99 protein-coding genes and 1 tRNA gene (1 of these 100 running past the window's edge) are annotated in these 115343 nt (G+C 64.3%); 53 read left to right on the forward strand and 47 right to left on the reverse strand.

Annotated elements, in window-relative coordinates; genetic code table 11:
- The 5 genes from ABIB95_RS12745 to ABIB95_RS12765 all read right to left on the reverse strand — a co-directional run.
- A partial coding sequence (locus tag ABIB95_RS12745; protein WP_354239755.1) for a tyrosine-type recombinase/integrase occupies window positions 1-908 on the reverse strand: 908 nt, incomplete at its 3' end.
- A gap of 105 nt (window positions 909-1013) precedes the next feature.
- Window positions 1014-1090, reverse strand: a tRNA-Arg gene (locus tag ABIB95_RS12750).
- 103 nt (window positions 1091-1193) lie between these two features.
- Complete coding sequence (locus ABIB95_RS12755) at window positions 1194-1913, reverse strand: metallophosphoesterase family protein (protein WP_354239757.1); 720 nt, start codon at window positions 1911-1913, stop codon at window positions 1194-1196.
- A 25-nt stretch (window positions 1914-1938) separates the two neighbouring features.
- On the reverse strand, window positions 1939-2850 hold the full coding sequence (locus ABIB95_RS12760) for a hypothetical protein (protein WP_354239759.1): 912 nt from the start codon (window positions 2848-2850) through the stop codon (window positions 1939-1941).
- A 1-nt stretch (window position 2851) separates the two neighbouring features.
- Window positions 2852-3994 carry an MBL fold metallo-hydrolase gene (locus ABIB95_RS12765; protein ID WP_354240251.1) on the reverse strand — a complete coding sequence of 381 codons (1143 nt, stop codon included), beginning with the start codon at window positions 3992-3994 and terminating at the stop codon, window positions 2852-2854.
- On the opposite strand from ABIB95_RS12765, the gene ABIB95_RS12770 reads away from it, so the two are divergent.
- Window positions 3887-4336 carry a hypothetical protein gene (locus ABIB95_RS12770; RefSeq protein ID WP_354240277.1) on the forward strand — a complete coding sequence of 150 codons (450 nt, stop codon included), beginning with the start codon at window positions 3887-3889 and terminating at the stop codon, window positions 4334-4336. The two genes, ABIB95_RS12765 and ABIB95_RS12770, sit on opposite strands and share 108 nt — an antisense overlap.
- A 35-nt stretch (window positions 4337-4371) precedes the next feature.
- On the opposite strand, the gene ABIB95_RS12775 is transcribed toward ABIB95_RS12770, so the two are convergent.
- From ABIB95_RS12775 to ABIB95_RS12820, 10 genes are all read right to left on the reverse strand, one after another.
- Complete coding sequence (locus tag ABIB95_RS12775; RefSeq protein WP_354239761.1) at window positions 4372-5433, reverse strand: sensor domain-containing diguanylate cyclase; 1062 nt, start codon at window positions 5431-5433, stop codon at window positions 4372-4374.
- 1 nt (window position 5434) lies between these two features.
- Complete coding sequence (locus ABIB95_RS12780) at window positions 5435-8545, reverse strand: bifunctional diguanylate cyclase/phosphodiesterase (RefSeq protein WP_354239763.1); 3111 nt, start codon at window positions 8543-8545, stop codon at window positions 5435-5437.
- A gap of 174 nt (window positions 8546-8719) precedes the next feature.
- Window positions 8720-9805 carry a branched-chain amino acid ABC transporter permease gene (locus ABIB95_RS12785; protein WP_354239765.1) on the reverse strand — a complete coding sequence of 362 codons (1086 nt, stop codon included), beginning with the start codon at window positions 9803-9805 and terminating at the stop codon, window positions 8720-8722.
- Entirely contained in the window at window positions 9802-10812 is a 1011-nt protein-coding gene (locus ABIB95_RS12790; RefSeq protein ID WP_354119062.1) for a branched-chain amino acid ABC transporter permease, read from the reverse strand. Before ABIB95_RS12790 ends, ABIB95_RS12785 begins: the two co-directional genes overlap by 4 nt.
- Window positions 10809-11531: an ABC transporter ATP-binding protein gene (locus ABIB95_RS12795; protein WP_166066215.1), complete on the reverse strand. Its 723-nt coding sequence runs from the start codon at window positions 11529-11531 to the stop codon at window positions 10809-10811. The genes ABIB95_RS12790 and ABIB95_RS12795 overlap by 4 nt, the downstream gene beginning before the upstream one ends.
- Window positions 11528-12292, reverse strand: coding sequence for an ABC transporter ATP-binding protein (locus ABIB95_RS12800; protein ID WP_247313106.1), 765 nt, complete (start codon window positions 12290-12292; stop codon window positions 11528-11530). The genes ABIB95_RS12795 and ABIB95_RS12800 overlap by 4 nt, the downstream gene beginning before the upstream one ends.
- Window positions 12293-12357: 65 nt before the next feature.
- Window positions 12358-13542, reverse strand: coding sequence for a substrate-binding domain-containing protein (locus ABIB95_RS12805; RefSeq protein WP_354177178.1), 1185 nt, complete (start codon window positions 13540-13542; stop codon window positions 12358-12360).
- A gap of 345 nt (window positions 13543-13887) precedes the next feature.
- Entirely contained in the window at window positions 13888-15327 is a 1440-nt protein-coding gene (locus tag ABIB95_RS12810; protein WP_354239768.1) for a sigma-54 interaction domain-containing protein, read from the reverse strand.
- A 222-nt stretch (window positions 15328-15549) separates the two neighbouring features.
- Window positions 15550-17286 (reverse strand): putative bifunctional diguanylate cyclase/phosphodiesterase, encoded by a 1737-nt coding sequence (locus ABIB95_RS12815; protein WP_166066279.1) that lies wholly within the window; start codon window positions 17284-17286, stop codon window positions 15550-15552.
- 206 nt (window positions 17287-17492) lie between these two features.
- Window positions 17493-18458 (reverse strand): sensor histidine kinase, encoded by a 966-nt coding sequence (locus tag ABIB95_RS12820; RefSeq protein WP_085404077.1) that lies wholly within the window; start codon window positions 18456-18458, stop codon window positions 17493-17495.
- A 179-nt stretch (window positions 18459-18637) separates the two neighbouring features.
- Here ABIB95_RS12820 and ABIB95_RS12825 point away from each other — a divergent pair, with 179 nt between their 5' ends.
- On the forward strand, window positions 18638-19477 hold the full coding sequence (locus ABIB95_RS12825; protein ID WP_354239771.1) for an SDR family NAD(P)-dependent oxidoreductase: 840 nt from the start codon (window positions 18638-18640) through the stop codon (window positions 19475-19477).
- Between the two features lie 292 nt (window positions 19478-19769).
- Here ABIB95_RS12825 and ABIB95_RS12830 read toward each other — a convergent pair whose 3' ends face one another.
- The 3 genes from ABIB95_RS12830 to sthA all read right to left on the reverse strand — a co-directional run bounded on the left by ABIB95_RS12830 (window position 19770) and on the right by sthA (window position 24189).
- Window positions 19770-21143 carry a cytochrome P450 gene (locus ABIB95_RS12830; protein ID WP_071908995.1) on the reverse strand — a complete coding sequence of 458 codons (1374 nt, stop codon included), beginning with the start codon at window positions 21141-21143 and terminating at the stop codon, window positions 19770-19772.
- Between the two features lie 138 nt (window positions 21144-21281).
- A complete protein-coding gene (locus ABIB95_RS12835; RefSeq protein ID WP_247313092.1) occupies window positions 21282-22517 on the reverse strand; it encodes an LLM class flavin-dependent oxidoreductase in 1236 nt (411 codons plus the stop codon).
- 280 nt (window positions 22518-22797) lie between these two features.
- On the reverse strand, window positions 22798-24189 hold the full coding sequence (gene sthA, locus ABIB95_RS12840) for a Si-specific NAD(P)(+) transhydrogenase (RefSeq protein WP_354240253.1): 1392 nt from the start codon (window positions 24187-24189) through the stop codon (window positions 22798-22800).
- A gap of 148 nt (window positions 24190-24337) precedes the next feature.
- Here sthA and ABIB95_RS12845 point away from each other — a divergent pair, with 148 nt between their 5' ends.
- Both ABIB95_RS12845 and ABIB95_RS12850 read left to right on the forward strand, forming a co-directional pair.
- A complete protein-coding gene (locus tag ABIB95_RS12845; protein WP_354239774.1) occupies window positions 24338-25750 on the forward strand; it encodes an MFS transporter in 1413 nt (470 codons plus the stop codon).
- Between the two features lie 139 nt (window positions 25751-25889).
- On the forward strand, window positions 25890-27062 hold the full coding sequence (locus tag ABIB95_RS12850) for an extracellular catalytic domain type 1 short-chain-length polyhydroxyalkanoate depolymerase (RefSeq protein ID WP_354239776.1): 1173 nt from the start codon (window positions 25890-25892) through the stop codon (window positions 27060-27062).
- Between the two features lie 51 nt (window positions 27063-27113).
- Here ABIB95_RS12850 and ABIB95_RS12855 read toward each other — a convergent pair whose 3' ends face one another.
- Window positions 27114-27416, reverse strand: coding sequence for a hypothetical protein (locus tag ABIB95_RS12855; protein ID WP_223153830.1), 303 nt, complete (start codon window positions 27414-27416; stop codon window positions 27114-27116).
- 200 nt (window positions 27417-27616) lie between these two features.
- Between ABIB95_RS12855 and ABIB95_RS12860 the strand changes: the two genes are divergently transcribed.
- A complete protein-coding gene (locus tag ABIB95_RS12860) occupies window positions 27617-27985 on the forward strand; it encodes a winged helix-turn-helix transcriptional regulator (protein WP_354239778.1) in 369 nt (122 codons plus the stop codon).
- 58 nt (window positions 27986-28043) lie between these two features.
- On the opposite strand, the gene ABIB95_RS12865 is transcribed toward ABIB95_RS12860, so the two are convergent.
- Window positions 28044-28724: an MBL fold metallo-hydrolase gene (locus tag ABIB95_RS12865; RefSeq protein ID WP_354239780.1), complete on the reverse strand. Its 681-nt coding sequence runs from the start codon at window positions 28722-28724 to the stop codon at window positions 28044-28046.
- Window positions 28725-28896: 172 nt separating this feature from the next.
- Here ABIB95_RS12865 and ABIB95_RS12870 point away from each other — a divergent pair, with 172 nt between their 5' ends.
- Window positions 28897-30501, forward strand: coding sequence for an alpha-amylase family glycosyl hydrolase (locus ABIB95_RS12870; RefSeq protein ID WP_354239782.1), 1605 nt, complete (start codon window positions 28897-28899; stop codon window positions 30499-30501).
- Window positions 30502-30585: 84 nt separating this feature from the next.
- Entirely contained in the window at window positions 30586-31077 is a 492-nt protein-coding gene (locus ABIB95_RS12875; protein WP_354239784.1) for an MmcB family DNA repair protein, read from the forward strand.
- 100 nt (window positions 31078-31177) lie between these two features.
- On the opposite strand, the gene ABIB95_RS12880 is transcribed toward ABIB95_RS12875, so the two are convergent.
- Both ABIB95_RS12880 and ABIB95_RS12885 read right to left on the reverse strand, forming a co-directional pair.
- Window positions 31178-31732, reverse strand: a complete 555-nt coding sequence (locus ABIB95_RS12880; protein WP_014491094.1) for an ActR/PrrA/RegA family redox response regulator transcription factor — start codon at window positions 31730-31732, stop codon at window positions 31178-31180.
- 102 nt (window positions 31733-31834) lie between these two features.
- Entirely contained in the window at window positions 31835-33157 is a 1323-nt protein-coding gene (locus ABIB95_RS12885) for an ActS/PrrB/RegB family redox-sensitive histidine kinase (protein WP_028149359.1), read from the reverse strand.
- 106 nt (window positions 33158-33263) lie between these two features.
- Here ABIB95_RS12885 and ABIB95_RS12890 point away from each other — a divergent pair, with 106 nt between their 5' ends.
- From ABIB95_RS12890 to ABIB95_RS12905, 4 genes are all read left to right on the forward strand, one after another.
- The gene (locus ABIB95_RS12890; protein WP_247313076.1) at window positions 33264-34067 is read left to right on the forward strand and encodes an ABC transporter ATP-binding protein; all 804 of its coding nucleotides are present in this window, start codon (window positions 33264-33266) and stop codon (window positions 34065-34067) included.
- Complete coding sequence (locus tag ABIB95_RS12895; protein WP_063980053.1) at window positions 34064-34882, forward strand: ABC transporter permease; 819 nt, start codon at window positions 34064-34066, stop codon at window positions 34880-34882. The genes ABIB95_RS12890 and ABIB95_RS12895 overlap by 4 nt, the downstream gene beginning before the upstream one ends.
- A 121-nt stretch (window positions 34883-35003) precedes the next feature.
- On the forward strand, window positions 35004-36332 hold the full coding sequence (locus tag ABIB95_RS12900; RefSeq protein ID WP_063980052.1) for a polyhydroxyalkanoate depolymerase: 1329 nt from the start codon (window positions 35004-35006) through the stop codon (window positions 36330-36332).
- Window positions 36333-36549: 217 nt separating this feature from the next.
- The gene (locus ABIB95_RS12905; RefSeq protein WP_063980051.1) at window positions 36550-37389 is read left to right on the forward strand and encodes a M48 family metallopeptidase; all 840 of its coding nucleotides are present in this window, start codon (window positions 36550-36552) and stop codon (window positions 37387-37389) included.
- A gap of 373 nt (window positions 37390-37762) precedes the next feature.
- Here the strand turns inward: ABIB95_RS12905 and ABIB95_RS12910 are convergent, their stop codons facing one another.
- Window positions 37763-38428, reverse strand: a complete 666-nt coding sequence (locus tag ABIB95_RS12910; protein ID WP_354239787.1) for a hypothetical protein — start codon at window positions 38426-38428, stop codon at window positions 37763-37765.
- A 556-nt stretch (window positions 38429-38984) separates the two neighbouring features.
- Entirely contained in the window at window positions 38985-41201 is a 2217-nt protein-coding gene (locus ABIB95_RS12915; protein WP_354239789.1) for a transglycosylase domain-containing protein, read from the reverse strand.
- Between the two features lie 168 nt (window positions 41202-41369).
- On the opposite strand from ABIB95_RS12915, the gene ABIB95_RS12920 reads away from it, so the two are divergent.
- On the forward strand, window positions 41370-41795 hold the full coding sequence (locus ABIB95_RS12920; RefSeq protein WP_038954579.1) for a DUF1330 domain-containing protein: 426 nt from the start codon (window positions 41370-41372) through the stop codon (window positions 41793-41795).
- Window positions 41796-41933: 138 nt separating this feature from the next.
- Here the strand turns inward: ABIB95_RS12920 and ABIB95_RS12925 are convergent, their stop codons facing one another.
- The 3 genes from ABIB95_RS12925 to ABIB95_RS12935 all read right to left on the reverse strand — a co-directional run bounded on the left by ABIB95_RS12925 (window position 41934) and on the right by ABIB95_RS12935 (window position 45170).
- Window positions 41934-43160, reverse strand: coding sequence for an ABC transporter substrate-binding protein (locus ABIB95_RS12925; RefSeq protein ID WP_354239791.1), 1227 nt, complete (start codon window positions 43158-43160; stop codon window positions 41934-41936).
- Between the two features lie 273 nt (window positions 43161-43433).
- Window positions 43434-44660, reverse strand: a complete 1227-nt coding sequence (locus ABIB95_RS12930; RefSeq protein WP_063980046.1) for an ABC transporter substrate-binding protein — start codon at window positions 44658-44660, stop codon at window positions 43434-43436.
- A gap of 147 nt (window positions 44661-44807) precedes the next feature.
- Window positions 44808-45170, reverse strand: a complete 363-nt coding sequence (locus ABIB95_RS12935) for a DUF1304 domain-containing protein (protein WP_063980045.1) — start codon at window positions 45168-45170, stop codon at window positions 44808-44810.
- Between the two features lie 91 nt (window positions 45171-45261).
- Here ABIB95_RS12935 and ABIB95_RS12940 point away from each other — a divergent pair, with 91 nt between their 5' ends.
- Window positions 45262-45792, forward strand: coding sequence for a methylated-DNA--[protein]-cysteine S-methyltransferase (locus ABIB95_RS12940; protein ID WP_085404061.1), 531 nt, complete (start codon window positions 45262-45264; stop codon window positions 45790-45792).
- An 8-nt stretch (window positions 45793-45800) separates the two neighbouring features.
- Here the strand turns inward: ABIB95_RS12940 and ABIB95_RS12945 are convergent, their stop codons facing one another.
- Complete coding sequence (locus tag ABIB95_RS12945) at window positions 45801-48590, reverse strand: [protein-PII] uridylyltransferase (protein ID WP_071909009.1); 2790 nt, start codon at window positions 48588-48590, stop codon at window positions 45801-45803.
- Between the two features lie 188 nt (window positions 48591-48778).
- On the opposite strand from ABIB95_RS12945, the gene ABIB95_RS12950 reads away from it, so the two are divergent.
- The 7 genes from ABIB95_RS12950 to ABIB95_RS12980 all read left to right on the forward strand — a co-directional run bounded on the left by ABIB95_RS12950 (window position 48779) and on the right by ABIB95_RS12980 (window position 56105).
- Window positions 48779-49750, forward strand: coding sequence for an aliphatic sulfonate ABC transporter substrate-binding protein (locus tag ABIB95_RS12950; protein ID WP_014491109.1), 972 nt, complete (start codon window positions 48779-48781; stop codon window positions 49748-49750).
- Between the two features lie 213 nt (window positions 49751-49963).
- The gene (locus ABIB95_RS12955) at window positions 49964-50809 is read left to right on the forward strand and encodes an ABC transporter permease (protein WP_166353549.1); all 846 of its coding nucleotides are present in this window, start codon (window positions 49964-49966) and stop codon (window positions 50807-50809) included.
- A 4-nt stretch (window positions 50810-50813) separates the two neighbouring features.
- Entirely contained in the window at window positions 50814-51599 is a 786-nt protein-coding gene (locus ABIB95_RS12960) for an ABC transporter ATP-binding protein (RefSeq protein WP_354239794.1), read from the forward strand.
- Between the two features lie 54 nt (window positions 51600-51653).
- Window positions 51654-52163, forward strand: coding sequence for an OsmC family protein (locus ABIB95_RS12965; protein WP_028149375.1), 510 nt, complete (start codon window positions 51654-51656; stop codon window positions 52161-52163).
- Between the two features lie 193 nt (window positions 52164-52356).
- A complete protein-coding gene (locus ABIB95_RS12970; RefSeq protein WP_354239796.1) occupies window positions 52357-53172 on the forward strand; it encodes a hypothetical protein in 816 nt (271 codons plus the stop codon).
- 103 nt (window positions 53173-53275) lie between these two features.
- Window positions 53276-53989, forward strand: coding sequence for a GrlR family regulatory protein (locus tag ABIB95_RS12975; RefSeq protein ID WP_354239798.1), 714 nt, complete (start codon window positions 53276-53278; stop codon window positions 53987-53989).
- A gap of 439 nt (window positions 53990-54428) precedes the next feature.
- On the forward strand, window positions 54429-56105 hold the full coding sequence (locus ABIB95_RS12980; RefSeq protein ID WP_354239800.1) for a methyl-accepting chemotaxis protein: 1677 nt from the start codon (window positions 54429-54431) through the stop codon (window positions 56103-56105).
- A 123-nt stretch (window positions 56106-56228) separates the two neighbouring features.
- On the opposite strand, the gene mutS is transcribed toward ABIB95_RS12980, so the two are convergent.
- Window positions 56229-58967, reverse strand: a complete 2739-nt coding sequence (mutS, locus tag ABIB95_RS12985) for a DNA mismatch repair protein MutS (RefSeq protein ID WP_354239802.1) — start codon at window positions 58965-58967, stop codon at window positions 56229-56231.
- 216 nt (window positions 58968-59183) lie between these two features.
- Between mutS and pcaF the strand changes: the two genes are divergently transcribed.
- From pcaF to ABIB95_RS13015, 6 genes are all read left to right on the forward strand, one after another.
- The gene (gene pcaF, locus ABIB95_RS12990) at window positions 59184-60392 is read left to right on the forward strand and encodes a 3-oxoadipyl-CoA thiolase (RefSeq protein WP_027542154.1); all 1209 of its coding nucleotides are present in this window, start codon (window positions 59184-59186) and stop codon (window positions 60390-60392) included.
- A gap of 56 nt (window positions 60393-60448) precedes the next feature.
- Window positions 60449-61342, forward strand: a complete 894-nt coding sequence (locus ABIB95_RS12995) for a dioxygenase family protein (RefSeq protein WP_354239805.1) — start codon at window positions 60449-60451, stop codon at window positions 61340-61342.
- A 119-nt stretch (window positions 61343-61461) separates the two neighbouring features.
- On the forward strand, window positions 61462-62163 hold the full coding sequence (gene pcaH / locus ABIB95_RS13000) for a protocatechuate 3,4-dioxygenase subunit beta (RefSeq protein ID WP_071909017.1): 702 nt from the start codon (window positions 61462-61464) through the stop codon (window positions 62161-62163).
- Window positions 62164-62754, forward strand: coding sequence for a protocatechuate 3,4-dioxygenase subunit alpha (pcaG, locus tag ABIB95_RS13005; RefSeq protein WP_354239807.1), 591 nt, complete (start codon window positions 62164-62166; stop codon window positions 62752-62754).
- Window positions 62755-63018: 264 nt separating this feature from the next.
- Window positions 63019-64710: a methyl-accepting chemotaxis protein gene (locus tag ABIB95_RS13010; RefSeq protein WP_354239809.1), complete on the forward strand. Its 1692-nt coding sequence runs from the start codon at window positions 63019-63021 to the stop codon at window positions 64708-64710.
- Window positions 64711-64758: 48 nt separating this feature from the next.
- Window positions 64759-65847 (forward strand): phosphotransferase, encoded by a 1089-nt coding sequence (locus tag ABIB95_RS13015; RefSeq protein WP_085404050.1) that lies wholly within the window; start codon window positions 64759-64761, stop codon window positions 65845-65847.
- 131 nt (window positions 65848-65978) lie between these two features.
- Here ABIB95_RS13015 and ABIB95_RS13020 read toward each other — a convergent pair whose 3' ends face one another.
- The 3 genes from ABIB95_RS13020 to ABIB95_RS13030 are packed head-to-tail and all read right to left on the reverse strand — an operon-like array spanning window position 65979 to window position 69190.
- Complete coding sequence (locus ABIB95_RS13020) at window positions 65979-67535, reverse strand: MDR family MFS transporter (RefSeq protein ID WP_354239812.1); 1557 nt, start codon at window positions 67533-67535, stop codon at window positions 65979-65981.
- A gap of 4 nt (window positions 67536-67539) precedes the next feature.
- Complete coding sequence (locus ABIB95_RS13025; protein WP_354239814.1) at window positions 67540-68715, reverse strand: HlyD family secretion protein; 1176 nt, start codon at window positions 68713-68715, stop codon at window positions 67540-67542.
- Complete coding sequence (locus ABIB95_RS13030) at window positions 68708-69190, reverse strand: MarR family winged helix-turn-helix transcriptional regulator (protein WP_014491125.1); 483 nt, start codon at window positions 69188-69190, stop codon at window positions 68708-68710. The genes ABIB95_RS13025 and ABIB95_RS13030 overlap by 8 nt, the downstream gene beginning before the upstream one ends.
- A 155-nt stretch (window positions 69191-69345) precedes the next feature.
- On the opposite strand from ABIB95_RS13030, the gene ABIB95_RS13035 reads away from it, so the two are divergent.
- The 4 genes from ABIB95_RS13035 (at window position 69346) to ABIB95_RS13050 (ending at window position 73196) form a co-directional block, all read left to right on the forward strand.
- On the forward strand, window positions 69346-69840 hold the full coding sequence (locus ABIB95_RS13035; protein ID WP_038943833.1) for a Fur family transcriptional regulator: 495 nt from the start codon (window positions 69346-69348) through the stop codon (window positions 69838-69840).
- Window positions 69841-69874: 34 nt separating this feature from the next.
- Window positions 69875-70828: a DMT family transporter gene (locus tag ABIB95_RS13040; RefSeq protein ID WP_354239816.1), complete on the forward strand. Its 954-nt coding sequence runs from the start codon at window positions 69875-69877 to the stop codon at window positions 70826-70828.
- A 12-nt stretch (window positions 70829-70840) separates the two neighbouring features.
- A complete protein-coding gene (gene ispG / locus ABIB95_RS13045) occupies window positions 70841-72124 on the forward strand; it encodes a flavodoxin-dependent (E)-4-hydroxy-3-methylbut-2-enyl-diphosphate synthase (RefSeq protein WP_354239818.1) in 1284 nt (427 codons plus the stop codon).
- 175 nt (window positions 72125-72299) lie between these two features.
- A complete protein-coding gene (locus ABIB95_RS13050) occupies window positions 72300-73196 on the forward strand; it encodes a TauD/TfdA dioxygenase family protein (RefSeq protein ID WP_354239820.1) in 897 nt (298 codons plus the stop codon).
- Between the two features lie 39 nt (window positions 73197-73235).
- Here the strand turns inward: ABIB95_RS13050 and ABIB95_RS13055 are convergent, their stop codons facing one another.
- Entirely contained in the window at window positions 73236-75965 is a 2730-nt protein-coding gene (locus ABIB95_RS13055; RefSeq protein WP_354239822.1) for a hypothetical protein, read from the reverse strand.
- A gap of 204 nt (window positions 75966-76169) precedes the next feature.
- Here ABIB95_RS13055 and ABIB95_RS13060 point away from each other — a divergent pair, with 204 nt between their 5' ends.
- On the forward strand, window positions 76170-76373 hold the full coding sequence (locus ABIB95_RS13060) for a Rieske (2Fe-2S) protein (protein WP_354239824.1): 204 nt from the start codon (window positions 76170-76172) through the stop codon (window positions 76371-76373).
- A gap of 54 nt (window positions 76374-76427) precedes the next feature.
- Window positions 76428-77192 carry an N-acetylmuramoyl-L-alanine amidase gene (locus ABIB95_RS13065; protein WP_502917827.1) on the forward strand — a complete coding sequence of 255 codons (765 nt, stop codon included), beginning with the start codon at window positions 76428-76430 and terminating at the stop codon, window positions 77190-77192.
- A 96-nt stretch (window positions 77193-77288) separates the two neighbouring features.
- On the opposite strand, the gene ABIB95_RS13070 is transcribed toward ABIB95_RS13065, so the two are convergent.
- The 3 genes from ABIB95_RS13070 to ABIB95_RS13080 form a co-directional block, all read right to left on the reverse strand.
- The gene (locus ABIB95_RS13070; protein ID WP_354239828.1) at window positions 77289-78899 is read right to left on the reverse strand and encodes a Na+/H+ antiporter; all 1611 of its coding nucleotides are present in this window, start codon (window positions 78897-78899) and stop codon (window positions 77289-77291) included.
- A gap of 46 nt (window positions 78900-78945) precedes the next feature.
- The gene (gene bla, locus ABIB95_RS13075; RefSeq protein ID WP_166347806.1) at window positions 78946-79815 is read right to left on the reverse strand and encodes a class A beta-lactamase; all 870 of its coding nucleotides are present in this window, start codon (window positions 79813-79815) and stop codon (window positions 78946-78948) included.
- A gap of 145 nt (window positions 79816-79960) precedes the next feature.
- Window positions 79961-80335 (reverse strand): nuclear transport factor 2 family protein, encoded by a 375-nt coding sequence (locus ABIB95_RS13080; RefSeq protein ID WP_007598116.1) that lies wholly within the window; start codon window positions 80333-80335, stop codon window positions 79961-79963.
- Between the two features lie 94 nt (window positions 80336-80429).
- Here ABIB95_RS13080 and ABIB95_RS13085 point away from each other — a divergent pair, with 94 nt between their 5' ends.
- Together ABIB95_RS13085 and ABIB95_RS13090 are read left to right on the forward strand one after the other, a co-directional pair.
- Window positions 80430-80858: a GFA family protein gene (locus tag ABIB95_RS13085; protein ID WP_354239831.1), complete on the forward strand. Its 429-nt coding sequence runs from the start codon at window positions 80430-80432 to the stop codon at window positions 80856-80858.
- A 172-nt stretch (window positions 80859-81030) separates the two neighbouring features.
- Window positions 81031-82863, forward strand: a complete 1833-nt coding sequence (locus ABIB95_RS13090) for a caspase family protein (RefSeq protein WP_354239833.1) — start codon at window positions 81031-81033, stop codon at window positions 82861-82863.
- A 45-nt stretch (window positions 82864-82908) separates the two neighbouring features.
- Here ABIB95_RS13090 and ABIB95_RS13095 read toward each other — a convergent pair whose 3' ends face one another.
- Window positions 82909-83595 (reverse strand): DUF1345 domain-containing protein, encoded by a 687-nt coding sequence (locus tag ABIB95_RS13095; protein ID WP_063980020.1) that lies wholly within the window; start codon window positions 83593-83595, stop codon window positions 82909-82911.
- A gap of 214 nt (window positions 83596-83809) precedes the next feature.
- On the reverse strand, window positions 83810-84733 hold the full coding sequence (locus ABIB95_RS13100) for a polyprenyl synthetase family protein (RefSeq protein ID WP_028149141.1): 924 nt from the start codon (window positions 84731-84733) through the stop codon (window positions 83810-83812).
- Between the two features lie 161 nt (window positions 84734-84894).
- On the opposite strand from ABIB95_RS13100, the gene mtgA reads away from it, so the two are divergent.
- From mtgA to ABIB95_RS13115, 3 genes are all read left to right on the forward strand, one after another.
- Window positions 84895-85569 (forward strand): monofunctional biosynthetic peptidoglycan transglycosylase, encoded by a 675-nt coding sequence (mtgA, locus tag ABIB95_RS13105; protein ID WP_063980018.1) that lies wholly within the window; start codon window positions 84895-84897, stop codon window positions 85567-85569.
- A gap of 169 nt (window positions 85570-85738) precedes the next feature.
- Window positions 85739-85921 (forward strand): 50S ribosomal protein L32, encoded by a 183-nt coding sequence (gene rpmF, locus ABIB95_RS13110; protein WP_028149139.1) that lies wholly within the window; start codon window positions 85739-85741, stop codon window positions 85919-85921.
- Window positions 85922-86064: 143 nt separating this feature from the next.
- A complete protein-coding gene (locus ABIB95_RS13115) occupies window positions 86065-86700 on the forward strand; it encodes a hypothetical protein (RefSeq protein WP_071917057.1) in 636 nt (211 codons plus the stop codon).
- Window positions 86701-86792: 92 nt separating this feature from the next.
- Here ABIB95_RS13115 and ABIB95_RS13120 read toward each other — a convergent pair whose 3' ends face one another.
- Complete coding sequence (locus ABIB95_RS13120; RefSeq protein ID WP_354239835.1) at window positions 86793-87053, reverse strand: hypothetical protein; 261 nt, start codon at window positions 87051-87053, stop codon at window positions 86793-86795.
- Between the two features lie 221 nt (window positions 87054-87274).
- Here ABIB95_RS13120 and ABIB95_RS13125 point away from each other — a divergent pair, with 221 nt between their 5' ends.
- A complete protein-coding gene (locus ABIB95_RS13125; RefSeq protein WP_354239837.1) occupies window positions 87275-88969 on the forward strand; it encodes an EAL domain-containing protein in 1695 nt (564 codons plus the stop codon).
- A gap of 217 nt (window positions 88970-89186) precedes the next feature.
- On the opposite strand, the gene ABIB95_RS13130 is transcribed toward ABIB95_RS13125, so the two are convergent.
- A complete protein-coding gene (locus ABIB95_RS13130; protein ID WP_354239839.1) occupies window positions 89187-89555 on the reverse strand; it encodes an antibiotic biosynthesis monooxygenase family protein in 369 nt (122 codons plus the stop codon).
- 97 nt (window positions 89556-89652) lie between these two features.
- On the opposite strand from ABIB95_RS13130, the gene ABIB95_RS13135 reads away from it, so the two are divergent.
- Both ABIB95_RS13135 and ABIB95_RS13140 read left to right on the forward strand, forming a co-directional pair.
- On the forward strand, window positions 89653-90123 hold the full coding sequence (locus tag ABIB95_RS13135) for a MarR family winged helix-turn-helix transcriptional regulator (RefSeq protein WP_028149135.1): 471 nt from the start codon (window positions 89653-89655) through the stop codon (window positions 90121-90123).
- Window positions 90124-90249: 126 nt separating this feature from the next.
- Entirely contained in the window at window positions 90250-90549 is a 300-nt protein-coding gene (locus tag ABIB95_RS13140) for a hypothetical protein (protein ID WP_038942196.1), read from the forward strand.
- Between the two features lie 32 nt (window positions 90550-90581).
- On the opposite strand, the gene ABIB95_RS13145 is transcribed toward ABIB95_RS13140, so the two are convergent.
- From ABIB95_RS13145 to ABIB95_RS13160, 4 genes are all read right to left on the reverse strand, one after another.
- On the reverse strand, window positions 90582-93449 hold the full coding sequence (locus ABIB95_RS13145) for a PAS-domain containing protein (protein ID WP_354239842.1): 2868 nt from the start codon (window positions 93447-93449) through the stop codon (window positions 90582-90584).
- 383 nt (window positions 93450-93832) lie between these two features.
- Window positions 93833-94708: a GNAT family N-acetyltransferase gene (locus tag ABIB95_RS13150; protein ID WP_354239844.1), complete on the reverse strand. Its 876-nt coding sequence runs from the start codon at window positions 94706-94708 to the stop codon at window positions 93833-93835.
- A gap of 95 nt (window positions 94709-94803) precedes the next feature.
- A complete protein-coding gene (locus ABIB95_RS13155) occupies window positions 94804-95784 on the reverse strand; it encodes an amino acid--[acyl-carrier-protein] ligase (RefSeq protein ID WP_354239846.1) in 981 nt (326 codons plus the stop codon).
- 65 nt (window positions 95785-95849) lie between these two features.
- Window positions 95850-97067, reverse strand: coding sequence for an acyl-CoA dehydrogenase family protein (locus ABIB95_RS13160; RefSeq protein ID WP_354239848.1), 1218 nt, complete (start codon window positions 97065-97067; stop codon window positions 95850-95852).
- 358 nt (window positions 97068-97425) lie between these two features.
- On the opposite strand from ABIB95_RS13160, the gene ABIB95_RS13165 reads away from it, so the two are divergent.
- From ABIB95_RS13165 to mtnA, 3 genes are all read left to right on the forward strand, one after another.
- Window positions 97426-97698 carry a phosphopantetheine-binding protein gene (locus ABIB95_RS13165; RefSeq protein ID WP_354239850.1) on the forward strand — a complete coding sequence of 91 codons (273 nt, stop codon included), beginning with the start codon at window positions 97426-97428 and terminating at the stop codon, window positions 97696-97698.
- Window positions 97699-97876: 178 nt separating this feature from the next.
- Window positions 97877-98752 carry an S-methyl-5'-thioadenosine phosphorylase gene (locus ABIB95_RS13170; RefSeq protein WP_354239852.1) on the forward strand — a complete coding sequence of 292 codons (876 nt, stop codon included), beginning with the start codon at window positions 97877-97879 and terminating at the stop codon, window positions 98750-98752.
- Between the two features lie 18 nt (window positions 98753-98770).
- Window positions 98771-99880, forward strand: coding sequence for an S-methyl-5-thioribose-1-phosphate isomerase (gene mtnA / locus ABIB95_RS13175; RefSeq protein ID WP_354239854.1), 1110 nt, complete (start codon window positions 98771-98773; stop codon window positions 99878-99880).
- 122 nt (window positions 99881-100002) lie between these two features.
- Here mtnA and ABIB95_RS13180 read toward each other — a convergent pair whose 3' ends face one another.
- A complete protein-coding gene (locus tag ABIB95_RS13180) occupies window positions 100003-100638 on the reverse strand; it encodes an HAD-IA family hydrolase (protein WP_354239856.1) in 636 nt (211 codons plus the stop codon).
- A gap of 108 nt (window positions 100639-100746) precedes the next feature.
- On the opposite strand from ABIB95_RS13180, the gene ABIB95_RS13185 reads away from it, so the two are divergent.
- Window positions 100747-101505 carry a S1 family peptidase gene (locus ABIB95_RS13185; RefSeq protein ID WP_063980005.1) on the forward strand — a complete coding sequence of 253 codons (759 nt, stop codon included), beginning with the start codon at window positions 100747-100749 and terminating at the stop codon, window positions 101503-101505.
- 125 nt (window positions 101506-101630) lie between these two features.
- On the forward strand, window positions 101631-103133 hold the full coding sequence (locus ABIB95_RS13190; RefSeq protein WP_354239861.1) for a flavin-containing monooxygenase: 1503 nt from the start codon (window positions 101631-101633) through the stop codon (window positions 103131-103133).
- Window positions 103134-103376: 243 nt separating this feature from the next.
- Here ABIB95_RS13190 and ABIB95_RS13195 read toward each other — a convergent pair whose 3' ends face one another.
- Together ABIB95_RS13195 and ABIB95_RS13200 are read right to left on the reverse strand one after the other, a co-directional pair.
- Window positions 103377-104303 (reverse strand): response regulator, encoded by a 927-nt coding sequence (locus ABIB95_RS13195; RefSeq protein ID WP_354239863.1) that lies wholly within the window; start codon window positions 104301-104303, stop codon window positions 103377-103379.
- Window positions 104287-107658 carry a hybrid sensor histidine kinase/response regulator gene (locus tag ABIB95_RS13200; RefSeq protein ID WP_354239865.1) on the reverse strand — a complete coding sequence of 1124 codons (3372 nt, stop codon included), beginning with the start codon at window positions 107656-107658 and terminating at the stop codon, window positions 104287-104289. Before ABIB95_RS13200 ends, ABIB95_RS13195 begins: the two co-directional genes overlap by 17 nt.
- 170 nt (window positions 107659-107828) lie before the next feature.
- On the opposite strand from ABIB95_RS13200, the gene urtA reads away from it, so the two are divergent.
- The 8 genes from urtA to ABIB95_RS13240 form a co-directional block, all read left to right on the forward strand.
- The gene (urtA, locus tag ABIB95_RS13205) at window positions 107829-109088 is read left to right on the forward strand and encodes an urea ABC transporter substrate-binding protein (RefSeq protein WP_028149118.1); all 1260 of its coding nucleotides are present in this window, start codon (window positions 107829-107831) and stop codon (window positions 109086-109088) included.
- Between the two features lie 130 nt (window positions 109089-109218).
- A complete protein-coding gene (gene urtB, locus ABIB95_RS13210; RefSeq protein ID WP_085404025.1) occupies window positions 109219-110145 on the forward strand; it encodes an urea ABC transporter permease subunit UrtB in 927 nt (308 codons plus the stop codon).
- 18 nt (window positions 110146-110163) lie between these two features.
- The gene (gene urtC / locus ABIB95_RS13215; RefSeq protein ID WP_014491163.1) at window positions 110164-111306 is read left to right on the forward strand and encodes an urea ABC transporter permease subunit UrtC; all 1143 of its coding nucleotides are present in this window, start codon (window positions 110164-110166) and stop codon (window positions 111304-111306) included.
- 64 nt (window positions 111307-111370) lie between these two features.
- Window positions 111371-112126, forward strand: coding sequence for an urea ABC transporter ATP-binding protein UrtD (gene urtD / locus ABIB95_RS13220; protein ID WP_011083791.1), 756 nt, complete (start codon window positions 111371-111373; stop codon window positions 112124-112126).
- A gap of 12 nt (window positions 112127-112138) precedes the next feature.
- Window positions 112139-112828, forward strand: coding sequence for an urea ABC transporter ATP-binding subunit UrtE (urtE, locus tag ABIB95_RS13225; RefSeq protein ID WP_071909047.1), 690 nt, complete (start codon window positions 112139-112141; stop codon window positions 112826-112828).
- A 28-nt stretch (window positions 112829-112856) separates the two neighbouring features.
- Window positions 112857-114086, forward strand: a complete 1230-nt coding sequence (gene fmdA / locus ABIB95_RS13230) for a formamidase (RefSeq protein WP_354113321.1) — start codon at window positions 112857-112859, stop codon at window positions 114084-114086.
- A 94-nt stretch (window positions 114087-114180) separates the two neighbouring features.
- On the forward strand, window positions 114181-114558 hold the full coding sequence (locus ABIB95_RS13235) for an FmdB family zinc ribbon protein (protein WP_354239867.1): 378 nt from the start codon (window positions 114181-114183) through the stop codon (window positions 114556-114558).
- Between the two features lie 45 nt (window positions 114559-114603).
- Window positions 114604-115343 carry the 5' portion of an aliphatic amidase gene (locus ABIB95_RS13240; protein ID WP_354239868.1) on the forward strand. Its footprint extends 301 nt past the window's final position, so the window shows 740 of its 1041 coding nt (coding positions 1-740); the start codon lies at window positions 114604-114606; the stop codon falls past the right edge of the window.

Consider the following 115343-nt stretch of genomic DNA (forward strand, 5'->3'; position numbering starts at 1 on the left):
ACTGCTGCCATGGAATTGGCGCTCTGCCATCCGGAACGTTGATCAAGCCGCCTGAGCCGAAAATGACCCGCGCGCGGTCTTCGCCGGATGCTTACCTTGCAGCGTTCCCATGCCAGCCGGAATGCGTTGGCGCTAATTGGAAACGCGTATCTCGCGTCTGCGTCGGGGAGCGCCTTGCGCTCTGCAAGAATTTCCCTTGCTCGGTCTGTGAGCGGAATAGAGCGTGGCTTACCTGTTTTTGTAACCGGTATGTGCAGAACCCCCGTATCGAAGTTCACTTGCTTCCATTGAATAGCCAGTAGCTCACCCCGGCGCATTCCTGTCTCAATGGCCATGTGGATGCCGTGTAAAAGCAACGTACTACGGACCGTAGCGCAGGCTGCGCTCAGTCCGGCTAGTTCACCCGGCTCTAGCCTGCGTTCCCGTCCGTTCGGTGCTTTGGGTTTTCGTATCGAGGCAACTGGGTTCTCAAGCGAGCTGTAACCCCACTCGCGCCGCGCAGTTTCAAAGATTGATCGCAGTAGGCCCAGCTCTCGGATGACCGTGCCCGGCCCAACGCATTTGAGACGGTCATCGCGATAGGCACTGAAATAGCGCGCATTTAATTTTGCGAGAGGATAGGCGCTCCAATCCTGGCGAAGGAATGCCTCGATGCGCTTCCTTTCGGGCAATAGCCCACGCCTGTTGATAGTTACGGTGTCGCGGTAGCGAATGAGGAGTTCGGCTAGAGTGACCTTAGCCAGTGTCCGCACGTCATTCGGTATGAGCGTCCGATCCAGCTCGGTCTCAATATGCCGTGCCCATCGTAGAGCATCGGTCTTATTCAGGAAGGATTGGGTGCGGGCTTGATAGCCTAGGCGGCGGACTTGAACCTGCCACTTGTCATTGCGAAAGCGTAGCGTTGCCATTGAAAAAGCTCCTCTGTTGTGGCCAGCGAGTGACTGGCTGTTCCGAGGAGCTTTTGAGAACGCACCATCAACGAGATAAGTCGTTGATACATCAGGTCTAAGCAGTGGCGCACCCGACACGATTCGAACGTGTGACCTTTGCCTTCGGAGGGCAACGCTCTATCCAGCTGAGCTACGGGTGCTAGTCGAGGTTCATTTAGCCGATTGGCGGGGGGTGGGCAACCTCCGCTTTGCCCGGGCCCGGACGCCCGGCATCGCCCAATTCGTGGTCTTATGCTTCGCTCTTCAATCCTGGAGGGCGGCCGGTCCCGAGATCTCGCCGGAATCGGTCACGAACATCAACGGGCCCGTCTCCGAGGTGGCGAACACGGCCGCGGTGAGCGGGCCGCCAAAGCAGGCGCCGGTATCCAGGTTCAACCGGTTGGCCCGCAGATCGGGTGTCCCGGTCCGGACCGGCGTATGGCCATGGACAACGAAAAGCCCGTGGTCGTGATCCGACGACAGGAAGGGTTCCCGGATCCACAGCAGGTCCCGCTCGGATTGTGACGCCAGCGGCACGTCCGGCCGTAGCCCAGCGTGGACGAAAACTCGTCCATGCTCGATTTTCATCAGCGGAAGCGCGCGTATCCAGTCGAGATGCTCGCTCGGCAGGTCGGCGGGATCGTCGATCCCGTAACTGTCGAGCGTCTGCTCGCCGCCGTTGCCCCACCAATTCATGAGGTCGCGGTCGGTGCGCTCCATGTCGGCTGCGCGAAGCAGCATCTCCTCATGGTTACCCCGCAGACAGACGAAGGGGCGGTTCTGCTTCCCATGGCTGCCGAGGAGAAAATCCATCACCTCGCGGCTCTGGAGGCCCCTGTCGATGTAGTCCCCGACAAGGACAAACTGGGCGCTCCGCTGGCCGCGAATCCGGTCGCACGCGGCGAGCAGCGACGTCAGCTTCTCAAAGCAGCCGTGGATGTCGCCGATCGCGAAGGTGAGCTCTTCGTGCTCGGGAAGATGCAAAGCCAGGTTTCTCCCGCGTGCCAACTTAGATGGTGAGACCCTTTGTCGTGCCTTTGAACCTGATCCGCTCCGGACCCACGCCCACCTTCGCGAGCGATTCAATCACTCTGTCGCTCAGCGTCTTGCCGTCCTTGTCCTTGCGATCGCGTTGAACCGCGGTGAAATCATACACGAGCAGCCCGACATTGGCGCTGCTCACGTTGATCTTTGCCTCCCTCGCAACGGCGCTGATCGCCGCAGCCACATGGCGGTGTCCGTTGCTCCATTCCGTCATCTCGGCCAGATTCTTCGCAACCCATCGATAGCTGTCATCGAACTCCGTCTTGTGAAGGTCGATCACCTTCTGATAGTCCCCGAGCTGACCGACAATGTCGCCGTTCTCCAGCTCGGGGTTGCTGAACGTTTTGGCCTCCCAGAACACTAGATCCACGCCGGTCGCCGTCGTTTCGAAGTTCGCCAGGTCCATGCGGGGGAGGTTCCGCTTGATGCCGGGGACGCCGGATGCGTTGATCGCAATCTCGACGTCGACGACGGAGAGATTGGACGTCGCGATCTCGTGGACGCCTTCCTTCTCCTGTCCGGAATAGGGCGATGCGGCCCTTTTGAGCTTCGCCAGCGTCTCTGCGCCTTCGTAGTCGCGCGTCAGCATCCTTTGCTCGGCCTTGCCGAAGGCGAACTTCCCCTCGACGAGCGAGACCTGATCCTTCAAGTCCGGATTCAGCAGATACTTTTCGTGCGTCGAGGCGGTTACTTTCCCGCCCTTGAATGACACTTTGAAGATGGATTGTCCCTGCCAATAGACGTTCAGGTACTCGTCCCGAATGCCGATGATGAGTGTGGGATCGGCGAGAACGTCTTTCCACCAGCCATCCTGCTGGGCGAGTGTCTCGAGTGCCTTGCGAAAGTCGTCGCCCCGGATTCCGCGTCTGAAGCTCATCTCATACCTCCCACCATTCGCCATCGCTGCGTCGCGTGACGTTGTCAAAATATCTGGAGAAACTGTCGCCTTCGAATGTGTGAACGGGCACCAGCCTGTCCGGCTGTATTGCGTTCGCGAGCCGCTTGAGATCCAGGATGCTGGCGTGGCCCGAGGTGTGGATGATCTCGATGGGAACGCCGCGTGTCGCGAGATCCGCCTTCAGTCTGGCGCCAGGACCGTCCTTCAGATATCCGTCCCATTGCGACCAGATCGCTCTGGTGCCGGGCCAGAGATTTGCGGCCTCCACGTCGTGGGCCATTGCCGGACGAAACAGCATCACGGTGCGATCGACGATCTCGGTGATGCGCTCGCGGTAGATCCGTGCGGATTTGTAGGGATCCAGCAGGTCGAAGCGCTTGTTCCTTGCGACCTGTCGCCGCTGATATTCCGGCACATAGACCGACAAATTGGGCCAGCCGGCGTTCGGCAAGCGCTCGTTGCCGGTGGCCCGCAATATCTCCATCGCATAGAGGTCCAGCAGCAGCGTCCGGCCGCTGCGCTTGCATGCGCGATAGATACTGACGATGCGATCGATGTTCTGCGCGGATGCCGAGAGGATGACGAAGCCTGGCTGTTTAAAACTCTGGGTCAGCCTCGCCTCGATGTCGTCCTCCGTCGGGAATTGCGTGTGCTCGTCGAGACGGCCGAGGCTCGACCCCTCCATCAGCATCGTGTCGATATCGCGGGGCGGATGGCTGACCATTCGTTCGAACAGACCGCCCTTGCGACCGTGGGCGCGGATATCGCCGCTGTAGAACAGACGCCGGCCGGCAGCCTGGATCAGCAGCGCATAGGCATCATAGGCCGAGTGATCGACAAGATAGGGCGTGATGCTGAACGGGCCGATCTGGAAGGTTCTGCGATCGTTCAGCTCGAATGAAACATTCGGCACGAAGGCGTTGGGCACGAAAGGAGCTGCCGCACACATGATGCGCGCGGTCGCAGCGCCCATGGCGAGGGGGACATTGGGTCTGCACAGGGGGAGCAAACCCCAATGATCGCCGTGTCCGTGCGAGAGGACAACCGCACGCAGGGTTGGATCTTCGACGCGAAGCCCGGCCACAGGCGGGAGAAGATCGTCGGACGCGCCGTCGGCATCCAGCGGAAGGCCAAGGTCGAGCAGGATTCGCTCGCCCGCGGCCTCGAGCTCGATGCAGGTGCCACCAATTTGCTGCGTTCCGCGGTGGACACGTCCGCGAAACGAACCGGCTGCTTCGGTCATCAGCGGTTGGTCTTGGCGGCCGAGCCGGGTTCGGCCGTCACTCGCGACCAGGCGATGGCGTTTTTGACGGAGGGGAGGGCACTGCGAGATGGGCGGGGAAATTTCAAAGCGAATACGGCTCCAGGCAACGACTTATCTATATTCAAACGAGCGCCCGAGAAATTGCGGCTTTTCGAGAAGAAAATGTGCGTGTTGTTCCGGCGCAACATCACCTGTTGGTGAGGCCGAACGCAATAGAACCTTCGGGGGGATGAACGTCAGCCGCGGCTGGACCGGCGATTGGCGGCGACTTGAATCCCGGGCGAGCCGCGATCGGCGCGCGCGAACTCGGCAAGCAGGCGTTCGGAGCAGATGACGCGGTTGCGGCCGAGCCGTTTTGCCGCATAGAGCGCCTCGTCGGCCGCACCCAGCAGCCGGTCGGGGTTGCCGTCGGCCTCAGTGGGAATATGGCTGGCGACGCCGACGCTGAGGGTGACGTGGTCGCCGGCGCCAACAGCTCCATGAGCGATCCGCAAGGCCATGACGGCACCGCGGATCTCCGCGGCGATGGCGCAGGCGGCATCGCAATCCATGTCGGGCAGGATCAGCGCGAACTCTTCCCCGCCATAGCGGCTGGCGAGGTCGAGCGGGCGCACGGCGTGGCGGCTGACGACATCAGCGACCGCGCGCAGGCATTCGTCGCCGCTCTGGTGGCCGTGCCGGTCGTTGAACAGCTTGAAATGATCGACGTCGACGAACAGCAGCGCCATCGGCTTCTGCGTCCGCTGGGCGCGGGCCCATTCGCTCATCAGCATCTGGTCGAAGGCGCGCCGGTTCGACAGGCCGGTCAGCCCGTCCTTGGTGGCGAGCTCCTTCAGCGCCATCTCGGCGCGCTTCTGATCGGTGAGGTCGCGCAGCGTCTCCACCACGGCGATCAGATGGCCGGCCTCGTCGTGGATAGGACCGGCGTCGATCGCGAGATAGAGCTGGCTGCCGAGCTTGGGCATCACGCACCAGTTCTCCGCGGAAAAGCCGAGCCCGTTGTGGCCGCGTGCGGCATATTCCGAATAAAACTCCGGCAGCTGCTCGGGACGGTCGAGCGCGACCAGGTCGGCGAGGCAGGGGCGCCGGGTCTCGTAGAAGGCCTGCCAGTGTTTCGTCGTGCCGATCACCTCCGCGGCGGGGACGCCGGTCAGCCGCTCGCAGGCTCTGTTCCAGATCACGACGCGGCGCTTGGGGTCGATCACGAAGGTCGGCACCACCAGATGCTGCATCAGCCGTACGGCATAGGAATCGGCGACGTCGACGGCTTTCGCTGACGTTTTCCTCGGCTTCGCCATCTCAGGCCACCGCCGCCACCGGCGCGGCATCGTTCGGACCGAACAGCTTTCGCACCTCGGCGGCCGGCTTCGGTTTGCTGAACAGATAACCCTGCATCTCCGTGCAGCCGAGCGCGCGCAGCATCTCACGCTGCGCCTCGGTCTCGACGCCCTCGGCGACGGTGGTCATGTGGCTCGCCGCGGCGATGTTCACCACCGCCTGCACGATCACGGGCGCGCCGCTGGTCTCCGCGATGTCGGCGACGAAGCAGCGGTCGATCTTGATCTTGTCGAACGGGAAGCGCTTCAGATAGCTCAGCGAGGAATAGCCGGTGCCGAAATCGTCGAGCGCGATGCGTACGCCGATGGACCGGAGCTGGTGCAGGATCGAGAGCGCGGCCTCGTCGTCGCGGATCAGCACGGCCTCGGTGATTTCGAGCTCGAGCCGGGAGGGAGAGAGCCCGGAGGCGGCGAGTGCGCTGGCAATCCGCAGCGCCAGCGTGTCGCATTTGAGCTGCACCGGCGAGACGTTGACCGCAATCCGCACATGCGCCGGCCAGGTCGCGGCCTCGTTGCAGGCCATGCGCAGCACCCAGTCGCCGAGCTCGTTGATCAGGCCGGTATCCTCGGCGATCGGAATGAACTCCGCCGGTGACACCCAGCCGCGCTCGGGATGCCGCCAGCGCAGCAGCGCCTCGCAGCCCGACACGTCGTTGGTGCGCAGGTCGACCAGCGGCTGGTAGTGGATCTCGAAGCCGCCATTCACCAGCGCCTGGCGCAGATCCTGCTCCATGGTCAGGCGCGCCTTGGCGCTCGCGTCCATCTCCGGCTCGAAGAAGCGATGGGTGCGGCGTCCTTCGGCCTTGGCGCCGTACATCGCAAGATCGGCGTGCTTGATGAGCTGGTCGAGATCGGTCCCGTCCTGCGGCGCCAGCGCGATGCCGATGCTGGCGTCGGTGGAGAGCTGGTGGCCGAGGCAGTGATAGGGCTGGCGGATCGCCTCGTAGATCCGCGTCACGAACGACAGTACGTCCGCAGAGGACTGGATTCCGGTCTGGATCACCGCGAATTCGTCGCCGCCGAGCCGCGCGATCAGGTCGCTCTTCTTGAGGCAGCCGCGGAGGCGGGTCGCGATCGCCTTCAGCAGCTCGTCGCCGACGTGATGGCCGAGCGAATCATTGATGCCCTTGAATTCGTCGACGTCGATATACAGTAGCGCGAACTGCGCGCCGCCGGCGACCTTCGCCAGCTCGCGTTCGATCTGTTCGCGGAACAGCGTGCGGTTCGGCAGGTCGGTCAGCGCATCGTAATGCGCCATATGCGCGATCTTGTCGTGGGCGCGCCGCCGCTCGGTGACATCCTCGACGACGCTGATGAGGTAGCGCGGCTCGCCGGACTTGTCGCGAATGCCGATCCGGGTCGAGGTGATGTAGCGCGGTCCCTTGGTCTGGCTCTGCCAGGCGTGCTCGTCCTTGAACAATCCCCCGGGCGCCTGCAGCGCCTTGCTGTCGTCGTCGTTGACGATCCTGGCGGCGGCCTCCGGATACATGTCGAAAGGAGTCTTGCCGACGATGACGTCACCCGACTGGCCGAACTGCTCCTCGGCGGTCCGGTTGACCAGCAGATATTGCCGCGTCAGGGCATCCTTCACCGTGATCTGCGAGGGGATGTGATCGATGATCTCGCGCAGGAACATGTAGTTGCGGTCGCGCTCCTGCTCCAGATTGCGCCGCTCGGTGATTTCCTCGATCGTGGCGACCCATCCGCCCTGCGCCAGCGGAGTGTTGATGACCTGGAAGGCGCGGCCGTTGGGCAGTTCGTGGATCCTGCTGGAGACCTTGCCCTCGGCGACGACCCGCATCACATCGGTGCAAAACGTCTCGACGTCGCCGCCGAACGTGCCACGCTCCTTGCGATGCTGCATCGCCTCGCGGATGTGACAGCCGGGCTTGATGATGTCGTCGGACAGGCCGAACATCTCGGAGTAGCGGCGGTTGCAGGTGACGATAAATCCGGCGGCGTCGTACAGGATCAGCCCTTGCGACATGTTGTTCAGGGCGGTGTCGAGCCGCAGCCGTTCCGCTTCGATCCGCTCCTGGGCTTCCCGGTTCTGCCGGCTGATCTGGCGGATGATCAGGAAGAGGATCAATGCGATCACGATCGCCGAAAGCGTTGCCGTGGTGACCATGAAGCCGGTCTGCTGACGCCAGTCGGCCAGCGCGGCGCTCGTGGTGTTGGTCGCGACGATGACCAGCGGGAAATGCGACAGCGAGGCCCCCGAGCCGAGGCGGTCCTCGCCGTCGATCGGTCCCTTGACGCGCAGCGTGTGCCGGCCGCCCTCGGCCAGCATCTTGCGCATCAGCGGCGCGTCCTTGAAATTCCTGCCGATCAGCTCTTCGACATGCGGATAGCGCGCCAGCATCTTGCCTTCGCGATCGAACAGCGAGATCGCCGTACCCTCGGCAAGCGCGACAGATGCGAAATACTGCCGGTAGCTGTCCGGATCGATCCGCCGGACCATGGCGCCGAGGAAGGTGCCGTCCGCGCCGCTCAGCCGCCGCGCGACGATCGTGGTCCATTTGCCGATGATGAAGCTGCGGACGGATTCCAGGATGACCGATTCGGCCATCGGATCGGATTTGAACGTCTGGAAATAGGCGCGCGAGGAGACGTTGATCTTGGGCAGCGGCTCGGCCCGCGACCAGTTGATCAGCTCGCCGTCGGCATCGTAGATCGCGATGTCGCCGAGATAGGAGACGGAGCTGATCTTGCTCCGCAGCATCTGATTCGTCGCGAGCCCGGACATGCGCTCGCGGAACATCGCCGGCGAGGTGATCTCCGGCAGGTTCATCTGCCCGATCAGGTCGGCGGCGACGACGTCGGAATCCTGGAATTGCTGATCGAAGTGCCGTGCGATCAGCTGCACCGTGTTTTCCAGCTCGCGCTCGCGGTTGGCCAGGGTGCGCTCGCGGAATTCGCCGACGGCCATGGCGGTCACGGCGAAGATCCCGGCGACCAGCAACACGCCGCACAGGGTCAGCCAGAGGACAGGACCACGCCGCGCCAAGGCCGCCCAGCCGTTGGTCGCGGCTGATGACATTCCGGCTGTCACCGTGGAAAAGACCTGGCGCATTCCCCCTCCCTGGAAGGACAGGAATACACCGCACAAATGGCGCAAACCTTAGGAAAGCCAGTTACCTAAGCATTAATCCGGTTGTGTAGTCGCGCCCGTATGCAGCGGGGCGGGAATCACGTCGCGGTTGTGCCGTGCCCATCACAACCGCTGCGCTGCATCATTAACCGCAGCTTAATGCGAAGCGCCCGCGCTCTTGTCGCGGCCGGCATTGCGCAGCCGTCCGACGACGCCGGTCGGGAAGAAGTAGACGCTGGCGATGAACAGCAGCCCGAGCCACAGCAGCCAGCGATCGGGATGCAACAGCCCCGGCAGCAACGGCAGGCCGGCTTCGCTCGCCGCCTTGGAGGCGACGCCCATCAGCGACTGAAGGTAGTTCTGGGCGAGGATGAAGATGGTGGCGCCGATGATCGCGCCGTAGATCGTGCCCATGCCGCCGATCACCACCATCAACAGAATGTCCAGCATGATCGAGAAGCTGAGCGAGGTGTCGGGACCGGCATAGCGCAGCCACAGCGCGTTCAAAATGCCGGCGCTGGCGGCGACCAGCGCGGCGAGGCAGTTGGCGTAGGTCAGGTGGAAGACGGTGCGAAAGCCGAGCGCCTCGGCGCGAAAGCGGTTCTCGCGGATCGCCTGGAGCACGCGTCCGAACGGCGAGTTCACGACACGCAACAGAGCGAGGATCATCAGGGCCGAGACGGCGAACACCAGGTAGAAGGTGAGGATGCGGCCGTTGATCTCGAATCCGAACAGGTTCTTGGAGATCAGCACCGTGCCGGGCCGCAGCAATTCCGGCAGCTGGAAGCTGCGCCCGTCCTCGCCGCCCGTCAGCCAGGAGAGCTGCGAAGCCAGCACCTGGAAGGCGGAGGCGACCGCGAGCGTGATCATGGCAAAGAAGATCGCGGCGACCCGCAGCGAGAACAAGCCGATCGCGAGCGCGAGCAGCGCCGCGAGCGGCAGGCCGACGACGATGCCGGTCGCGACCGCCGCCCAGTTCGGGCCCATCCCGTACAGCGCGATCGCGATCGCGTAACTGCCGATGCCGTAGAACATGGTGTGGGCGAACGACACCGAGCCGGTATAGCCGAGCAGCAGGTCGTAGGAGGCGACGAGCGCGGCGAAGACGCAGATCTTGGCCGCGACGTTCAGCGCCTTGGCCCCCGGAAACAGGAACGGCGTCGCCGCCAGCGCCAGGATGATGAGGATGAGGAGAAGCGTGAGCACGCGGCTCTTCGGCGGATCGCCTGACAGGAGCATCATCGGCTGGTCACCGCATAGAGGCCGCGCGGCCGCCACATCAGAATGGCGACCATCAGCAGGATATTGGAGACGAGGGCGAGTTTCGGCACCAGGAAGCCGCCGTAATTGGCGACCATCGCGACCAGGATGGCGCCGATGAAGCAGCCGCCGATCGAGCCGAGGCCGCCGATGATGACGACGATGAAAATCAAGACGGTGAGGTCGTCGCTCATGGAGGCATGGACCTGCTCGCGATAGAGCGCCCACATCACGCCGCCGAGGCCTGCGAGCGCCGATCCCGTCATGAACACGCCGAGGAACAGGCGGCGGATGCGATAACCGAGCGCCTCGACCATCTCGCGGTTCTCGACGCCGGCGCGGATCAGCAGGCCGAGCTTGGTGCGGTTGAGCACGAGCTGGATCGCGATGAAGACGGCGAGGCCGATCAGCATCGCCAGCACACGGTATTTGGCGATCGCGACGTCGCCGAGGATGAAGGAGCCTCGCAGCGAGGTCGGCAGGGGTGTCGGGATGATCTGCGGCCCCCACAGCGCATAGAGCGTCTGCTCGGCGACGATCAGGCCGCCCGTCGTCATCAGGATCTGCTTCAGATGCTGGCCATAGACGGGCAGGATCAGCACGCGCTCGACGACCAGGCCGAGCGCGCCGGATACCGCCATCGACAGCAGCGCCGCCGGCGCCAGCACTGCAAGGTTCATCCACAGCGAATCCGCCTGCATCGAGGCCGCGAACGGCGCCAGCACGAGGGTTGCGACATAGGCGCCGACGGCGATGAAGGCGCCGTGGCCGAAATTGAGCACGTCCATCAGGCCGAACACCAGCGTCAGCCCCGAGGCCATGATGAAGATCATCATGCCCATGGCAAGACTCGCGGCGGTCAGCGTCAGCCAGGTGCTGGGTGACCCCACCAGGGGAATCATCGCAAGCGCCAGTGCGACCGGCAGCAGAATCGGCGCGAGATCGCGCTTCGGCTTCGGCAGCGGATCATTTGCGGCGAGTTCAGTCACTGATGCGCCTCCAGGCTCAGGCCGAGCAGCCGCTCCTGCAGCGCCACGTCGGCGGCGAGCGCCGCCATCTCGCCGCGATGAACGATGGTGCCGTTGTCCATGACCAGCACGTTGTCGCCGAGCTCGCGGGCGGCAAAGAAATTCTGTTCGACCAGCAGGATCGTCGCGCCCTTGCGCTTGATCTCCTTCAGGCACTCGATCAGTGCCATGACGATCGCGGGCGCCAGCCCCTTGGTCGGCTCGTCGATCAGCAGCAGCTTGCGCGGCTCGACGATGGCGCGCGCGATCGACAACATCTGCTTCTGTCCGCCCGAGAGGCTTCCCGCGCGCGACAGCCAGAACCGGCGCAGCGCGGGGAAGAAGCCGAAGATCCAGTCGAGCTGGGTATCGTCGAGCGGCCCGTCGCGCGCCGCCAGCACCAGGTTTTCCTTCACCGTGAGGTCGGAAAACACCGCCATGCTTTCCGGCACGTAGCCGACGCCGAGCCGCGCGATGTCGGGCGTGGCGCGGCTCTCGATGCGCTCGCCTGCGAGCGTGATTTCGCCGCTGGAGGCCTGCCACAAGCCCATCACGGTGCGCAGCGTCGTGGTCTTGCCGGCGCCGTTGCGGCCGAGCAGCATGGTGGTCTGGCCCTGCGGGACCGCGAGGTCGATGCCCTGGAGAATGTGGTAGCGGCCGATATGCGTGTGCACGCCGGAGAGTTTGAGCAGATCGGTCATGCGGCACTCTTTGGAGCAACGCCGAGATAGGCCTCCTGCACGATCGGCGAGGCGATCACCTCGGCCGGCGGACCGTCGGCGACAAGTTGTCCGTTGTGCAGCACGATGATGCGGTCGGCGAGCGAGCGCACCACGTCCATCTTGTGCTCGACGAGGAGGATGATCTTGCTCTTGTCCTGCTTGAGCTGGGCGATCAGGTTCAGCACGACCGGCACCTCGTCGATGCTCATGCCCGCGGTCGGCTCGTCGAACATGAACACTTTGGGTTCGAGCGCGATCATCAGCGCGACCTCGAGCTTGCGCTGGTCGCCATGCGACAGCGCAGTCGCCGCGACGCCGCGGCGATTGCCGAGTGCGACCTGGTCGAGGATGGCATCGGCGCGGGTGATCAGGTCGCGGCGGACCATCCAGGGCCGCAGCATGTCGTAATGGGTGCCATCAGCGGCCTGCACCGCGAGGCGGACGTTCTCTTCCACGGTGAGGTTCGGAAACAGGTTGGTGAGCTGGAAGGCGCGGCCGAGGCCCGCGCGGGTGCGCAGCGGCGCGGAATGCTGGGTGATGTCGGTGCCGTCGAACAGGATACTGCCGTGTGAAGCGCGCAGCTGGCCCGAGATCAGGTTGAAATAGGTGGTCTTGCCGGCGCCGTTCGGCCCGACGATGGCGGTGAGCTCGCCCGGGCGGAACGTGCAGGTGACGTTGTTGACCGCGACATGACCGCCGAAGCGGATGGTGAGGTCGCGGGTCTCTAACGTCAGGGCCATCGGGATAACTCTGGGGAATGTGGAAGAAGCCTCTCCCCGCCGATGCGGGGAGAGGAGATTTGACATCAGCGCTTGTTGCGGACCGGAACGTCCATGTCCTCGATCTTCAGCTCGCGCACCGGCTCGAGTACGGCCCAGGCGACGTTCGGATCGACCTTGACCTTGAAGTGATACATGCTCTGGAGCGCCTGATGGTCCTCCTTGCGGAACACCATCTTGCCCTTCGGCGTGTCGAACTCCAGGCCTTCCATCGCCGTGATCAGCTTCTCGGTGTCGGTCGACTTCGCCTTGGTGACGGCGGCGACGACGGACATCGCAGCCGCAAAGCCGCCCGCGGTGAAGAAGTCCGGCGGCGCGTTGAAGCGCTTCTGGTGCTCGGCGACGAACCAGTCGTTCACCGGGTTCTTCGGGATGTCGTAGTAGTAATAGGTCGCGCCTTCCATGCCGGGCAGGCCCTTGTAGGCGGCCAGTGCTGGCAGGATGTTGCCGCCGGTGGAGAGCTCGATGCCGTAGCGCTTCGGATCCATGTCCTGCAGCTTCGCCAGCGGATTGCCGGCGCCGGCCCAGATCACCCAGATGACCTTGCGGCCGGGTTTGTCCTTCAGAGCGTCGAACAGGCGCTGACCGACCGCGGTGAAGTCGGTGGTCGAGGTCGGGGCATATTCTTCGGCAGCGAGCGTCGCGCCGGTCTTGGCGAGTGCTTCCTTGAAGGCGGCGACGCCGTCGCGGCCGAAAGCGTAGTCCTGCGCTAGCGTCGCAACGGTGACGCCCTGCTTGCCGATCGCGACCGCGTTCGAGATTGCGTCCTGCGAGGAGTTGCGCCCGGTGCGGAAGATGTAGCGATTCCACTTCTCGCCGGTAATCTGGTCCGCGACGGCGGGCTCGACGATCAGGATCTTCTTGTTCTCCTCGGCGACGGGGAGGATGGCGAGCGCCGCGGCCGACGAGGTCGTGCCGATCGCGATGTCGGCCTTGTCATCCTGATAGGCTTCCGCGAGCGCGGCCTTCGACAGGTCGGGCTTGCCCTGGTCGTCCTTGGTGATGACGACGATCTTGCGGCCGTCGAGCGTCATGGTGCCCTTGGTGGCGTATTCAAAACCCATCTGCAGGCCGGTTTCGGTCTGCTTGGCATAGGCTTCGAGCGGGCCGGTCTTGCCGTAGATCAGCGCGACCTTGAGGTCGTCGGCCTGCGCGGAGGTGTTCGCGGCCAGGCCGAGGATGGCTGCCGTGAGAATGAGCGATCGACGCACGATGATTTCCTCCTTGAATGAACTGCCTTGATCACAGCGATTTGCACAAGTGTGCATACATTGCAATTCCACCTTCCGGCGGAGCTTGCACGAGGCGCATGTGACAGTCTCTTGACGTGCGCGTGCCGGATCGTCGCAGGCCGCGACGAGTTCGCGTTAACGATCCCCTGGCTTCACATCAGCCCATGCGTTTCCTCAGGCCGCCTCAGAGCAAGCCCTGCGCCAGATCCGGAGTTTTGCGCGGGAATGCCTGAAATTGCGGCGGATCACGCGCGAACGCCACAGGCGAGTGCCGATATGGCGGTGTCAGGAGTCCGAGACTCCGGACACCTGCCGTCTCGAAAGTCAGACAGGCGGCGATCCCGACGCCAGTCCGAACTTGGCGAGCTTCTTGTAGAACGTCGCGCGCGAGATGCGCAGCATCCGCGCGGCTTCCGAGATCTGGCCGTTGCTGGCGGCGAGCGCATGTTCGAGCGTCTGCTTCTCGAACTCCGCCTCGGCTTCGGCATAGGGGACGACCGAGCCGGTCATCTGCGGCGCCGGTCCAGGGCCGGCCTCCGCGCTGACCGGCAGGATGTGAACGAAATCGTCGCCGGTCAGGCGCCCGGAATCGCTGAGGATCAGTGCGCGTTCCAGAATGTTGCGGAGCTCGCGGACGTTGCCGGGCCAGTCGTAGCGCGCGAGCGCCGACAATCCGCTCGGCGTGATCCTGGCATTGAGGAAATCGCCGGAGGCGCTGATGTCCTCGATCAGCCGCGCGCAGATGTCGGGCAGATCGTCGAGGCATTTTCTCAGAGGGGGCAGGTCGATCGAGAGCACGTTGAGGCGGTAGTAGAGATCGGCGCGGAAGGCGCCGTCGCTGACGCGCTTGCGCAAATCCACATTGGTCGCGGCAATGACGCGCACATCGACCTTGCTGATCTTGTCCGAGCCGAGCGGCTCGATCTCGCGCTCCTGCAGCACGCGCAACAGCTTGGCCTGCAATTGCAGCGGCATCTCGCCGATCTCGTCGAGGAACAGCGTGCCGCCATCGGCGATCCGGAACTTGCCCTCGCGTCCCCTGCGGTCGGCGCCGGTATAGGCGCCAGGCGCAGTGCCGAAGAATTCGGACTCGATCAGCGTTTCCGGGATCGCCGCGACATTGACGCTGACGAACGGCTTTTCCGCGCGCGAGGACGCATTGTGGATCGCCTGCGCCAGCAGCTCCTTGCCGGTGCCGGTCTCGCCGGTGAGCAGCACGGTCACGCTCTGCCGCGCCGCGCGTTTGGCGAACTCCTTGGCCTGCGCGATCGCCGGTGTCGTGCCGACGAAATCGGCAAGGGTGAAGCGCGCCGCGCGGGCATTGGACAACTGCCGCCGCGCCAGCCGCAGATCGCTCTCGAGCTGGGTGACGCGGGCGAGCAGCGGCTTGAGGCTCTCGAGGTGGTCGTAGAGCACGAACCCGATCGCGCCGATGACGTTGCGGTCCTCGTCCTCGATCGGCATGCGCGTCACCACGAGCTGCTCGCCGCCGAGCTCCATGATGTCGAGCAGGATCGGCTCGCCGCTCTCGGCGACGTTTCGCATCAGGCTGTTCGGGATGATCTCCTCGATCGGCCGGCCGATCGCTTCGGTGGTGTGCTTGAGGCCCAGCGAGGCCAGATATTTCTCGTTGACGTAGATCACCCGCCCGCCGCGATCGATCGCGATCGCGCCCTCGCACAGATGCTCCAGCCGCTCGAACAGCGTCACCATCGCCCGCGCGCGGACATAGGCGGGATCGCTGACGTCGGGGGAGGAGGGCATGGCGTACCTCAGGGAAGTCCGCCTGTGTATTAGCAAAAGGGCAGCAATTTCAAAGGGGGAAATGGGTGTTGCGGATGCGAGCCGCCCCCACCGCTGCCATGCCCCGGCTTGACCGGGGCATCCAGTACGCCGCGGCCTATCGGTTCAACCACAACCGTCTCGGCGTACTGGGTCGCCCGGTCAAGCCAGGCGACGACATCGAGATTGGAGCGGCTTGTGCTCCTACCGCCGATACCCGCTCGCCCGCGAATAGCCCTGCCGGTTCTGCTGCGTCGGGCGGTTGGACACGCCGGGACGGGATTCGCTGGAGGCGGGGGTCGCGAGCTTGAGCTCCTCCAGGAAGATCGGCCGGGCGAAATAATAGCCTTGCGCGTAGCGGATCTTGGTCGCGGCCTGGAGATAGGCCAGCTCCTCGTAGGATTCGAGGCCTTCGGCGATCACGGTCATGCCGAGCGCTTCGCTCAGGGATTCGATCGCGCGCAAAATGCCCTGGCTGCGCGGGCGCTTATGGATGTCGGTGATGAACGAGCGGTCGATCTTGATCTCGTCGGCGGTGATGTCGGCGAGCGCCGAGAGCGAGGAATAGCCGGTGCCGAAATCGTCGATGGAGATGCCGACGCCGAGCTTGCGGAACATCGGCAGGATCTCGGTCTGGAAATGATTCTTGGCGACGAAGGCATCTTCCGTCACCTCGATCATGAAGCGCTGTGGAAAGCCGGTCTCGTCCAGCGCCCGCGCGAAACTGCGCATGAATTCGGGGTTGCCGGCCTGCTTGGCGGCGACGTTGATGCTGATGGTCGCTTCCGCGCCGAAGCTGTCGTTGATCAGGTCGATCGACTTGACGATCTCGGCGAGCACGAGATGGGTGAGCTCGTCGATCAGTCCCAATTCGCCGGCAAGGTTGATGAACGAGCCCGGCGCCTGGATCACGCCCTCGTCGTCGCGCAGGCGCACCAATGCCTCGATGCCTGTCACGGCCTGGGTGCGGATGTCGACCTTGGACTGGAACGCGCAGCAGAAGCGCTTTTCGAGGATGGCGAGCCGCAGCGACTGCTCGATCTTCATCCGCGCCAGCGCCTCGCGCTCCATGCTGGCGTCGAAGAAGGCCGCCGAGCCCTTGCCGCTGTTCTTGATGCGGTACATCGCGATGTCGGCGTTCTGGCGCAGCGTCTCGAAGCTGCGGCCGTGGTCGGGATAGAGGCTGACGCCGACGGAGGTGGAGGCGAAGACTTCCGAATTGTCGATGAAGAACGGTGCGGTCAGCCGCTCCAGCGTCGCTTGCATGAATTCGGCGACTTCCTCCTGGCTCTGGATCGGGGAGAGCAGCAGCAGGAATTCGTCGCCGGAGATGCGCGACAGCATGTCGGAATCGCGCAGGTCGCGCCCGAGCCGCTTCGACAGCTCGACCAGCAGCGCATCGCCGACGGCGTGGCCGTAATAGTCGTTGATGTGCTTGAAATTGTCGACGTCGAGAAAAGCAAGCGCGAAACGCTCGCCTTTGCCGTCGCGCGCGAGCAGGCTGCCGGCGCGATGCTCGATCACGCGCCGCGAGGGCAGGCCGGTCAGCTCGTCGAAATAGGCCGAGCGGAACAGCTGGTCCTCGAAGTTCTTCTGTTCGGTGATGTCGGAGGACGCCGAGATCAGCAGCTCGCGTCCGGCAACGCGGACGGGGCGATGGGTGGTCAGCAGCACCTGGCGTGCAGCTCCATCCTGGAGCGCTTCCTCGGAGATGACCGCTTCGCCGGACCTCAGTGCCCGCTGGCAGGCTTCCCGGCGCGGCGTCAGATCGGGCGACGGACGGCTGCCGTCCATGCCGAGCTGGGCGGCCGCGACATCGTTAACCAGCAGAAGCTCGCCCTGCGCATCCTGCACGGTCAGACCGGCAGGCAGCATTCTAACGATTTCCTTGAGAAATCCGAGTTCGGCTTCACTCGCGCCGGAATATCTGTTGTCGTTCATAGAAGCCATGAATCTTGTTGTTTCAGCGCGCCTTTGCAATGAGCGCGATCTTGCGCAGTTCCCTCTTAGGTTTGGTTAAGGGGTGCGGAGAAATACGGGGGTGTTTTGCGGCGATGCGACGCGCCCGACCCATCGTCATTAACGGAGCGTCAACGCGCGCAACGAAACTGCGAGCGGAGCGCGCGTCTCTTGCGCTCGTGTCGCGCCTAACCGTTCTGCGGGATGCGGCATTGCATGATGCAATGCAGGCCGGTCTTGAGATACGAGACCTCGGACTTGCCGTCGAATGCCGACAGCGCCGACTTCAGCAGCTTGGTGCCGAAGCCGGGCTCGGAGACCTTGTCGATGCTCGGGCCCTCGGTTTCGTCCCAGGTGACGGTCAGACGGTCGCCGCTGACGGTCCACGACACCTGCAATAATCCGCGCGGCGCGGAGAACGCACCATATTTGCCCGCGTTGGTGGCGAGCTCGTGAAACATCAGGGACAGCGTGACCGCGAGCTTCGGCGGCAGGAACAGCCGGTCGCCGTTGAGCGTGAAGCGGACATGGCCGTAAGGTCCGAGCTCCGCGATCAGGAGATCGCGGATATCGCAGCCGCCCTTGTCGATCCGCGAGATCAGATCGTCGGTTGCGGCCAGCGAGCGTAGCCGCGGATCGATCCGGGCCCAGACCTGCGGCTGGTCGTGCAGCACCTGGTGCAGCACGGCGTGCGCGGTCGACAGCTTGTTCTTCAGCCGGTGCTGGAGCTCGTCGACCAGCAGCTTGCGGTATTCTTCTTCCTCGATCAGGCGTTTGGAAATCCGGCGCTGTTCCGCCAGCATCCCGCGATAATGCTCGACGCCCCAGATGGTGAGGGCGGAGACGCCCCAATAAAGGGTCAGCAAGGTGAACCTGGAGCGATCGGCAAGAGCGTCGCTGAAATTGACGACGACGCCGAGCACGCCGCCGACCAGCGCGGTGATGATGCCGATCCGCAAGCCGCCGAATGCGGCGGCAAAGAACACGGCCGGAAAGTACGGGGTGAAGTAGACGTCGGGCCGCACATGCGCGAGACCCCAGCGCGCCACCGTCGCAACCAGCAGGCAGGCGACCGCGAAGCCGAGGCTCAGAGCGAGCGATGGCGCTGCCACGCCCTGCCAGCCCTTGCGGAATTCGTCGATCAGCTTCTCCATGCCCGGCCCGGTTGCGCTATGCGCGCGTAAATCGAGAAAGGAGCGGGAATGTTACGCATGTCGCATGCACAAGCAAAGCTTGCCTTGTCGCAGACCGGCAGGAATAGTGACTGTCGCGGCGCCGAGATCGATCGGCGTCCGCCATTTGACATCAAATCATTCGAAAACAGGAACATTCCATGGGTAGGTTGGATGGCAAGGTTGCGGTGATTACGGGCGCGACGAGCGGGATCGGCCTGCGTACCGCGGAAGTCTTCGTTGCCGAAGGTGCCAAAATTGTGATCGCGGGGCGGCGCATACCGGAAGGCGAGGCGCTGGCGAAGCAGCTCGGGGTCAATTGCATCTTTCGCCAGACCGACGTGACGGTCGAAGCGCAGATGCAGGCGCTGATCGCGCTCGCGGTGGAGAGGTTCGGCCGGATCGACTGCCTGTTCAACAATGCCGGCGGCCCGGCGCAGACCGGGGGCATCGAAGGTCTCGATGTCGAGCGGTTCGACGCGGCGATGGCGACCCTGGTGCGCAGCGTCATGCTCGGCATGAAGCATGCCGCGCCCGTCATGAAGAAGCAGGGTTCTGGCAGCATCATCAACAATGGCAGCATCGCAGGCCGTCTCGCCGGCTTTTCCTCCTCGGTCGTCTATGGCGCGGCCAAGGCGGCGGTGATCCATCTCACCAAATGCGTGGCGATGGAGCTCGGCGAGTCCAATGTGCGGGTCAACTCGATCTCGCCCGGTGCGATCGCGACCGGCATTTTCGGCAAGGCGCTCGGGCTCGCGACCGATGCGGCGGAGGCGACGCCTGCCGTGATGCGCGAAGTCTTCAAGACCGCGCAGCCGATCCCGCGCGCGGGCCTCCCCGATGACATCGCGCAGGCCGCGGTGTTTCTGGCGAGCGACGAATCCAGCTTCGTCAACGGACACGATCTCGTCGTCGACGGTGCCGTCACCGGCGGCCGCAACTGGAGCCAGCAGCAGCAGGGCTACGTCGCCATGCGCAAGGCGTTCGATCAGGGGGCGTAGTAGCGGCAGGCGACGGTGCCGTAGGGTGGGCAAAGGTGCGCTCTTCGTGCCGTGCCCACCGATTCTTTCCATCGCGGCAAATCGTGGGCACGGCGCTACGCGCCTTTGCCCACCCTACGAGACCTGCGCTCGCGGCAGGTCTCGTGCCCCGGACGCAGCGCAGCGCTTCTTCAGCGGTGCGCTGCAGAGCCGGGGCCCATCTCTCGGAGCGGACGGTGTCGCAAGATACTGGGTCCCGGCTCTGCGCAGCAGCGCTACGCGCAGCAGCGCGTCCGGGACACGAGAGCGGCGCCTACACCGCCTTCACCCGCACCCGCAAGCCATCCCGCGGCTTCGGGATCGGCCACATCTGCCAGTCCGGCTTGTAGCCCGGCTCCAGCGACACCTCGATGTTCTGCAAGAAGTGCCTCGCGAAGCATTTTGCCTGCATGTAGGCGAAGTGCAGGCCCAGGCACATATGGGCGCCGCCGCCGAACGGCACCCAGGCGAAGCGATGCCGGTTGCGCTGGGCTTCCTCGGTGAAGCGCAAGGGATCGAAGCGATCCGGCTCCGGCCAGATGTCCTTCATGTGGTGGGTGTAGAGCGGATTGACGCCGACGGCGGTACCGGCCGGAATCGTAAAACCCTTGAAGGTGAAATCGCGCATCGCACGGCGCGGCATCGACGGGACCGGCGGCTTGATCCGCAGGGCCTCCTTGAACGCCATCTCCGACAGCGGCATTTTTTCGAGGTCGTCGAAGCTGCTCGGCGAACCCGGTGCGAGCCCCAGCGCAAGAACCTCCGCGCGCAATCTATCCTGCCAGTCCGGATTGGCGGCGAGCTCGCCGATGAAGGAGGTCAGCGACGAGGTCAGCGTGTCGTGCGCCGCCATCATCAAGAAGCTCATATGGTCGATGATGTCCTGCTCGGAGAGCAGGGCGCCATCCTCGTGGGTGGCGCGGCAGAGCTGCGAGAACAGATCGTCGCCGCCGTGATTGCCGCGTCGCAGCGGGATCTGCTCGCGGAAATAGGCGACGATGCGTTTGCGTCCCTTCACGCCGGCCGCCATCTGTGTGCCCGGCAGCGGCCGGCGGATCGGGGCGACCGCGGCCGCGACCATGTCGACGAACGCGCGGTTGATCTCGTCGACCTCCGGCCCGATATCGGCGCCGAGGAACGACGCCGCCGCGAGGTCGAGCGTGAGCTGCTTCATCGCCGGATAGAGCTTCATCTCGCCAGGCTTCGCCTTCCACTGCGCGACGCGCGCGGCGATGCCGTGGTCGAGATCGCTCAGGTACGACTTCATCGGCCCCGACTTGAACGCGACCGACAGCGCCTTGCGATGCAGCCGGTGCTCGTCGAAATCGAGCAGCATCAGGCCGCGCGGAAACAACAGGCCGAGCACCTTGTTCCAGCCATGCGTCGAGGAGAACAGCTTTTGCTGGTCGAACAGCACGAGCTCGTTGGCTTCGGGGCCGAGCAGCACGACATTGGTCTCGCCGAAAATATGGGTGCGGTAGACCGGGCCGTATTTGGCGCCGTTCGCCTCGATATGTCCCTTGGGATCGGCGAGCACCTGAAAGGTCTTGCCGATAATCGGCCAGCCCTCGTCGCCGGGGATGTGCGTCAGCTCGTTGCGCCTGGGTGCGGTGAACGGAAGCGCAGGGGCGACATTCTGCATCGACATGACGATTGCTCCGGTTGACCGACCGAACAGGCGCGCGAACACAGATGACTACGACCCGCGCCAGCTGACCGGGGTCAGCATAGCACAGGCCGGTATGTCTTTCTTGTGAACGTCGTTACAAGCGTAGTTCCGACGGGCCTACCGCTTCGCCGCTTCCTTCTGCAAATCCGGGGCGTTGACGGCGGGAATGGCGACGCGGCCGGCGCCGGTCACCTTCAAGGCCTCTGCAGCCTTTTCGTTCTCCATGATCTTCGCCATCACGGCCTGCCCGGCGCGTTCGAAGATCGCGCGGTTCTCGATCACGAACTTTTGCGACTTGCGCAGTCCGTCGATATAGCCGTTGATCTCCGGCACGACGTAGCGCGCCACCAGGTCCCAGCTTCGGCGGGTATTCTCGGGGTTGGCCCAATCGTGCACGAAGCCGATCACGGCGCCGACGCCGCCCGACACCTGCATCACGTTCTTGATCATCTTGACGAGGTCGTCGGGCGTGCCGATGACGGAGGCCGCACCCTCGACGAAAGCGGTCTTGTCCACGGCCTCGTCGGGTGAGGCGAACGCGGTCAGGCCCGGCCGCTGCAGCGTGCCGACATTATATTCGTTGTGCCAGCGCATCAGGCCGGCGCCGGCTTCGCGGCGGGCCTGCTCGCGGGTCTCGGCGAGGTGCCAGGTCAGCAGCACGCGCCAGTTCGCCCGATCCACCTTGGTGCCGTGCTTCTTGGCGGCGTCCTCGGCGAACTGCCATTGCTGTTGCAGCGACATCAGGCCCTGCGTCGTCATCGAGCCCAGCGAGATGATGCCGATGCCGTACTTGCCGGCGAGCGTCATGCCAGAGGGCGAGATTTGCGAGGCCACCACGAACGGCATCTCCTCCTGCAAGGGCAGGATCTGGAGTGCGGCGTCATTCATGGTGAACCAGTCGCTCCTGGCGGTGACGCGCTCGCCGTTGAACAGGCGGCGGATCACGCCGATCGCCTCGTCCTGGCGGTCGCGCTGCGTCATCGGGTCGATGCCGAGCGTGTGCGCGTCCGACGCCAGTGCGCCGGGGCCGGAGCCGAAAATGGCGCGGCCGCCGGTCATGTGGTCGAGCTGCACCATGCGCTGGGCGACGTTGAAGGGATGATGATAGGGCAGCGACACCACGCCGGTGCCGAGCTTGATCCGCTTGGTGCGCTCGCCGGCCGCGGCCAGAAACATCTCGGGCGAGGCGATCATCTCCCAGCCGGAGGAATGGTGCTCGCCGCACCAGAACTCGTCATAGCCGAGCGCGTCGAGCTGCTCGACCAGGTCGAGATCGCGCCGGAACTGGAGCATCGGATGCTCCCCGATCGGGTGATGCGGGGCAAGGAAGGCTCCGAACTTCAGGCGCGCCATGGCGTTCTCTCCGGCTGAATTTTCTGTTTGTTGAGGCGATGAGGCTACGTGCTGGGGGCACTTAACGCAATCGCGCGGTGTCCCGCGCGGCGGAATGCAGGCATGCGTTGAGACGCTGCAACGACCTGCCTGGCCTGCATGGTTCGAGACGCCCGCTTCGCGGGCTCCTCACCATGAGGGTCTGAGGTTGCGCCGCGAAACGAGACCTCATCCTGAGGAGACCGCCGAAGGCGGGCGTCTCGAAGGATGGCTGCGAAGAGACTGTTCGATAAGCTTGCGGCTACCGCGTCATCCTGTTCCACGCATCCAGCCCGGCGATCTTGTACGCCTCTGCCAGCGTCGGATAGTTGAACGTGTTCTGGATGAAATAGTCGATGGTGCCTTTGAGGTTCAGCACGGCCTGGCCGATATGGATCAGCTCGGTGGCGCCTTCGCCGAGGATGTGCACGCCGAGCAGCCGGCGCGTCTTGGTCGAGAAGATCATCTTCATCATGCCGCTGTTCAGCCCCATGATGTGGCCGCGGGAGGTCTCGCGGAAGCGTGCGATGCCGACCTCGTAGGGAATGCCGCGTGTGCGCACCTCTTCTTCGGTGAGCCCTGTGGTCGATATCTCCGGCACCGAATAGATGCCGTAAGGGAAGTACTCCGGCGGCGCGAGCGGCTCCATGCCGAGTGCATGGCAGGCGGCGACGCGTCCCTGCTCCATCGAGGTGGAAGCAAGGCTCGGAAAGCCGATCACGTCACCGGCGGCGTAGATGTGCGGCACGCTGGTCTGCAAGGTCACGGGATCGACCGAGATGCGGCCGCGATGGTCGACGACGATGCCGGCCGCCTCCAAGTTGAGCCGGTCGGTCGCGCCGACGCGCCCCGCCGCGAACAGCAACATTTCCGTGGTGACGTGCCGCCCGTCCGACAAATGCGTGACGATGCCACCCTGCGCAGTCTTCTCGATCGAGTTGACCTTGGCGCCGAGCCGCAGCGCGACGTTGCGGTCGCGCAGCTCGTGCACGAACTCGTCGATCAATTCCTTGTCGATGAAATCGAGGAAGGTCGGCCGCGGTTCGATCAGGGTCACCGGCACGTCGAGCGCGCTGAAGATGGTGGCGTATTCGACGCCGATCACGCCGGCGCCGATCACAGCCAGGCTGCGCGGCAGCTTTGGCAGCTCGATGATCTCGTCGCTGTCGAGCACGGTGGTGCCGTCGAACGGCACGTAGTCCGGGCGGAACGGGCGCGTGCCGCAGGCGATCAGGATGAAGGCGGCCGACACCACCTTTACCTCGCCATTTGAGCTCGTGATCTCGACCTCGTGCGGTGAGACCAGCCGCGCCTCGCCATTGGCGGTGCGCACCAGGTTGCGGCTGAACTGATGCTCGAGTACCTCGACCTCATGGTCGAGCGTCTTCTGCAGCCGGATCATCAAATCGCTCGCCGCGATGTCCTGCTTCACCTTGTAGGAGCGGCCGTAAAAGCCGCGCTCGCGCCAGCCGGAGAGATTGAGCACGGTCTCGCGCAGGGTCTTTGAAGGAATTGTGCCGGTGTGGACGGAGACGCCGCCGACCCGCCGGCCCTTCTCCACCACCAGCACGGCCTTGCCGAGCTTGGCACATTGCACCGCGGCCCGGCGCCCCGACGGGCCCGAGCCGATCACCACCATGTCGTAGTCGTACATCCGGAAGACTTCCGAGCCCGCAAAACCAGCGGGAATTGCCATGCAGCAATCGGGCCAAAGCGGCAAGTCCTACCTCGGAGGTAATCGCGCCAATGACGCCGATCTGCGAGTTTTGCGCGCAAATAAATCGCCGAAGGCTCGCGCGAAAATGCATCAAACCGTCACAAAACAAGTCGATTCGTCGCGCCGCTGGGGCGTGCTGGCGATCGTCGTCGCCGCGCAGTTCATGTTCGGCGTCGATGCCTTCATCGTGAACGTCGCCATCCCGACCATCGCGGTCGATCTGCATGCGACGCCGGCGCAGATCGAATCCGTCATCGCGATCTATCTGATCGCCTATGCGACACTGGTCGTCACCGGCGGTCGCCTCGGCGACATCCACGGCACGAAGAATGTCTTCCTGGCCGGCGTGCTCGGTTTCACGGTGACCTCGCTGTGGTGCGGGTTGGCGCAATCGGGCGCGGAGCTGATCATCGCACGGCTGGCGCAGGGCGCGACCGCGGCTCTGATGGTGCCGCAGGTGCTGGCGACGCTGCATCTGCTGTTCGCCGACGAGCAGCGCAGCCGCGCTTTCGCCATCTACGGCATCGTGCTCGGGCTTGCGGGCGCCGCGGGCTTCCTTCTCGGTGGTCTCCTGGTCACGATCGACCTCGCCGGTACCGGCTGGCGCTCGGTGTTCTTCGTCAACGTGCCGTGCGGCCTCGTCATTGCGGCCGCCGCCTGGCGCATCATGCCGTCGGTGCCGAGCCGGGCCGGCACGCGGCTCGACATCAAGGGGAGCATGGTGCTGTTCGCGGGGCTGTTGTGCCTGATCGGACCGCTGCTGTTCGGCCACGACGTCGGCTGGGCGCCGTGGCTATGGGCCGTGATGGCGAGCGGCGGCGCGATCCTTGTCGCGTTCCTGAAGCTCGAGCATGCGGTGGCGCGCGCCGGCGGCATGCCGCTGATCGATCTGACGCTGCTGTCCGACGCAGCCTTCCTGCGCGGGCTCGGCGCGGCGTTCTTTTTCTTCGTCGCCAATCTCTCGTTCTATCTCGTCATGACGCTGTTCATGCAGCGCGGCCTGAAGATCCCGCCGCTCGCAGCCGGCATGGCCTTCATTCCGCTCGCGCTGGCTTTCGTGGTCGCGTCGCGTCACAGCGGCGCGCGGGCGCGCCATCGCGGGACCAAGGTGTTGATCGAAGGCTGCATGTTGCAGATCGCGGGCCTCGCCGCACTCGCGCTGGTCACGGGCTATCTCGATGCGCCGACGCCGATCCTGCTCGCACTCGTCATGATCATCTTCGGCTACGGCCAGGGGATGGTGATGGCGCCGCTATCCGGTGCGGTGCTCTCGACGGTGAAGCCTGTCGCGGCAGGCTCGGCGTCCGGCATGTACGGCACGACGGCGCAGATCGGAAATGCGGCCGGAGTGGCCGCAATCGGCGCGGCGTTCTTCGCGGTTGAAGCGTTGCAATCGGCGCGCGCAGGCTCCTTCGTTTCGCTCGCCGCGTTTGCGGCGTTAATCACGATCTGCGCCGCATTTCTGGCGTGGATGCGCCGCGTCTCTGCACGAAGTTGAGGCATTGCGGTTAATTCATGCGGATTCCTGCGGATTTTTGCGTGATTTCGGGTGATAGACAGCACACGGGCTTTTTATTTTGCACCGCAGCAACTATTTGGTTTGGGTGAACGTTGAACGTCGCCTGCCAGGAGTTGCCGTGTCGCTTGCCAAAAATCTCGCTCTCTTGAGAAATCTGCCAAAGGTGGATGGTCTGCGCCTTGCCGAATTCGGCCGGAGCGCGGACGTATCCAGCCCGTTGGAAGAAGTCACGGGCTTCGGCGACAATCCCGGAAACCTGCGCATGTTCGCGTTCGTGCCGGCGCAACTCCAGAAGCCGCGCGCGCTCGTTGTCGTGCTGCATGGCTGCGGCCAGACCGCCGCCGCTTACGATCTCGGCGCGGGATGGTCGACGCTCGCGAAGCATTACGGCTTCGCGCTGGTGATGCCCGAGCAGCAACGCGTCAACAATGGCAACACCTGCTTCAACTGGTTCAATCCGGAAGACACTGCGCGGGACGGCGGCGAGGCGCGGTCGATCCGCGAGATGATCGCGCATATGGCCGAAGCGCACCGCATCGATCCCAAGCGCGTCTTCATCACCGGTCTCTCCGCCGGCGGCGGCATGACGTCGGTGATGCTCGCGACCTATCCGGAAGTTTTTGCGGCCGGTGCGGTGATCGCCGGGTTGCCCTATGGCATCGCCTCGAATCTGCGCGAGGCGCTCGACGGCATGTTTCATTCGCCGCAGCGGCCGGAGCGCGAGCTCGGCGACTTCGTGCGGCGCGCCTCGAACCATCGCGGGCCGTGGCCGAAGATGTCAGTGTGGCACGGCAGCGCCGACCGCACCGTCAATCCCGGCAACGCCAGCGAGATCGTCAAGCAGTGGCTCGATTTGCACGATCTGCCGGCCGTGCCGATGGCGGAGACCATTGTCGACGGCTATCCGCGCCAGGCCTGGTGGAACAAGGACGGCGAAACGCTGGTCGAGTCCTACGCCATCACCGACATGGCCCACGGCACGCCGCTCGGCCTCGCCGACAATGATCAGCGTTACGGCATCGAAGGCGCGTTCCTGATCGAGGCCGGTATCTCCTCGTCGTACCACATCGCAAAGTTCTTCGGCCTCACCGGCTGGATTCCGGACGCGGCCGGGAAGAAGGCCGGGCCGGGGACGTTGAAGCCGGCGCTTTCACCCGCGCCGCATCTCGCCCGCTCGATCCGCGCCGCAGTCGCCGAAGAGCCGGCCGAGCCGAAGCGCGAAGCGGCGCGCGGCTTCGATCTCGGCCAGATCATCACGCGCGCGCTGACCGCCGCGGGATTGATGAAGTAGCCCCACTGTCGTCCCGGGGCGCGACGTAGTCGCGAGCCCGGAATGACGGAGCTACGCCGTCTGATCGATCCATTCGATCGGCGCCACCGTCACCTCGCCGCCGGCGACCTTCCGCGTCATTTCCTGATAAGCCTTGAAGAAGTCGCGCGATTGCAGCGCTTTTTGCGCGGCCTCGTCGGTGACGCTGGCGAGGTGGAAGTAGCTGGCGTCGTCGCGGTTCTTCAGGACCCGATAGCCGATCCGCCCCTTCAACTCCGGATCGCCCTCGATCGCCTTGATGAAGCGGCCGATCTCCTGGTGCCAGGCTTCCGTCGTGCCGTTCCTGAATTCGTACCTGATCATGAAGTGCTTCATGTGACGCTCCCTGTTCGTCTGGTGCGCCATCATCTGCGCCTTGCAGGCGATCCTGCAAGTATGGACAAAATTGATAGTATGGACTTTTTCGACGTCGCTCCTATCCTTATCGCATAGCGTTTTCGAGCGAAGTGGATACCGGTTCGCGCAAAGAAAACGCGTCAAAACAAGAATCGCTGGCTGCGTATGGAGGAGGCGACATGGCAAGGGCAACCCCGGCGCGCACCTGTCCGGTTACGGCCTTTCAGAAGATGATCAGCGGCAAGTACAAGCTGCGCATCGTCTGGGACCTCAGGGATGGTCCGCGCCGCTATGGCGAGATCAGGAGCGGCCTGTTGCGGGGCATGGCCGGCAGCGCCGAGATCACCCCGCGCGTGCTCAGCCGCGAATTGAAGGCGTTGACGCAAAGCGGCCTGATCGACCGCAAGGATTTTGGCGAGGTGCCGCCGAAGGTCGAGTATCGCCTGACGCGCAAGGGCAAGAGCTTCGTGCCGGTCGTCGCCGCGATCCGCGACTGGGGCGAACGCAACCTCAGTGACACGGCGGCGTTGGCGGAGGCCGCCGAGTAGAGCATGATCCGGAAAAGTGTGAAGCGGTTTTCCGAAAAGATCATGCTCAAGTAAAAGGCTACATCTCGCCGGTAATGAACGGATTGGTCATCCGTTCCTGGCCGATGCTCGAGCCGGCGCCGTGGCCGCAGATGAAGCCGACGTCGTCGCCGAGCGGCAAGAGCTTGGTCTTGATCGAGTTGATCAGCGTGGCGTGACTGCCGCCGGGCAGGTCGGTGCGCCCGACCGAGCCCGCAAACAGCACGTCGCCGACATGGGCAAAACGCAAGTCCTTGTTGAAGAACACCACGCTGCCGGGCGAGTGGCCCGGGCAGTGCAGAATGTCGAACTGCAGGCCGCCGATCGACACGCTGTCGCCCTCGTCGAGCCAGCGGTCCGGCTCGAAATTGCGGCCGCCGGTCATGCCGAAGCGCGCGCCGCTCTCGACCACGTTGTCGAGCAGGAATTTATCCGCGAGATGCGGCCCCTCGATCGGCACCTTCAGCGCATCGCGCAATTCGGCCGCGCCGCCGACATGGTCGATATGGCCGTGGGTCAGCCAGATCTTCTCCACGGTGACGCCGGTCTGCTTGATCGCGTCCAGAATCTTCGGCACGTCCCCGCCGGGGTCGATCACCACGGCCTTCTTGCCGGGCTCGTCCCAGATGATGGTGCAGTTCTGCTCGAACAGCGTCACGGGGACGATGATCGCGCCGGCCTTGGCTTGTTGGGATTCCTGGGTGTCGTTTTGCTCGGTCATGGGCCTCACAATGCCGATTTTTGCCATGCCGCCAAGCAAAAGATTCGTGCCTCGCCCGGGAACAGCCGCACCCGCCGTCACACGGCCGTCCCAATTCGCTTGCTGGTTTGAACCGCGGCGTTCGTTCCGCGTTCACTCGCGCGAGACGCAGAATTTTGGGTGGTTTTCCGGCATGGCTCAGGGCGGCGACAATTGGTGGCGCGACGGCATCTTCTATCAGATCTACCCGCGCTCCTTTCAGGACACAGACGGTGACGGCGTCGGCGATCTCGCCGGCATTCTGCGCCGGCTGCCTTATGTGAAATCGCTCGGCGTCGACGCGATCTGGCTGTCGCCGATCTTTCCGTCGCCGATGGCCGATTTCGGCTACGACATCTCCGACTATACCGGCATCGATCCGCTGTTCGGCACGATGGCGGATTTCGATGCGCTGCTCGCGGCTGCGCATGACAACGGCCTGAAACTGATCCTCGACCTCGTGCCGAACCACACATCAAGCCAGCATCCCTGGTTCGTCGAGAGCCGGTCCTCGCGCGACAATCCCAAACGCGACTGGTACGTCTGGCGCGATCCGGCCGCCGATGGCGGTGTCCCGAACAACTGGCTGTCCGAATTCGGCGGCAGCGCGTGGGCTTTCGACGAGACGACAGGTCAATATTACTACCACGCCTTCCTTGCCGAGCAGCCGGATCTCAACTGGCGCAATCCGGATGTCCGCGCGGCGATCTACGACGCGATGCGGTTCTGGCTGGAGAAGGGCGTCGACGGCTTCCGCGTCGATGTGATCTGGCACCTGATCAAGGATGCCGAATTCCGCGACAACCCGCCGAACCCGCATTACGTCGAGGGCCGGCCGCCGAACGAGAGGATTCTGACGCAATACTCCACCGACCAGCCGGAGGTGCATGACGTCATCGCCGAGATGCGGCGCGTCACGGACGCGTATCGCGACCGCGTGCTGATCGGCGAAATCTATCTGCCGCTGCACCGGCTGATGGCCTATTACGGCAACGACCTCACTGGCGCGCAGATGCCGTTCAATTTCGCGCTGCTCTCGACGTTCTGGAGCGCGCGATCGATCGAGACAATCGTCGACGATTACGAGAAGGCGCTGCCGAAGGGCGCCTGGCCGAACTGGGTGCTCGGCAATCACGATCGTCCGCGCGTCGCGAGCCGCGTCGGGCCGGAGCAGGCGCGCGTTGCCGCGATGCTGCTGCTGACGCTGCGCGGCACGCCGACGCTCTATTACGGCGACGAGATCGGCATGCATCAGCTCGCGATCTCCCCTGAGGACGTGCGCGATCCCTTTGAGAAGAACGTGCCCGGCATCGGCGTCGGGCGCGACGGCTGCCGTACGCCGATGCAGTGGGACTCTTCGCAGACCGGCGGCTTCTCCGGCGTAAGGCCATGGCTGCCGCTGCCGGAGGACCACATCCACGACAACGTCGTCAATCTCGAAGCCGATTCGCGTTCGATCCTCAGTCTGTACAAGCGGCTGATCGCGTTGCGAAAGGCATCTCCGGCGCTGGTCGCAGGCGACTACCATCCGATCGCCGCGCAAGGCGATCTCCTGATCTATCGCCGCGAGGCCGAGGGCACCGCGATCATCGTCGTGCTCAATCTCGGGCCCGACCCGATCGCCGTGACCTCCAGCGCGATCCGTTTCGGCAGCGAGATCTTGCTGTCGACGTTTCTGGATCGCGAGGGTGAGAGGCTGGAAGGCGTGCTGGATCTGCGCGGCAATGAGGGCGTGGTGGTGATGCTGCCATACATCTAGCCGCTCGCGGGGACGACAGATGAGCGTGTGGTCGCCGTTCATCGGACAGTGTCCGCGCCTACCGGAATCGGCTAAGCTCCCCCCATGGACAGCTCCGCCCGCAACATCGCCCCGGTTCCGCCGCCCGACCGCCGCCAGTCCGAGACGGCGCTGGCGATCGCGCGCGGCACGGCGCGGCTGCTGCGCTCGCTCGGCTTTACCTGCATCAGCGAACTGCCGCTGCCGTCGGGCCGGCGCGCCGATCTGGTGGCGCTCAACGAGCGCGGCGAGATCTGGATCGTCGAGATCAAATCGTCGGTCGAGGATTTGCGCGCCGACCAGAAATGGCACGAATACCGCGCCCATTGCGACCGGCTGTTCTTCGCCTTCACGCAGGATCTGCCCTGCGAGATCTTCCCGCAAGACACCGGCCTGATCATTGCGGATGCCTATGGCGCGCATCTGCACTGCGAGGCGCCCGAGCACAAGATCGCCGCCGCCACGCGCAAGCAGATGACGGTGCGTTTCGCGATGGCGGCAGCGCTGCGGATCAACCGTCTGGTCGACCCGCAGGGCCACGCGGATTTTTGGGAATGAGTCCGTAGGGTGGATTAGCGTAGCGTAATCCACCAACTGCTGCCGCCGTGCCCGAAAAGGTGGATTACGCCTTCGGCTAATCCACCCTACAAGATTCGCGTTACCGCGGCGCGCGCTTGGCCAGAATCCGCTGCAACGTACGACGGTGCATATTCAGCCGCCGCGCCGTCTCCGAGACGTTGCGGTTGCACATCTCGTAGATGCGCTGGATGTGCTCCCAGCGGACGCGGTCGGCGGACATCGGGTTGGTCGGCAACTCGGATTTCTCCGAGCTGGTCGAGAGCAGCGCGGCGACGACGTCGTCGGCATCCGCGGGCTTCGACAGATAATCGATCGCACCCATCTTCACGGCGGTCACGGCGGTGGCGATGTTGCCATAGCCGGTCAGCACGATCGCGCGGGCTTCGGGGCGCTTCTTCTTCAGCGCGGAGACGACGTCGAGACCATTGCCGTCGCCGAGCCGCAGATCCACCACGGCGAATGCGGGCGCGGCCTTGCCGATCTGCGCGAGGCCATCCGAGACGGTGTCACACGACGTCACCGCAAAGCCACGGGTCTCCATCGCGCGCGACAACCGCTCCAGGAACGGCTTGTCGTCCTCCACGATGAGAAGCGAGCGGTCGGTCTGTTCGTTCAGTTCGGCGATGGCGTTCAAGGTGTTGTCCTCTCTCTGCACATCTACATATGGCGTCGCAATCAGGCGGTGCCAAGGCCGCAAATAGTCGATCGGCCCTGCTGTGCGACGCAAGGTCGCGGCCTATCCTATTGTTTCTTCGAGCGTCTCGATAGTCTCAAAACGCTCTCTCGGCCAATTGATGTGAACCACGGCACCGTGTTCCGGAAAGGTCCGGTTGGTAAACGAGACCTTGGCCCCGGTGCGTTCCAGCAAGGTGCGCGCGATGAACACGCCAAGCCCGAGCCCGCGCCGCTCGCCGCCGCCGTCATCCAGATTGCGCCGCCGCGACAAATAGGGCTCGCCGATCCGGTTAAGGATATCGGGCGGAATGCCCGGGCCGTCGTCGGAGATCACGAGCTCGATCGTGTCCTTGTTCCACCATGCATTCACCTCGACGGTGGTGCGGGCGAAATCGACCGCGTTCTCGACGATGTTGCCGACCCCGTAGAGGATCGCGGGGTTGCGCGAGCCGATCGGTTCGGCGAAGGCCGCCACCGCGATCCGCACCTTGATGTCGACGCCGAAATCGCGGTGCGGGGCCACCACCTCCTCGATCAGCTCCGACATTTTCATGCGGTCGAACGGCGCGCCTTCGGAGGAAAGCTGGGTGATCTTGCTCAAGATGTCGCGGCAGCGCTGGGTCTGCTCGCGCAGGGTTTTCAGGTCGGCGGCGAAACTTGGGTCCTTCACCGTCTTCTCCAGCTCGCGCGAGATCAGGAAGATGGTCGCGAGCGGGGTGCCGAGCTCGTGCGCGGCTGCGGCAGCCAGGCCGTCGAGCTGGGTCAGATGCTGCTCGCGTGTCAGCACTAGCTCGGTCGCAGCCAGCGCGTCGGCGAGCTTGCGCGCCTCCTCCGTCACCTGGAACGAGTAGAGACTGGTGACGCCGATCGCGAGCACGATCGAGAGCCAGATGCCGATGAGATAGATCGGCGGCAGCACCAGGGGATCATCGGAATCCCAGGGCAGCGGCAGATGGAAGAAGAACAGGACCGAAGCACAGGCCACCGCGAGCAGGCCGAGGCCGAAGGTGAGGCGGGCCGGCAGCGCCGTGGCCGAGATCAGCACGGGCGCGAGGAATAGGAACGAGAACGGGTTCTGCAGTCCGCCGGTGAAGAACAGCAGCCCCGCCAGCTCCACGATGTTCAGCGCGAGCAGTCCGGCCGCCTGCATCGGCTCCAGCCGTTGCAGCGGATTGGACACGGTCTGGAGCGCCAGGTTGAGCGCCGCCGACAGCGCGATGATGCTGACGCAGGGGACGATCTCGACGTTGAACTCCAGCCCCTGCGCCACGATGAAGATCGCCGCGAGCTGGCCGAGCACTGCCAGCCAGCGCAGCCGCAGGATCGTGTCCAGGCGGATATGCCGCTGTGCATGGCGGAAGTCGGTATCGGCGGTCTCAGTCATCTCGGCCAATGTGGCGGTGCCTTCTCGGTCACAAACGCGGGGCTCGCGGAACCACCCGGATTACAAGCCTTGCGCTATCCGCTGCAATAGCAGAAGAACGGCTAGCATGACCGGGAACGACAAAGCTTCAAGTCCGCCGACTGTCGCGGAGCGCGGCTCCTCTGCGGCCATTGCGGTCGATCACCTCGTCAAGGTCTACAAGCAGACCCGCGCCGTCGACGATATCTCCTTTTCGCTGCCGCGTGGCAGCATCACCGGGCTCCTGGGCGGCAACGGCGCCGGCAAGACCACGACCATCGCGATGATCATGGGCCTGGTGCTGCCGACCTCCGGCCGCGTGCAGGTGCTCGGGCATCGGATGCCGGAGGAGAGCGCGGCGGTGCTGGGGCGGATGAATTTCGAGAGCCCCTATGTCGACATGCCGATGCGCCTCACGGTGCGGCAGAACCTCACCGTGTTCGGCAAGCTCTATGCGGTGAAGAACGTCTCCGATCGCATCGCCAGGCTGGCCGACGAGCTTGATCTCACCGAATTCATCGACCGCGCCAACGGCAAGCTCTCCGCCGGGCAGAAGACCCGCGTCGCGCTGGCGAAGGCGCTGATCAACCAGCCCGCGCTGCTGCTGCTGGACGAGCCCACCGCCTCGCTCGACCCGGATACAGCCGACTGGGTGCGGGCGCATATGGAGCGCTATCGCAAGGAGAACAACGCGACCATCCTTCTGGCTTCGCACAACATGCTCGAGGTCGAGCGGCTCTGCGACCGCGTCATCATCATGAAGCGCGGCCGCATCGAGGACGACGACACGCCGGAGGCCATCATGGCGCGCTACAACCGCACCACGCTGGAGGAGGTGTTCCTGGACGTCGCGCGCGGGCGGGTGAACGGTGCGAAGGAGGCGGCGCGATGACCGAGCTCTCCCTCCACCGCGGCATTTCCATCCATCGCATCGGCGCGATGATCCTGCGCTACTGGTATCTGTTGATGTCGTCCTGGCCGCGGCTGCTCGAGCTGCTTTATTGGCCCGCGCTCCAGGTCATCACCTGGGGCTTTCTCCAGCTCTACATCGCCGAGAACGCCAATTTCTTCGCGCGCGCCGGCGGCACGCTGATCGGCGCCGTCATCCTCTGGGACATCCTGTTCCGCGGCCAGCTCGGCTTCTCGATCTCGTTCCTGGAGGAGATGTGGGCGCGCAACATCGGCAACCTCATGATGAGCCCCTTGAAGCCGATCGAGTTTCTGCTGTCGCTGATGATCATGAGCATGATCCGGCTCGCGATCGGCGTCATCCCGATGACGCTGCTCGCGCTGTTCCTGTTTCACTTCAACGTCTACGCCCTCGGTCTGCCGCTGATCGCATTCTTCTGCAATCTGATCTTCACCAGCTGGGCGGTCGGCATCTTCGTCTCGGGGCTGGTCTTACGAAACGGCCTTGGCGCCGAGAGCATCGTCTGGACCCTGATGTTCGCGATCATGCCGCTCGCCTGCGTCTACTATCCCGTCAGCGTGCTGCCGGCATGGCTGCAATACGTCGCCTGGTCGCTGCCGCCGACCTATGTGTTCGAGGGAATGCGGGCGCTTCTGATCGAACAGACCCTCCGGATCGATCTGATGTTGCGTGCGTTGGCCATCAATGCGGTGCTGCTGGTTGCATCTTTTGGGGCATTCCTTGCCCTTTTGCGGAGCGCCAAGAAGCACGGCTCGCTGCTCTCGAGCGGTGAATAATCTCACTTTCCCGTGGATTCAGGCTGATTTAGCCGTTCCGGCTCCGTAGATGTACGGAACCATGCATTGACGCAATATTACGCATTCGGCAGTATGTTGCGATGCGAAGAGGATTTTAACAATGCCTATTGGTGAGTTCGGCGGCGCGCCGCCCCTGGCGGCCGAAGGCAGTCCGGTCCTGACGACGCCGATGTACTGGATGTACGAGATGGGGCAGGCCTCTCTCAATCCGGCGCGTGCGGTCACCGATGCGACCAAGCTCTTGTTTCAGAATCCCCTCAATCCGTGGGCGCGCACCGAGGTCGGCAAGTCCGTCGCCGCGGCCTGTGAATTGTTCGAACGCACCACGCGCCGTTACGGCAAGCCGGAATGGGGCCTCAACGACACCGAGGTCAACGGCATCCGCGTTCCCGTCGAGGTCCGCTCGGTCTGGGAAAAGCCGTTCTGCAAGCTGCTCTACTTCGATCGCAAGTTCGCCCGTCCCTTGCGCAGCCCGCAGCCGCGCGTGCTGATCGTGGCGCCGATGTCGGGCCACTACGCGACGCTGCTGCGCGGCACGGTCGAGGCGTTCCTGCCGGCGCATGAGGTCTACATCACCGATTGGGCCGACGCTCGCATGGTGCCCCTGAGCGATGGCCGCTTCGATCTCGACGACTACATCGACTACGTCATCGAGATGCTGCACGTCCTTGGCGGCAACACCCATGTCATGGCGGTGTGCCAGCCCTCCGTTCCCGTCGTTGCCGCCGTCTCGATCATGGAAGCGCGGCGCGACCCCTTCGTGCCGACGTCGATGACGCTGATGGGCGGCCCGATCGACACCCGCCGCAATCCGACCGGGGTGAACAAGCTCGCCCAGGAGCGCGGCATCGATTGGTTCCGCAACACCGTCATCACCAAGGTGCCGTTCCCGCATCCGGGCATGATGCGCGACGTCTATCCGGGCTTCCTGCAGCTCAACGGGTTCATCAGCATGAACCTCGACCGGCACATGGACGCCCACAAGCGCCTGTTCGCCAATCTGGTGAAGGGCGACGGCGACCTCGTCGACAAGCATCGCGACTTCTACGACGAATATCTCGCGGTGATGGATCTCTCCGCCGAGTATTATCTGCAGACGGTCGACACCGTGTTCGTGAAGCACTCGCTGCCGAAGGGCGAGATGACCCATCGCGGAACACGCGTCGACCCCTCGAAGGTCACGCGCGTGGCGCTGATGACGGTCGAAGGCGAGAACGACGACATCTCCGGGCTCGGTCAGACCGAAGCAACACACACATTGTGCAGCTCGATCCCCGATCACCGCCGCGTTCATTACGTCCAGAAGGGCGTCGGGCATTACGGCGTGTTCAACGGCTCGCGCTTCAAGTCGGAAATCGTGCCGCGCATCCATGACTTCATGGTCTCGGCTGCGAATCCGAGCTCGTTGCAGGCTCTTGCGGCCGAATAAACACGTTTTTCGGCTTTCCCGCTGAAAATCGGCGCCCTGCCGGGGGCTCCGGCACGGGCTGGTTCCCTCCAGATTCGCGGTATTTAGGTAGCCTTATAGGAGTGAGTCCCACCTCAGCCCTTGGGGGTGCCGCATGCGTCCAGCGGGGGCGAAAAAACCGGGTTCCAACCCCAGTCTGTAGGGTCTCCCGGACGCTAGACCGCTGTATATTGGGCAAATGATTTGTTTTTGCGCCGAGCGCTTTCCCTGGCGGCGGTTATGGCAGAATCCGGGCGCCCTCCTGCCCCCCGGACTGACAGACATGGCCACTCGCGCACTCCTCTATCGACGGCCCCACGAGCCGAAGACCCTGGTCATCACCCATGGATCGCAGTTTTTTGCGATTCGATTGCGTCGGCACCGCCGCGCGCGCCGCTACACGCTCAGAATCCATCCGAGCGATCGCGAAGCCATCCTCACCATCCCGCCGCGCGGCACGCTGGCCGAAGCCAAGGACTTCGCACAACGTCACGGCGCGTGGATCGCTGCACGTCTCGGCCGTTTGCCGAAGGCTGCGCCGTTCCAACCCGGCACAGTGATACCGCTACGCGGCACGGCCCATCGTATCGTTCATCGTGCCGGCACGCGCGGCACGGTATGGACGGAAGTGCGCGACAGCGGTGAACGCATTCTCTGCGTCGCCGGCGGGGTCGAGCATGTCGACCGCCGCGTCAGCGACTTCCTCAAGCGCGAGGCGCGCCACGATCTCCAGCGCTCGGCGGAGGCCTATGCCGTCGAGCTCGGCGTCAGGGTCAAGCGCCTCTCGATCCGCGATCAGTCCAGCCGTTGGGGCTCCTGCACCTCGGCCGGCTCGCTGTCGTTCTCCTGGCGCCTGATCCTCGCGCCGCCCTACGTGCTCGACTACCTCGCCGCGCACGAGGTCGCCCATCTCGTCGAGATGAACCACTCGGCGCGGTTCTGGCGCGTCTGCGGAAAGGCCTGCCCGTCGATGGAGCGCGCCAAGAAGTGGCTCGACACGCACGGCAACGACCTGCACCGGTACGGCGTCGAGGATTAGGGCGCGCTGCAGATTAGGCCTCGCTGCTAGCCCAACACTCACTGTCGTCGCCCGGCTTGACCGGGCGACCCAGTATGCCAGAGGCGGTCATTGTTAAGCCGAGAAGCCGCAGCGTACTGGATTCCCCGCTTTCGCGGGGAATGACAGCGGAGAACGGGGCGACATCAGTGCGTCTCGTGCCACGCTTCCCGATTTTCCCGAACGACCGACCCATCGGACTATCCAGGCGAGCAGCTCTCGTCGCGCGACATCGCGGGCGTTGAACGCCGACGATGGCTGCTCGTTGTTCGGCGTTAGCCGGGATGATTTTGCTTGATGTGCTTTGACAAAATTCGTCGCCCGGATGCCGCGCGTCCTCAAACCATCTCTCAGGTCAGGCGCTGATATCTGCGCTTGTCCCCGGCTGCGCGCGCGAGGCGAGATAGGATGATTGCAGTTGCGCGGCGGCCTTCTGGCCCTCGGCCAGCATCGCCTGGAAGGCCGCGTCGAGTTGATCGCGACTATAGGGCGCAGAACTGCTTTGACGCGGTGTCCATTGCGATTGCGTGATCGCGGTGGACGCTTTTTCGACGGTGCCGCCAAGCAGCTTGGCGTAATTGTCGGCTCGCCATTGCGCCAGATCTGGTCCACTCAGACCGGGAGGATCCTCGAGCTTGCCGATCTTTGCGGCCGCCGCGTTGGTCATCGTCGAGGACCCGCCATTGTACAGTGTGGCCGCCACCTTGCCGTCAACCTTCACCTGGGCATAGGTGTTCTCAGGTGCATCGTCCGAGACGGCCGGTTGAGTCGCGTTCGCGCCGTGGGTCATCAGCCAATTCGTTGCCATCAGGCCGCGCAGGACCGGGTTATCCGCCACCGAGATCGGCTTGGCGCCTTGCAGCGGCTTGAGTTGCGACACGCTGATTCCGGGGCTGCTGGTCGCAGCGTCAGTTGCGGTCGACGCCTCCGGCTGGAGATCTGATGTCGTTGTCGCATTGGAACCGGACGTTGATGCAGGACGCAGATAGGGCAACGCCGCGCTGGATGGACCTGCAATCATGGAACGCTCCTTCCCACTAAACCCGAGTCTTCGGAACTCAACCTAAGAGAGCAATTCCTGGGCCGATGTCGGAGCCTTGAAGAGACTGGTGTTTTGGCGTTCAGGGATATTTCGGCATCGGTAAATCTTGCCGTCTTGGGCAGGACTTGCCTTGGGCAGGACTTGCCGAAGCCGTGGCGCGATGTCAGCCCGAGCAAATGCTGCTGGCCGCATCCATCACTGTCATCGCCCGCGGGCGCGGGTGATCCAGTACGCCGCGGCAGCTGTTTTGAATCTCGACGTCTCGGCGTACTGGATTCCCCGCTGGAGCCTGTCATCGGGCTCGCCGAAGGCGAGACCCATTGGCGGGGAATGACAATTGGGAGTAGGGCGACGTCAGCGCGCTTTGCGCGATCCCCGCCATGCTTCGCGACGATTGCGCGGCACGCTCGATTTGTCCCGCCGGATCAAACGTTTCCTACAATCCACCGCGCGGCGCGCCTGAAGTCACCGGTTACTGTGCATGGGGTTGTTTTCGCGTTTTTTGTTTTGAGGCCTTGGGGAGCTCAGCTCGAAGCTACCGATTTCCGCCGAACAGCCGGTCCATCAGCCAGCCGTCGAGGCCTGCTGCGGCTTCCGGCCGCACATTCGCGCGCGTCGGAGGCGGGCGATAGCCGCCACTGCTCGCCGGTGCCGGCCCGGGCGCTGTCGTTACCGTCGGCGGCGATACCTGCGATGCCGCCTGCGCGAGGTTCGACAGGCCCCAGCTCGCTTGCGAGTTCGGCAAGGCGGCCACCGGCACGCCCTCGTGCGCCGTGCGCATGAAGCGCGACCAGACTTCGACGGGCAGGCCGCCGCCGGTCGCCTTCTTGGTCGGCGAGTTGTCGTCATTGCCGAGCCAGACGCCGGTGACGAGGTTGGCGGTGTAGCCGATGAACCAGGCGTCGCGGTAATCCTGGCTGGTGCCGGTCTTGCCTGCTGCCGGCCAGCCGGGGATCTCCGCCTTCTTGGCGGTGCCTGATATCAGCGTCTCCCGCATCATCGTGTTCATCATGCCGACATAGCGCGGGTCGATCACCTGGTTGCGCTCTTCCGCTTGCCGCATGTAGAGCAGCTTGCCACTGAGCGTCCTGATCCGCGTGACGACATGCGGCGCCACGGCGAAGCCGCCATTGGCGAAGGGGGCATAGGCGCCGACCAGCTCGACGACCGAGACTTCGGAGGTGCCGAGCGCGATCGAGGCATTGGGCTCGAGCTTCGAGGAGATGCCGAGCCGGTGCGCGGTGCGCACCACGTTCTTCGGTCCGACCTCGAGACCGAGGCGGATGGCGACGGTGTTGAGCGACATCGCCAGCGCTTGCGTCAGCGTCACCGCGCCGAAATATTCGTGGGTGTAGTTCTCGGGTTTCCAGCCCTTGACCTCGATCGGGGCGTCCTGGCGCACCGTGTCCGGCGTCAGCCCCTGCTCGAGCGCGGTCAGGTACACGAACGGCTTGAACGAGGAGCCCGGCTGGCGCTTCGCCGTGACCGCGCGGTTGTACTGGCTGTCGGAATAGTTCCGTCCGCCGACCATGGCGCGTACCGCGCCGTCAGGCGTCATCGCCACCAGCGCGCCCTGGCTGACATTGAACTTGACGCTCTTGGCCGCGAGCTCGTCGATGATGGCGGCTTCCGCCACGCTCTGCAGCTTCGGATCGATCGTGGTCTCGACCTTGATGCTCTCGTCGATCTGGCCGACCAGATCGTCCAGCACCTCGCCGATCCAGTCGGCGACATAGTTGAGCGTGCCGGCTCCGGCCGGTTTTACGTTGTAGGAGGGGTGGCCGATCGAGGCCTGTGCCTGTGCTTCGGTGATGAATTTTGCATCCGCCATCGCCGCGAGCACGATTTGCGCGCGCGCTTCCGCGCCTTCCGGATTGCGGTTCGGTGCCAGCCGCGACGGCGATTTGACGAGGCCCGCCAGCATTGCGGCCTCAGCGACGGTGACGTCCTTCGCCGACTTGCCGAAATATTTCTGCGCCGCGGCCTCGACGCCATAGGCGCCCGAGCCGAAATAGACGCGGTTGAGATAGAGCTCCAGGATCTCGTTCTTGGAGTGCTTGCGCTCCAGCCAGATCGCGAGCTCTGCCTCCTGCAGCTTGCGCGCCATGGTCCGCTCCTGGGTCAGGAACAGGTTTTTCGCGAGCTGCTGCGTCAAGGTCGAGCCGCCCTGCGAGACGCCGCGATGGAGTACGTTGGTGACGAGGGCCCGCAGGATGCCAATCGGGTCGATGCCGAAATGCGAGTAGAAGCGGCGGTCCTCGATGGCGATGAAGGCCTTCGGCAGATAGGGCGGCAGGTCCTTCAGCGAGACGTTGGCGCCCGCCATCTCGCCGCGCTGCGCCAGCATGCTGCCGTCGATGCCGACGATCTGGATCGTCGGCGGCCGCTTGGGAATCTCCAGCGACTGGATCGGCGGCAGATGGGCGCCGACATAGATCACGACGCCGATCACGGCGATCATGCCCCACAGGCCGAGCACCGCACCCCAATAGACGAGGCGGCCGAGGCTGAAGCCTCCGCCCGATTTCGACCGGCGCTTGGCGCCGCTGCGGCCGGCTTGTGCCTTCCGCTCGCGCGGCGGCTCGTCGCCGGTATCCTCGCTCTTGCGCTTGGCGGATGATTTCGTTGATTTCTTCGGCTTGTCCTCGCCGCCGGGGACGCGGTCGGCCGCGGTCAGGCGCAGATCGGCGAGCGCAGCAGGCAAGCCGAACAACGGCTCCTTCCGCCCACCCTTTTTCTTTCCCCACGCCATACGCAAAACGCCCGGTCAGCCCGCCCCGCCGCACGCTACCGGTCGCTGTTTAAGGCCCGGTTACCCAGAGCTTAACGCGCGATTAGGAGGTGCGGCATTCGCCTGCCGCAGTTCCGCTCGCCGGGCTGCGGAGTTAGGATCGCCCGCATAAAACAAGAGGGAACCGGCATGGGCCATATCGATCCGAGCAAGGAGATTTTTGCGCAGTTCCGGGACAACGACCGCCCCGGCCCGATCCACATGCTCAATCTGGTGCGTTTGCGCGAAGAGGCGGCCTATCCCGACGGCCGCAAGGCGAGCGGCGCGGAAGCCTATGCGGCCTACGGCCGCGAGAGCGGCCCGGTGTTCGAGCGCCTCGGCGGCCGCATCGTCTGGCAGGGCAAATTCGAGCTGATGCTGATCGGCCCGCAAGAGGAGCGCTGGGACCATTGCTTCATCGCCGAATATCCAAGCGTTGCCGCCTTCGTCGAGATGATCCGCGATCCCGTCTATCGCGAAGCGGTGAAGCATCGGCAGGCCGCGGTGGAGGATTCACGGCTGATCCGGCACGCGGTGCTGCCGGTGGGGAAGAATTTTGGGGAGATACCTTCTTAATTCGTAGGGTGGGCAAAGCGCCGGGGTGCGCGAATGCGCATCCCGGAGTGTGCCCACCACCTTCGTCGCGATCGTAGAGAGATGGTGGGCACGACGCTTGCGCGTCTTTGCCCACCCTACGACATGCGCCTTCGCCGCCTAACCCGCCGGGCCGGCATCCTCCAGGATCGGGCCGAACAGTTCCCAGCGCTCGCCGTTGAACTTCATCATCTGAAGCTGCTTGTTGACGCGGTAGTCGGTCGGCGAGGTGTTGGCCTTGATGCCGGGCAGCGCGGTGTCACTGACGACGTCCTTCAGAGACGCGGCCTGCTTCATGACGTTCTCGCGCGTCAGGTCGTCGCCGCACTGCTTCAGCACATGGACCAGCAGCTGCGCCGTGCTGTAGCCGTAGGTGTTGAAGTTCGAGTCCTTGTCGCCATCCGGATAGTACTTCGCCATGAAGTCGAAATACCTCTTCAGGCCGGCATCGTCCTTCCAGGTCGGATCGAGCGGTTCCTTGCCGTAGTTGACGCTGATCAAGCCCTTGGCGGCATCGAGGCCGGCCGGCTTCAGCACCGCGCCGACCGAGGTGGCGTTGATGTCGACGATCTGCACCGGATGCCAGCCCATCTCGGCGATCTTCTTGATCGCTTGTGCGGCCTGCTTCGGCGTGGTGGCGCTGAAGAACAGATCGGCGCCGGCGTCCTTGATCTTGAGGACCTGCGAATCGACGGTCGGATCGGAGACTTCATAGGAGGCTTCGGTCACGATCATCTTGGCGGCCTTGTCGCCGAGGCCGGCCTTGATGCCGTTCAGATAGTCCTTGCCGAGGTCGTCGTTCTGATAGAGCACGCCGATCTTGGCGTTGGGATGCTCCTTCAGAATGTACTGGCCGTAGATGCGGCCTTCGACGAAGTAGTTGGGATTGAAGCCCATGGTCCACGGGAAGTTCTTCGGATCGGTGAACCGCGAGGCGCCGGTGGCCGCGAACAACTGCGGCACCTTCTTGGAATTGAGATATTTCTGGACGGCCGCGTTCACCGGCGTGCCGATGATCTGGAAGGTCAGCAGCACCTCGTCGCTCTCGACGAGCTTGCGGATCTGCTCCACGGCCTTCGGCGGCGAATAGGCGTCGTCATACTGGATCAGATTGATCTTGCGACCATTGATGCCGCCCTGGTCGTTGATCATCTTGAAATAGGCGGCCTGGGTCTTGCCGATCGACGAATAGGCCGACGCAGGTCCCGAGAACGGCATGGTCTGTCCGACCTTGATCTCGGTGTCGCTGGCGCCCGGATCATATTTTTTCTGGGCACTGGCCGCGGTGACCGACAGCGCCAGGGTCAGCGCCGTTGCCGTGGCCAGATGCAGCATTCCATTCCTCATTCGCAATTTCCTCAGCTTGTTATTGCCGATGATCTGCCCGAGTGCTCTTGCGCACAGGACGTCACCGCTGAGGGCGATTGTGGATGAGGCGTTGCTGCAACGCAAGGTGGGTGGAGACGCGCAGTTCGTAGGGTGGGTCAGCCTTGCGGCTGCGCGAAGCGCAGTCCGCCAGGCGTAACCCACCACTTCTGTTGCCGCGGGTGTCGAAGAGGTGGATTACGCCGAGCAGATGCGCTTTGCGCATCTGCAGGGCTAATCCACCCTACGCAGTTACTAGCCCGCCGGGCCGTTATCCTCGATGATCGGGCCGAACAGCTCCCAACGCTCGCCGTTGAACTTCATCATCTGCATCTGCTTGTTGACGCGATAATCGTTCGGTCCGGTGTTGATCTTGATGCCGGGCAGCGCGAAGCTCGGGGTGAAGTCCTTGATGTTGGCGACCTGCTTCATCACGTTCTCACGCGACAGGTCGTCGCCGCACTGTTTCAGCACCTGCGTCAGCAACTCGGCGACCGAATAAGCATAGGTGTTGACCGTGTTGAGCTTGTCGCCTTCGGGGAAATACTTGTCCATGAAGGCGAAGAACGCTTTCACGCCCGGATCGTCCTTCCACTGCGGATCGCTCGGCTCCTTGCCGTATTGGGTCGAGATGATGCCTTTGGAGATGTCGAGGCCGGCCGGCTTCAGCGTCGCCGAGATCGGGCTCGCATTGATGTCGAGGATGTGCACCGGGGTCCAGCCGAGCTCGGCCACCTTCTTGATGGCCTGCGCCGCGAATTTCGGCGTCGAGGCATCGTAGAACAGATCGGCGCCGAGCGACTTCAGCTTGACCACCTGCGAGTCGACGGTCGGGTCGGTGACCTCGTAGGACACTTCGCCGACGATCATCTTCGCGGCCTTGTCGCCGAGGCCGCTCTTGAGGCCGGCGAGATAGTCGCGGCCCATGTCGTCGTTCTGGTAGAGCACGCCGATCTTGGCATTGGGGTGATTGGCGAGAATGTACTTGGCGTAGATGCGTCCTTCGGACACGTAGTTGGGATTGTAGGCGATGGTCCAGGGATAGTTCTGCGGGTCGTTGAAGCGTGCGGCGCCGGTGGAGGCCAGCAGCTGCGGGATCTTCTTGCCGTTGAGATATTTTTGCACGGCGGCGTTCGCGGCCGTGCCGATGATCTGGAAGGTGAACAGCACCTCGTCGCCTTCGACGAGCTTGCGCACCTGCTCGACCGTCTTCGGCGGCGAATAGGCATCGTCATACTGGATCAGATTGATCTTGCGGCCGTTGATGCCGCCCTGATCGTTGATCATCTTGAAGTAGGCGGCCTGGGTCTTGCCGATATTGGCGTAGACGGAATAGGCGCCGGAGAACGGCACGGTCTGGCCGATCTTGATCTCGGTGTCGCTCGCGCCGGTGTCGTATTTCTTCTGGGCGAGGGCTTGGCTGGCGGAGAACGCGAAGGCGAGCGCCGCCGTGGCAGCTATGAAGGCTCTGCGATTGTTCATCTTGGTTGTTCCTCCTGACGGAATTTCCGGTCGACGGTCTTTTCCCGTTGATTGCAACGGTCGCCATCGCTGCCGGAGAGTGTGGAGGAAGGTCCGGCGCCGCGCAAGGATCGCGACGCTGCGCCGTAGCGTCTCAGGTCACGAGAATCAGGTCAGAAACAGCGCAACCAGTGCGATCGCCGCCGGCAGCGCCTGCACGAGCAGGATGCGGGTGCTGACGGTCGCCGCGCCGTAGGCTCCGGCCACGATCACGCAGAGCAGGAAGAATGCCTTGATCTGGAACGCGAAGGCTGGGTTGCCGTGGACGAGGCCCCAGATCAGCCCCGCGGCGAGGAAGCCGTTATAGAGCCCTTGGTTGGCCGCCAGCACCTTCGTGATCTCGGCCTTTTCGGGCGTATTGCGGAATGTCTTCAAGCCAAGCGGCTTGTCCCAGAGAAACATCTCCAGGATCAGGAAGTAGGCGTGCAGTGCGGCGACCAGCGCCACCAGGACATTGGTGATTAGAATCAAGTTGAGCCCCCCAAAGCGTCAGCTTTCGGGTGGACGTTAGCACGGCCGGCATGGCAAGTGCGATGGCGTGTTTCGATGGCCTGGTGTCGCAATGCCCGCTCGATCAACCAAACCGCCTGAACGATTCGGCCTCGATCGCCTGACGACGCCGATCGGGATCGCGCTGCTCGTCACCGATGCCGAGGGCGCCTTGCGTGCGCTCGACTGGGAAGACTACGAGCACCGCATGCGCGAGCTGTTGCGCCTGCAATACGGCGCCGTGGATCTGAGCGATCTGCCTGCGCCGACGGAGATGCGGACGGCGCTGTCGGGTTATTTCGAAGGCGATCTCGGCCAGCTCTCGGGCGTCGCATGGCGCATCGCCGGCACGCCTTTCCAGCAAAGGGTCTGGACCGCGCTCGCGCAAATTCCTGCCGGTACCACGATGAGCTATGGCGCGATGGCCGCAAGGATCGATATGCCCAAAGCCATTCGTGCCGTCGGCCATGCCAACGGCTCAAACCCGATCAGCGTGGTGCTGCCCTGTCACCGCCTGATCGGCGCGGATGGCTCGCTGGTGAAATATGGCGGCGGGCTCGAGCGGAAGCGCTGGCTGCTGCGGCATGAGGGGGTAGAGATTTAGCTCTCTCCTCACGCCGCCGGCTGCACCGCCTTGTCGCCGGCCATCACGTGGGTCAGCGCACTCTTGATTGCGGACTGGCGCGTCGGCGCGTTGATCTGCGCGCCCAGGAGGTCGGTGACGTAGAACACGTCGCGGGCACGCTCGCCGAAGGTCGCGACATGGGCCGACGCGATGTTGAGGTTGAGCTTCGAGATCGCGGTGGTCAGCTCGTAGAGCAGGCCGGGGCGGTCGAGGCCGGACATCTCGATCACCGTGTAGCGGTCGGACCATTGGTTGTTGATGGTCACTTCCGGCTCGATCGTGAAAGGCCGCGCCTTGCTGCGCACGGTGCGCCGCGCCACCACTTCGGGCAGCCGCAGCTTGCCTTCCAGCACGTCCTCGATCATCTCGCCGATGCGCGTGGCGCGCCTTCCCTCGTCCTCGTCGCGATCGTATTCCCTGGAGATCGAGATCGTGTCGAGCGCGCGGCCGTCGGTCGTGGTGTAGATCTGCGCGTCGACGATGTTGGCGCCGGCCGAGGCGCAGGCGCCGGCGATGATCGAGAGCAGCCAGGGATGGTCGGCGGCGAAGATCGTGAGCTCGGTGACGCCGCGCACCTCGTCGAAGCCGACATTGATCGCGAGCTTGTGGCCGGCCTGTTCGCTGGAGCGGACGAAGCGGGCATGGCGGATCTTTCGCGGCAGCTCGACCTTGAGCCAATAGGCGGGATAGTGCCGGCCGATATAGGCATCGAGCTCGTCCGCCGGCCACTCGGCGAAGGCCATGCGGAATTCGGCGTAGGCGGCCGTGAGGCGCTTGCCGCGGTCGACTTCCGAGAAGCCGCCGGTCAGCACCGGTTCGGTTTCATAATAGAGCGAGCGCAGCAGCTGCGCCTTCCAGCCGTTCCACACGCCCGGGCCGACGCCGCGGATGTCGGCCGTGGTCAGGATCGTGAGCAATTTCATCTGCTCGACCGACTGCACCACGGCGGCGAAATTCTCGATCGTCTTGCGGTCGGAGAGGTCGCGCGACTGCGCGACCGTGGACATCGTCAGATGTTCCTCGATCAGCCAGGCCACGAGCTCGGTATCGGCCGCGCTGAAGCCGAGCCGCGGGCACAGCCGGCGCGCCACCTTGGCGCCGGCGATCGAGTGATCCTCCGGCCGTCCCTTGGCGATGTCGTGCAGCAGCGTCGTGATGTAGATCACCGCACGGTGCTCGGGCCGGATCTTGCGGAAGAGATCGCTGGCGAGCGTGAACTCCTCGATGCCGCCGCGCTCGATGTCCTGCAGGAAGCCGACGCAGCGGATCAGATGCTCGTCGACGGTGTAGTGATGATACATGTTGAACTGCATCATCGAGACGATCTTGCCGAAGGCGCGGATGAAATGGCCGAGCACGCCGGTCTCGTTCATCCGACGCAGCACGATCTCGGCGTTGTCGGAGGTCAGGATCTCCATGAACAGCCGGTTGGCTTCCGGGTTCTCGCGCAGTTGCGCGTTGATCAGGCCGAGCGAACGCGTCACGTCGCGCATCGCGTCTGGATGGAAGGCGAGGTTGTTCTTCTGCGCCAGGCGGAAGATCCGGATCAAATTGACTGGATCGTGCTTGAACACGTCGGGCGCGGCGACGTTGATGCGGTTGTTGTCGACGAGGAAGTCGTCGCTGTCGGGGACGCGGCGCTTCGCGGGGGCGGGGCGCAGCCGCGCCATCATCCGGCTCAGCACCGGCGCGGGCTTGGCTTGCTGGTCCTCGAGCTTGGCGCAGAGGATGGCGGTGAGGTTGCCCACCTCCTTGGCGACCAGGAAGTAGTGCTTCATGAAGCGCTCGACGTCCTGCATGCCGGGATGCGAGGTGTAGCCGAGCCGGACCGCGATCTCGCGCTGGAGATCGAAGGAGAGGCGCTCCTCCGCGCGGCCGGAGTAGAAGTGCAGATTGCAGCGCACTGACCAGAGGAAGTCGGCGCAGCGGCGGAAGGTGCGGTATTCCTGCGCGTCGAACACGCCGCGCTCGACCAGCTCGTCGGTATCACGGACGCGGTAGACGTATTTGGCGATCCAGAACAGCGTGTGCAGGTCGCGCAGGGCGCCCTTGCCGTCCTTGACGTTGGGCTCGACCAGGTAGCGCGACTGGCCGCCGCGGCGGTGGCGCTCCTCGCGCTCGGCGAGCTTTGCGGTGACGAATTCGGACGCCGTGCCCTGCACCACGTCCTTGTCGAAGCGCGCGACCAGTTCGTCATAGAGCGGCTGGTCGCCGGTCAGGAAGCGCGTTTCCAGGATCGCCGTGCGGATGGTCATGTCGCCGCGCGCCTGCCGGATCGATTCATCAACCGAGCGCGTGGCGTGCCCGACCTTCAGCCCCATGTCCCAGAGACAGTAGAGAATGGCCTCAGCCACCTGCTCACCCCAGGCGGTCTGCTTGTAGGGCAGGATGAACAGGAGATCGATGTCGGATTCCGGTGCCATCAGGCCGCGGCCATAGCCGCCGGTCGCGACCACCGCCATGCGCTCCGCGCCGCTCGGGATCGGCGAGCGGTAGAGATGCCGGGTCGCCGCCGAATACAGGATGCGGATGATCTCGTCCTGCACGTGGCACAGCCGCTCGGCGCAGCGCCTTCCGTGGCGGTCCTTCAGCAGGATCGCCTGCGCCGCGGCGCGCGCTGCGATCAGCTCGGCCTTGAGCAATTGCGCCATGGCCGTGCGGAACGTGTCCTCACGTCCCTGATGCTTCTCGGCAAGCGCATCGACCGCGGCGGTGATCCGCGCGGTGTCGAAGCGATCGTCCACCTCGGCCTTGTGCTCAGTCGCGACGCTGTCCATGCCTCACCGGATATAAGAGGTGACAGGCGCTGTCACCCGCCATTCTCTGGCAATAGTCGTTCCATGCTGGAAAAGGCCGGCCTCGGGCAAAATCGTTCTCGGCCGAGGGGCTTTCGGGATAGCGATTTTCTCGTTGACCTCTAGAAATAACTCATTGAAAAACAATGAAGTTTTTGAGGAGGCTGGGCATGACCGGGATTACACGACGCATTCTGTTGGCGGGGGCTGTTGCGCTCGCCATGACCCCTGCGGCACGGGCGGCGGATCCGCTCAAGGAAATCCGCATCGACTGGGCGACCTACAATCCGGTGTCGATGGTCCTGAAGCAGAAGGGGCTGCTGGAAAAGGAATTCGCCAAGGACGGTATCAGCATCATTTGGGTGCAGTCGGCCGGCTCCAACAAGGCGCTCGAATTCCTCAACGCCGGCTCGATCGATTTCGGCTCGACCGCGGGCTCGGCGGCGCTGGTGGCGAAGATCAACGGGAACCCCATCAAGTCGATCTACGTCTATTCGCGTCCCGAATGGACGGCGCTGGTGACATCAAAGGATTCCAAGATCGCGAGCGTTGCTGATCTCAAGGGCAAGCGCGTCGCGGTGACGCGCGGCACCGATCCGCACATCTTCCTTGTGCGCGCGCTGCTCGGTGCAGGCCTGACTGAGAAGGACATCACGCCGGTGCTGCTCCAGCACGCCGACGGCAAGACCGCGCTGATCCGCGGCGACGTCGACGCCTGGGCCGGCCTCGATCCGATGATGGCGCAGGCCGAGGTCGAGGAAGGTGCAAAACTGTTTTATCGCAAGGCGGATGCCAACACCTGGGGCATCCTCAATGTGCGCGAGCAGTTCTTGAAGGACTATCCGGACGCCGCCCGCCGCGTGCTCGCGGTGTATGAAGAGGCCCGCAAATATTCGCTGGCGAATTACGACGACCTGAAGAAGACCTTCATCGCCGTGACCAAGCTGCCGGACGCGGTCGTCGACAAGCAGCTCAAGGAGCGCACCGAGCTCACCCACAGCCGCATCGGCGCACCCCAGCGCGAGTCGATCCTCGCTGCCGGCCTCGCGCTCCAGCAGGCCGGCGTCGTCGACGCCAAGGTCGACGTGAAGGCGACGCTGGATGCCCTGATCGACGACCAGGTCCCGCTGCCGACGAATTGATCTTTCTTACCCTCCCCCCTTGTGGGGGAGGGTGGCTTCGCGACAGCGAAGCCGGGTGAGGGGTCTCTATCCTGACGGGCAGTTTTGCGAGTGGAGCGAACCCCTCATCCGGCGCTTCGCGCCACCTTCTCCCACAAGGGGAGAAGGGAAGACGGCGCCGCGATCGGCCCGCGCGCCCTTGCATTCCCCGACCAGACGCGCTTCCTACCGGCCATGATCTCCGACGCGCCAGTCCTGCAACAGACCTCGGAACCGGCCGAAAGCGTCGCCGCGCCCTCGCGGCTGTCGCGTTATGCGCGGCCGTTGCTTGGAATCTTGCTGCCGCTCATCCTCGCGCTTGGCTGGGAGCTGGTGGTGTGGTCCGGCTGGTCCAACGGCCGTCTGGTGCCGCCGCCCTCGCGCGTGTTTGCGACCATCACCGAGCTCGCCCGCTCCGGCGAGCTGGTCCGCCACATCGCCGCGACGCTGTGGCGGGTCGGTCTCGGCTTCGCCTTCGGCGTGATCGCGGGCACCGTGCTCGGTGCCATCTCCGGCTATTGGTCGCTGGCGCGGCGGCTGCTCGATCCGACCGTGCAGGCGCTGCGTGCGATCCCTTCGCTGGCCTGGGTGCCGTTGTTCATTCTCTGGCTCGGCATCTTCGAGACCTCCAAGATCGCGCTGATCGCGGTCGGCGTGTTCTTCCCGGTCTATCTCGGCGTGATGGGCGCGATCCTTTCCGTCGATCGCAAGATCGTCGAGGTCGGCCGCACCTTCCGTCTCTCCGGGTTCGCCATGATCCGCCGCATCCTGCTGCCCGCGGTGCTGCCGGCCTATGTGGTGTCCTTGCGTGTCGGCCTTGGTCTGGGCTGGATGTTCGTGGTGGCGGCCGAGCTGATCGGCGCCTCGGAAGGCCTCGGCTATCTCCTGCTCGACGGCCAGCAGCTCGGCAAGCCCGCGCAGATTTTGGCCGCCATCGTGATCTTCGCCATCCTCGGCAAGCTCACCGACTGGCTGATCGAGGTCGGAGCCGCGCCGTTCCTGCGCTGGCAGGACGCCTTCGGGCGGGCGAAGGGAGCGTAACGCGATGCTGGCGCTCAACCGGGTCAGCAAGACCTATCCCAACGGCGTGCAGGCGCTGGCGCGCTTCTCCGCCGAGATCAAGCAGGGCGAGATCGTCGCCATCATCGGCGGCTCCGGCTGCGGCAAGTCCACGCTGCTGCGTGCCATCGCCGGCCTCGATCGCGCGAGCGCAGGCACGGTGACGCTCGACAGCGAGGCGATCAGTTCGCCGCACGCAAAAATCGGCATCATCTTCCAGGAGCCGCGGCTTTTGCCCTGGCTCAGCGTCGCCGACAATATCGGCTTCGGCCTTGCCGACCTGCCCGCGACCGAGCGGCGCGAGAAGGTGGCGCGCGCGCTCGCCCGCGTCGGCCTCGCCGACAAGGCGCAGGCCTGGCCGCGCGAGCTCTCGGGCGGGCAGGCGCAGCGTGTCGCGATCGCGCGTGCGCTGGTGCCGCAACCGGAAGTGCTGCTGCTCGACGAGCCGTTCTCCGCGCTCGACGCCTTCACCCGCAGGGATCTCCAGGATCATCTGCTCGACCTCTGGGCCGATACGCGGCCGACCTTGATCCTCGTCACACATGACGTCGACGAGGCCGTGGTGCTGGCTGATCGCGTTTTGGTGATGCGGCCGCGGCCGGGCCGGCTGTTCGACCAGATCGAGATCAATCTGGGCCGGCCGCGCGACCGCAATTCGCCGCTGTTCGAGAATTTCAAGCGAAGTGTGCTGACGTCACTCGACCGTTCGCTGGACCGCAACGTGCCCGACCGTGACGCAACCCAGGGTCCCGGTCAGGCCATGTGGTGGTGACATTTTCTCTCTGAGCCGGTACATCGAGGGACGATTTTTCCGGGAGAGAACAAGATGGACGCCGCAGCACTGCGCCAGATGCAGGCCCCGATCAAGGAACGCTACAAGACCGATCCCAAGACCGCGATGATCACGCTGAAGGCCAAGGGCTCGACCGACAGCGAAGGCATCGCCTGCAAGGTCGAGACCGGTCGCGCCATCGCGATGGCTGGCCTGCATCCTGCCACCGGCGGCTCCGGCCTCGAGCTCTGCTCCGGCGACATGCTGCTGGAAGCCTTGGTCGCCTGTGCCGGCGTCACCCTGAAATCGGTCGCGACCGCCATCGAGATCCCGCTGAAGACCGGCAACGTCTATGCCGAGGGCGATCTCGATTTCCGCGGCACGCTCGGCGTCGACAAGGAGACCCCGGTCGGCTTCGCCGAGATCCGCCTGCGCTTCGAGGTCGACACCGACGCGCCGCAGGACAAGCTCGATCTGCTGCTCAAACTCACCGAGCGCTATTGCGTGGTCTACCAGACCATCAAGAACGGCCCGAAGGTTTCGGTGTCGATGCAGCGGATGTGACTTCCTGACCCTCCCCGAGGGTCGATCGCGCGCAGCGCGAGCGGGGTGGGGTGATCTCTCCACTCGGGCGCCGTATCCGTCGAGAGACTGTCACCCCACCCCGTCTCTGATTTCGCTACGCTCCATACGAGCCGACCCGCGAGCGAGCTTCGCTCGTCTCGGACCCCTCCAGGGGAGGGTAAGAAGCAAAAAAATGCCCCCCGAGCTCCACTTCATCATCCTCCTCGTCCTGCGCATGGCGATCGCCGCGGCGTTCGTCGTGTCCGCGTCGTTCATTGCCGAGCGCACCGGTCCGGTGATCGGCGGACTGGTGGCGACCTTGCCGATCTCGGCCGGTCCTTCCTACGTCTTCCTCGCGCTCGACCATGACGCCGCCTTCATCGCGCAAGGCGCGCTGTCGAGCCTTCCGGTCAACGCCGCGACGATCGTCCTTGGGCTCACCTATGTCGTGCTGGCGCAGCGGAACAATCTGCTGGTGAGCGCGGGCAGCGCGGTCGCGGTGTGGATCGTGCTGGCCTCCGTCATCCGCCTGTTCGACTGGACTTTGACGGCCGGGCTCGCCGTCAACCTGGTCGCCTTCGGCATCTGCATTCCGCTGCTCGCACGATACCGCCATGTGAAGATGCCGCTGGTGACGCGTCGCTGGTACGACATTCCATTCCGCGCCTCGCTGGTCGCGACGCTGGTCGCGATCGTGGTCTCGACCTCGGGCTGGGTCGGCCCGCGGGTGAGCGGCGTCATCGCACTCTACCCGATCGTGTTCACCAGCATGATGGTGATCCTGCATCCGCGCATCGGCGGCCCGCCGACCGCCGCCGTGCTCGCCAACTCCGCCTGGGGCCTGCTCGGCTTCGGTCTGGCAATTGCGGTGCTGCACGTCGCCGTCATGCAGTTCGGCTCGGCGATCGGCTTGAGTTGCGCACTCGCCACCTGCATCGGCTGGAACCTGACGCTGTGGAGGATGGGACGACGGAAGAGGCCGATGCATCAGCCGCGCCGCGCTTCGTAGGCGAGATACGCTACGCTTGGGACCTCAGCCCTGCGTCAGGATAGTTAGTTACCCGGGCTGGCAGACCCGCTAAACTGGCAACAGAGCAAGATCGGGGCGTGCGGTGGAGGGATTGTACAAGGTCGAATACGATATCAACGACGGCTCCGGCCGCAGCGTGCTGTACGCCCATGCCGGGAAAATGCTTGGCGGCAACACGGCCTTCGCCCACTTCGGCACCTACGAGATTGTGGACGGCGAAATCGTCGCCAGGCTCCGGACGAAGCGCCACAGCCGGTCGCCGCAGCACAGGTCGCTGGTCAGTTCCGACGCCGTCACAATCAGTATTCGCGGTCGACCGCAGGGCAAGCTCTACCGCTTCGAGGGAGAAGTGGTCGAGGACGCCTCGGTGTTTCGCGCCGTGATGACGCCGCTCGGCGACGAGGACGTTCCCCCGCCCGGTGCGGTCGGCGAGGGCGGCATCGTCAGCGGACTCTATTCGATCGACATCCGGATGCTGGATGGAATTACCGGTGGCCATACCGGCGTGATGTTGCTGCGCGACGGCCGCATCCTCGGCGGCGATGCTTTCTTCTATTATCTCGGCGCCTATTCTTCGGCGAACGGTCGCTGGAAAGGTGAATTCGTCAATCAGGAACACACGCTGGCAAAGAGCGAGCATCCCTTGTTCGGTGGCTATGAGGTGGGCATCGGCTTCTCCGGCCACTGCGATGACAAGGGCGCCGACATGGAAGCGATCGCGCTCGCCGGCAAGCGCAGCATCCGCCTCGCCGCCACCTTGAAGTTGATCGAGCCGTTTGCCAGGGCGGGCCGCTGACGGCCGCCGGAAGGCGTTGCGTTAATGGGGCAGCATCCTGGACGGTAGTCGCGCGGAAAAGCGCGCGCGGGGCCGCAATCCGTTCATGTCGCGACGTCGCTAAGTATCGATTTGATCGTTGCTAATTCGCGTTTCGGCCGTTTCTTCCGCCGGCCATTTTCGGTTCCATCACTCCGTATTTCTTCGGAGATTGGCTGCCCGATTCCGATAGGTGCATTAATCTAAATTTGGTGCATTCCCCGTAAAGCTACTCGTCGGTTGTCGTTTCCGCGTTTGGGCGGACATGGGCATCAAGGCGGGTCCTCTGTATGCGTGAACGGACCCACATAGTTCACAGCTAGTCATATTCCAACGCTCGGTCTGTCCGAGGGCGTCCGCTCGCCTGTCTTTGAGGCGCGTTGCGCTGCGGCACCATGCGATCCATTCTGGAGATGTTTTGATGTTTGGTCGTAATTCCCATGGAAATGCCCAGGCACAGCTCGACGCCATCGGCCGTTCGCAGGCGACGATCGAATTTGCACTGGATGGCACCATCCTCACCGCGAACGAGAATTTCCTGAAAACCCTGGGCTATGGGCTGGAGGAGATCAAGGGAAAGCATCACTCCATGTTCGTGCCCGCCGATCAGCGAGGCGGCGCGGCGTACAAGGCGTTCTGGTCCGCGTTGAAGAGCGGCGAGTTCCAGGCCGCGGAGTTCAAACGGATTGCAAAGGGCGGTCGCGAGATCTGGATCGAGGCGTCGTATAATCCCGTGCTTGACGGCGACGGCAAGCCGATCAAGGTCGTGAAGATCGCGACCGATATCACCGCGAAGAAGATCAATGCCATGACGGAAGCCTCCAAGGTGTCCGCCATCGGCCGCGCCCAGGCCGTCATCGAGTTCAAGCTCGACGGCACTATCGTGACTGCGAACCAGAATTTCTGCCAGGCGCTCGGCTATTCGCTGGCCGAGATCGAGGGCAAGCATCACAGCCTGTTCGTAGCCCCCGCTGAGCGCGACAGCGCGGCCTATCGCGAATTCTGGGCCAGGCTCAACCGCGGTGAATACCAGGCGGGCGAATACAAACGTATCGGCAAGGGCGGCCGCGAGGTCTGGATCCTCGCCTCTTATAACCCGCTGCTCGACGAGAACGGCAAGCCGTTCGGCGTTGCCAAATTTGCGACCGACGTCACCGCGGAGAAGCTGAAGAACGCCGACCTCGCTGGTCAGATCTCGGCGATCGACAAGGCGCAGGCCGTGATCGAATTCAACATGGACGGCACGATCATCACCGCCAATGCCAATTTTCTCGGCACGCTCGGCTATTCGCTGGCCGAGATCAAGGGCAAGCATCACAGCATGTTCGTCGAGCCGTCGGAGCGCGACGGCGCTGCCTATCGCGAGTTCTGGGCAACGCTCAATCGCGGCCAGTACCAGGCGGCTGAATACAAGCGCATCGGCAAGGGCGGCAAGGAGGTCTACATCCAGGCCTCCTACAACCCGATCCTCGATCTCAACGGCAAGCCGTTCAAGGTCGTGAAATACGCCACTGACACCACGCGGCAGGTGCTGGTCCGCATGGGCAATGAGCGCGTCCGCGGCATGATGGAATCGGTCGCCGCAGGCTCGGAGGAGCTGAACGCGTCGGTGCGCGAGATCTCCGAAGCGATGACCAAGTCCCGCGAGACCGCGATGAGCGCGGTGGAGCAGGTTGCCTCTGCCGACGCGCAGGCGCAGCGGCTGACCGAGGCGGCGAAGGCGATGAGCGGCATCATCGAGATGATCAACAGCATTACCAGTCAGATCAACCTGCTCGCGCTCAACGCCACGATCGAATCGGCGCGCGCCGGCGAGGCTGGCCGCGGCTTCGCGGTGGTCGCTTCCGAGGTGAAGAGCCTCGCCAATCAGGCGAGACAGGCGACCGACAAGATCGGCCAGGAGATCGGCAGCCTCAACGGCATCTCCGGCGACGTCGTCAGCGCGCTCGGCTCGATCAAGCAGGCCATCAACAACGTCAGCGAATACGTCACCTCGACAGCCGCCGCCGTCGAGGAGCAGAGCACGGTCACGAACGAGATGTCCACCAGCATGCAGCGCGCCGCCGCGGAGGCTGCTGCGATGGCGGCAAGGGCGTAAGCCAAGCGCGCAGAAGTCGTAGGGTGGGCAAAGGTGCGCTCTTCGCGCGCCGTGCCCACCATCTTTCCGCGAATTGGTCGTTGAATGGTGGGCACGCTGCGCTTTGCCCACCCTACGGCACCGTCACTGCTTCGGCAGCTTGGCCTTCAACGCATAGAGCGCATCCAGCGCCTCGCGCGGGGACATCTCGTCCGGGTGGAGGGCCTTCACGGCGTCCATCAATAGCTCGGCCTCGGTCGGCGGTGCGGCCTCGGCGGCGGCGCGCGAGGGCACGGCGAACAGCGGCAGATCGTCGGCCAGCGCACGTGCGGTCTGGCCGCGATCTTGCGCTTCCAACTTCGCCAGCACCGATTTGGCGCGCGTGATCACGGCCGGCGGCAGGCCTGCGAGCTTGGCGACCTGGATGCCGTAGGAGCGGTCGGCCGAGCCCGGCAGCACCTCGTGCAGGAACACGACATTGCCCTGCCATTCCTTCACCCGCACCGTCGCGTTGAACATCCGCGGCAGTTTTGCCGAGAGCGCGGTCAGCTCGTGATAATGCGTCGCGAACAGCGTGCGGCAGCGGTTGCTCTCGTGCAGATGCTCGATCGCGGCCCAGGCGATCGAGAGGCCGTCGAAGGTGGCCGTACCACGGCCGATCTCGTCGAGGATCACGAGCGCGCGCTCGCCGGCCTGGTTCAGGATCGCCGCGGTCTCGACCATCTCCACCATGAAGGTGGAGCGGCCGCGCGCGAGGTCGTCGGCGGCGCCGACGCGCGAGAACAGGCGGTCGATGATGCCGATCCGCGCGCGCGTCGCCGGCACGAAGCTGCCGATCTGCGCCAGGAGCGCGATCAGCGCGTTCTGGCGCAGGAAGGTCGATTTACCGGCCATGTTGGGACCGGTCAGCAGCCAGAGCTGGCCGGATTTTTGCGCCGGTGTTGGCGAGAGATCGCAGGCATTGGCAATGAATGGCTCGCCATTGCGCTTCAAGGCCTGCTCGACCACGGGATGGCGGCCCGCCTCGATCGCAAAGCCGAGGGAGCCGTCAACGTCCGGCCGCACATAATTGTCGTCGACCGCGAGCTTGGCCAGCGAGGTCGCAACGTCGAGCAGCGCGAAGGCGTGGGCGGCGGCGCGCAGATCGTCGCTGATATCAAGCGCCTTCGCGGACAGCCGCTCGAAGATCTCGAGCTCGAGTCCGAGCGCGCGGTCGCCGGCATTGGCGATCTTGGCCTCGATCTCGCCGAGCTCCGAGGTGGTGAAGCGCACCTGGCCCGCCAGCGTCTGGCGATGGATGAAGGTCGCATTCAGCGGCGCCGACATCAGCTTGTCGCCGTGTTGCGCGGTGACCTCGACGAAATAGCCGAGCACGTTGTTGTGCCGGATCTTGAGGCCCTTCACGCCGGTATGATCGGCGTAGCGCGCCTGCATCGAGGCCACCACGAGGCGCGAGGCATCGCGCAGGCTTCGCGTTTCGTCGAGCGCGGGTTCGTAGCCCTGACGCACGAAGCCGCCGTCGCGCTTGATCAGCGGCAGCTGGTCATCGAGGGCACTTGCGAATTCAGCGGCGAGCTCGCGCGACGGACGCTGCAAGGCCGCCATCACCACCGCGATTTCCTGCGGCGGCTGGTCGAGCTCGCCGAGGCGCGTCAGCACCTGGTCGGCGGCGATGATGCCGTCGCGCAGGCCGGCGAGGTCGCGCGGTCCGCCGCGGCCGACCGAAAGGCGGGCCAGCGCCCGCGACATGTCGGGCGCGCCGCGCAGGATGCTGCGGATGTCTTCACGCGCAGCGGAGTCCGCAACGAAGGCGCTGACGGCATCGAGCCGCCGCGCGATTGCGGGCGCGTCCGTCAGAGGCGCGGCCAGCCGCTGCGCCAGCAGGCGCGAGCCGGCCGAGGTCACCGTGCAGTCGATCGCGTCGAGCAGCGAGCCGCGGCGTTCGCCCGCGAGCGTTCGCGTCAGTTCGAGATTGGCGCGGGTGGCGGGGTCGATCGCCATGGTCGCGCCCGAGGCCTCGCGCGCCGGCGGCGACAGCGGCGGATGCTTGCCGACCTGGGTGCGGTCGACATAGGTGACGGCGGCGGCTGCGGCGGTCGCTTCCAGCCGCGTCAGTTGCGCCAGCCCGTCCATGGTCGCGACGGCAAAATAATCGCATAGCCGCTTCTCGGCGGTGGCGCCATCGAAGACGTCGCGGGTCAGCGGCGTCACCGCCGGCAGTTCGCGCAAGGTCTGTCCGAGCTCGCTGTCATTATAGAGCGCGTCGGTGACGATCGCCTCGTTCGGATTGATGCGTGCCAGCGTCGCGGCGAGCTCGCCGCTAGAGCATTCCATCACCGTGAATTCGGCGGTCGAGATGTCGATCCAGGCGAGGCCAAAGCGGTCGCCGCCACCGGAGGCGCGGGCACGCGCGATCGCCAGCAGATAATTGTTGGCGCGCGCGTCTAACAGCGTGTCCTCGGTCAGCGTGCCCGGCGTGACCAGCCGCACCACGCCACGACGCACCACGCTCTTGTTGCCGCGCGCTTTGGCGGCGGCGGGATCCTCGGTCTGCTCGCACACGGCGACCCGGTGGCCGGCGCTGATCAGGCGATGCAGATAATCCTCGGAGCGCTCGACCGGCACGCCGCACATCGGGATGTCGGCGCCCTGATGCTTGCCGCGCTTGGTCAGCACGATGCCGAGCGTCTTCGAGGCGATCTCGGCGTCCTCGAAGAACAGCTCGTAGAAGTCGCCCATCCGGTAGAACAGCAGCAGGCCCTGATGCGCCGCCTTGATTTCAAGGTACTGTTCCATCATCGGCGTGACGCGCGCGGCAGCTTCCGCCGGCGGCGTGGGCGCTTCGTCAGGGGGCGGCACAGGTATCGGCTGTTGCATTGTCATGGGCGGCGCAACCTACAAAATTTCGCCTCCTGCTCCTACCGGTTTGGCCGGCGAGGGGAGGTTTTCCACGTTGTCCGCACCGCGGCATGCATTGGCAGCGTGCGCACCCCTCGGAACACGCAAGAAACCGTCAATTGACCTGCCGCGGGCGCCCTCCTAAAACTCCGCGGACATTGAAGAATTTGGGCCGGACCGCGGCATTCAGGGAGAACAACGATGCGTGACGTCTTTATCTGCGATGCCGTGCGGACCCCGATCGGCCGTTTCGGCGGTTCGCTCGCCAAGGTGCGCGCCGACGACCTCGCGGCAGCCCCGATCAAGGCGCTGATGGCCAAGCATCCCAATCTCGATTGGGCACAGGTCGACGAAGTCTTCTTCGGCTGCGCCAACCAGGCCGGCGAGGACAACCGCAACGTCGCCCGCATGGCGCTGCTGCTTGCAGGCCTGCCGGATTCGGTTCCCGGCCAGACCCTCAACCGGCTCTGCGCCTCCGGCCTCGACGCGGTCGGTGCGGCCGGCCGCGCCATCCGCTCCGGCGAGATCGAGCTTGCGATCGCGGGCGGCGTCGAATCCATGACCCGCGCGCCCTTCGTGATGGGCAAGGCGCAGGAAGCCTTCTCGCGCTCCGCCGAGATTTTTGACACCACCATCGGCTGGCGTTTCATCAATCCGCTGTTGAAGGCGCAGTATGGCGTCGACGCCATGCCGGAGACCGGCGAGAACGTCGCCGAGGAATTCCAGGTCTCGCGCGCCGACCAGGACGCCTTCGCCATCCGCTCGCAGCAGCGCGCGGGCGCAGCGATCGCGGCGGGTTATTTCGCCGAGGAAATCACGCCGATCACCATCCCCGGCGGCAAGGCCGGCCCGATTACGGTCGACAAGGACGAGCATCCGCGCCCCGAGACGACGCTGGAAGGTCTGGCAAAACTGAAGCCGATCGTGCGCAATCCCGGCACCGTGACTGCCGGCAACGCCTCCGGCGTCAATGACGGCGCCGCCGCGATGATCCTGGCCTCCGAAGCCGCCGTGAAGAAGCATGGCCTCACCCCGCGCGCCCGCATCCTCGGCCTCGCCTCGGCCGGCGTGCCGCCGCGCATCATGGGCATCGGCCCGGTGCCGGCGACCCGCAAGCTGATGGAACGCCTCGGCAAGAAGATCAGTGATTTCGACCTGATCGAGCTCAATGAGGCCTTCGCCTCGCAGGGCATCGCCTGCATGCGCCAGCTCGGCGTTGCCGACGATGCCGATTTCGTCAATCCGCATGGCGGCGCCATCGCGCTCGGCCATCCCCTCGGCATGAGCGGCGCGCGCCTCGCGCTCACCGCCGTCCACGGCATGGAAAAGCGCGGCGGCAAGCTGGCGCTGGCCACCATGTGCGTCGGCGTCGGCCAGGGCGTTGCCGTTGCGATCGAGAAGCTGAATTAAGCTTTCTCTTCTCCCTCTCCCCGCAAACGGGGAGAGGGCCTTTCGAGGGCCGTGTCATGATCATCGAGCGCGAGCAGGACGTCACGGCCGCTGCACTGGCGGTGATGGAGCGGACGTCCGATCCGCGGCTGCGCCAGATCATGGTCTCCCTGGTCAAGCATCTGCACGCCTTCGTCCGCGATGTCCGCCTGACCGAGAAGGAGTTTCGGGACGCGACCGCGATCGTGGCCGAACTCGGCAAGCTCACGACCGACACGCACAACGAAGTCGTGCTGATGGCGGGCTCGCTCGGCGTCTCGCCGCTGGTGTGCCTGCTCAACAACGGTGATCAGGGCAATACCGAAACCGATCAGTCGCTGCTCGGCCCTTTCTGGCGGTTGAACTCGCCGCGGGTCGAGAATGGCGGCTCGATCGTCCGCTCGGAAACGCCGGGTGCGCCGCTGTTCGTCAGCGGCCGCGTCGTCGACAGGGACGGCCGTCCCGTCGCCGATGCGGAGGTCGATGTCTGGCACGCCTCGCCGGTCGGTCTCTACGAGAACCAGGACCCTGATCAGGCCGACATGAACCTGCGCGGCAAGTTCACGACCGACCAGGACGGACGCTTCGCCTTCCGCTCGGTGATGATGGTGGGCTATCCCATCCCGACCAATGGCGTGGTCGGGCGCCTCCTCGAGGCGCAGAGCCGGCATCCCTATCGGCCCGCGCATCTGCACGCGCTGATCTTCAAGCCCGGATTCAAGGTGCTGATCTCGCAGGTCTACGACCCCGCCGACCCGCATATCGACAGCGACGTGCAGTTCGGGGTGACGCAGGCACTGATCGGCAAGTTCCAGCGCCACGACACGCCGCATCCAACCGCACGAGACGTCCCGACCCCCTGGTATTCGCTCGACCACACCTACCGGCTGGAGGCCGGTGAGGCCGTACTGCCGCGTCCGCCGATCAAATAGGGCGGTCCAGCCGGGCGCAGGACAGCTGCCAAACCCGCTTCCCTAGATTAGTTATGTTCTATAATGATCGGGGGAAGCGTTGACCGGCCGGAGCAAAATGGCCGGGGAGGAGTTCGCCAATGACATTCATCTATCCCGTCGATAGCAACAAGGCGCATCCGCTGCCGCTGTCGCCCGAATACAAGAGCTCGATCAAGCGCGCGCCGAACAAGCCCTTGATCCCGATGCGGCACACGCTGTCGGAATTGACCGGCCCGGTCTACGGCCACGAGACCGTGCGCGAGGGCGATGCCGATCTCACCACCCAGCATACCGGCGAGCCGATCGGCGAGCGCATCATCGTGCACGGCCATGTGCGCGACGAGGACGGCCGCGGCGTGCCGAACTCGCTGGTCGAGATCTGGCAGGCCAATTCCTGCGGCCGCTACGTCCATGTCCGCGACCAGCACCCGGCGCCCCTCGATCCGAATTTTACGGGCGCGGGCCGCACCGTGAGCGATGCCGCCGGCTACTACCGTTTCGTCACCATCAAGCCTGGCGCCTATCCCTGGGGCAATCACCACAACGCCTGGCGTCCCGCGCATATCCATCTGTCGGTGTTCGGCCATTCCTTCGTCACGCGGCTCGTGACGCAGATGTATTTCCCTGCTGACCCGCTGTTCCCGTTCGACCCGATCTTCAACTCGGTGCCGGACGAGAAGGCGCGGGCGCGGATGGTGTCGTCATTCGACCTCGAGAACACGCAGCCCGAATGGGCGCTGTGCTACCGCTTTGACATCGTGCTGCGCGGCAAGAACGCCACGCCAATGGAGAACACTTAAGTGCAGGACAACGGTATTACCCCATCGCAGACCGTCGGTCCGTTCTTCAAATACGGCCTGACACCGACCGGCGAATACGCCTGGAACGACGCGTTCACCAATTCGACGCTGACGCCCGACGTCACCGGGGATCGCGTCCGCATCGAAGGCCGCGTGTTCGACGGCGACGGCGTCGTGGTGCCCGACGTCATGCTGGAGATCTGGCAGGCGGACGCGCAGGGCCGCTTCGCCGACCCGCAGGACAAGCGCGCGCTGCCCAATGCGAGCTTCCGCGGCTTTGCCCGCTGCGGCACCGACAAGGACGGCAATTATTCCTTCGACACCATCAAGCCGGGCGCGGTGCCCGATCCCGACGGCAAGCCACAGGCGCCGCACATCGTCCTTGCGGTGTTCGGTCGCGGCATGCTGCGGCATCTCTACACCCGCATCTATTTCAGCGACGAGGCCGGCAATGCCGCCGATCCCGTGCTGGGACTGGTGCCGGCCGATCGCCGCGCGACGCTGATCGCGGCGCGCGAGACGGGGAAGGCGGTCTATCGGCTCGACCTGCGGCTTCAGGGCGACGACGAGACGGTCTTCTTCGACATGTGAGGCAGCAACGCGTGGCGGCGATATCGACAGCCGCCACGCGTTTCTCATCCAGCGCAACTGAGCTGGTTGCTGCGTTTCATCGGGCCTGAGACGTTTCTGTTCGTGCCCCGAGTCGGTCTCGCTGACTCAAAAACGACCGACTGACGTCCTCTTTTCGTAATTTTCCGGTGCCCGCGGGATACAATTTCCGCGCGAAGCAATCCCGTGTTTACCGCAGTTGTTTAGGGTCCGTTCGGATTTCGACCTGCGCCATTGGATTGTTTCATGAAAATTCGTCTCTCGCTTTCTTCTGCAGTCATTGCATTCGGGATCGTGCTCGCCATCGGCTTTACTGCCGTCGTCTCGACCAGCCTTTACGCCCTGCGCGAGCTCAAGGTCGGCGGTCCGCTTTACTCCGACATCAAGCTCGGCAACGACCTCATCGCGGATATCCTGCCGCCGCCCGAATATGTGATCGAGGCCTATCTCGAGGCCACGCTCGCCATGCGCGAGCCGGACCAGCTGTCGGCCCATGGCGAACGCCTGGTCCAGCTCCGCAAGGATTACGATGAGCGCAAGGCATTCTGGACCACCTCCAGCCTCTCCACCGATCTGAAGACGGCGCTGGTGTCGAAATCCGACGCCGAGGTGCAGAAATTCTGGAAGCTTTTGTCCGACCAGCTCCTGCCGGCCCTCAAAGCCAAGGACGTGGCCGGCGCCGAACGTGCCTATGCGCAGCTCAAGGACGCCTATACCGCGCACCGCGCCGTCATCGACAGCATCGTCGAGAGCGCCAACAAGCAGAATGCGGACATGGAGAAGCTGGCCGCCGAGCGCGACAGCTCGATCCTCTACATTCTCCTCGGAGTCTCCGCAGCCGTCCTGGCCTTCATTGCCGCAGGCCTGCTCGGCGTCGCGCTTGGCGTGGTACGCCCGATCGTGCGCATGACGGACACGATGCAGAAGCTTGCGACCGGCGATCTCGCCGCCGACATCCCCTTCGCGCACCGCCAGGACGAGGTCGGCTCGATGGCGGGTGCGCTCCAGGTTTTCAAGCAGGGGGCGATCGAGAATTCGCGGCTGCGCGAGGAGCAGTTGCGGAAGGAGCAGGAGGCCGCGACGGCCAAGCGTGGCGCCCTGCACCAGATGGCCGAGACCGTCGAGCGCGAGACCGGCCGCTCGGTCGATTCCGCCAGCGTGGCAAGCCAGGGCGTCGAACGGGCCGCCTCCAGCCTGTCCGAGATCGCCCGGTCGCTGTCCGCGGAGTCGCAGGCGGTGGCCTCGGCCTCCACCCAGGCGCTGGGCAGCTCGCAGACCGTCTCGGCCGCCGCCGAACAACTGAGCGCCTCGATCCGGGACATCGCAACCCAGGTGGCACGGACCAGCACTGTCACGAAATCGGCGGTCGCCGGCCGCGAGCAGGCGCGTTCGACCATCCAGGCGCTGGCGGGCGCGGTGAAGAAGATTGCGGAGGTCTCCGACCTTATTGGCGGCATCGCCGGCCAGACCAACCTCCTGGCGCTCAATGCCACGATCGAGGCCGCGCGGGCCGGCGAGGCCGGCCGCGGCTTTGCGGTGGTTGCGGCCGAAGTGAAATCCCTGTCCGACCAGACCGCCAAATCCACCGAAGAGATCGGGCGCCTGATCGCCGAGGTGCAGGCCTCGACCCAGGCCGCAGTCGATGCCGTCGAGACGATGGGAGGCCACATCGTCGAGATCGACGGCGTGGCGACCTCGGTCGCGGCGGCGATGGAGGAGCAGGACTCCGCAACGCGGGAGATCGCGCGGTCGATTTCCGAATCGGCATCCGCTGCGAAGGAGGTCTCGGCCAAGATCGCCAATGTCAGCCGCGACGCCGCCTCGGTGGACGAGCGCGCCACGGAGGTGAGGCAGGCGATTGCGGGCATGGCGGCCAACCTGGAATCGCTGCGGTCGGTCGTCGTCCGGACCGTGCGCGACTCGACCGCCGCGGCTTGAGCCGGGCGCCGGGTCTGCAACTGGTGTGTGGGGTCGTGATCGTGCAGTATGGCGCGGGACAGGGGCATCGTGGTCATGACACCTCCACAACTGCCGGCGGTCGTTGAGCCCGCCCAACTGACGGCTGCGCTGCGCAGGGGTGGCGTGCTGGACGCTGGCGCGGTGCGCGAGGTGAAGGTGCTGCATCAGCGTGACACCGTCGTGTCACACATCGTCCGCCTCGGCCTGCGCTATGTCGGGGAATCCGCCGGTGCGCCGCAATCACTGATCCTGAAGACCGCCAATTCCGCGTTTGCGCAGACGCTCGCCAATGCCGGCCGGCACGAGGTGGCGTACTACACGCAGCCTGCGCCGAAGATGCCGCTGGGATTGGTGCCGCGCTGCTTCGACGCGCATTTCGACGAAGAAAGCCTCGCCTGGCACCTGCTGCTCGAGGATCTCACCGACAGCCACGAGGTCGCAACGCAATGGCCGCTGCCGCCGTCACGCGAGCAGGCGATCGCGATCGTCACGACGCTGGCGCGCTGGCATGCGGCCTGGTGGGACCATCCCGATCTCGGCGAGACCGTCGGCAGCTGGGCGAGCACCGAAGACAGCACGCAGCACATGGAGGCGTTTGCAGGTCATTACGACCGCTTTGCCGATTTGCTCGGTGACCGCCTCAGCGAGGAGCGACGCCTCATCTACCGTCGCCTCATCGATCAGTCGGCCCGGCTATCCGAGCGCTATCATTCGCGCCGTCATCTCAGCATCACCCATGGTGATGCCCATAGCTGGAATTTCCTGCTGCCCCGCACCGGTGTCGCCGATACCGCGCGCATCTTCGACTTCGACCTGTGGGGCATCGACGTCCCGACCAACGATCTCGCCTACATGATGGCGATGCAATGGTACCCGGAGCGACGGCAGGCGCTCGAACGCTCGCTGCTCAATTTCTATCATGACACGCTGATCGAAAGCGGCATCACGGGCTACACGCGAGGTGCGCTCGATCGCGACTACCGTTGGTCCGTGCTCTGGCACATCACCAAGCCGGTCTGGCAGTGGAGCATCAACATCCCGCCGGTGATCTGGTGGAACAATCTGGAGCGGGTGATGATGGCGGTCGAGGATTTGGGCTGCGAGGAGTTACTGTAGTAACTCGTGCCGCCTGCTCGCTGTCGTCGCCCGGCTTGACCGGGCGACCCAGTATTCCAGAGACGTTTGTGGGCTTCGGAGAAGCCGCGGCGTACTGGATGCCCCGCCTTCGCGGGGCATGACGCCAGTGGCTACTCCATCACCGCATGTTCCGGCCCCGCGGCCTGCTTGCGCAGCGTGGCCTTGGTCGAGCCGATCAACAAGGCGAGCGGGATGGTGCAGAGGATGAAAAACATCACCAGCTGGTAGTCGTGCGCGAAGGCGATGATCTGCGCCTGCACGCTGACCATTCTGTCGGCCATGGCGCGGCCGGCGTCGGTGGAGAGATCGATCATGCCGCTGACGCTGGGCATCTGGAGCGCGTGGTTGAACGGGTTGATGTATTCGGACAGGATCGCGTAGGTCCGCCGCGTTCCCTGGGTCAGCTGGGCGATGACGACGGAGATGCCGACCGAACTCGCCACGTTTCGCATCAGGGTCAGCATCGCCGTGCCGTCGGTACGCAGCTCGTTCGACAATGTCAGGAACGCCACCGTCGAGAGCGGCACGAAGACGAGGCCGAAGCCAAAGCCCTGGATGACGCTGACGGTGACGATCTCCGGCACCTGGGTCAGGTCGGTCCACCCGGTCATCTGGAACAGCGAGCCCGCGGTCAGCGTCAGGCCGGTGATGATCAGCGTGCGTGCCTCGAAATAACGCATCATGCGGCCGACCAGCATCATGGCGAAGAAGGTGCCGAAGCCGCGGCTCGCCAGCAGCAGGCCGGCGGTGATGATGGGATAGCCGATCACGTTCTGCATGTAGGGCGAGGCCAGCGCCATGGTCGAGAACAGCACGAGCCCCATCACGACCATGAACATGCAGCCGGTGACGAAATTGCGATCCTTGAACAGCGCGAAGCGGATGAACGGCGTCGACGTCGTGAAGGAGTGCGCGAGGAAGAAGTAGAAGGCGACGGCCGAGACGATGAACTCTGCGATGATCTCGCCGGATTCGAGCCAGCCCAATTGCTCGCCCCTGTCCAGCGCGAGTTGAAGCGAGCCGATCGCGACCGCCAGCGCGGCAAAGCCGAACCAGTCGAATTTGAGGCTGATATCCTTCCGGGTCTCGTCCATGAAGACGATCAGGCCGAGCACGGTGACGGCGCCGAACGGCAAATTGACGAAGAACACCCAGTGCCAGGAATAGGTCTCGGTCAGCCAGGCGCCGAGCGAGGGGCCCATGATCGGGCCCATCATCACGCCCATGCCCCAGATCGACATCGCCTTGGCGCGTTCCTGGAGCGTGTAATAATCGAGCATGACCGATTGCGACAGCGGCACCAGGGCCGCGCCGAACACGCCTTGCAGCAGACGGAACAGCACCATCTGGTTGATGTCCTGCGCGAGCCCGCACAGCACGGATGCGAAGGTGAAGCCGGCGGCGCAGATGATGAAGATGCGCTTGCGGCCGAAGCGGTTGGCGATCCAGCCGACCGGCGCCGTCATGATCGCGGCGGCGACGATGTAGGAGGTCAAGACCCAGTTGATCTGGTCCTGCGAGGCCGACAGTGAGCCCTGCATGTAGGGCAAGGCGACGTTGGCGATGGTGGTGTCCAGCGCCTGCATGATGGTCGCGGTCATGGCGCAGATCGTCACCATGTTCCTGCGCAGGCCGGGGACCATCAGGCTGGCATTGGGGCCGGACATCGGATCAGTCCTTGTCCTGGTCTTTGTCCTGGTTCGCTGTCGCCGACAATCCGAACAGGCCGGCGAGCGAGCGCTTGTGGCCGGTGTCGATGGTGGCGTAGACGCTCATGCCGGCCTTCAGCTTCCGCACGTATTTGTCGGTCTCGTCGAAATAGATCCTGACAGGCACGCGCTGTACCACCTTGACGAAATTGCCGGTGGCGTTCTGCGGCGGCAGGATCGCGAATTGCGCGCCGGTGCCGGGCGAGAGCGAACCGATCTTGCCCTTGAAGACGTGGTTCGGGAACGCGTCGACCTCGAGGGTCACAGGCTGTCCCTCGGTGACGTGGGTGAGGTCGCTCTCCTTCGGATTGGCATCGACCCAGGGGTGGGCGACGTCGATGATGGAGAACACCGGCGTGCCGGCGGTGACGTAGCGGCCGAGCTGAATCTGCTCGACCTGCGTCGCAACGCCGCCCATCGATGCCCGCACCACGGCGTGGTCGAGATTGCGCTCGGCATTGTCGAGCTTGGACTTGGCCTGCGCGTAAGGCGGGAATTTCTCCAGCGGCAGGTCGGTCTCGCCGAGCAGCTGCGTCTTGGCCGTCGAGATCTGCTGCTTGACGTATTGCGCGATCGAACCTGACGTGACCAGCGCGTTCGCGGAGTTGTCGAGGTCGAGCTGCGAGCCGTAGCTGTTCTTCACCAGCGCCTGTTTGCGCTCGACGTCGCGCTGCTTCAGGTCGACGCCCTGTTGCGCAAGGTTGAGCATGTCGCCGTAGATCTTGATGTTGGCGCGGAGGTTGTCATAGGTCGACTGCGCCTGCATCAGCTGCGCCCTCGCCTCGTCCACCGCGAGGCGGAACGGCACGGGATCGATCTCGAACAGCTCGTCGCCTTGCTTGACGATCTGGCCTTCCCTCACGACGACCTTCTGGATCTTGCCGGAGATGTCGGGCGTCACCAGGACCTTCTGCGCGCCGACATAGGCATCGTCAGTGCCGACATAGCGGCCGCCGTTCAGATAGAAGGTGAGGCCGCCGACGGCGACGACGAGCGGCAGCACGACCAGGAGCAGGACGCGGCGATAGCGGCGCAGGCCCGCCACCAGGCGGCGGCGCGGATCGGTACCGGCTTTCTTGGTGGGCTTGCCGCTGTCGCTCTTCTGCTCGGGCTGGAACTTGAGGACCTGATCAGCCATAGCGCTGCTCCTTACGCGCTTGTTCCGCGCCGGATGTCTGGATCGCGTTACGCACGTTTTCCTTGATGGATTCGAGTTGGGTGAGGAGACGGTGGGCGTCCGCCGGGCTGATGCCGTCGAGTGCGTTCGCCGTGAGTTCCGATTTCAGGCCGCTCATCTTGCCGAGCAGCGCACGGCCGGCCTTCTTGAGATAGAGGCGCTTGACGCGGCGGTCCGAGGCGTCGCTGCGGCGCTCGATCCAGTCGCTGTCGCAGAGCTTGTCGATCAGGCGCGTCAGCGTGATCGGCTGCATCTCCAGCAACTCGGCGAGTTCCGACTGCTTCATGCCCTCGCTGCGCTCGACCTTGGCCAGGACCGCCCATTGAGCGCGGGTGATGCCGAAGCGCGATGCCTCCTTGTCGGCATAGACCCGCAAGAGGCGGTAGAGTTCACCGAGCGTGAACAGGAAGTTCTGGTCGACGGACCCGCGGGTCATAACGTTATCTCCAATGAGCTTGACTATAATAAGCAAGCTTATGATTATTTCGTGGCGGATTAGCGGGACGCTGTCCCGCAGCAAGAGCATGGCTGACAGGCGCATTCCCGGTCGCGCTTTGGGTTCCACGGCCGAAATGCTAGAAGGCAGGCCACATGACCCTCGCAAAGCCGGCATTTCCGACGCCTGACCACGATCACGGCCGCTGCACCGCGGACGCGCTGGCGCACGCCGAGACGGTTTGCGAGGCTCGCGCGCAGAAATTCACGCCGATCCGCCGCCAGGTGCTGGGAGCGCTGCTCTCCAGCCACCGGCCGCTCGGCGCCTATGAGATCATCGACGAATTGGCAAAGTCGATGCCGCGGCCGGCGCCGATCACGGTCTACCGGGCGCTCGATTTCCTGATGGCCAACGGCCTCGTGCACCGCATCGAAAGCCGCAACGCCTATCTCGCCTGCGCCGCCCACGACCATGACGCGACCTCGGCGGTAGCGTTCCTGATCTGCGAGCGTTGCGGCCTGGTCGGCGAGATCCCGTCGGCGTCCTTCGCCAAGGACCTCAATGCCGCGGCGCGCAGCTCAGGCTTCGCACCAAAACTGTCCGTGGTGGAGATTACGGGCGTCTGCGCCCATTGTCAGAAAGCTGCATAAAGCAACAACGGCGCAAGCCGGTATTCGGGAAGAAATGTCCGCACCACAAGCCATACCGTCCGCCGGTCGCCCCCTCAGTGCCGGCGCCATCGCCCTGATGCTCATGCTGTGCCTGACCTGGGGCTTCAATCAGATCGCGGTGAAGCTGGTGCTGCCGGAGGTGCCGCCGATGCTCCAGGCGATGATCCGCTCGATGGGTGCGTTGCCCGTGCTGTTCATTATCGGCAGCTTGCGCGGCGTCAAATTCTTCGAGCGCGACGGCACCTGGAAGGCCGGCCTGATCGCCGGGCTGATGTTCGGCGTCGAGTTCGTGCTGATTTTCCAGGGCCTGCGCCTGACCTCGGCCTCGCGCGCGGTGGTGTTCCTCTACACGGCGCCATTCTTCGTCGCGCTCGGGTCCTACCAGGTGCTCGGCGAGCGGCTCGGCGGCACCCAATGGCTGGGGCTGGCTGTGAGCTTTGCCGGAGTTGCGCTCGCGATCGGCGTGCCGCAGCCCAATGTGGATTCGCACATCCTGCTCGGCGATCTCCTGATCGTGGCCGGCGCGGGGCTTTGGGCGGCGACCACACTGGTCGCCAAGGGCACCCGGCTGCGCTTCGCGGCGCCGGAAAAGGCACTCGGCTATCAGGTCGCGACCTCGATCCCGATCCTGGGCACCGCCGCCTGGCTGTTTGGGGAGACCATCACCCGGACCCCGTCGCCGCTGTCGCTCAGCCTGATGGCCTTCCAGGCGATCTGGGTGGTTGGAACCACGTTCACGCTTTGGTTTGCGCTGGTGAAGACCTATTCGGCCAGCAAATTGTCGGCTTTTACCTTCATCACCCCTTTGTTTGGCGTGGTGGGTAGCTATTTCATCATGCACGACACCTTGAGCCTGACATTCGGGGCCGCTGCGATCCTTGTAATTGCTGGGCTTTTTCTGGTTAACCGTCCCAGCTCAACGGCTGCGGCGCCGCGCGATGCATTGCTCAACGTCACCAAAACCTGATATTTGGACCCCATGAACAAGCTCGAAAACCCCATTGATTCCGACATCGCGGGCCCGGCGCCCCGGCACCGGACCACCCAGGTCAAGGTCGGCGACGTCGCCGTTGGCGGCGGTGCGCCGATCGTCGTGCAGTCGATGACCAACACCGACACCGCCGACATCGACGGCACCATCGCCCAGGTCGCAGCGCTTGCGCGCGCCGGCTCCGAAATGGTCCGCATCACCGTGGACCGCGAGGAGGCCGCTGCTGCCGTTCCGCATATCCGCGACGGACTCGCCAAGCGTGGCATCACCACGCCGCTGATCGGCGACTTCCACTATATCGGCCACAAGCTGCTCGCGGCCTATCCGGCCTGCGCCGAGGCGCTCGCGAAATATCGCATCAATCCCGGCAATGTCGGCTTCAAGGACAAGCGCGACACCCAGTTCGCCGACATCATCGAGATCGCGAACAAGAACGGCAAGCCGGTCCGCATCGGCGCCAATTGGGGTTCGCTCGACCAGGAGCTGCTGACCAAGCTGATGGACGAGAACGCCGCGTCCGCCAATCCGCGCGACGTGCGCGCGGTGACGCGCGAGGCCATGGTGCAGTCGGCGCTGCTATCGGCGGCGCGCGCCGAAGAGCTCGGCATGCCCAAGAACCGCATCATCCTGTCGGCCAAGGTTTCGGCCGTGCAGGATCTGATCGCGGTCTATCAGGATCTCGCGACGCGTTCCGATTACGCCATCCATCTCGGTCTCACCGAGGCCGGCATGGGCACCAAGGGCATCGTGGCATCGTCGGCCGCGCTCGGCATCCTGCTTCAGCAGGGCATCGGCGACACCATCCGCATCTCGCTGACGCCGGAGCCCGGCGGCGACCGCACCCGCGAAGTGCAGGTCGGCCAGGAATTGCTGCAGACCATGGGCTTCCGCACCTTCGTGCCGCTGGTTGCGGCGTGCCCCGGCTGCGGCCGCACCACATCGACCACGTTCCAGGAGCTGGCGAGCTCGATCCAGGCGTTCATCCGCGACGAGATGCCGGGCTGGAAGACGAAATATCCGGGCGTCGAAGAGCTCAACGTCGCGGTGATGGGCTGCATCGTCAACGGCCCCGGCGAATCCAAGCACGCCAATATCGGCATCTCGCTGCCGGGCACCGGCGAAGCCCCGGCCGCGCCCGTGTTCGTCGACGGCAAGAAGTTCCGCACGCTGCGCGGCCCGACCATCTCCGCCGACTTCAAGGCGCTGGTGATCGACTACATCGACCAGCGCTACGGCCAGGGCGCCAAGGTCCCGGTGACCGCGGCGGAGTAAGCGCCTACTGAACATTGAAATTGTAGGGCGGGTTAGCGCAAGCGTAACCCGCCTTATTTTTTGCGCGACCGTGAAATCCGGGGCGCTGCCCACCGCGGAGCGACCGTTCCCGGATTGCGCTTCGCTCCGTCCGGGCTACGATGTCCCCAATCAACAATGATTGGGAGCAACACCCATGAGCTCGCTATCCGGCAAGCAAGGTCCGCGCTACCGCCACACGGCCGAAGACGGCGCGGCTTACGAGACCATCGCGGTCGAAAAGCTCACCCCCATCATCGGCGCGGAAATATCCGGCGTCGATATCGGCAGCCTCGTCGATGGCGATGCCCGCTCCAACCGGCAGATGGACGAGATCCACCGCGCGCTTGCCGAAAACCTCGTCATCTTCTTCCGCGATCAAGACATCACGCCAAAACAGCATCTTGCGTTCGGCCGCAAGTTCGGCGAGCTGCATTTCCATCCCGCCGCGCCGCACGAGGACGAGGATCCCGCGCTGATGAAGATCTACGCCGACAAGAACTCGCCGCGGGCGAACGGCGAGGGCTGGCATTCGGACGTGTCCTGCGATCTCGAGCCGCCGATGGGCTCGATCCTCTACATCAAGCAGTGCCCGCCGCGCGGCGGCGACACGCTGTTCGCCAACATGTACGCGGCGTATGAGGCGCTGTCGGATCGGATGAAGGCGTATCTCGACGGGCTGACCGCGCTGCATGACGGCGAGCCGATCTATCGCGGGCTTTACGCCAATTACGGCGTCGCCGATCGTCCGTCCTATCCGAGCGCCGAGCACCCCGTGGTGCGCACGCATCCGGTGACGGGGAGGAAGGCGCTCTACGTCAACCGCGGCTTCACCCGCCACATCAACGGCATCCCGCGCGACGAGAGCGATGCGATGCTCGCCTATCTCTACCAGCACGCCGAAAACCCGCTATTTCAGTGCCGCTTCCGCTGGACCGAGAACGCCATCGCGTTCTGGGACAACCGTTGCACCCAGCACCGCGCGATGTGGGACTACTGGCCGCATACGCGCTCGGGCACGCGCGTGACGGTGAAAGGGGAGCGGCCGGTGTGAGAGCTCGGCGAGGGTGCCATGCGCGCCTGAGAACACATTCTACCTCCGGCACGCCTCCAGCATGTCCTGGATCGTCATTTTTTTCTGGTCGACGCCGTCTCCGTTGATGTTCTCAGTTTCGATGTGCTCCTCGAGAAAATGCGGGGGCGGCAGGTGGAGCATGCTCACGTGGGAAGGCTTGCTGACCAGGCAGGCCTCTACGATCCGTTGCAGGCTGCGGGCTCCGTGGCGGAGCGGGATGGCCAGCAGAAACTTGCACAGGTCATCCTCGACGGCCTTGAGAAAGACCGTCTTGCCGATTTTGGAGCCATTGCGGAGGAATTCACGCAGTAGCACCGCCCGTGCGAGCTTGGAATAGTCGTTCTTCCAGGACGTCCTGAACACTTGGCATCGTTGCCTCGGGGCAGGGCTTTCATCTCCGGCCTTCGCGGCGGTCTCACTCTTGTCGTCGCCCGGCTCCTGGAGCTCGATGATGCCGGGCATGTCGAGCGCGGTGTACAGACGGCTGTGGAAGTCGCGCGCCTTCAGAAGTACCGCCTCGGATGGTTCGTCGCCTTGTCCGGGTTTCGTCGTTCGGCACGCCCAGATGCGAAATTCGTCTGCTGTCGGGAACGTGCCGCCTATGAAAACGAATACGGCCGTGCCGATCGGCCGCTTCAGACGGCCGTCGAAGAAGTGCGCGTCCTGCATCGGCATCAGGAACCGGGCCAGCCATCCGCCGCGTTTGCCGTCGAAGACGCTGTCGAACTCGTCCCACAGCACGAGCGGCACCTTGCCGCCGACGCTTTTCGAGGCGATCGTGTCGAGCGCGCGCGTAAGCTGCGCCTCGTCTGTGAACTGCGAAAGATTGAATTCGTCGACGTTGAAGATCTCGTTTTTCGAATCAATCAGGCGGGCGATCTCTCGCGACAGAAACGATTTGCCGGATCCGGGACTGCCGAACAGCGCGAAATTGAAGACCTTTCCGTCTTCCGGCTCATTGTGGCGATGGCTCAGCACGTGCTGCCTGATCCGCTGCGCAAGGTCGAGCATCGGAGCGGCATCCTTCGGATTGGCCATTGCGAAGTTGCCGAACTGCATCGAAATTCGTTGCCTTAGCCTGAAAGACTGGATCTCATCCTTGGCGAACGAATCGAGTGGGCATGGCTTGTCCTTGATCTTGGTCCAGTGATCGCTGCTGATCGGCGGCCCGTGGCCATTGGCGGCCTTCCAGGCGTCGTCGAACTTGAGCTTCAATCGGTCGAAGACCTCCTTGTCCTGTCCCACATCCTTTACGACCTTGTAGCAATTCTCCGGCGACGCGACGAAATGCTCCGATATCTGCTTCTCGATGGTTCGGAAGATACGCAGCAATGCCGACGACCTTTCGGCCGCGTCTTCCGGCCACTGGACCATGCACATCACTTCGTATGGCCCAGGGCTTTGCCCGGTTTCCTCGTCCTTCACTTCGAGCAGAAGGTCCGTCGCCTCCCGCTGTTGCTTGCTCCATATCTCGGGAGGATAGTTCAGGTGAAGCTTGGTTCCGGACTCTTCGCCAATCAACACCAACTCGTCGGGCTCGCAGTAACCGTGGCTGCGGAGGCGCTTGCATCGCATCAGCCCCTTCCGGATCGCGAGAGCGAGGTTGGGAGTTTTGGGAGATTCCGCCAGATCTTCGAGGATGCCGTAGGTTAGAAGCGCATGAGCGCCGATGATTCGACTGTGCTGCTCGAAATCCGACAGACCGGGCTGTGTGCCTGGCACAAGGAACAGCTGTCCGAGCGGCCTTGTGTCTTCACGCAGATATTCCGGCTTCCGATCCGCCGCCTCAATTGGCCAGCAGCCCGGCCCGATCCAGATCACGCCGTCCTCGTAGACGGGAATCACGATATGGAAGCGCCAGTCGTTCCCCGCCGCGTCGAACAGATACTCGTATTCAGGCCGCCTTAGATAGTCATAGGTCTGCGACCAGACGCCGCTCCACGTTCCCGAGCCGCGCAGATCACCATCGCGGATCTGCGCCAACGCGCAGATCAGCACGACCATTGGGGCGCCATCTTTCTTGGCAGCAAGTTTTTTCAGCAGGGGAGCGAAGCGGCCCGGGTCGGCGGTTCGGATCAGGATTGGCGGCTTTCTGCCGTTCTTGCACGACTCCTCATATCGTCCGAAAAGCACCTCCTGCTGCATTTCCCACTCGGCGTGGCTCGGCGCCCGGAAGAAGCCGCGCCCGGTGTCCCAGAAACACACTGCCTCCACGGCTTCGCTATCGTATCGTGGAGTTGCAGCGGTGAACGGAGGAACGTAAGGCACGCCACTCTTGCTCAGGAGGTTAGCGGCTGCCCGCCAAGTTTCGTCGCGATCGACGGCGACCTTCTCATTTGATCGCGTCCTGAAAATCTCTCGCCACGCCTGGTTTGGCGATTTCGTCAGATAAGCGCGCGTCCTCTCCTCCTTGGTCTTGCCGGCATTCGAACGCCTTCTGAGAACAAAGATCGAGCCGCGATCCTGCGATGCAAAGGCATTGCTGATCGGGAATGAATTGCCGGCCACGGCAATGCCGTTGGCCGCGAGCAGTGCGTGGATTCCGGCGGCGCCCGCCAAGCATTGGCGCATATCGAAACCAGCCGCATAGTGCCAGTCGTCCCGTGACAAGGGTGAGGTCCATGCGAGCCATTGATCGGCGTCTTCTGCTCGCATGTCATAGATGTGGCAGTCGACAATAGGGTCGCCGAGCACGATGACCTTCGGCTTGTCCGCTTGAAGATTAGGCGTGGCGCTGCTCGTAACCATCGGTCGCTCCATTTTCCGAAACGACGGGCAACGGGTAGCCTAGCAACGACAGGCGGGAACAAACAACCAAAAATTGTAGATGTGAATTTAATCCTGTCGGGCGAAAGCTGTTCGGTGGTGAGTTGCGGATACCTGAGATGGTGCGAATTGACGCCCGGCCTTGGCCGCGTCAATCTTCCCGAAAACAAATTGGGAGGGCCTGCCATGCTCCGCGCCGAGGACAACAAATTCCTGACCGAGGCTGGCCCCGGGACGGGAATGGGCGAATTGCTGCGCCGCTTCTGGATTTCTGTGCTCCCGTCGAAGGAGCTTCCTGAACCCGATGGCGAACCGAAGAAGATCGTCGTGCAGCGCTTCGGCGACGTCGCCGACTTCGTCGGCAGGCCGAGGATCGCGGCAGCGGAGTAGGACTTGTCGTTAGGACGGGGCATCGTCACAATTCTCCTCGTGTCGCTGGTCGCAATGTTGCTTCCGTCGATCGACGCGGGCCGTGCTGCCCCGGCCCGAAAGGTTGCGAAAGCCAGACCTAAGCCGTCGCCCGCACCGGAGAAATGCGAGCCGCGAAAATTTCGGATCGTCGTCGACGTCGGGCACACCCCGGACTCCTACGGCGCGTTGAGCGCGCGCAATGATCCGGAGTTCGGCTTCAACTTCCGGCTCGCAAGGCTGGTCACGGCAAAACTCAAATCCGAAGGCTTTACCGCAACCCGGCTGCTCGTCACGGACGGCAAGGCGCGGCCGAGCCTGTTCAAGCGCGTCAGTGCCGCGAATGACGGTCGGGCCAATCTCGTGCTGTCGATCCATCACGACTCAGTGCCGGACAAGCTGCTCGAGACCTGGGAATTCGACGGCGCAAAGAGCTATTTCAGCGACCGCTTCTCGGGCCACTCGCTGTTCGTGTCCGAGCGCAATCCGCACTTCACCACCAGCCTGAAGCTGGCCCGGATGATCGGCAGACAGTTGAAGGAGCAGGGCCTGCACTATGCCAGCCAATACACCCTGCCGGTGATGGGCCGCTACCGGCGCCAGCTGCTCGACAAGGATGTCGGCGTCTACCGCTATGACGGGCTCGTCGTGCTGTCGCGAACGAGAAGTGCGGCAGTTCTGCTCGAAGCCGGCTCGATCATCAACCGCGACGAGGAGATGGAGATGAACTCGTCGGAGCGGCAGGAGATGATTGCGGGCGCCGTTGCGGCGGGGGTCGGGGATTTTTGCAAGATGCGATAGTTGGCGCTGCCGTCATTGCGAGCGAAGCGAAGCAATCCAGAGTCGTTCCACGGCAGCAGTCTTGATTGCTTCGCTTCGCTCGCAATGACGAGAAAGCTACAACGGCACTCCCCGATACTCCCTGTTCGCCAGGCTTGCCTCTTCCAGGTCCAGGTCGCGCTCGATCCGGCGCCGCGTCTCGTCGGTGATCTGGCCGTCGCGCAGGAGGTCGTGGATGAACTTTCGCTCGGCGACGATCAGGTCGCGGGTCAGGGCGGTGCCGGCGGCGGAGACATCGTGATGGTTGGGGTCGAGTGAATCCGGAAGCTGGTTGACACGAATCTCGTGACGCGCGCGCAGGAGCCGCATCACCTCGTCCGACACATCCTTTTCCTCGGTCATTGCGTCGAGCGACTTCAGCGCCGCCTCGAGCGCCTGGCGGCGTGCCGCGATCTCGGCCTCGTGCTCGGCGACATGCTCGTTGCGGCCGGCCTCGGCGACACCGAGCCAGCGTACCACCGGCGGAAGCGTCAGGCCGACGCCGATCAGCGTCACGAAGATGACTCCGAAGGCGACGAACAGGATCAGGTCGCGATACGGGAAGGCATTGCCATCCGGCAACGTGAACGGCAGCGCCAGCGCGGCTGCCAGCGACACCGCGCCGCGCACGCCGGTGAAGGCGAGCACGAACGGCCATTGCCATGGCGGCGATGGGTCACGCTTGCGCAGGCTCTTGCTCAATATCCGCGGCAGATAGATCGCAGGATACAGCCAGACGAAGCGTGCGATGACGATGACCGCCAGGACCACCGCGGTCGCGATCATGATATCGTCGAGCGGAAACGCCTTCGACTTCTCGTAGAGTGCCCGCATCTGGAAGCCGGTGAGCAGGAATAGCAGGCCCTCGATCAGGTAGATGATGAGATCCCAGAAGAAGATGCCTTGCAGGCGGGTCGACGCCGAGATCAGCAGCGGCCCGTTCCAGCTCACATAGAGGCCGCAGGCCACGGTCGCGATCACGCCGGAGCCGCCGAGATGCTCGGGCAGCCAGTAGGACACGTAGGGCGTGATCAGCGACAGCGTCAGCTCGACCTGCGGATCCCTGGACCATTTGCGGAAGCGAAGGGAGAGCCAGCCAATGCCGATGCCAAAGGCGATCTCGCTGGCGACGATGAGGACAAACTCGCCGGCCGCCAGCGGCAGTGAGAAATGGCCGACCATGATGGCCGCAAGCGCGAAGCGGTAGAGGATCAGGGCGGTCGCGTCGTTCGCGAGCCCTTCGCCCTCGAGGATGACCAGAAGCCGGCGCGGTATGTTCAGACGGCGCGCGATCGCGAGCGGCGCCACCACGTCGGGCGGCGCGACGATGGCGCCCAGCAGGAATCCGATGGTCCAGGGCAGGCCGATCACATAATGCGTGGCACTCGCCACCAGCGCTGCGGTGAAGATCACCGCGCCGACCGCGAGCAGCACGATCGGCCGCAGATTGTTCCTGAACTCGCGCCAGCTCATCGCGACGCTCGCCGAGTAGATCAGCGGCGGCAGCACCATCAGCAGCACCAGTTCCGGCGGCAGTTCCACCGGCGGCATGCCCGGCACGAAGGCGAGGCCGACGCCGGACAGCATCAGGAGAATGGCGGGTGCGATGTTGAAGCGGCGGGCGACCAGCGCGGTGCCGGCCAGCACCGTGAGCAGGATGAGAAAGGTCTGAAATTTCGCTGCGATCATGGCCTGTCTTGGCCCGGAAGCGGCCAAAAGGTCAATGCGTCGCGGCTCACGCCAGCCGTTCGGCCACCATGCGTCCGACGCGCGCGAACACGGCTTCGATCTGCGCGGCGTTGGGCCTGCCGCCCTGGGTATAGGCCGCGATCAGGATTGGTACATCCGCCTTGTTGTCGAGCTTGGGCCAGACGACCGCGATATCGCCCGACGCATCCTTGCCGTTGTTGCCGGTCTTGTCGCCGATCTTCCAGCCTGCCGGCAGGCCGCCGCGCAGCCGGTTGGCGCCGGTCTTGCAACCCACCATCCATTCGGTGAGCTGGGTCCGCGAGGCCGGCGACAGTGCTTCGCCTACCACCAGCCGCTTCAGATTGCCGGCCATCGCCGCCGGCGTCGTGGTGTCCCGGGGATCGCCGGGCGGTGAGCGGTTGAGCTCGGGCTCGTTGTGGTCGAGCCGCGAGGTGGTGTCGCCGAGCGATCGCCAGAAGGCCGTGAGCGCGGCGGGGCCGCCGATCCGCGCCAAGAGCAGGTTGGCGCAGGTGTTGTCGCTGAGCTCGACGATCGCCTTGCACATGTCGGTGACCGACATCGCGCCGGCGGCGAGATTTTGTTTGGCGACCGGAGCGTAGTCGAGCAGGTCGGCCTTGCCGTAGGGGATCATGGCCGCACGCTGCTCCTCGCCGCGATCGGCCCGCGCCAGCACGCAGGCCGCGAGCGAAGCCTTGAACGTCGAGCACATGACGAAGCGCTCGTCGGCGCGCCATGCGAGCTTCGCGCCAGTCGCGAGGTTCTCGGCATAGACCCCGATCCGTCCGCCGCTCTCGCGCTCGTAGGATTCGAGCTCCGGCGGTGCGTCTACGGCGAACGCGGGGGAGGCGGCCATCCAGCACAGCGAGGCAAGCAGGGTACGGCGGTCGAGAGGCATAGGGGACTTTCAGACATCGTCATTGCGAGCGCAGCGAAGCAATCCAGAATCTCTCCGCGGAGACAGACTGGATTGCTTCGCTGCGCTCGCAATGACGGAGAATGCGGGGCGAGTGTGCCGGATTTCGGGCAGTGCGAGGGTGCCCTCACTCCCTCAGGTCATACCGGTACGACTTCGACACGATCTGCCAGCCGTCGGCGAGCTTCATCGCCACCAGATAGTCCGTGAAAAAGCGCGGCGGCAGCTGGCACCTGACCTTGATGAAGGCGGTCTTGTCATCCGAGCGGTCGATGGTGACGATGAAATCCTCGCGCGGCTTGCCTTCGGCCTTGCCGGAGGGGCGCTTGCGGACGCGGTCGAGCCAGTCGGGCACGGTCAGCACCTGAAGCTCGCCCTTCTCGACCCAGCGCAAATCGGCGGAGGGATGGAAGATGGCGCCGAGTTTTTCGGCATCGCCCTCGTAAAGTCCGTCGAAATAGGATTGCACGACAGCTTCGACGCTCGAACGGTTCTGGCTCATGGGTCATCCCTTTGAATGATGGCTTGGGGCGAACTTAGTCGTACACATCAAAATGCGCTATGGGTGTCTGCGCCAATTGGGCGAGGACGCTGGAATGACCGGATCAGAAAATTCGAACGCTCGTATCCTCACCGGCGAATGCTATTGCCGTGCCGTGCGCTACGAGGTCGCGGACGCGTTCTCTTACGCGCTGAACTGCCACTGTTCGAACTGCCGCCGCACCACCGGCTCCGCCTTCAAGCCGTTCGCCGGGATCGTGCAGGACAAGCTGCGCATCGTCCGTGGCGAGGACCAGCGCCTCATCTATGGCGACGACACAACCCACGACGCGCACTGCGCCCATTGCGGCTCGCTGCTTTATTCCCGGGTGCGCGAGGGGAAATGGGTCCATGTCGCCATGGGAACCCTGGTTGACGCCCCCTCGATCCGGCCGAGCGCCCACATTTTCGTGGGCTCGAAGGCGCCCTGGCATGAGATCACGGACGAGCTGCCGCAATACCGGGGACACATCGGGGGTGACTGAGCGCATACTTGGCCTGCGCCAGCGAACCGCTATCGCTCTGGCGAGACTAAAGAGTTCCTTGGCAGTTTGCAGGCATCGTCTTCGTGATCTCCATCACAAATGCGATGGCGGATTCTGCTAAGGCAATCCCCAAAGGGCGACCGAATTGCTCCCGATCTCTGGAAGTTCTGTCATGCGTAGCCTGCTCGGACTTTGTCCGCTTTTTCTGGCTCTCTTGTTCGGCGCTGCGCCCGCTCTCGCCGGAAAGCGCGTGGCGCTGGTCCTTGCCAACTCGTCGTATCAGTACGCGCCGTCGCTCGCGAACCCCGTCAATGACGGTGCAGTGATGGCCAAGACGCTGAAGGACGCCGGCTTCGAAATTGTGGAGTCCCGGCATGATCTGTCCGCGTTGGAGACGCGGCGCGTGCTGCGCGATTTCGCCGATGCGACGCGCGATGCCGACATCGCCGTGATCTACTATGCCGGCCACGGCATCGAGGTCGAAGGTTCGAACTATCTGATCCCTGTTGACGCCAAGCTCGAACGCGACACAGATGTCTACGACCAGGGGCTGTCGCTCGACCGCGTCCTGGTCACGGTCGAGCCCGCCAAGCAGCTTCGCCTGGTGATCCTCGACGCCTGCCGCGATAATCCGTTCGGCAAGACCATGAAGCGCACGGTTGTCTCGCGCGGCATCGGCCGCGGCCTGGCCCAGGTCGAGCCGAACAGCCCCAACACGCTGATCGCGTATTCGGCCAAGGCCGGCTTCACGGCGCAGGACGGCGATGGCGCCAACAGCCCCTTTACTATGGCACTGTCGAAGCATCTGACGACGCCGGGCCTCGACGTCCGTCGCGCCTTCGGCTTCGTGCGCGACGACGTGCTCAAGTCGACCGGCAACAAGCAGGAGCCGTTCGTGTACGGCTCGCTCGGCGGCGAGGACGTGCCGCTGGTGCCGGTCAAGGTGGTCGCGGCCGCTCCGGTGGCGCCGGTGGCGAACCCGCAGGCCGCCGATATCCGCCGCGACTACGAGCTCGCGCTCCAGGTTGGCAACAGGCCGGCCTGGGAGGCATTCCTGGCCCAGCATCCTGACGGCTTCTATGCGAATCTCGCCAAGCTTCAGGTCGAAAAAATCGGTGCCGAGCAGGCCCATGCGGCGGCCACCGAGAAGGCGAAGCAGGCCGAGGCCGAACGCGATCGTCTTGCCGCCCACGGCGCGCAGAAGGATGCGCAGGCCAAGGCCGCGGCTGATGCGAAAGCCGCCGAGCAGGCGCAGCTCGCCGCGCAGAAGGCCAAGGAGCAGGTGCAGCAGCAGGCGGCCGCGGCCGAGCAGCAGCGCGTCAACCTCGCCGCGGCGGCGCCAGGTGCTGCACCCGCCAGCACGGCGAGCCCCGCCGGCACCAGCGTCGCTTCACTGACGTCGACGACCACGCCGGTCGACCTCAGCCGCTTGGTGCAGACCGAGCTCGGCCGCGTCGGCTGCTTCTCCGGGCAGGCCGATGGCAACTGGAATACGACTTCGCGGCGCTCGCTGTCGCAGTTCAACCGTTACGCCGGCACCAGGCTCGACGTGAAAGTGGCGAGCACCGATGCGCTCGATACGGTCAAGTCAAAGCCGTCGCGCGTCTGCCCGCTGGTCTGCGAGCACGGCTTCAAGGCCGACGGCGACAAGTGCACGAAGATCGTTTGCCGCGAGGGCTATGCGATCAACGACGACAATGAGTGCGAGAAGCAGCGCATCGCCAAGCCTGCGACGGTCAAGCCTGCGACGGCCAAGCGCGCAACCGCCAAGCGCGACGACGGCGATGAGCGTTCCGCACGGCAGCGCCGTCAGGCCGGTGGCGCGGCGGGCGGCTATGGTGCCGCCGCGGACATTGCGGCTGCCGCGAGCGCCGGCCGCGCCTCGGGTGGCGGGCAGATTTTCTGCAATGGCGGCAGCTGCCGCCCGGTCAACCGCGGCTGTCATCTCGAATATCGCGGCGGCGGCGGCCCCGGCAACGACGCCAATGCCGAGGTGTGCAACTAGGATCTCGCCTTCGACGTCGTCGTCTCGGCGCTTGCCGGGACGACGTCAGTTCGAGATCGCGCTCGCCGCGATGTTCACCGTCAGCGCCAGCAGCGCCGTGTTGTAGATGAACGACACGATGCCATGCGCGGTCGCGGTGCGGCGGATGGTCTTGTCGGTGATGCCGACGTCGGAGACCTGCGCGGTCATGCCGATCACGAACGAGAAATAGACGAAGTCCCAATAATCGGCGTGATCTTCCTTATCGCCGCTCGGAAACTGCAATCCGCCCGGCGGGTGCCGGTAATAATCATGGGCGTAATGCAGCGCGAAGGTCGTGTGCACGGCGGCCCATGACAGCGCGATGGTGGCGATCGCGATGGTCAACTCCCACGCCCCGCGATGCGGCGTGCCGAGCTCAGACATGATCGCTGCGATGCTTGCGAAGGCGCCGATCGCCGTCACCAGCAGGATCACGAAGCGGCCGTCGTCCTGCATTGCGGCACTACGGCGGATGTGCTGCTGGTCGTTGCACAGCATCATCGCGTAGACCAGCACGAGATAAACCGCGATCAACGCATCCCAGCCGAACAGCAGCCGCGTCACCAGCCGGTGCGATCCCGGTAGCAGCAAGCAGACCAGGATGCCGGCAGCGAGCGCGATGAAGGTGCGCGGCCGCGCGTAGATCAGCCGCATCGGCCGCGACATCTTGCGGAAGCGGACGAGGACGGGATCGTCTTTGTCGGTGGCCATGATGGCTCCAGCCCTCTCGCTCAACTCTCGTTGTCGCCGCAGCGGCGGCCTGTTCCCGCGCCCCGCTTGCGGCGAGAGGGTTGGGGTGAAGGGGCGCCTCCGCAAGGACGGTGAGAGCTGGATTCGCGGAGGCTCCCTCTCATCCGATATTCAAGCCGCGCCTGAATATCGACCTCTCCCCGCAAGCGGGGCGAGGTGAAGATCGTGCACTACATCAGTTCTTTCGCTCGGCGACGAAGCGCGCGGCGGCTTGCAGCACGGCGGCGCGGTCGCCGAAGATCGACACGGCGCCGTCGGCCCGCGCGAGCAGGTCGCGCACGCGCTGCTTGGCGCCTTCGATGCCGAGCTGGGTGACGAAGGTGGTCTTGCCGAGCGCGGCATCGGCGCCGGCCGGCTTGCCGAGGGCCGCCGCATCGCCTTCGACGTCGAGCAGATCGTCGGCGATCTGGAAGGCTTCGCCGAGCGCGCGGCCGTAATCGTCGAGCGCCTGATATTCCTTTTGCGAGGCCTGACCGAGGATCGCGCCCGCGATGCAGCCGTAGCGCAGCAGCGCACCGGTCTTCATCTGCTGAATGCGGGCGACATCGATCGGCTCGTTGCCGCCAAAACGACCTTCGCCGGCGAGATCGAGAATCTGGCCGCCGACCATGCCGCCGATGCCGGCGCAGCGCGCCAGCGCGCGCGTCAGCAGGAGGCGCACATTGGCGTCGCGGTGGATCTCATCGCGGGTGATGATGTCGAAGGCGAGCGTCAACAGGCCGTCGCCGGCGAGGATCGCGGTCGCGTCATCGGTCTTCTTGTGCAGGGTGGGACGGCCGCGGCGCAGGTCCGAATTGTCCATCGCCGGCAAATCGTCATGGATCAGCGAATAGCAGTGGATGCATTCGAGCGCGGCGCCGGCGAGCAGGGCGGCCTCGCGGGGAACGCCGAACACGGCGGCGCTCTCGACCACCAGGAACGGCCGCAGACGCTTGCCGCCGTTCAGGCTCGAATAGCGCATTGCGTCCATCAGTCGCTTGGGACGGGCGATCTCATCGTGCAGGATGTCGTCCGCCAGCAGGCGTCCAAGCAGGGCTTCGGTGTCATCAGCGGTCTTGTCCAGGCGTTTGGCGAAATCGGACGGGGACGTGCCGGTCATCAAGAAGGGCTCCAGAACTAAAATTCGGCGGGACAATCCTTTATGCGCCCGCCTCAGTCAATCGTTTGGAAGGCCTAAAAAGTGCTGGAAAAGGCCAGAATTATCACAGACTTAATGGCGGGATCCGTGGCCGCGTTTCATTTTGCGCCGGAAAGGTCGATTTGCGCATCGTCAAGACCCTGCTGGTAGCGCTCGTGGTCGTGGCTCTCGCGCCCTACGTGATCGCGCCGTTCTACCGCACCGGCCATCCCGTTTCGACGCTGATGGCCTGGCGGTCGCTCCGGGGTGCGCCGATGCATCGGGAGTGGATTGATCTGGCCGCGATGTCGCCCTCGCTGCTGCGATCGGTGGTGGCGGCCGAGGACGCCCATTTCTGCAAGCATCATGGCATCGACTGGGGCGCGCTGCGCGAGGCGATCGACGATGCGAAGGAGGACGGTACGCCCTTCCGGGGCGCCTCCACCATCACCCAGCAGGTAGCAAAAAACCTGTTCCTCTGGCAGGGGCGGGATTTTGTCCGCAAGGCGCTGGAATTCCCGCTGGCGTTGTGGATCGATCTCGTCCTGCCCAAGGCGCGAATCCTCGAGATTTACCTCAACATCGCCGAGCTCGGTCCCCAGGGCCAGTTCGGGGTCGAGACGGCCAGCGCCTATGCCTTCGGCAAATCGGCGGCCAACCTCTCGCCCCGGGAGGCGGCACTTCTGGCCTCGATCCTGCCCAATCCGGTCAAACGGAGCGCCCGGACCCCCGGGCCTGGCGTCCGCCGGCTGGCGGGGACCTATGTAGCGAGGGCGCAGGCGAACTCGCTTTTGACCTGCTGGCGGGAAAATCGCTGATTTTGAGCCCTTTTCGGACGTATTTTCCGGTCCAAAAGCCTAGATTTACGGCCAGCCTTCCTCTATAAGCCCGGCCTTGATCGGCATTCAGCTCGCCTCGGTTTGCGGGTGCTGAGCCGTCCCCTCGCGGACGATGCCCTGACAACACCAATCCCTAGAGGATATTGAAATGGCCGTTCCGAGAAGAAAAACCTCGCCGTCGCGTCGTGGCATGCGCCGCTCGGCAGACGCCATCAAGAAGCCGACCTATGCGGAAGACAAGGACTCCGGCGAGCTCCGTCGTCCGCACCATCTCGACCTCAAGACCGGCATGTACAAGGGCCGTCAGGTCCTGAAGAAGAAAGAGTCCTGAATTTAGGACCTTTCTCCGGGCAGGATCATTTCGCCTGCCTGATTTCGGCCACCCAATGAGATATGACAATGACGGCGGCGGAGCTAATGCTTCGCGGCCGCATTGTCCTGTCCGGATATCTTGATCGAGAAGGCATTTCGCCGATGGTCGGTTTCCCGCTGCTCCTGATCCCGCTCGCGGTCTACAACATCATCGCCTTCCTGATGCCGTCCGTGTCCTTTACGGACGTGCTGTTCAAGGTGCCGATGATCACGGGCGAGACCTGGCCGGTCACGCTTGCCGACGTGATGCTCGCGCTCGGTATCGTGTTGCTGCTGTTAGAGGTGGTCAAAGGCGCGCGGCCCGGCTCGAAATTCCTGATGGATCATCTGCTGTCGCTGATCGTGTTCGGTGCTGCCGCGGCCGAATTCGTGATGTGGCCCAAGTTCGGCAACTCCACCTATTTCCTGCTGGTGCTGCTCGCGATGGCCGATTTCCTCGGCGGTATCGCCCAGCGCACGCGCCGCCGCGTCACCTATGTCGCGGAGACGACAGTGCCGGCGCCGCGCAAGGCCAAGCGCCAGGCCGAAGCGGCAGCGGACGACGCGGCGCCCGAACCCAAGTTCGAGCCGGTGTCTGCGCCGGCGGTGCCACCCGCGCCTTCAGCGCAGTCGGTCGCCGAATCCGTGCTGAAGGATCATCCCGCGCCGAAGCCGGTGAACCCGCCCTCGCCGGAAATTCCCTCGCCGGATTTGCAACCGGGCAACGGCACGCCGCCGTCTCCCGACGCGCCGCGCTGATCGTGAGTCGCCGCCGCAATGGCGGTGCGCTCCCTCTCCCCGCAAGCGGGGCGAGGTGAAGGGCACCACCTCTCTCAGCAAATTCGTCGTGCTTAAGCCACCTGTCGCGTGCGCGCGGTGACGCTTCCGAGCGGGCGCTTGTCGCCATAGGCCATCTGCGCATCCTCGGACGAGGCGCGGCGGAGCCGGCTGGCCTGGGGCAGGTGCTCGGCATTGGCGATGAGTTGGGTGACGAAGCTCGGATCAGGACGGGGCAGCGGCGCCTTGTGGAGCCACTGCAACGTCGGCAGCAGCGGCACCAGGGCCGTGCCCCTGCCGTTGTCCGTGCAGTCCGATCGATCAGTACTTAACATCGCAATCACCGTTGATCCGGCGAGGCCTGTCGCGTTTCGAGACGCCGGCGCCGGTGCGTGTCATGTACTCGCAAGGCCTATGCCGGCCGGGCCGGTTTGGTTCCGCGGGCCTGCGAAACATGGTTTCCAAATTGTTTATGAACTTTGCCTAGAGTCGGAGTCGAATCTGGCCGTATTCTGTGCCGACTCAGGACTCCCTGCTGTCCCGAAACGAGGCGATTTTGACCCCTGCATTGCCGCAAGCCTCCGACATCCTGGCCGCTCTTGGTCAGGCCGTTTTCGCCTGGGACATCGCCAGCGATTCCATCGTGTGGGGTGAGCAGGTCGCCAGCGTCTTTCCCGGCATCCCGCCCGAGCGGCTCGCGACCGGCGCCGAATTCGCCAAGTTGATCGAGCCCGCACAGACGCTGCGGACCGTCGCGCTGGCGCAGACCTCGCCGGTGCACGGCGCCGACGGCACGCCCTACCGGGTCGAATATGGCGTGCGCATGAGCGCCGCCGATGCCGTGGTCTGGATCGAGGAGACCGGCCGCTGGTTCGCCGGCCCCGATGGCCGCCCGGTGCGCGCGATCGGCTCCATCCGCATCAACAATGAGCGCCACGCCCGCGACGAGGAATTGACCAAGCTGGCCCGGCTCGATCCGCTGACCGGCGAGCTCAATCGTTCCCACCTGATCGCGGCGCTGGCCGAGGCGATCGAGGAGACGACCCGCTTCCGCTCGACCGCAGCCTTCATGCTGGTCGGCATCGATCATCTCGCCCGCGTCAACGACGCCTTCGGCTTCGATGTCGCGGACGCCGTGATCCTCGACGTGGCCAAGCGCATCCGCGCCCGCCTGCGCGGCGGTGACGTGCTCGGCCGTTTCTCCGGCAACAAGTTCGGCCTGATCCTGAAGAACTGCACCGTCGATGACATGAACGTCGCCGCCGAGCGCTTCCTTGCCGGCATCCGCGACGAGGTGGTGCCGACCAAATCCGGCCCGGTCTCGGTCACGGCATCGATCGGCGCGGTCAGCGTGCCGCGCTATGCCCGCAGCACCGACGAGGCCGTCAATCGCGCCCATGAGACGCTGGACGCGGCCAAACAACGCCGCGTCGGTTCGTTCGCGGCGTGGCGCCCGGATGCCGCGCGAGACGCACAGCGCCGCGTCAACATCCGTGTCACCGACGAGATCGTCACCGCGCTGAACGAGCGCCGCATCAAGCTCGCTTATGAGCCGGTGGTCGCGGCCGCCTCGCGCGACTGCGCGTTCCACGAATGCCTGGTGCGGATGGACCAGGGCGACGGCCAGGTGCTGCTCGCGCCCGACATCGTGCCGGTCGCCGAACGGCTCGGCCTGATCCGCCTGGTCGATCACCGCGTGCTCGAGCTCGTGGTCGCCGAGCTCGCGACCGCGCCCGACATCTGCCTCAGCCTCAACATCTCGCCTGATACGACGATGGATCCGGACTGGTGGGCGGGAATTGAGTCGCTGATGCTGGCCCATCCCGGCGTCGCCGAGCGGCTGATCGTCGAGATCACCGAGACGGTCGCGATCCAGGACATCGATGACGTGCGCGGCTTCGTCACGCGGTTGAAGAATTTCGGCAGCCGCATCGCCATCGACGATTTCGGCGCCGGCTACACCTCGTTCCGAAACCTGCGCAAGCTCGGCGTCGACATCGTCAAGATCGACGGCGCCTTCGTGCAGAACATCACCCGTTCCGCCGACGACCGCGCCTTCGTGCAGACCCTGATCGACCTCGCCCGCCGCCTCGACATCAAGACGGTCGCCGAGTGGGTGCAGGACGAAGAGGCCGCCGCCATGCTGCGCGACTGGGGCTGCGACTACATCCAGGGCCGCCTGATCGGGCTCGCCTCAGCCGACCGCCCATGGGGCACGCCGCCGGACAGCGCGCTGCCTGCAGCGAGCTGAGATATCGTAGGGTGGGCAAAGCGAAGCGTGCCCACCATCGACACCACGCGGCGAGAGAGATGGTGGGCACGGCGCAAGCGCGCCTTTGCCCACCCTACGATTGCGCTTGTGGGCTCGGCTCTCTCTTCCGTCATTGCGAGCGCAGCGAAGCAATCCAGTATCTTTCCGCGGCGGCAGTCTGGATTGCTTCGCTGCGCTCGCAATGACGATGAGGCAGCTACGCGACGCAAATACCGGGCACCGCGATCTTCTGGAACAGATGCGGGCTTGCGACTGCGGATGCGGGGTAGGCGGCGATCTTAGCGCGGAATTCCGGGTGGGTGAAAGCGGCGCGGAAATGCGCGTTGGATTCCCACACCGCGTAATTCAGATAGGTCGGGCTGTCGCCGACGGCGCGGTGAAGCTGGGTGGAGATGAAACCGGGCTGGCGCTTCATGAAGGCGGCGTCGTCCTGCCACGTCTTGAGGAAGTCCTGCTCATCCTCGGCGTCGAGCGTGAAGACGTTGACGAGCACCACGGGGCCGGTTTCGAGCGCGATCTGACGGTCGATCGGGAAGGCAGGGTCGAGGGGACGCATGAGGGGCATGACATTGCTCCGGTCAATTTGGTGTCATAATGTCAATTCGACAGTCCCGGATCTAGCTAATTGACATCATGATGTCAATACGGAGCAATAGTGCCAAATGAACAAGACCAAACGGACCCCGGCGGGCGAAGCCCTGACCGGCCTCATCCTCGACCTGTTCCGCGCCAACAGCCTGCTTCTGACCGCTGGCGACCGGCTGGTGACGTCGCTCGGCCTCACCAGTGCGCGCTGGCAGATCCTGGGGGCGATCGCCGACGCCGAGCGCCCGGAGCCGGTCGCCTGGCTCGCCCGCAATCTCGGCGCCAATCGCCAGAACGTGCAGCGCATCGTCAACGACCTCGAGCGGGATGGTCTCGTCGTGTTCGAGACCAACCCGCATCACCGCCGGGCGCAGCTCGTGGTCCTTACCGACAAGGGCAGGCAGGTCTACGACGCCGCCGGCCGGTTGCAGGTCCCCTGGGTCAACGGCCTTGCGGATGGATTGTCGGTCAGGGATATCGACGTGGCCCATCGCGTCGTGACCGCACTGCGAGCCGGTCTGAAAGACGCCGGTGAAGCGAACGAGTAAGCAAGCGAGGCGCCGGGAGACACGAGGCGTACATCGTGTGAGCCCATTTCGGACTCAAATCCGCCGCCGACTCAATCGATGTATCCAAATGCGGTTGGAGGCATGTCCTGAGTTGGGGAATTTGCCATGAGTGATGAAGATTTAATGCGTCATAAGAGACAGAAGCTGATTTCCACTGCCGAAGATATCGTGCGTGATGAGTCTTTCGAACTCTTGTCGCAGCAGCTCTGCGAAGGCGCTAGCTTTTCGGACGATGAATCCCCGTCGAACGACGTTTTTTTGCTTCTTGAGGAGAATGCGCGGCTTCGTGCGCTTGCCATCAGCCTTTCCAGCCTGGTCGGAGACCTCTCCGAACGGGAGTGGAGCAATGCGCTCGCATCGGCCGATCGTGCCACGCTCAATCGCCTGAGGTCGTGTCGGGCGTAACGATAGAGAGAGCGGCGAGGTGAAGCGGAGCGTCACGCCACGCGCCTGACCGCGTTCAGTCGCTCGATCGTGTGGCCGACCTCGGCTGCCGGGCACGGCCTGCCGAAATAATAGCCCTGGACTGCGGTGCAGCCGCATTCGCGGACGAAGTCGAGTTGCTCGATGGTCTCGACACCTTCCGCCGTGGTCTCGACGCCGAGCACGGAGCCGAGGCTGGCGATGGTGCGGACGATGGCGACGCTCTCCGGGCTTTCGCCGAGCGTGCCGACGAAGGAACGGTCGATCTTGATGCGGTCGAACGGAAACTTGCGCAAATAGCTCAGCGAGGAATAGCCGACGCCGAAATCGTCGAGGCTGACGCGCACGCCAAGAGCGCGGAGCTGGTGCAGGATCTCGATTGTCGCCTCGCTGTCGTCGAGCAGCGCTGTCTCGGTGACCTCGAGCTCGAGCCGCCGTGGCGGCAGGCCGGCTTCCGCAAGCGCGCTCGTGACCATCGCCACCAGTCCGCGCGAGCGGAACTGCACCGGCGACAAATTGACCGCGACGGTGACATCGGGCCAGGACGCCGCGGTCGCACAGGCCGTGCGCAGCACCCATTCGCCGATCGGGACGATCAGCCCGTTCTCTTCCGCGAGAGGAATGAATTCGGCCGGCGAGACCAAGCCGCGCGAGGGGTGTTTCCAGCGCAGCAGCGCCTCGAAACCGGTGAGCTCGGTGGTGTCGAGCCGCACCTGCGGCTGGAACACGAGGTGAAATTCGCGTGCCTCAAGCGCGCCACGCAGATCGTGCTCCAGCGCGTGCCGGCCGCGCGCCTGTTCCTCCATCTCGGGCTCGAACAGCTGGTAGGCGCCGCGCCCCTTGGCCTTGGCCTGGTACAGCGCAAGGTCGGCGCATTTCATTAGCTCGTCGGCATCGAGCCCGTGATCGGGCGCGATCGCGATGCCGACGGAAACGCCGACATGGATCGACTGGCTTTCCAGCGGCGGCGGGTGGCCGATGATCTCGACCAGGCGGCGGGCGAGCCGTTCCGCCGATTGCGGCTGCGGTCCGCGCTGGAGAACGGCGAACTCGTCGCCGCCGAGGCGGGCGACGGTGTCATGCTCGCCGACATTCTCCTTCAGTCGTGACGCGACCCAGCGCAGAAGCCGATCGCCGGCGGCGTGGCCGAGGCGGTCGTTGACCGTCTTGAAATTATCGAGGTCGAAGCACAGCACGGCCATCGCTCCGCCGGCGATCGCGACCTGGTTCAGTCCCTCGCCCATTTTCTCGCGGAACAGCGTGCGGTTGGGCAGGTCGGTGAGTGAATCGTGCTGCGCCATGTGCGCCACGCGGGCCTGGGCCTTGTGGCGCTCGGTGACGTCCTCATAGGTGACAACCCAGCCGCCGTGCTCCATCCGCTTGTGATTGAGCTTGATGATGCGGCCGTCGTTCAGGTGACGGTGCAGCGTGTGTTCGCCCTCGCGCAGCCTTTCGACATAGTCGGCATAGATCCTCGCGGCGGTCGTGTTCGGATGGATGCCGAGGTCGCAGCTATGCTCCATGATCTCGCGCATCGAGATGCCGGGCTTCACGATGTCGGGCGACAGCCCATACATCTCGATGTAGCGGCGATTGCAGACGATGACGCGCAGGCTCGCATCGAGCATGCACAGGCCCTGGCTCATGTTGTTCAGCGCCGCGTCGAAGCGGCGGTATTGCTCGCTCAGCTCTTCGATCGCGCGCTCGCGGTCGGTGATGTCCTCGTAGGTGGCGACGAAGCCGCCCTCGGGCAGCGCGCAGTAGCGCACCGAGATCACGGTGTCGTTCGACATGCGCCGGCGCATCGGCGAGGAATCGTGGTTCGCGATCCTCGCGCTGGCGGCTTCCAGCAGCTGTTGCGGACTGTATTCGGAAGTGAACGCCTCGTTCACCATCGACCGCTCGATCAGCTCGCCGAGATGCGTGCCAGGCCTGGTTTCCTCCGGCGACAGCCGATAGATCTTGCGGTAGGTGGTGTTGCAGACGCGCAGGCGCATGTCGCTGTCGTAGAAGGCGAGCCCGTGCGCCATGTTCTCCAGCGCCGCATCGAGGATGAAGTTCTGTTGCCGCAGCGCTTCTTCGTACTGCAGCCGCTCGGTGACGTCCTCATGCACCGTCACCCAGCCGCCGTCGGGCAGGAAGCGGGACACCGCCTGCACCATCCGGCCGTCATAGCGCATCACCAGCAGGGTCTTCGCCTTTCTGCTGCGCACATCCTCCAGCCTGGTGTCATGGAACTCGTCGGCCGACATGCCCGGCAGGTTGCCGCGCGACATCCAGTGTTCGATCACTGAGCAATGCGAGACGCCCGGCTTCACGATGTCGGGGTCGAGATTGTAGAGGTTCAGGAACCGCTCATTGCAGACGACGACACGGCTGTCGCCATCGTACATGATGAGGCCGTGCGACATGTTGGCGAGCGCGTGCTGGCTGCGCTCCGTCTGCACGCGTAATTCCGCCTCGAGCCGGGCGAGGCGGCTGACGTCATCGCAGATCGTCATCCAGCCGCCGCCGGGAAGCGGCTTCAGCTCGAGCGCCATGACGAGTCCGCTCGCGAGTGTCTGTTCGGTGCGGAACGGCTTCCCGCCTGCGATCTGCGCGATTCGCTTCGTATACAGCGCGTCGATCTCGTGTTGCGGAAAGTTGCCGCGCGCCGCGCTGTGTGCGAGCACCTCGCGGTAGCTCGTGCCGACATGCACGATGTCGGCCGACATGTCGAACAGCGACAGATAGCTCTGGTTGACCAGCACGATCCGGTTGTCGGCGTCGTAGACGCAGACGCCCTGCTCCATGTGATCGAGCGCAAGCTGGCTCAGCCCGACGAGGGCCTGCGGGCCCTCTGCGTGGCGTGCACCAAGCTCGTTATCGCGGATCGGCGTCATGGGATCGACGGGTCTCGGCGGGCAATGGACCTAACGCAACGTAATTCAGCCACTGAGCGTAACGAAGAGGCGGGAAAATTCCCTTAAGCGCGGTAGTTTACGGAGGGTGACTGGGGATGCGGAGCGGCGTGCGCCAAGCGCGCGAATGCCGAGATATCTGCAAGCCAGAGTTGGCCGTAAGCGCACGACAAACTCCGCTGTCGTCCCTGCGAACGCAGGGACCCATAACCCCAGGGAGAAGTTTGGCGAAGACTGATCCTGAATGGTCTTCCCGCGGTACCGGCGTCTGGGCTCACAGGTAGATCACGCGGTATGGGTCCCTGCGCCCGTGCGCAATTGCGCACTAGGCAGGGACGACAGCGGATGTTGGGCCCGACCTTACCCTACGGCCCGTACAGCACGAGTTCCGTGTCCGTGAGGTCGCCGAGCTGCGGCCGGTGCGGACCCTTGAAATACTTGCGCCCGCGCCGCTCGGTGTAGATGCCGGCGAGGCCGGGAATCGGGCCATTGGAATCGATCGCCACCGAGATCTTGCCGAGTCGCAGCAGCAGCCGGCCGATGCGGCCTGCGCAGGCGGCGTATTCGGCGGCGCTGCGGCAATAGATCAGCTTCATCGCGGGCGGTGCGATGAAGCCGCGGCGGATGCGCACCGGCTGCAGGATGAAGGGGAACGTCCCCTTCGGCGTGCGGCAGACCAGGCTGAGGCAATTGTAGCGGGCATGCCGCGTGAGGAGCTGCGTCTCGTCGTCGGTCAGCCCCTCGATCGCCTTGGCGTGCTGCGAGATGACCTCGATCTTGCTCCAGCGCGGAGGGCGCGCGAGGGCGGGCACGGAGAAGAAGATGCCGTGGCAATAGGCACGAAAGCCCTGCGTCTCGATGATCGGCCAGGTCCATGGCGCCGGGCTGATGTTGAGATAGGTGACATCCTTGTGCCGCTGCGCGATCTTGGTCAGCAGCGGGGCGTAGTTGCGGTAGGCCGGATCGACATACCAGCTCGACAAATTGCACTGGATGGCGGTCTCTTCTCCGTGCTTTCGCGCCGTGTAGATCAGCAGCAGCACGCCGACGGCCGCGCCGTCATTGTCGAGCATGTAGCCGAAGCGCGGATAGCCCTCCGGCACGGGCCGGAAGGCCTGCCGGCGCAGACCCTGAATCCAGTAGTTGCGCGAGCGGCCGACGAAGCCGCGCGTCAGCAGGTCCGCGACCGCATCGACGTCGGCTTCGGTGATCTCGCGGCATCGGACCTTGGTGTGGATCACGCTCGTTTTACCCGTGGAAATGGGAGGCCTCGTTCGCTCTATCGTTTCAGCACGATCTATTCGGAAAACCGCCCCGCACTTTTCCGGATCATGCTCTAGCGCCAGCCTTCACCATGGGCATCGGCCGTGGCTAACGGCTGCATGCCCGTGATCTCCCGCACCTTGGCGGGCCAGGCGGCGAGATCGGTGCCGTGGGTGTGGAACATGGCGACGGCCAGGCGGTCCATGCCGAAGGCGACGCAACCGGTGTGGGCCGGTTCGCCATTGGCGTCCTGGATGCCCCAGGTCGTGCCGAAATGCTCGCGGTGATAGTTGAAGCTCATGCAGGCGGTCGGCTGATCCTCCGAGCGGAGCGGGATCAGGAGCTCGAACTTGAGCTGCTGCTGCTTCTGGCTCACCGCCTTGATCTGGCCGACGCGGCCGAAGAAGGGGTCGCTGGCATAGTCGACGCGGAAGGTCAGGCCGAGGTCGCGGGCAATCGCCTGCGCGCGGACCATCCAGCGCTCGCGGAAATCGGCGACGTCGTCGGGGCTGCCGATGCAGACATATTCGCGCATCCGGAACGATTGCAGCCGGTCCAGATGTTTCGACGGCTCGCGGCGGAAGCAGTCGGCGGCGACGTCGAAGCGCAGGCCGCCCTTCGGCAAAGGCCCGCGGCTCGCCGCGATCGGATAGACCGGGTAGCAGGCGGCAGGCGACAGCACGAGGTCGGCCGGCGAGAGCGATGAAGTCCAGTCGCCGCCGGCATCGAAGCGGCTCACCGCCGCGTTGATCTCGCGTTCGGTGCCGTGCAGGCCGCAGACGCAGCCGAGCAGGTTCGGAAAGCTCTTGAGATAGCCGGATTTCTCGAGCTGGGCCCGGCTCATCACCGGCGGAAAGCGCATGACCTCGGTGCCGGCCTCGCGATGGCTCGTGATCAGGGCGGCGAGACGCTCGACGACGCCCTCATAGAGCGCGGTGCGGGCGTAGACGCCGTCCGAGCCCATGGGGTGGAACAGCTTGTCGGCGAGATGATCGAGCGGATCTGCGATTTGCGGCGCGGTCTCGGGCGAGTTGGGGAGAACAGCAATGTTCATGTTCGACTTCCTGCTATCTGAAATTGTTCTTTTTGGCCGAAAGGCACGTCAGTCGCGAAGGCTTTCTAGTCGCGAAGGCTTGCCGGAATGCCGCTCATCAGCGTCGACGTGGCGGCATTGGCGAGAATGCGGTCGTTGTTGATCATGATCGGCGAGGACAGCACGTCGCGCAGGTGGCGGCCCATGGTGAACTCGCCGTCGTTGCGGTAGCCGGAGAGGCCCGCGGTGCGCATCGCATGCATCACGGTCTCGACCGCGAGCTCGGAGGCCTGCACCTTCAACAGCGTGATCGAGGACTGGAAATCGAGCGAGCTCAGCGCGCGCTCGTCATGCTCGGCGCGGGCAAAGGTGTCGACATTGGCTGCGATCAGCGCGCGCAGCTTGGCCAGCGACATCTTCGCGGCCGTGAAATGCGCCGCGGCCGGCGGCATCTGGCCGCCCGAGGTGCGGGCCGCCTTGCGAACGAAAGCCTGCGCACGGGTCACGGCCGCAGCGGCGATGCCGGCCCAGGCCGAGGACCAGCACAGATGCGCGAACGGCGTCATGGTCTGGGCATGGATCTTGTCATAGGATTCCGGGAAGATGCGGTCGGCCGGGCAATCGACCTTCAGCTCGAAGCCGGTCGAGCAGGTGCCGCGCATGCCGAGCGTCTCCCAGCCCTGCGTCTGCTTCAGCGAATAATCGTCCTTGGCGAGCGCCAGCAGAACCTGGTCGGAGGCGGCGGCCTCGGTGGCGCGGCGGGCGATGGTAACGAGGCCGTCGGCCTCCGCACCGTAGGAGATCACGGTGGCGTCGCGCACCAGCGAGACTGCGTCGCCGGCGTGGTCGACTGCCGCAGCGCTGGCGCGAATGTTGCCGCCGTTCTGGCCTTCGGTGGTGGAGGAGGCGAGCAGCCACTGGTCGCGCGCGACCCGGCGCATCATCGTTTCCATCCAGGGGATGCCGTGGCCGTGCCTGATAACACAGGCGACCTTGGTCGTGTGCATCGCATAGATCATCGCGGTCGAGGCGCAGGCGCGCCCGAGCATGTAGCAGATGTCGGTGACGTCGTAGATCGAAGCGCCAAGGCCGCCGAACTCGACCGGGATCATGACGCCGAGCAGTTTCTGCTCACGCGCGACCTCGAAAGCCTTGTGGGGGAAGCGGGCGTCGCGATCGACCCCGTCCGCGTCGGCCGCCGCCGCAGTGGCGGTCCGGGTGGCGCGTTCAATGAGGGAGGGGCCGTGTTCGAGAAAGCTCGTTTGCGTTTCGTCGACAGTGAGGACTGCTTCACGCACGTTCATACTCGTCCGCCTCCGGTTTGCCGTTCAGGATCGCCGGCATCATTCGCGATGCCGTGCAAGCGATCCTCCGACCATTTTGCTTGTGAGACGAGGCTACGGATTTAATTCAAATTCGTCGATGAAATAGAGGGTAAACAAACCGCAATTCCCAACGAACAGTTAAGTTCGGGTTGTTTGCATCGCCGACAATTCCGCGATCGCGTTAGGGATCTGGAAGAACCCGGAATTCCAGACAATCTGAGTCATCGTTTACTAAGAAAGGCGAAGTAATGGTGGCGCCCATTGTGGGATCGGACCGTCGCGCCCATCGTAGCCGGCAACCGGTCCGACCGTTGAATAGACAGATGGGAATTTGCCGATGCAGGCCTTCGATACCGACGTGCGCGATCGCATCATCAAGCTGGTGAAGGGCATCCTCGAGCAGAACTCGCTCACCGCGGACATCACACCACAGGCGAAGCTCGTCGATGCGGGCCTGACCTCGATGGACATGGTCAATCTGATGCTCGGCGTCGAAGCCGAGTTCGACTTCACCATCCCGCAGTCCGAGATCACGCCCGAGAACTTCCAGTCGGTCGAGACGCTGGAGCGGATGGTCGCGACCCAGCTGCAGCTGGCGACGGCGGCTTAATTAGACGTACCTATCTCTCCCCGGGTCGTCCCTGCGAACGTCGGGGACGACACTGAGAGTGAGGCGAGCACTCCAGGCTCCTCACAGCACCGGCATCGCCCCACCGCCCCCGTTCCAAAACCGCCGCAAAACTGGCATAGCTTAACCATGTCGCACATGGCGAACGGGTGGAGCAGGCATGACGCAGGCGGTATTGGGCATCATCGGTGGCTCCGGCATCTACGATCTGCCGGGTCTCGAGGGCGCGCGCGAAGAAGTGATCAAGAGCCCCTGGGGCGAGCCGTCGGCCCCCCTGCGGCGCGGCTCCATTGCCGGCCTGCCGATCGTGTTCCTGCCGCGGCACGACAAGGGTCACCGGCTGTCGCCCTCCGACATCAATTATCGCGCCAATATCGATGTTCTGAAGCGGGCCGGCGTCACCGACCTGATCTCGCTGTCGGCCTGCGGCTCGTTCAGGGAGGAGCTGCCACCAGGCACCTTCGTTCTCGTCGACCAGTTCGTCGATCGCACCCACAAGCGCGAGAGTTCGTTCTTCGGCAGGGGCTGTGTCGCGCATGTGTCGATGGCGCATCCGGTCTCGCCGCGCCTGCGCATCCATCTTGCGGCGGCAGCTGAAGCCGAGGGCATCGCGTTTGCGCGCGGCGGCACGTATGTCTGCATGGAGGGGCCGCAATTCTCCACCTACGCGGAGAGCATGACCTACAAGACATCGGGCTATTCCGTGATCGGCATGACCAACATGCCCGAGGTAAAGCTCGCGCGTGAGGCCGAGATCTGCTACGCCACGGTCGCGATGGTGACGGATTTCGACTGCTGGCATCCCGACCACGACGCCGTCACCGTCCAGGACATCATCCGCGTGCTGACCTCGAACGCCGACAAGGCGAAGGCGCTGGTGGCGCGGCTCGCGAGGGACTTTCCGCGCGAGCACGAGCTGTGCCCGATCGGTTCGGACCGCGCGCTCGACACCGCGCTGATCACGGCGCCCGAGGCGCGCGATCCCGAGCTCTTGAAGAAGCTCGATGCGGTGGCCGGGCGCATCCTGCGGGCGTGATACGAAAGGCAGAATGCCATGAAGGTTGACGGCAAGAATTTCCGCAGCATTTGGCGCGAGCGCGATGGCTGGTCGGTCGGCGCGATCGACCAGCGCCGCCTGCCGCATGAGTTCGTCATCGCGAAGCTGACTTCATGCGAAGACGCTGCGGTCGCCATTCGCGACATGCTGGTGCGCGGCGCGCCGCTGATCGGTGCAACCGCGGCCTACGGCATGGCGCTGGCCATGCGCGAGGATTCCTCGGACGCTGGCCTCAAGCGTGCCTATGACACGCTGGTCGTGGCGCGGCCGACCGCGATCAATCTGAAATGGGCGCTGGACGAGATGCGCACGGCGCTCGCGTCGGTCGATCCGGTTGAACGCGCGGAGGCGGCCTATGCGCGCGCCGACGAGATCGTCGAGCAGGACGTCGAGATCAACCGCGGCATCGCCGGTAACGGCCTGAAGCTGATCGAGGCGATCGTCGCAAAGAAGAAGCCGGGCGAGACGGTCAACGTGCTGACCCATTGCAATGCCGGCTGGCTTGCCACCGTCGACTGGGGCACCGCAACGGCGCCGATCTATCTGGCGCATGAGCGCGGCATCAAAATCCATGTCTGGGTCGATGAGACCCGTCCGCGCAACCAGGGTGCCTCGCTCACCGCCTGGGAGCTCGGCCATCACGGCGTGCCGCACACCGTGATCCCCGACAACACCGGCGGACACCTGATGCAGCACGGCATGGTCGACCTCGCCATCGTCGGCACCGATCGCGTCGCCGCCAATGGCGATGTCTGCAACAAGATCGGCACATATCTGAAGGCGCTTGCAGCACACGACAACGGCGTGCCGTTCTACGTCGCGTTGCCGTCGCCGACGATCGATTTCGCCGTTGATGACGGCATCCGCGACATTCCGATCGAGCAGCGCAGCGGCACGGAGGTGACCGACATGACCGGCCGCACCGCGGACGGCCGGCTGGAGACGGTGCGCATCGTGCCGGAGGGCTCGCCGGTCGCGAATTACGCGTTCGACGTGACGCCGGCGCGGCTGGTCACTGGTCTCATCACGGAGCGCGGCGTGCTGAAGCCGGATCGAGCATCGCTGGCGGCTGCCTTTCCCGAGCGGATCGCCGCTGCGGCGGAGTAGTCAGCCTGCCAGGCGAGATGGCTCCACGCCGTCATTGCGAGCGCAGCGAAGCAATCCAGAATCCCTGCGCGGAAAGACTCTGGATTGCTTCGTCGCTTCGCTCCTCGCAATGACAGGCTAAACTAGCGCAGCTTCAGCCCCGTCGCCGCCTCGAGCTCGGCAATCGCCTGGGTCCCGCCGGTCACCTTGATCGTCGTCATGCCCATCTCGCGCGCCGGCTTCAAATTGACGCCGAGATCGTCGAGATAGACGCACTTCTTCGGGTCGACCTTCAGTGTCTCCACCATCAGCTGGTAGATGCGCGGGTCGGGCTTGCGGAGGCCGATCTTGGCGGATTCGATGACGTGGTCGAACAGAACCATCACCTCGGCGATGTAGAGTGAGCGCCCGGTCATGCTGCCGATCGCGTTGGCGGGCAGATTGTTGGTGATGCAGCCGGTCTTGAATCGCGCCTTGATGCGCTTCAGGGCCTCGACCATCTCGGGACGCAGATCGCCCTGAAGCAGCGGCAGCACGTCGCGGCCGCGCACCTCTGCGCCGAGCGCGCGCGATTCTTCGGCGAAGAGCTTGTCGAAGGTGTCGATATCGACCTCGGCCCGCTCGAACTTGGCCCAGGCGTTTTCCAGATGATTGGCGGCGTTGGTGCGCCGGATGATGTCGACGGGGAGACCGCGCTCGGTCTCGTACCGCGCGAACGCCTCGAATGGCGAGCTCGTCAGCACGCCGCCAAAATCAAAGATCACAGCCTCGATCGTCAAGATCCCGCCCTCGTCAATTCCTTTCCAAGAGCGCTAGCATGCGCTATCGGCAAGGGCCAGTCCGAAGCAATCCCGCCGTCACCGATGCTGACGCCAAAGCGTGTTCCCATGAAGAAGCTTGCAACCCTCATCGCAGCCGCGCTGCTGCTCGCCACGCCCGCACACGCCATCGTCGGCGGCGGCACGCCGCAGGCCGATGGTGTCGCGCGCGCGGTCGTCACCATCGTTGGCTCGCGTGGCAATTTCTGCACCGGCAGTCTGATCGCTCCGAAGGTCGTGCTGACGGTTGCCCACTGCGTGCAGCCCGGCGCGGACTACAAGATCGTCGATCGCGGCGCTGACGGTGCGCCGCAATTGCTGAACGTGCGCACCGTCGCGATCCATCCGAACTTCAACATGCAGGCAATGCAGGCGCATCGCGCCACCGCGGACGTGGCATTGTTGCAACTGGAAATTCCACTCAAGGGAAAATCGACGGTGTCGGTCGGTGCGCCGACCATTCCAATCCAGGTCGGCAGCCGCTTCGTCATCGCCGGTATCGGCGTCACCGTGCGTGGCGACGGCAAGAGCGGCGGCGCGACGCGCGTTGCCGGGCTCGTGGCCACGGGCCAGCCCGGCACGTTCCAGATCCGGCTGGTCGATCCCGTAACCAACGGTGTTCGCGACGGAATTGGCGCCTGCACCGGCGATTCCGGCGGTCCGGTGTTCGAGGACAAGCCGAACGGCCCGGTGCTTGTCGGCGTCATCAGCTGGTCCACGGGGCCGAACGGCGCCGCCGGCTGCGGCGGATTGACCGGCGTCACGCCGCTCACGCTCTATCGCGACTGGATTTTGCAGACCGCGCGGAGCTGGGGTGCGGCGTTATAGTTTGACCGCGAATTGATCTGTGTCATTTTGAAGTGGAAGCGCGATGGGCGACCATGCCCGTCGCGGAGGAAACGCGCCGTCCGGTCAAGGGCGGCCACAAAAACAAGCAAGGCATAGAAGCAACAATGAATGTCGCTGTCCGCAGTCACGCCACAACCAAGCAGGCCTCTGAACATTTCGACGTGCTGATCGTCGGTGCCGGCATCTCCGGCATCGGCAGCGCCTATCACATCGAAAAGCAGCTTCCCGGCACGAGCTACGTCATCCTGGAAACGCAGGCGACGTTCGGCGGCACCTGGAGCACGCATCGCTATCCCGGCATTCGTTCGGACAGCGATCTCCATACCTTCGGTTACAGCTTCAAGCCCTGGGTCGGCCCGCCGATCGCGACCGCCGAGGAAATCCTCACCTACATGAACGAGGTGATCGAAGACAACGATATCGCCCCGCACATCCGCTACAAGCACCAGATCAATTCCGCGAGCTGGTCGAGCGAGCAAAATCTCTGGACCATCGAGGCGACGACGACCGACACCGGCGAGGCGAAAACGTTCACCGCCAACTTCCTCTGGATGTGCCAGGGCTATTATCGCCATTCCGAAGGCTACACGCCGGAATGGAAGGGCATGGACCGCTTCAAGGGCCGCATCGTCCATCCGCAGAGCTGGCCCGACGATATCGAGCTCGCGAACAAGAAGGTCGTCGTGATCGGCTCGGGCGCGACCGCGGCGACGCTGGTGCCGAACATCGCCGACGCCTGCGCGCATGTCACCATGCTGCAGCGCTCGCCGACCTATTTCCGGCTCGGCCGCAACGCGATCGAGATCGCCGAGGAGCTGCGCCGGCTTCAGGTCGACGAGGAGTGGATCCACGAGATCGTCCGCCGCAAAATATTGTTCGAGCAGGATGCTTTCACAAAGCTCTGCATTGCCAAGCCGGAGCAGGTGAAAAAGGATCTGATCGGCCAGATCCGCGCGGTTCTCGGTCCGGACTACGACGTCGAAACGCATTTCACGCCGACCTACCGGCCGTGGCGGCAGCGTATCGCCTTTGTGCCCGATGCCGATCTGTTCAAGGGCATCGCCAGCGGCAAGGCCTCCGTCGTCACCGACGAGATCGAATGTTTCGTCGAGAACGGCATCCAGCTCAAGTCCGGCAAGCTGCTGGAAGCCGACGTCGTCGTCACCGCAACCGGCTTCAATCTTGCGGCGCTCGGTGACATCGCCTTCGAGATCGACGGCAAGCCGCTCGCCTTCGGCGACACCGTGACCTATCGCGGCATGATGTTCACGGGCGTGCCGAACATGGTCTGGGTGTTCGGCTATTTCCGTGCGAGCTGGACGCTGCGCGTCGACGTCGTCGCCGATTTCGTCTGCCGGCTGCTCGGCCACATGAAGGCCAAGGGCACGAAGAAGGTCGAGGTCAGGCTGCGGCCTGAGGACCACAACATGCCGATCCTGCCCTGGATCGATCCGGAAAACTTCAACCCCGGCTACATCATGCGCAACATGGACCTGCTCCCCAAGCGCGGCGACAAGCCGGAATGGCAGCACAGCCAGGATTACTGGACCGAGAAGGACGAGATCCCGAAGACGGATCTGGATGACGGGGCGTTTGTTTACGGATGACGGCGCCGTCGGCGTGAGGGGCGGGGATTCTCGCCACACTCTCACTCGCCACACTCTCAACTGTCGTCCCGGGGCGCGAAGCGAGCCCGGGACCCATACTCCCGGGCAGCGGTTATAGGGCTGGCTGGTCACTCCGAGTCTTCGCCAAACCACTTCCTGTGGTTATGGGTCCCGGGCTCGCTTCGCGCCCCGGGACGACACTGTCGGTTGGGTGAACTGCGTCTCAACTCGCTTGCAGTATCGCTACGAATTCCTTCGCGTCGCATTCGTTGCAATCGCCGCCGCCGCGGTCCGGTTCTCCACGCCGAGCTTGGCGTAGATCTGCTCCAGGTGCTTGTCCACGGTGCGCGGGCTCAAGCCCAGAATCTGCGCGATGTCGCGGTTGGTCTTGCCCTTGCTGAGCCAGGCCAGCACTTCGCCCTCGCGGGTGGTGAGGCCGAGCTCGCTGGTGAATTCGGGCGGCAGCGCAGTGCCGGACTCCTTGGACAGCCGCAGCAGGAACTCGTTCGGCGCGGTTTCGCCCATGTAGTAGAGCCGCAGTTGCGGATTGTCGGGCAGGGGAGCCGCCTGCGACTTCGCGCTGCCCTTGTCCTTCGCCTGCTCCAGCCATTGCAGCAGTGATGGCGGCAGGACGAAGTCGTCGGTCTGCGCGCCATGATGATCGGCCAGCAGTTTTTGCGCCTGCGGGGTGGCCCAAAGGATGTGGCCCTGGCGGTTGACCGCGAACAGGAAGCGGCCGGAGACGTCGAGCGCGGCGCGCGCGCTCTGGGTCAGGCGGGCGTTGCCGAGATGGACACGGATGCGCGCCAGCATCTCCTCGATCACAATCGGTTTTGTCACGTAGTCGACGCCGCCGGCCTCCAGCCCACGCACGATGTGCTCGGTCTCGGCGAGGCCCGTCATGAAGATCACGGGCACGTTGGCAACGCCCGCATCGCGCTTGAGCCGGCGGCAGGTCTCGAATCCGTCCATGCCGGGCATCACGGCGTCCAGCAGCACGATGTCGGGCGTGATCTGGTCGACGATGCGCATCGCGGCCGCGCCGTCGAGCGCCACCATCACCGTCATCCCGGCGCCGTCGAGCGCGTCGGTGAGCAGCCGCAGCGTCTCCGGGGAGTCATCGACAACGAGCGCGACATCGCGCTTCCTCGACTCAATGCTCATGCGCATGCAACGTCTTCAATGTGGCCATGTACCGGTCGAGATCGAAGCGGTCGACCAGCGACCGCATTTCCGCGACGAAGTCGGCATGCTCGGGGTGCTCGCTGCCGATCTCGTCCAGCTTCAACTGGATGCCCTTGACGTAGCCGATCTGGCCCAGCCCCATCAGCGCCTCGATGTGCCGCACCGGTGGCCTTGATCCGCTCTCGAGCCGCCAGAACGGCACCGCGATCTGGTCCGCGCCGTACTGCCATTCGATCTTCAGGAGCTGACGGATCGTCTCCAGCAGCCGCGGGATGTCGATCGGCTTCATCAGATAGCCGTCGTGGAAGGGCTGTGCCAGCGGCGTGCCGTGAGCCTCCAGCGCGCTCGCCGACACCATCAGGATGCGCGCCTGGTGATGGCCGCTCGCGCGTAAGGCCTCCGCGACGGCCCAGCCGTCCATGGCAGGCATCGAGATGTCGAGCAGGAACAGGTCGGGCCGGCAATGCTGCGCCAGCGCGAGGCATGCTGGCCCATCGGGTGCACTGAGCAGGATGAAGCCGAGCGGCGCCAGCACCTCGCGCAGGAGGTCGCGATGCACGGGGTCGTCGTCGGTGATGAGGATGGTCTTGCGTGCGCCCCGATAGCCGGAGACCGGCGCCTCCACCGGCGCGATGCGCAGCGGATTGGCGACTTCCGACAGCAGGATCTTGACCTTGAAGGTGCTCCCGGCGCCAACCGTGCTCAGGACCTTGATGTCGCCGCCCATGACGCCGGCGAGCAGCCGGCTGATGGTCAGGCCCAGCCCGGTGCCGGTCTGAGGCTGCGAGACGCCGAGCGCGCCACGCTCGAAGGGTGCAAAGATGCGTTCGAGGTCGTCGCCCTGGATGCCGGGGCCGGTGTCGATCACTTCGAACTCGGCAACGGGGCTGCGATAGTGCACGACGAACTGCACGCTGCCGGTCTGGGTGAACTTGATCGCGTTGGAGAGCAGGTTGATCAGCACCTGGCGCAGCCGCTTCTCGTCGGCATAGACCACGACCGGTAAATGCGCGGGCCGCCTGAACACGAAGTCGATGCCCTTGGCGGCCGCCTGGAGACGGAACATGCCGACGAGCTGGTCGAGGAAATCGCTCAGCCGCACCTCGTCGCGCGACAGATACAGCCGCCCCGCCTCGATCTTGGAAATATCCAGGATGCCGTCGATCAGGCCGGAGAGGTGATCGGCGCTGCGACGGACGACGCGGACCTGGTCGCGCGGCTTGGTGTTGAGCGTCGCGTCCTGCTCCAGGAGCTGGGCATAGCCGCTGATCGCGTTCAGCGGCGAGCGCAGCTCGTGGCTCAGCCCCACCACGTAGCGGCTCTTGGCGAGGTTGGCGGATTCGGCGACCTCCTTGGCGCGCTGAAGCTCGGCGTCGGTGCGCTTGTGCGCGTCGATCTCCTGAATCAGCAGCGTCGTCTGCCGCCGTGTCTCGGCCTCGGCGGCACGGCGGCTCTGCTGCGCCAGCACGAACAGCCAGGCCACCACGCCGATGATGATGCTGAGCGAGAAGAACACCTTCCAGAGCACGTTCGAGACGAGCAAATTCTCGCCGGGCACGCTCGCCGAGGTCTGGAGATAAATCAGTCCCAGCACCAGCGCGACGAGGCCGGCGGAGACCACGAACACGCCGATATAGTGGCCAAACTGCGAGTTGATCCGCCGGTAGATCGGTTCGGGAAGAATCTTGCCGAGCGCTTCGGCGAACTGCACCTGCGCCCGCGCATGCGGCTTGCAGAGGTCGTGACAGCGTGCATCGAGCGAGCAGCACAGCGAGCAGATCGGGCCGGCGTAAGCGGGGCAGGACGTCATATCCTCCGGCTCGAAACTGTGCTCGCAGATACAGCACTGGATCGACTCGATATTGGCCCAGCTCTTCTTCGGCTTGCGCGCGATATAGTATTTTCCGTCGGTGAGCCAGGCGATGACGGGCGCGGTGACGAAGGCGACCGTCAGCGCGACGAAGGCTGCGAGCGACTTCATGGTCGGGCCGAACAGGCCATAGAACGCCGCGATCGAGACGATGGTCGCGATCGTCATGGCGCCGACGCCGACCGGATTGATGTCGTAGAGATGGGCGCGCTTGAACTCCATCTGCTGCGGGCGCAGGCCGAGCGGCTTGTTGACGACGAGATCGGCGACGAGCGCGCCGACCCACGCGATCGCGACGTTGGAATAGAGCGCCAGCGTCTGCTCCAGCGCCTTGTAGACGCCGATCTCCATCAACAGCAGCGCCACCATCACGTTGAACACCAGCCAGACCACCCGGCCGGGATGGCTGTGCGTCAGACGCGAGAAGAAGTTCGACCAGGCGATCGAGCCGGCATAGGCATTGGTGACGTTGATCTTGAGCTGCGACAGGATCACGAACATGCCGGTGAGCGCCAGCGCCAGATCCGGCTGCGACAGCACGTAGCGAAACGCTTCGAGATACATGTGCGCGGGCTCGGCCGCCAGCTCGCCCGAGAGGCCGTGGCTTAGCGCAAAGAAGGCGAGAAACGAGCCCAGCAACAATTTCAGTGCGCCGAAGATGATCCAGCCCGGGCCCGCGATCAGCAGGGCGATCCACCACGACGTTCGCGACGTGCGGCGGTCGCGCGGCAGAAACCGGAGGAAGTCGACCTGCTCGCCGATCTGCGCCACCAGCGAGAACACCACCGAGGATGCGACACCGAACAGCAGCAGATCGAAATGTCCGCTCGGGTCGCCGTGCTCGCCGGCGAACTTGCGCCACTCCGTGAACGAGTAGGGGTTGGCCCAGGCGATCGCGGCGAAGGGCAGGATGTGCAGGATGATCCAGATCGGCTGCGTCCAGAGCTGGAAGCGGCTGATCAGCGTGATGCCGTAGGTCACGAGCGGAATGATCGCCACCGCGCTGATGAGGTAGCCGATCGGGCGCGGAATGCCGAAGCACATCTCCAGCGCCGTTGCCAGGATCACCGCCTCGATGGCGAAGAAGATGAAGGTGAAGGAGGCGTAGATCAGCGAGGTGACGGTCGAGCCGATATAGCCGAAGCCGGCGCCGCGGGTGAGCAGGTCAATGTCGATGCCGCATTTGGCTGCGTAATAGGCAATCGGCACGCCGCAGAAGAAGATGATGATGGAGACGACGAGGATCGCGGCGCTGGCGTTGGTGACGCCGTAGTTCAGCGTGATGGTGCCGCCGATCGCTTCCAGCGCCAGGAAGGAGATGGCGCCGAGTGCAGTGTTGGCGACACGGGCGGCAGACCAGCGACGCGCGCTCTTGGCGGTGAAGCGCAGCGCGTAGTCTTCCAGCGTCTGGTTGGCGACCCACTGGTTGTACTGGCGCCTGACGCGGTCTATTCGCTGCCGCCCTGCCACTCGTTACCCCACTCTCGATACGGACCCGGACGCCTCGCAAATTCCGTACCAAAAGCCTACGTCGGTATTTTGCGGTGCAGTATACGCGATCTTGCGTATGCTTGCGCTGCACAAATTCGAGCCATCCTCACGGCACCAATCGCGTGTCCTCGAACAAAAGTGGGGTGCTCATGTCAGACGAAGCAAACAAGGGTCTGTTGTCGCCGCTCCGGCGTAAACTATTGATGGGAATGGCCGCCGTGCCGGCCATCACGATGCTGCCGAGGGCGTCCTTTGCGCAGGCCCCGGCGACCTCGGCGGTCAACACCACGGGCCTCGCGGTCACCGACACCGAGGTCACGGTCGGCATCCTGCACTCGGCGACCGGCACCATGGCCATCTCCGAGACCGGCTCGATTGAAGCCGAAAAGCTCGCTATCGAGCAGATCAACGCCATGGGCGGCGTGCTCGGGCGCAAGATCAAGTTCATCCAGGAAGACGGCGCCAGCGACTGGCCGACCTTTGCGGAAAAGGCCAAGAAGCTGCTCGTCAACGACAAGGTCGCGGCGATCATGGGCTGCTGGACCTCCGCATCCCGCAAGGCCGTGCTGCCGGTTATGGAGCAATACAACGGCATGCTCTACTACCCGACCTTCTATGAAGGCCTCGAGCAGTCCAAGAACGTGATCTACACCGGCCAGGAAGCGACCCAGCAGATTCTCGCCGGCCTGAACTGGATCGCCAAGGAAAAGGGCGCCAAGTCGTTCTTCTTCATCGGCTCCGACTACATCTGGCCGCGCACCTCGAACAAGATCGCGCGCAAGCACGTCGAGAACGTGCTGAAGGGCAAGGTCGTCGGCGAGGAGTATTATCCGCTCGGTAACACCCAGTTCAATTCGGTCATCAACAAGATCAAGCTGACCAAGCCCGACGTGATCTTCACCGACGTCGTCGGCGGCTCGAACGTCGCGTTCTACAAGCAGCTCAAGGCCGCCGGCATCGACCTCTCCAAGCAGGCGCTGCTGACGATCTCGGTGACCGAAGACGAGATCGACGGCATCGGCGGCGAGAACATCGCGGGCGCCTATGCCTGCATGAAGTACTTCCAGTCGCTCGATAATCCCAACAACAAGACCTTCGTGCCCGCGTTCAAGAAGATGTGGGGCGAGAAGACCGTGATCGGAGACGTCACCCAGGCTGCCTATCTCGGCCCGTGGCTGTGGAAGTTGACGGTGGAGAAGGCGGGCTCCTTCGACGTCGACAAGATCGCGGCGGCATCGCCCGGCGTCGAGTTCAAGGGTGCGCCGGAAGGCTATGTCCGCATCCACGAAAACCATCACCTCTGGTCGAAGACCCGGGTGGGGCGCGCCAAGCTCGATGGTCAGTTCGAGCTGATCTACGAGACCGCCGATCTCGTCGAGCCGGATCCGTTCCCCAAGGGTTACCAGTAAGTCGCGACGTCGCTCGCGCCTTTCCTCAACACCAAGCCTCTCCCTGGCGTGGACAGCAAATCCACGCCCAAGACCCCCGCGTCGCGAACCTGCTCGCGACGCGGGACCTTATCCCTGACGGAGGACATCGATGTTCGGCGACTATTCGCTTGGTGATCTTGGCTCCATCTTCGTCATGCAGGGGTTTGCAGGACTGATCCTGTTCTCAGTCTACGTCCTGATGGCGCTTGGGCTTGCGATCATCTTCGGCCAGATGGGCGTCATCAACATGGCCCATGGCGAGTTCATGATCCTCGGGGCCTACGTCACCTGGATGACCTCGAATTTCTTCCAGGCCTATCTGCCGAGCCTGTTCAGCGGCTACTTCTTCCTGGCGATGATCCTGGCCTTCGTCGCATCCGGCGCGCTGGGAATGCTGGTGGAGTGGGTGCTGATACGGCATCTCTACAAGCGCCCGCTCGATACGTTGCTTGCGACCTGGGGCCTCAGCCTGATGCTGCAGCAGGCCTATCGTTCCGTGTTCGGCGCGCGCGAGGTCGGCGTCGAGCTGCCGCAATGGATGCTCGGCTCGCTGCACGTCACCGACAGCATCGAGGTGCCGATCAACGGCGTCTTCGTGATGTGCCTCACTTTGCTGATCACCATCGGCGTCGCCTATGTCATGTACAAGTCGCGCTGGGGCCGCCAGGTCCGCGCCGTCGTGCAGAACCGCATCATGGCCGGAGCCGTCGGCATCAACACCGAAAAGGTCGATCGCTACACCTTCGGTCTCGGTTGCGGCATCGCCGGTGTCGCCGGCAGCGCCTTTACGATGATTGGCTCCACCGGGCCAACCTCCGGACAGCTCTACATCGTCGATACGTTCCTGGTGGTCGTGTTCGGCGGCGCCGCCAGTTTGATCGGCACCATCGCCTCGGCCTTCTCGATCTCGCAGACGCAATCGACCCTCGAGTTCTTCATGTCGGGCTCGATGGCGAAAGTGCTGACGCTGCTCGCGGTTGTCGGAATCCTGATGCTGCGGCCGCAAGGGCTGTTCGCCCTCAAGGTCCGCAAGTGAGAAACTGGGGCTGATGCAATGACCGACAATCGTTTCTTCAATCGATCGGAGTTCATCGGAATTCTGGTGCTCGCGGTCTTCCTGGTGGTGGTCCTGCCGCTCACACTTGATGTCTTCAGGCTCAATCTGGTCGCGAAATACCTGACCTATGCCTTCGTCGCGCTGGGGCTGGTGATCTGCTGGGGCTACGGCGGCATTCTCAGCCTCGGTCAGGGCGTGTTCTTCGGGCTCGGCGGCTACTGCATGGCGATGTTCCTCAAGCTCGAGGCATCGAGCGTGGAGAACACCAAGATCCAGTCGACGCCCGGCATTCCCGATTTCATGGACTGGAATCAGATCACTGCGCTGCCGCTGTTCTGGAAGCCATTCAGCAGCCTCACCTTCACGATCGCCGCCATCATTCTCGTGCCTGGCATCTTCGCTCTCATCATTGGCACCGCGATGTTCAAGCGCCGGGTCGGCGGCACCTACTTCGCCATCATCACCCAGGCGGTCGCGGCCATCCTCACGATCCTGATCGTGGGACAGCAGGGCTATACCGGTGGCATCAACGGCATGACCGACCTGCGGACGCTCAAAGGCTGGGACATCCGGCCCGACCACGCCAAGATCGTGCTGTACTTCTTCGAAGTGGGGCTGCTGTTCGCCTGCATCATGATCGCGCAGTTCGTCCGGCACTCCAAGCTCGGGCGTATCCTGGTCGCGATGCGCGAGAAGGAGGATCGGGTCCGCTTCTCCGGCTATAGCGTGGCGAACTTCAAGATCTTCGCCTTCTGCATCGCCGCCGTGTTCGCCGCGATCGGCGGCGCCATGTTCGCGCTCAATGTCGGCTTCATGTCGCCGTCCTTCGTCGGCATCGTGCCGTCGATCGAAATGGTGATCTACACGGCGGTCGGCGGCCGGCTGTCGATCCTCGGCGCGGTCTACGGCACGCTGCTGGTCAACTTCGCCAAGACCAGCCTGTCGGAAACCTTTCCCGAATTGTGGCTGTTTGGCCTCGGCGGATTGTTCATCGCCGTGGTGCTGGCCTTCCCGAACGGTCTCGCCGGGATCTGGGGCGACTACGTGCAGCCGCGCATCGATCGCCTGATCTCGTCGCGCAAACCGAAACCTGAAGGGTGGACCGACAGCTCGGTCGCCGACGGCGCCCCTGCGGAGTGAGGAGATCATCATGCTCGTAGGTCACCACGATGCCGATGCCACGCTGGCAGTGAGGAGATAGATCATGCTCGTCGGTCACCAGCCCAAGGAATTCCTGCTCGCCGTCGAAGCACTGACCGTGTCGTTCGACGGGTTCAAGGCGGTCAACGATCTCTCGTTCTACGTCGACGAGAACGAGATCCGCGTCATCATCGGTCCCAACGGCGCCGGCAAGACCACCGTGCTCGACCTGATCTGCGGCAAGACCAAAGCAACGTCGGGCTCGATCCAGTTCCGTGGCAAGGAGCTGACGCGGATGAAGGAAAACGAGATCGTCAAGACGGGCGTCGGCCGCAAATTCCAGAACCCGTCGATCTACGACGATCTCACGGTGTTCGAGAATCTGGAGATCTCCTATCCGCGTGGCCGCTCGGTGTTCGGCGCGCTGACCTTCACCCGCGACGCCGCCGTGCGCGACCGGGTGCACGAAGTCGCCGAAATGATCTTCCTGAAGGATCGGCTCAACGTGAACGCCGATCTGCTCAGCCACGGCCAGAAGCAGTGGCTCGAGATCGGCATGCTGCTGATCCAGGATCCGGATTTGCTGATGCTCGACGAGCCCGTCGCGGGCATGAGCGTGTCCGAGCGCGCCAAGACCGCCGAGCTGCTCAACCGCATCATCAAGAACCGCTCGGTGCTGGTGATCGAGCACGACATGAAATTCGTCGAGGACATCGCCCACAAGGTCACCGTGCTTCACCAGGGGCAGATCCTCTCCGAGGGCACCATGGAAAAGGTGAAGAACGACCCCAAGGTCGTCGAAGTCTATCTGGGCCATTAAGGAGACGCGACGATGCTGGCTATTTCCGATCTTCACGTCGCCTACGGTCAGAGCGAGGTGCTGCACGGGCTCAACGTCAAGGTCGCGCCCAACGAGATCGTTGCGATCATGGGCCGCAACGGCATGGGCAAGACCACGCTGATGAAGTCGCTGATGGGCATCCTCCCCGCCAAAAGCGGCTCGGTGACCATGGACGGTGCCGAGCTCGGCGGCCTGCCGAGCTACGAGCGCGTCGCCAAGGGCCTCGCCTACGTGCCGCAGGGCCGCATGATCTTCTCGACCATGACGGTGAAGGAGAACATCGAGACCGGTCTCGTCGTCTCCGGCGGGACCGAAGTGCCGGCCGACATCTACGAATTGTTTCCGGTGCTGCTGGAAATGAAGGGCCGCCGCGGCGGCAATCTCTCCGGCGGACAGCAGCAACAGCTCGCCATCGCCCGCGCGCTCGCGACCAAGCCGAAGGTGTTGCTGCTGGACGAACCGACCGAAGGCATCCAGCCGTCGATCATCAAGGACATGGCGCGCACCTTGAAGCGCATCCGCGACGAAAAGGGGCTCTCGATCGTGGTGTCAGAGCAGGTCTTGAGCTTCGCGCTCGATATCGCCGACCGCGTGCTGGTGATCGAGAACGGCGAGATCGTGCGCGACGATCCGCGCGACGCCGTCGATGCCGCGCAGGTCTCGAAATATCTGTCCGTCTAACCAACCGCAGTAAAAGGGGAGCTTCTCGATGCCAGAGACACTGATCAAGGTCGATCTCACCAAATCGGCCTACGATAATGACATGGTGCACAACCGCTGGCACCCCGACATCCCGATCGTGGCCTGGGTCAACCCCGGCGACGACTTCATCATCGAGACCTATGACTGGACCGGCGGCTTCATCAAGAACAACGATTCCGCCGACGACGTGCGCGACATCGATCTGTCGATCGTGCATTTCCTCTCCGGCCCGATCGGCGTCAAGGGCGCCGAGCCCGGCGATCTCCTCGTCGTCGATCTGCTCGACGTCGGTCCGATGAAGGAGAGCCTCTGGGGCTTCAACGGCTTCTTCTCCAAGCAGAACGGCGGCGGCTTCCTGACCGACCATTTCCCGCTGGCGCAGAAGTCGATCTGGGACATCAAGGGTCTCTACACCTCGTCGCGTCACGTGCCCGGCGTCAACTTCGCCGGCCTGATCCATCCTGGCCTGATCGGCTGCCTGCCCGATCCGAAGATGCTGGAGACCTGGAACAAGCGTGAGGCCGAGCTGATCTCGACCAACCCGACCCGCGTGCCCGGCCTCGCCAATCCGCCATTCGCGCCGACCGCCCATGGCGGCCGTGCCAAGGGCGACGTCAAGGACAAGATCGGCGCCGAGGGCGCGCGCACCGTGCCGCCGCGCGAGCACGGCGGCAATTGCGACATCAAGGATCTCTCGCGCGGCTCGAAGATCTACTTCCCGGTCTACGTGCCCGGCGCCGGTCTCTCGATGGGCGACCTGCACTTCAGCCAGGGCGATGGCGAGATCACCTTCTGCGGTGCGATCGAGATGGCCGGCTGGTTGCATCTGAAGGTTGAGGTGATCAAGGACGGCATGGCGAAGTACGGCATCAAGAACCCGATCTTCAAGCCGTCGCCGATCACGCCGAATTACAAGGACTATCTGATCTTCGAGGGCATCTCGGTCGACGAGCAGGGCAAGCAGCACTATCTCGACGTCCACATCGCTTATCGCCAGGCCTGCCTCAACGCGATCGAGTATCTGAAGAAGTTCGGCTACTCCGGCGCTCAGGCTTATTCGATCCTCGGCACCGCGCCGTGCCAGGGCCACATCTCCGGCGTGGTCGACGTTCCTAATGCCTGCGCCACGCTGTGGCTGCCGACAGAGATCTTCGACTTCGACGTGATGCCCTCGGCGGCAGGACCCATCAAGCACATCACCGGCGATATCCAGATGCCGATCTCGCCGGACAAATAGTCTCCCTGCGCGACGGGATGCGGGACGGCGCGACTTTGCCGCCCCGCATCCGCCGCGGGAATTCTCTCACAGGCAACAGCGTAGGGATGATGCGATGCCGGTCTATGAATATCTCTGTGACGATTGCGGGCCGTTCAAGGACCTGCGCCCGATGGCGGAATGCGACGATCCGCAAAGCTGTCCGCACTGCGAGACGATGGCGCCGCGGGTGATCCTGACCGCGCCGAATTTCTTCTGCATGCCGGCCGAGAAGCGCAAGGCGCACGCCGTCAACGAGCGCAGCACGCATGCGCCGCAGACGCTCGCGCAATACAAGGCCTCGCACGGTCCCGGCTGCGGTTGCTGTTCGTCGGGCGAGACCGTGAAGGACAAGAGCTCGACGGACAAGACAAAGCCCGCGCGGCTGATGACCAAGACCAGGAGCGGCGCCAAGGGCTTTCCGACGGCGCGGCCCTGGATGATCAGCCACTGACGCCACGCGCCAACATTAAACGAACAAAAGACAGGAGCGGCCCAAATGCTTCACGGTGACATTTCCAGCAGCAACGACACCGTCGGTGTCGCGGTGGTCAACTACAAGATGCCCCGCCTGCACACCAAGGCCGAGGTGCTCGACAACGCCCGCAAGATCGCCGACATGCTGGTGGGCATGAAGGCGGGCCTTCCCGGCATGGACCTCGTGATCTTCCCGGAATACTCCACCCAGGGCATCATGTACGACCCCAAGGAGATGTACGAGACCGCCTCGGCGGTGCCGGGTGAGGAGACCGCGATCTTCGCGGAGGCCTGCCGCAAGGCGAAGGTCTGGGGCGTGTTCTCGCTGACCGGCGAACGCCACGAGGAGCATCCGCACAAGGCGCCCTACAACACCCTGATCCTGATGAACGACAAGGGTGAGATCGTCCAGAAGTACCGCAAGATCATGCCGTGGGTGCCGATCGAGGGCTGGTATCCCGGCAATTGCACCTATGTCTCCGACGGCCCGAAAGGGATGAAGGTCAGCCTGATCATCTGCGACGACGGCAACTTTCCGGAGATCTGGCGCGACTGCGCCATGAAGGGCGCCGAACTGATCGTGCGTTGCCAGGGCTACATGTATCCGGCCAAGGAGCAGCAGGTCATGATCTCCAAGGCGATGGCGTGGGCCAACAACGTCTATGTTGCCGTCGCCAACGCCGCCGGCTTCGACGGCGTCTATTCCTATTTCGGTCACTCCGCGATCATCGGCTTCGACGGCCGGACGCTCGGCGAGTGCGG

Source organism: Bradyrhizobium sp. LA2.1 (assembly GCF_040547725.1).
GTDB classification, from domain to species: Bacteria; Pseudomonadota; Alphaproteobacteria; order Rhizobiales; family Xanthobacteraceae; genus Bradyrhizobium; species Bradyrhizobium barranii.

Bases quoted from the DNA above. Each gene is read 5' to 3' on its own strand.
- ABIB95_RS12760 (WP_354239759.1), bottom strand. From the start codon at position 2,850: ATGAGCTTCAGACGCGGAATCCGGGGCGACGACTTTCGCAAGGCACTC.
- ABIB95_RS12770 (WP_354240277.1), top strand. From the start codon at position 3,887: ATGATCGCCGTGTCCGTGCGAGAGGACAACCGCACGCAGGGTTGGATC.
- ABIB95_RS12775 (WP_354239761.1), bottom strand. From the start codon at position 5,433: ATGGCGAAGCCGAGGAAAACGTCAGCGAAAGCCGTCGACGTCGCCGAT.
- ABIB95_RS12780 (WP_354239763.1), bottom strand. From the start codon at position 8,545: ATGCGCCAGGTCTTTTCCACGGTGACAGCCGGAATGTCATCAGCCGCG.
- ABIB95_RS12785 (WP_354239765.1), bottom strand. From the start codon at position 9,805: ATGATGCTCCTGTCAGGCGATCCGCCGAAGAGCCGCGTGCTCACGCTT.
- ABIB95_RS12795 (WP_166066215.1), bottom strand. From the start codon at position 11,531: ATGACCGATCTGCTCAAACTCTCCGGCGTGCACACGCATATCGGCCGC.
- ABIB95_RS12800 (WP_247313106.1), bottom strand. From the start codon at position 12,292: ATGGCCCTGACGTTAGAGACCCGCGACCTCACCATCCGCTTCGGCGGT.
- ABIB95_RS12810 (WP_354239768.1), bottom strand. From the start codon at position 15,327: ATGCCCTCCTCCCCCGACGTCAGCGATCCCGCCTATGTCCGCGCGCGG.
- ABIB95_RS12815 (WP_166066279.1), bottom strand. From the start codon at position 17,286: ATGAACGACAACAGATATTCCGGCGCGAGTGAAGCCGAACTCGGATTT.
- ABIB95_RS12820 (WP_085404077.1), bottom strand. From the start codon at position 18,458: ATGGAGAAGCTGATCGACGAATTCCGCAAGGGCTGGCAGGGCGTGGCA.
- ABIB95_RS12825 (WP_354239771.1), top strand. From the start codon at position 18,638: ATGGGTAGGTTGGATGGCAAGGTTGCGGTGATTACGGGCGCGACGAGC.
- ABIB95_RS12830 (WP_071908995.1), bottom strand. From the start codon at position 21,143: ATGTCGATGCAGAATGTCGCCCCTGCGCTTCCGTTCACCGCACCCAGG.
- ABIB95_RS12835 (WP_247313092.1), bottom strand. From the start codon at position 22,517: ATGGCGCGCCTGAAGTTCGGAGCCTTCCTTGCCCCGCATCACCCGATC.
- sthA (WP_354240253.1), bottom strand. From the start codon at position 24,189: ATGTACGACTACGACATGGTGGTGATCGGCTCGGGCCCGTCGGGGCGC.
- ABIB95_RS12845 (WP_354239774.1), top strand. From the start codon at position 24,338: ATGCATCAAACCGTCACAAAACAAGTCGATTCGTCGCGCCGCTGGGGC.
- ABIB95_RS12855 (WP_223153830.1), bottom strand. From the start codon at position 27,416: ATGAAGCACTTCATGATCAGGTACGAATTCAGGAACGGCACGACGGAA.
- ABIB95_RS12860 (WP_354239778.1), top strand. From the start codon at position 27,617: ATGGCAAGGGCAACCCCGGCGCGCACCTGTCCGGTTACGGCCTTTCAG.
- ABIB95_RS12865 (WP_354239780.1), bottom strand. From the start codon at position 28,724: ATGACCGAGCAAAACGACACCCAGGAATCCCAACAAGCCAAGGCCGGC.
- ABIB95_RS12870 (WP_354239782.1), top strand. From the start codon at position 28,897: ATGGCTCAGGGCGGCGACAATTGGTGGCGCGACGGCATCTTCTATCAG.
- ABIB95_RS12875 (WP_354239784.1), top strand. From the start codon at position 30,586: ATGGACAGCTCCGCCCGCAACATCGCCCCGGTTCCGCCGCCCGACCGC.
- ABIB95_RS12885 (WP_028149359.1), bottom strand. From the start codon at position 33,157: ATGACTGAGACCGCCGATACCGACTTCCGCCATGCACAGCGGCATATC.
- ABIB95_RS12890 (WP_247313076.1), top strand. From the start codon at position 33,264: ATGACCGGGAACGACAAAGCTTCAAGTCCGCCGACTGTCGCGGAGCGC.
- ABIB95_RS12895 (WP_063980053.1), top strand. From the start codon at position 34,064: ATGACCGAGCTCTCCCTCCACCGCGGCATTTCCATCCATCGCATCGGC.
- ABIB95_RS12900 (WP_063980052.1), top strand. From the start codon at position 35,004: ATGCCTATTGGTGAGTTCGGCGGCGCGCCGCCCCTGGCGGCCGAAGGC.
- ABIB95_RS12905 (WP_063980051.1), top strand. From the start codon at position 36,550: ATGATTTGTTTTTGCGCCGAGCGCTTTCCCTGGCGGCGGTTATGGCAG.
- ABIB95_RS12910 (WP_354239787.1), bottom strand. From the start codon at position 38,428: ATGATTGCAGGTCCATCCAGCGCGGCGTTGCCCTATCTGCGTCCTGCA.
- ABIB95_RS12915 (WP_354239789.1), bottom strand. From the start codon at position 41,201: ATGGCGTGGGGAAAGAAAAAGGGTGGGCGGAAGGAGCCGTTGTTCGGC.
- ABIB95_RS12920 (WP_038954579.1), top strand. From the start codon at position 41,370: ATGGGCCATATCGATCCGAGCAAGGAGATTTTTGCGCAGTTCCGGGAC.
- ABIB95_RS12925 (WP_354239791.1), bottom strand. From the start codon at position 43,160: ATGAGGAATGGAATGCTGCATCTGGCCACGGCAACGGCGCTGACCCTG.
- ABIB95_RS12930 (WP_063980046.1), bottom strand. From the start codon at position 44,660: ATGAACAATCGCAGAGCCTTCATAGCTGCCACGGCGGCGCTCGCCTTC.
- ABIB95_RS12940 (WP_085404061.1), top strand. From the start codon at position 45,262: ATGCCCGCTCGATCAACCAAACCGCCTGAACGATTCGGCCTCGATCGC.
- ABIB95_RS12945 (WP_071909009.1), bottom strand. From the start codon at position 48,590: ATGGACAGCGTCGCGACTGAGCACAAGGCCGAGGTGGACGATCGCTTC.
- ABIB95_RS12950 (WP_014491109.1), top strand. From the start codon at position 48,779: ATGACCGGGATTACACGACGCATTCTGTTGGCGGGGGCTGTTGCGCTC.
- ABIB95_RS12955 (WP_166353549.1), top strand. From the start codon at position 49,964: ATGATCTCCGACGCGCCAGTCCTGCAACAGACCTCGGAACCGGCCGAA.
- ABIB95_RS12960 (WP_354239794.1), top strand. From the start codon at position 50,814: ATGCTGGCGCTCAACCGGGTCAGCAAGACCTATCCCAACGGCGTGCAG.
- ABIB95_RS12965 (WP_028149375.1), top strand. From the start codon at position 51,654: ATGGACGCCGCAGCACTGCGCCAGATGCAGGCCCCGATCAAGGAACGC.
- ABIB95_RS12970 (WP_354239796.1), top strand. From the start codon at position 52,357: ATGCCCCCCGAGCTCCACTTCATCATCCTCCTCGTCCTGCGCATGGCG.
- ABIB95_RS12980 (WP_354239800.1), top strand. From the start codon at position 54,429: ATGTTTGGTCGTAATTCCCATGGAAATGCCCAGGCACAGCTCGACGCC.
- mutS (WP_354239802.1), bottom strand. From the start codon at position 58,967: ATGACAATGCAACAGCCGATACCTGTGCCGCCCCCTGACGAAGCGCCC.
- pcaF (WP_027542154.1), top strand. From the start codon at position 59,184: ATGCGTGACGTCTTTATCTGCGATGCCGTGCGGACCCCGATCGGCCGT.
- ABIB95_RS12995 (WP_354239805.1), top strand. From the start codon at position 60,449: ATGATCATCGAGCGCGAGCAGGACGTCACGGCCGCTGCACTGGCGGTG.
- pcaH (WP_071909017.1), top strand. From the start codon at position 61,462: ATGACATTCATCTATCCCGTCGATAGCAACAAGGCGCATCCGCTGCCG.
- ABIB95_RS13010 (WP_354239809.1), top strand. From the start codon at position 63,019: ATGAAAATTCGTCTCTCGCTTTCTTCTGCAGTCATTGCATTCGGGATC.
- ABIB95_RS13015 (WP_085404050.1), top strand. From the start codon at position 64,759: ATGGCGCGGGACAGGGGCATCGTGGTCATGACACCTCCACAACTGCCG.
- ABIB95_RS13020 (WP_354239812.1), bottom strand. From the start codon at position 67,535: ATGTCCGGCCCCAATGCCAGCCTGATGGTCCCCGGCCTGCGCAGGAAC.
- ABIB95_RS13025 (WP_354239814.1), bottom strand. From the start codon at position 68,715: ATGGCTGATCAGGTCCTCAAGTTCCAGCCCGAGCAGAAGAGCGACAGC.
- ABIB95_RS13030 (WP_014491125.1), bottom strand. From the start codon at position 69,190: ATGACCCGCGGGTCCGTCGACCAGAACTTCCTGTTCACGCTCGGTGAA.
- ABIB95_RS13035 (WP_038943833.1), top strand. From the start codon at position 69,346: ATGACCCTCGCAAAGCCGGCATTTCCGACGCCTGACCACGATCACGGC.
- ABIB95_RS13040 (WP_354239816.1), top strand. From the start codon at position 69,875: ATGTCCGCACCACAAGCCATACCGTCCGCCGGTCGCCCCCTCAGTGCC.
- ispG (WP_354239818.1), top strand. From the start codon at position 70,841: ATGAACAAGCTCGAAAACCCCATTGATTCCGACATCGCGGGCCCGGCG.
- ABIB95_RS13050 (WP_354239820.1), top strand. From the start codon at position 72,300: ATGAGCTCGCTATCCGGCAAGCAAGGTCCGCGCTACCGCCACACGGCC.
- ABIB95_RS13055 (WP_354239822.1), bottom strand. From the start codon at position 75,965: ATGGTTACGAGCAGCGCCACGCCTAATCTTCAAGCGGACAAGCCGAAG.
- ABIB95_RS13060 (WP_354239824.1), top strand. From the start codon at position 76,170: ATGCTCCGCGCCGAGGACAACAAATTCCTGACCGAGGCTGGCCCCGGG.
- ABIB95_RS13065 (WP_502917827.1), top strand. From the start codon at position 76,428: ATGTTGCTTCCGTCGATCGACGCGGGCCGTGCTGCCCCGGCCCGAAAG.
- ABIB95_RS13070 (WP_354239828.1), bottom strand. From the start codon at position 78,899: ATGATCGCAGCGAAATTTCAGACCTTTCTCATCCTGCTCACGGTGCTG.
- bla (WP_166347806.1), bottom strand. From the start codon at position 79,815: ATGCCTCTCGACCGCCGTACCCTGCTTGCCTCGCTGTGCTGGATGGCC.
- ABIB95_RS13080 (WP_007598116.1), bottom strand. From the start codon at position 80,335: ATGAGCCAGAACCGTTCGAGCGTCGAAGCTGTCGTGCAATCCTATTTC.
- ABIB95_RS13085 (WP_354239831.1), top strand. From the start codon at position 80,430: ATGACCGGATCAGAAAATTCGAACGCTCGTATCCTCACCGGCGAATGC.
- ABIB95_RS13090 (WP_354239833.1), top strand. From the start codon at position 81,031: ATGCGTAGCCTGCTCGGACTTTGTCCGCTTTTTCTGGCTCTCTTGTTC.
- ABIB95_RS13095 (WP_063980020.1), bottom strand. From the start codon at position 83,595: ATGGCCACCGACAAAGACGATCCCGTCCTCGTCCGCTTCCGCAAGATG.
- ABIB95_RS13100 (WP_028149141.1), bottom strand. From the start codon at position 84,733: ATGACCGGCACGTCCCCGTCCGATTTCGCCAAACGCCTGGACAAGACC.
- rpmF (WP_028149139.1), top strand. From the start codon at position 85,739: ATGGCCGTTCCGAGAAGAAAAACCTCGCCGTCGCGTCGTGGCATGCGC.
- ABIB95_RS13115 (WP_071917057.1), top strand. From the start codon at position 86,065: ATGGTCGGTTTCCCGCTGCTCCTGATCCCGCTCGCGGTCTACAACATC.
- ABIB95_RS13120 (WP_354239835.1), bottom strand. From the start codon at position 87,053: ATGTTAAGTACTGATCGATCGGACTGCACGGACAACGGCAGGGGCACG.
- ABIB95_RS13130 (WP_354239839.1), bottom strand. From the start codon at position 89,555: ATGCCCCTCATGCGTCCCCTCGACCCTGCCTTCCCGATCGACCGTCAG.
- ABIB95_RS13135 (WP_028149135.1), top strand. From the start codon at position 89,653: ATGAACAAGACCAAACGGACCCCGGCGGGCGAAGCCCTGACCGGCCTC.
- ABIB95_RS13140 (WP_038942196.1), top strand. From the start codon at position 90,250: ATGAGTGATGAAGATTTAATGCGTCATAAGAGACAGAAGCTGATTTCC.
- ABIB95_RS13145 (WP_354239842.1), bottom strand. From the start codon at position 93,449: ATGACGCCGATCCGCGATAACGAGCTTGGTGCACGCCACGCAGAGGGC.
- ABIB95_RS13155 (WP_354239846.1), bottom strand. From the start codon at position 95,784: ATGAACATTGCTGTTCTCCCCAACTCGCCCGAGACCGCGCCGCAAATC.
- ABIB95_RS13160 (WP_354239848.1), bottom strand. From the start codon at position 97,067: ATGAACGTGCGTGAAGCAGTCCTCACTGTCGACGAAACGCAAACGAGC.
- ABIB95_RS13165 (WP_354239850.1), top strand. From the start codon at position 97,426: ATGCAGGCCTTCGATACCGACGTGCGCGATCGCATCATCAAGCTGGTG.
- ABIB95_RS13170 (WP_354239852.1), top strand. From the start codon at position 97,877: ATGACGCAGGCGGTATTGGGCATCATCGGTGGCTCCGGCATCTACGAT.
- mtnA (WP_354239854.1), top strand. From the start codon at position 98,771: ATGAAGGTTGACGGCAAGAATTTCCGCAGCATTTGGCGCGAGCGCGAT.
- ABIB95_RS13185 (WP_063980005.1), top strand. From the start codon at position 100,747: ATGAAGAAGCTTGCAACCCTCATCGCAGCCGCGCTGCTGCTCGCCACG.
- ABIB95_RS13190 (WP_354239861.1), top strand. From the start codon at position 101,631: ATGAATGTCGCTGTCCGCAGTCACGCCACAACCAAGCAGGCCTCTGAA.
- ABIB95_RS13195 (WP_354239863.1), bottom strand. From the start codon at position 104,303: ATGCGCATGAGCATTGAGTCGAGGAAGCGCGATGTCGCGCTCGTTGTC.
- urtA (WP_028149118.1), top strand. From the start codon at position 107,829: ATGTCAGACGAAGCAAACAAGGGTCTGTTGTCGCCGCTCCGGCGTAAA.
- urtB (WP_085404025.1), top strand. From the start codon at position 109,219: ATGTTCGGCGACTATTCGCTTGGTGATCTTGGCTCCATCTTCGTCATG.
- urtC (WP_014491163.1), top strand. From the start codon at position 110,164: ATGACCGACAATCGTTTCTTCAATCGATCGGAGTTCATCGGAATTCTG.
- urtD (WP_011083791.1), top strand. From the start codon at position 111,371: ATGCTCGTCGGTCACCAGCCCAAGGAATTCCTGCTCGCCGTCGAAGCA.
- urtE (WP_071909047.1), top strand. From the start codon at position 112,139: ATGCTGGCTATTTCCGATCTTCACGTCGCCTACGGTCAGAGCGAGGTG.
- fmdA (WP_354113321.1), top strand. From the start codon at position 112,857: ATGCCAGAGACACTGATCAAGGTCGATCTCACCAAATCGGCCTACGAT.
- ABIB95_RS13235 (WP_354239867.1), top strand. From the start codon at position 114,181: ATGCCGGTCTATGAATATCTCTGTGACGATTGCGGGCCGTTCAAGGAC.